At 61.4% G+C, this 115,343-nt stretch carries 105 protein-coding genes and 7 pseudogenes (2 of these 112 cut by a window edge); 30 read left to right on the top strand and 82 right to left on the bottom strand.

All coding sequences use genetic code 11. The annotated features are described in order from the left end of the window. The 36 genes and pseudogenes from NL532_RS20405 to NL532_RS20585 form a co-directional block, all read right to left on the bottom strand. Nucleotides 1-7: the start of a DUF2274 domain-containing protein gene (locus NL532_RS20405; RefSeq protein WP_023716200.1), read on the bottom strand. It extends 221 nt beyond the left edge of the window; the window shows 7 of its 228 coding nt (coding positions 1-7); the start codon lies at nt 5-7; its stop codon lies beyond the left edge, outside the window. Between the two features lies 1 nt (nt 8). Next, nucleotides 9-1,253, bottom strand: coding sequence for a TraB/TrbI/VirB10 family type IV secretion system protein (locus NL532_RS20410; protein WP_023694970.1), 1,245 nt, complete (start codon nt 1,251-1,253; stop codon nt 9-11). Continuing rightward, nucleotides 1,250-2,329 (bottom strand): P-type conjugative transfer protein TrbG, encoded by a 1,080-nt coding sequence (gene trbG, locus NL532_RS20415; RefSeq protein ID WP_050589310.1) that lies wholly within the window; start codon nt 2,327-2,329, stop codon nt 1,250-1,252. Before trbG ends, NL532_RS20410 begins: the two co-directional genes overlap by 4 nt. Before the next feature lie 55 nt (nt 2,330-2,384). Then, entirely contained in the window at nt 2,385-3,068 is a 684-nt protein-coding gene (gene trbF, locus NL532_RS20420; RefSeq protein ID WP_023731494.1) for a conjugal transfer protein TrbF, read from the bottom strand. A 2-nt stretch (nt 3,069-3,070) separates the two neighbouring features. Beyond that, nucleotides 3,071-4,432 carry a P-type conjugative transfer protein TrbL gene (trbL, locus tag NL532_RS20425; protein ID WP_286487420.1) on the bottom strand — a complete coding sequence of 454 codons (1,362 nt, stop codon included), beginning with the start codon at nt 4,430-4,432 and terminating at the stop codon, nt 3,071-3,073. Nucleotide 4,433: 1 nt separating this feature from the next. Next, nucleotides 4,434-4,829 carry a putative entry exclusion protein TrbK-alt gene (gene trbK-alt, locus NL532_RS20430; RefSeq protein WP_023731538.1) on the bottom strand — a complete coding sequence of 132 codons (396 nt, stop codon included), beginning with the start codon at nt 4,827-4,829 and terminating at the stop codon, nt 4,434-4,436. 10 nt (nt 4,830-4,839) lie between these two features. Continuing rightward, nucleotides 4,840-5,598 carry a P-type conjugative transfer protein TrbJ gene (gene trbJ / locus NL532_RS20435; protein WP_023731539.1) on the bottom strand — a complete coding sequence of 253 codons (759 nt, stop codon included), beginning with the start codon at nt 5,596-5,598 and terminating at the stop codon, nt 4,840-4,842. Then, entirely contained in the window at nt 5,595-8,063 is a 2,469-nt protein-coding gene (gene trbE, locus NL532_RS20440) for a conjugal transfer protein TrbE (RefSeq protein ID WP_286487421.1), read from the bottom strand. The genes trbJ and trbE overlap by 4 nt, the downstream gene beginning before the upstream one ends. A 13-nt stretch (nt 8,064-8,076) precedes the next feature. Further along, nucleotides 8,077-8,343, bottom strand: coding sequence for a VirB3 family type IV secretion system protein (locus tag NL532_RS20445; RefSeq protein WP_245264589.1), 267 nt, complete (start codon nt 8,341-8,343; stop codon nt 8,077-8,079). 29 nt (nt 8,344-8,372) lie between these two features. Further along, nucleotides 8,373-8,666: a TrbC/VirB2 family type IV secretion system protein gene (locus NL532_RS20450; protein WP_081731038.1), complete on the bottom strand. Its 294-nt coding sequence runs from the start codon at nt 8,664-8,666 to the stop codon at nt 8,373-8,375. A gap of 35 nt (nt 8,667-8,701) precedes the next feature. Further along, nucleotides 8,702-9,718, bottom strand: a complete 1,017-nt coding sequence (gene trbB / locus NL532_RS20455) for a P-type conjugative transfer ATPase TrbB (RefSeq protein ID WP_023731544.1) — start codon at nt 9,716-9,718, stop codon at nt 8,702-8,704. 217 nt (nt 9,719-9,935) lie between these two features. Next, the gene (locus NL532_RS20460; RefSeq protein ID WP_023707464.1) at nt 9,936-10,253 is read right to left on the bottom strand and encodes a helix-turn-helix domain-containing protein; all 318 of its coding nucleotides are present in this window, start codon (nt 10,251-10,253) and stop codon (nt 9,936-9,938) included. Next, nucleotides 10,250-10,597 carry a type II toxin-antitoxin system RelE/ParE family toxin gene (locus NL532_RS20465; protein ID WP_031199999.1) on the bottom strand — a complete coding sequence of 116 codons (348 nt, stop codon included), beginning with the start codon at nt 10,595-10,597 and terminating at the stop codon, nt 10,250-10,252. Before NL532_RS20465 ends, NL532_RS20460 begins: the two co-directional genes overlap by 4 nt. 110 nt (nt 10,598-10,707) lie before the next feature. Continuing rightward, nucleotides 10,708-11,163, bottom strand: a complete 456-nt coding sequence (locus NL532_RS20470) for a ribbon-helix-helix domain-containing protein (protein WP_023731546.1) — start codon at nt 11,161-11,163, stop codon at nt 10,708-10,710. A gap of 7 nt (nt 11,164-11,170) precedes the next feature. After that, the gene (locus NL532_RS20475) at nt 11,171-13,156 is read right to left on the bottom strand and encodes a conjugal transfer protein TraG (RefSeq protein WP_023829551.1); all 1,986 of its coding nucleotides are present in this window, start codon (nt 13,154-13,156) and stop codon (nt 11,171-11,173) included. Between the two features lie 27 nt (nt 13,157-13,183). Beyond that, complete coding sequence (locus NL532_RS20480) at nt 13,184-14,923, bottom strand: relaxase/mobilization nuclease domain-containing protein (RefSeq protein ID WP_031203376.1); 1,740 nt, start codon at nt 14,921-14,923, stop codon at nt 13,184-13,186. 243 nt (nt 14,924-15,166) lie between these two features. Then, nucleotides 15,167-15,961 (bottom strand): lytic transglycosylase domain-containing protein, encoded by a 795-nt coding sequence (locus tag NL532_RS20485; RefSeq protein WP_031203377.1) that lies wholly within the window; start codon nt 15,959-15,961, stop codon nt 15,167-15,169. Nucleotides 15,962-15,964: 3 nt separating this feature from the next. Next, entirely contained in the window at nt 15,965-16,300 is a 336-nt protein-coding gene (locus tag NL532_RS20490; protein WP_023829554.1) for a DUF736 domain-containing protein, read from the bottom strand. A 67-nt stretch (nt 16,301-16,367) separates the two neighbouring features. After that, nucleotides 16,368-16,912 (bottom strand): annotated as a pseudogene (locus NL532_RS20495) (S26 family signal peptidase). Further along, nucleotides 16,909-17,430 (bottom strand): DUF2840 domain-containing protein, encoded by a 522-nt coding sequence (locus tag NL532_RS20500; protein ID WP_023731552.1) that lies wholly within the window; start codon nt 17,428-17,430, stop codon nt 16,909-16,911. Before NL532_RS20500 ends, NL532_RS20495 begins: the two are co-directional and overlap by 4 nt. Continuing rightward, the gene (locus tag NL532_RS20505) at nt 17,427-17,669 is read right to left on the bottom strand and encodes a hypothetical protein (protein ID WP_023829556.1); all 243 of its coding nucleotides are present in this window, start codon (nt 17,667-17,669) and stop codon (nt 17,427-17,429) included. Before NL532_RS20505 ends, NL532_RS20500 begins: the two co-directional genes overlap by 4 nt. After that, nucleotides 17,666-18,826: a replication initiator protein A gene (locus tag NL532_RS20510; protein WP_023829557.1), complete on the bottom strand. Its 1,161-nt coding sequence runs from the start codon at nt 18,824-18,826 to the stop codon at nt 17,666-17,668. The genes NL532_RS20505 and NL532_RS20510 overlap by 4 nt, the downstream gene beginning before the upstream one ends. Nucleotides 18,827-18,843: 17 nt before the next feature. Next, a complete protein-coding gene (locus NL532_RS20515; protein ID WP_023731555.1) occupies nt 18,844-19,125 on the bottom strand; it encodes a helix-turn-helix transcriptional regulator in 282 nt (93 codons plus the stop codon). Nucleotides 19,126-19,265: 140 nt separating this feature from the next. After that, a complete protein-coding gene (locus NL532_RS20520) occupies nt 19,266-20,030 on the bottom strand; it encodes a DNA -binding domain-containing protein (RefSeq protein ID WP_353654642.1) in 765 nt (254 codons plus the stop codon). A 134-nt stretch (nt 20,031-20,164) separates the two neighbouring features. Then, on the bottom strand, nt 20,165-20,458 hold the full coding sequence (locus NL532_RS20530; RefSeq protein ID WP_081726974.1) for a DNA -binding domain-containing protein: 294 nt from the start codon (nt 20,456-20,458) through the stop codon (nt 20,165-20,167). A gap of 142 nt (nt 20,459-20,600) precedes the next feature. Next, nucleotides 20,601-20,927, bottom strand: a complete 327-nt coding sequence (locus NL532_RS20535; RefSeq protein ID WP_023731557.1) for a DUF736 domain-containing protein — start codon at nt 20,925-20,927, stop codon at nt 20,601-20,603. Nucleotides 20,928-21,545: 618 nt separating this feature from the next. Continuing rightward, entirely contained in the window at nt 21,546-21,986 is a 441-nt protein-coding gene (locus tag NL532_RS20540; protein ID WP_023731558.1) for a hypothetical protein, read from the bottom strand. Nucleotides 21,987-22,121: 135 nt separating this feature from the next. Continuing rightward, nucleotides 22,122-22,289, bottom strand: a complete 168-nt coding sequence (locus tag NL532_RS20545) for a hypothetical protein (RefSeq protein ID WP_023731559.1) — start codon at nt 22,287-22,289, stop codon at nt 22,122-22,124. A 553-nt stretch (nt 22,290-22,842) separates the two neighbouring features. After that, on the bottom strand, nt 22,843-23,769 hold the full coding sequence (locus NL532_RS20550) for a DUF2493 domain-containing protein (RefSeq protein ID WP_023731561.1): 927 nt from the start codon (nt 23,767-23,769) through the stop codon (nt 22,843-22,845). A 339-nt stretch (nt 23,770-24,108) separates the two neighbouring features. Beyond that, nucleotides 24,109-25,146 (bottom strand): DUF7146 domain-containing protein, encoded by a 1,038-nt coding sequence (locus NL532_RS20555; protein WP_023731562.1) that lies wholly within the window; start codon nt 25,144-25,146, stop codon nt 24,109-24,111. After that, a complete protein-coding gene (locus tag NL532_RS20560) occupies nt 25,143-29,471 on the bottom strand; it encodes a strawberry notch family protein (protein WP_023731563.1) in 4,329 nt (1,442 codons plus the stop codon). Before NL532_RS20560 ends, NL532_RS20555 begins: the two co-directional genes overlap by 4 nt. A gap of 173 nt (nt 29,472-29,644) precedes the next feature. After that, nucleotides 29,645-29,911 carry a DUF6117 family protein gene (locus NL532_RS20565; RefSeq protein ID WP_023731564.1) on the bottom strand — a complete coding sequence of 89 codons (267 nt, stop codon included), beginning with the start codon at nt 29,909-29,911 and terminating at the stop codon, nt 29,645-29,647. Between the two features lie 24 nt (nt 29,912-29,935). Next, nucleotides 29,936-30,334 (bottom strand): hypothetical protein, encoded by a 399-nt coding sequence (locus tag NL532_RS20570; RefSeq protein ID WP_023731565.1) that lies wholly within the window; start codon nt 30,332-30,334, stop codon nt 29,936-29,938. Nucleotides 30,335-30,418: 84 nt separating this feature from the next. Beyond that, nucleotides 30,419-30,894, bottom strand: a pseudogene (locus tag NL532_RS20575) (UCP036055 family protein). 96 nt (nt 30,895-30,990) lie between these two features. After that, complete coding sequence (locus NL532_RS20580) at nt 30,991-33,123, bottom strand: ParB/RepB/Spo0J family partition protein (protein ID WP_286487427.1); 2,133 nt, start codon at nt 33,121-33,123, stop codon at nt 30,991-30,993. A gap of 75 nt (nt 33,124-33,198) precedes the next feature. Beyond that, the gene (locus NL532_RS20585; protein WP_196813904.1) at nt 33,199-34,464 is read right to left on the bottom strand and encodes a DUF2958 domain-containing protein; all 1,266 of its coding nucleotides are present in this window, start codon (nt 34,462-34,464) and stop codon (nt 33,199-33,201) included. A gap of 42 nt (nt 34,465-34,506) precedes the next feature. Between NL532_RS20585 and NL532_RS20590 the strand changes: the two genes are divergently transcribed. Further along, the gene (locus tag NL532_RS20590) at nt 34,507-34,695 is read left to right on the top strand and encodes a DUF3606 domain-containing protein (RefSeq protein WP_023823908.1); all 189 of its coding nucleotides are present in this window, start codon (nt 34,507-34,509) and stop codon (nt 34,693-34,695) included. 5 nt (nt 34,696-34,700) lie between these two features. On the opposite strand, the gene NL532_RS20595 is transcribed toward NL532_RS20590, so the two are convergent. Next, the gene (locus NL532_RS20595) at nt 34,701-35,072 is read right to left on the bottom strand and encodes a hypothetical protein (RefSeq protein WP_023731570.1); all 372 of its coding nucleotides are present in this window, start codon (nt 35,070-35,072) and stop codon (nt 34,701-34,703) included. On the opposite strand from NL532_RS20595, the gene NL532_RS20600 reads away from it, so the two are divergent. From NL532_RS20600 to NL532_RS20615, 5 genes and pseudogenes are all read left to right on the top strand, one after another. Beyond that, a complete protein-coding gene (locus NL532_RS20600; RefSeq protein WP_023713612.1) occupies nt 35,071-35,340 on the top strand; it encodes a DUF982 domain-containing protein in 270 nt (89 codons plus the stop codon). The genes NL532_RS20595 and NL532_RS20600 overlap by 2 nt on opposite strands. 2,027 nt (nt 35,341-37,367) lie before the next feature. Continuing rightward, on the top strand, nt 37,368-38,201 hold the full coding sequence (locus NL532_RS20605) for a thermonuclease family protein (protein ID WP_280800015.1): 834 nt from the start codon (nt 37,368-37,370) through the stop codon (nt 38,199-38,201). 239 nt (nt 38,202-38,440) lie between these two features. Continuing rightward, nucleotides 38,441-38,536 (top strand): annotated as a pseudogene (locus NL532_RS32235) (SOS response-associated peptidase); the annotation flags it as partial. Nucleotides 38,537-38,646: 110 nt separating this feature from the next. Further along, a complete protein-coding gene (locus tag NL532_RS32240; protein ID WP_348524298.1) occupies nt 38,647-38,739 on the top strand; it encodes a hypothetical protein in 93 nt (30 codons plus the stop codon). Nucleotides 38,740-38,768: 29 nt separating this feature from the next. Then, the gene (locus tag NL532_RS20615) at nt 38,769-39,134 is read left to right on the top strand and encodes an SOS response-associated peptidase family protein (RefSeq protein ID WP_280800017.1); all 366 of its coding nucleotides are present in this window, start codon (nt 38,769-38,771) and stop codon (nt 39,132-39,134) included. Between the two features lie 202 nt (nt 39,135-39,336). Here the strand turns inward: NL532_RS20615 and NL532_RS20620 are convergent, their stop codons facing one another. Beyond that, nucleotides 39,337-40,179 (bottom strand): plasmid partitioning protein RepB C-terminal domain-containing protein, encoded by an 843-nt coding sequence (locus tag NL532_RS20620; protein ID WP_023731574.1) that lies wholly within the window; start codon nt 40,177-40,179, stop codon nt 39,337-39,339. Then, nucleotides 40,173-41,777, bottom strand: a complete 1,605-nt coding sequence (locus NL532_RS20625) for a recombinase family protein (protein ID WP_081731111.1) — start codon at nt 41,775-41,777, stop codon at nt 40,173-40,175. The genes NL532_RS20620 and NL532_RS20625 overlap by 7 nt, the downstream gene beginning before the upstream one ends. Nucleotides 41,778-41,891: 114 nt before the next feature. On the opposite strand from NL532_RS20625, the gene NL532_RS20630 reads away from it, so the two are divergent. After that, on the top strand, nt 41,892-42,293 hold the full coding sequence (locus NL532_RS20630) for a type II toxin-antitoxin system HicB family antitoxin (protein WP_023830229.1): 402 nt from the start codon (nt 41,892-41,894) through the stop codon (nt 42,291-42,293). Nucleotides 42,294-42,491: 198 nt separating this feature from the next. After that, the gene (locus NL532_RS20635) at nt 42,492-42,809 is read left to right on the top strand and encodes a YMGG-like glycine zipper-containing protein (RefSeq protein WP_023690487.1); all 318 of its coding nucleotides are present in this window, start codon (nt 42,492-42,494) and stop codon (nt 42,807-42,809) included. A 917-nt stretch (nt 42,810-43,726) separates the two neighbouring features. Here the strand turns inward: NL532_RS20635 and NL532_RS20640 are convergent. The 4 genes from NL532_RS20640 to NL532_RS20655 form a co-directional block, all read right to left on the bottom strand. Next, a complete protein-coding gene (locus NL532_RS20640) occupies nt 43,727-44,605 on the bottom strand; it encodes a YihY/virulence factor BrkB family protein (protein WP_023830230.1) in 879 nt (292 codons plus the stop codon). A gap of 125 nt (nt 44,606-44,730) precedes the next feature. Further along, nucleotides 44,731-45,915: an acyltransferase family protein gene (locus tag NL532_RS20645; protein ID WP_031203631.1), complete on the bottom strand. Its 1,185-nt coding sequence runs from the start codon at nt 45,913-45,915 to the stop codon at nt 44,731-44,733. A gap of 312 nt (nt 45,916-46,227) precedes the next feature. After that, nucleotides 46,228-48,081, bottom strand: a complete 1,854-nt coding sequence (locus NL532_RS20650; RefSeq protein WP_023830232.1) for an adenylate/guanylate cyclase domain-containing protein — start codon at nt 48,079-48,081, stop codon at nt 46,228-46,230. 357 nt (nt 48,082-48,438) lie between these two features. Next, the gene (locus NL532_RS20655; RefSeq protein WP_023830233.1) at nt 48,439-48,834 is read right to left on the bottom strand and encodes a hypothetical protein; all 396 of its coding nucleotides are present in this window, start codon (nt 48,832-48,834) and stop codon (nt 48,439-48,441) included. Nucleotides 48,835-49,104: 270 nt separating this feature from the next. Between NL532_RS20655 and NL532_RS32420 the strand changes: the two genes are divergently transcribed. After that, entirely contained in the window at nt 49,105-49,236 is a 132-nt protein-coding gene (locus NL532_RS32420) for a hypothetical protein (RefSeq protein ID WP_502881985.1), read from the top strand. Nucleotides 49,237-49,446: 210 nt separating this feature from the next. Then, nucleotides 49,447-52,776, top strand: coding sequence for an AAA family ATPase (locus NL532_RS20665; protein WP_196813905.1), 3,330 nt, complete (start codon nt 49,447-49,449; stop codon nt 52,774-52,776). A 460-nt stretch (nt 52,777-53,236) separates the two neighbouring features. On the opposite strand, the gene NL532_RS20670 is transcribed toward NL532_RS20665, so the two are convergent. Further along, on the bottom strand, nt 53,237-53,479 hold the full coding sequence (locus NL532_RS20670; RefSeq protein ID WP_348524300.1) for a universal stress protein: 243 nt from the start codon (nt 53,477-53,479) through the stop codon (nt 53,237-53,239). Beyond that, nucleotides 53,404-53,613: a hypothetical protein gene (locus tag NL532_RS20675; RefSeq protein WP_023730765.1), complete on the bottom strand. Its 210-nt coding sequence runs from the start codon at nt 53,611-53,613 to the stop codon at nt 53,404-53,406. The genes NL532_RS20670 and NL532_RS20675 overlap by 76 nt, the downstream gene beginning before the upstream one ends. 32 nt (nt 53,614-53,645) lie before the next feature. On the opposite strand from NL532_RS20675, the gene NL532_RS20680 reads away from it, so the two are divergent. Further along, nucleotides 53,646-53,942 (top strand): hypothetical protein, encoded by a 297-nt coding sequence (locus NL532_RS20680; protein ID WP_023830237.1) that lies wholly within the window; start codon nt 53,646-53,648, stop codon nt 53,940-53,942. A gap of 660 nt (nt 53,943-54,602) precedes the next feature. Here NL532_RS20680 and NL532_RS20685 read toward each other — a convergent pair. From NL532_RS20685 to NL532_RS20700, 4 genes are all read right to left on the bottom strand, one after another. Then, nucleotides 54,603-54,977, bottom strand: coding sequence for a VanZ family protein (locus tag NL532_RS20685; RefSeq protein ID WP_286487428.1), 375 nt, complete (start codon nt 54,975-54,977; stop codon nt 54,603-54,605). Nucleotides 54,978-57,017: 2,040 nt separating this feature from the next. Then, nucleotides 57,018-57,428 carry a TadE/TadG family type IV pilus assembly protein gene (locus NL532_RS20690; RefSeq protein WP_023708223.1) on the bottom strand — a complete coding sequence of 137 codons (411 nt, stop codon included), beginning with the start codon at nt 57,426-57,428 and terminating at the stop codon, nt 57,018-57,020. Next, complete coding sequence (locus NL532_RS20695) at nt 57,418-57,843, bottom strand: TadE/TadG family type IV pilus assembly protein (RefSeq protein WP_245260130.1); 426 nt, start codon at nt 57,841-57,843, stop codon at nt 57,418-57,420. Before NL532_RS20695 ends, NL532_RS20690 begins: the two co-directional genes overlap by 11 nt. Before the next feature lie 19 nt (nt 57,844-57,862). Next, on the bottom strand, nt 57,863-58,240 hold the full coding sequence (locus tag NL532_RS20700; protein ID WP_031203615.1) for a hypothetical protein: 378 nt from the start codon (nt 58,238-58,240) through the stop codon (nt 57,863-57,865). A 204-nt stretch (nt 58,241-58,444) separates the two neighbouring features. On the opposite strand from NL532_RS20700, the gene NL532_RS32245 reads away from it, so the two are divergent. Next, nucleotides 58,445-58,822: a class I SAM-dependent methyltransferase gene (locus tag NL532_RS32245; RefSeq protein WP_023734843.1), complete on the top strand. Its 378-nt coding sequence runs from the start codon at nt 58,445-58,447 to the stop codon at nt 58,820-58,822. A 740-nt stretch (nt 58,823-59,562) separates the two neighbouring features. Here the strand turns inward: NL532_RS32245 and NL532_RS20705 are convergent. The 4 genes and pseudogenes from NL532_RS20705 to NL532_RS20715 all read right to left on the bottom strand — a co-directional run bounded on the left by NL532_RS20705 (nt 59,563) and on the right by NL532_RS20715 (nt 61,260). Then, the gene (locus tag NL532_RS20705) at nt 59,563-60,198 is read right to left on the bottom strand and encodes a hypothetical protein (protein WP_023830212.1); all 636 of its coding nucleotides are present in this window, start codon (nt 60,196-60,198) and stop codon (nt 59,563-59,565) included. Between the two features lie 2 nt (nt 60,199-60,200). Continuing rightward, nucleotides 60,201-60,515: a transposase gene (locus tag NL532_RS32250; RefSeq protein ID WP_196813902.1), complete on the bottom strand. Its 315-nt coding sequence runs from the start codon at nt 60,513-60,515 to the stop codon at nt 60,201-60,203. A gap of 111 nt (nt 60,516-60,626) precedes the next feature. Then, nucleotides 60,627-60,863, bottom strand: a pseudogene (locus NL532_RS20710) (LysR substrate-binding domain-containing protein); the annotation flags it as partial. Nucleotides 60,864-61,050: 187 nt separating this feature from the next. Then, nucleotides 61,051-61,260 carry a LysR substrate-binding domain-containing protein gene (locus NL532_RS20715; RefSeq protein WP_081731109.1) on the bottom strand — a complete coding sequence of 70 codons (210 nt, stop codon included), beginning with the start codon at nt 61,258-61,260 and terminating at the stop codon, nt 61,051-61,053. Nucleotides 61,261-61,361: 101 nt separating this feature from the next. On the opposite strand from NL532_RS20715, the pseudogene NL532_RS20720 reads away from it, so the two are divergent. The 3 genes and pseudogenes from NL532_RS20720 to NL532_RS20735 all read left to right on the top strand — a co-directional run bounded on the left by NL532_RS20720 (nt 61,362) and on the right by NL532_RS20735 (nt 63,232). Next, nucleotides 61,362-61,899: pseudogene (locus tag NL532_RS20720) on the top strand (VOC family protein). A 394-nt stretch (nt 61,900-62,293) separates the two neighbouring features. Further along, the gene (locus tag NL532_RS20730; RefSeq protein WP_245260903.1) at nt 62,294-62,734 is read left to right on the top strand and encodes an exopolysaccharide production repressor protein; all 441 of its coding nucleotides are present in this window, start codon (nt 62,294-62,296) and stop codon (nt 62,732-62,734) included. A 195-nt stretch (nt 62,735-62,929) separates the two neighbouring features. Next, the gene (locus tag NL532_RS20735) at nt 62,930-63,232 is read left to right on the top strand and encodes a DUF1330 domain-containing protein (protein ID WP_023670645.1); all 303 of its coding nucleotides are present in this window, start codon (nt 62,930-62,932) and stop codon (nt 63,230-63,232) included. A 524-nt stretch (nt 63,233-63,756) separates the two neighbouring features. On the opposite strand, the gene NL532_RS20740 is transcribed toward NL532_RS20735, so the two are convergent. The 4 genes from NL532_RS20740 to NL532_RS20755 form a co-directional block, all read right to left on the bottom strand. Continuing rightward, complete coding sequence (locus NL532_RS20740; protein ID WP_155923890.1) at nt 63,757-64,014, bottom strand: hypothetical protein; 258 nt, start codon at nt 64,012-64,014, stop codon at nt 63,757-63,759. A gap of 804 nt (nt 64,015-64,818) precedes the next feature. Further along, nucleotides 64,819-65,550, bottom strand: coding sequence for a hypothetical protein (locus NL532_RS20745; RefSeq protein WP_023830216.1), 732 nt, complete (start codon nt 65,548-65,550; stop codon nt 64,819-64,821). Nucleotides 65,551-66,671: 1,121 nt separating this feature from the next. Beyond that, nucleotides 66,672-67,628: an FAD-binding oxidoreductase gene (locus NL532_RS20750; protein WP_196813903.1), complete on the bottom strand. Its 957-nt coding sequence runs from the start codon at nt 67,626-67,628 to the stop codon at nt 66,672-66,674. 210 nt (nt 67,629-67,838) lie between these two features. After that, nucleotides 67,839-68,696 (bottom strand): LysR family transcriptional regulator, encoded by an 858-nt coding sequence (locus NL532_RS20755; protein WP_023673822.1) that lies wholly within the window; start codon nt 68,694-68,696, stop codon nt 67,839-67,841. 129 nt (nt 68,697-68,825) lie between these two features. Between NL532_RS20755 and NL532_RS20760 the strand changes: the two genes are divergently transcribed. From NL532_RS20760 to NL532_RS20785, 6 genes are all read left to right on the top strand, one after another. Continuing rightward, the gene (locus NL532_RS20760) at nt 68,826-69,908 is read left to right on the top strand and encodes an amidohydrolase family protein (protein ID WP_031203622.1); all 1,083 of its coding nucleotides are present in this window, start codon (nt 68,826-68,828) and stop codon (nt 69,906-69,908) included. A gap of 11 nt (nt 69,909-69,919) precedes the next feature. Beyond that, nucleotides 69,920-70,273, top strand: a complete 354-nt coding sequence (locus NL532_RS20765; RefSeq protein WP_023673824.1) for a Rieske (2Fe-2S) protein — start codon at nt 69,920-69,922, stop codon at nt 70,271-70,273. A 124-nt stretch (nt 70,274-70,397) separates the two neighbouring features. After that, nucleotides 70,398-72,005, top strand: coding sequence for an ABC transporter substrate-binding protein (locus tag NL532_RS20770; protein ID WP_023830218.1), 1,608 nt, complete (start codon nt 70,398-70,400; stop codon nt 72,003-72,005). Between the two features lie 87 nt (nt 72,006-72,092). Then, entirely contained in the window at nt 72,093-73,139 is a 1,047-nt protein-coding gene (locus NL532_RS20775) for an ABC transporter permease (RefSeq protein ID WP_023830219.1), read from the top strand. Then, the gene (locus NL532_RS20780) at nt 73,136-74,020 is read left to right on the top strand and encodes an ABC transporter permease (RefSeq protein WP_023673827.1); all 885 of its coding nucleotides are present in this window, start codon (nt 73,136-73,138) and stop codon (nt 74,018-74,020) included. Before NL532_RS20775 ends, NL532_RS20780 begins: the two co-directional genes overlap by 4 nt. Then, nucleotides 74,010-75,641, top strand: a complete 1,632-nt coding sequence (locus NL532_RS20785) for an ABC transporter ATP-binding protein (protein ID WP_031203625.1) — start codon at nt 74,010-74,012, stop codon at nt 75,639-75,641. Before NL532_RS20780 ends, NL532_RS20785 begins: the two co-directional genes overlap by 11 nt. Before the next feature lie 147 nt (nt 75,642-75,788). Here the strand turns inward: NL532_RS20785 and NL532_RS20790 are convergent, their stop codons facing one another. Genes NL532_RS20790 through NL532_RS20800 form a run of 3 tightly spaced genes read right to left on the bottom strand, consistent with a single transcriptional unit; the run spans nt 75,789 to nt 77,625 of the window. Then, nucleotides 75,789-76,571, bottom strand: coding sequence for a hypothetical protein (locus NL532_RS20790; protein WP_245270441.1), 783 nt, complete (start codon nt 76,569-76,571; stop codon nt 75,789-75,791). Nucleotides 76,572-76,627: 56 nt separating this feature from the next. Beyond that, on the bottom strand, nt 76,628-77,020 hold the full coding sequence (locus NL532_RS20795; RefSeq protein WP_023693628.1) for a phage holin family protein: 393 nt from the start codon (nt 77,018-77,020) through the stop codon (nt 76,628-76,630). Beyond that, nucleotides 77,017-77,625, bottom strand: coding sequence for a hypothetical protein (locus NL532_RS20800; protein ID WP_023696785.1), 609 nt, complete (start codon nt 77,623-77,625; stop codon nt 77,017-77,019). Before NL532_RS20800 ends, NL532_RS20795 begins: the two co-directional genes overlap by 4 nt. A gap of 347 nt (nt 77,626-77,972) precedes the next feature. On the opposite strand from NL532_RS20800, the gene NL532_RS20805 reads away from it, so the two are divergent. Continuing rightward, the gene (locus NL532_RS20805) at nt 77,973-78,296 is read left to right on the top strand and encodes a nucleotidyl cyclase domain-containing protein (RefSeq protein ID WP_023690440.1); all 324 of its coding nucleotides are present in this window, start codon (nt 77,973-77,975) and stop codon (nt 78,294-78,296) included. A 262-nt stretch (nt 78,297-78,558) separates the two neighbouring features. Here the strand turns inward: NL532_RS20805 and NL532_RS20810 are convergent, their stop codons facing one another. The 9 genes and pseudogenes from NL532_RS20810 to NL532_RS20850 all read right to left on the bottom strand — a co-directional run bounded on the left by NL532_RS20810 (nt 78,559) and on the right by NL532_RS20850 (nt 90,673). After that, on the bottom strand, nt 78,559-79,479 hold the full coding sequence (locus tag NL532_RS20810) for a DUF2493 domain-containing protein (protein ID WP_023690439.1): 921 nt from the start codon (nt 79,477-79,479) through the stop codon (nt 78,559-78,561). Nucleotides 79,480-79,819: 340 nt separating this feature from the next. After that, complete coding sequence (locus NL532_RS20815; RefSeq protein ID WP_031203382.1) at nt 79,820-80,854, bottom strand: DUF7146 domain-containing protein; 1,035 nt, start codon at nt 80,852-80,854, stop codon at nt 79,820-79,822. Continuing rightward, a complete protein-coding gene (locus NL532_RS20820) occupies nt 80,854-85,182 on the bottom strand; it encodes a strawberry notch family protein (RefSeq protein ID WP_286487431.1) in 4,329 nt (1,442 codons plus the stop codon). Before NL532_RS20820 ends, NL532_RS20815 begins: the two co-directional genes overlap by 1 nt. 173 nt (nt 85,183-85,355) lie before the next feature. Then, nucleotides 85,356-85,475: pseudogene (locus NL532_RS32425) on the bottom strand (DUF6117 family protein); the annotation flags it as partial. A 46-nt stretch (nt 85,476-85,521) separates the two neighbouring features. Further along, nucleotides 85,522-87,642, bottom strand: coding sequence for a ParB/RepB/Spo0J family partition protein (locus tag NL532_RS20830; protein ID WP_286487432.1), 2,121 nt, complete (start codon nt 87,640-87,642; stop codon nt 85,522-85,524). 75 nt (nt 87,643-87,717) lie between these two features. Further along, entirely contained in the window at nt 87,718-88,038 is a 321-nt protein-coding gene (locus NL532_RS32430) for a DUF2958 domain-containing protein (RefSeq protein ID WP_460221719.1), read from the bottom strand. 69 nt (nt 88,039-88,107) lie between these two features. Then, the gene (locus tag NL532_RS20840; protein ID WP_023829564.1) at nt 88,108-89,076 is read right to left on the bottom strand and encodes an ArdC family protein; all 969 of its coding nucleotides are present in this window, start codon (nt 89,074-89,076) and stop codon (nt 88,108-88,110) included. A gap of 145 nt (nt 89,077-89,221) precedes the next feature. Then, nucleotides 89,222-89,764, bottom strand: coding sequence for a non-homologous end-joining DNA ligase LigD (ligD, locus tag NL532_RS20845; protein ID WP_023829565.1), 543 nt, complete (start codon nt 89,762-89,764; stop codon nt 89,222-89,224). Nucleotides 89,765-90,211: 447 nt separating this feature from the next. Further along, entirely contained in the window at nt 90,212-90,673 is a 462-nt protein-coding gene (locus tag NL532_RS20850) for a hypothetical protein (protein WP_023829566.1), read from the bottom strand. A gap of 643 nt (nt 90,674-91,316) precedes the next feature. Between NL532_RS20850 and NL532_RS20855 the strand changes: the two genes are divergently transcribed. Then, complete coding sequence (locus tag NL532_RS20855; protein ID WP_023829567.1) at nt 91,317-91,721, top strand: transposase; 405 nt, start codon at nt 91,317-91,319, stop codon at nt 91,719-91,721. 275 nt (nt 91,722-91,996) lie between these two features. Here NL532_RS20855 and NL532_RS20860 read toward each other — a convergent pair whose 3' ends face one another. The 3 genes from NL532_RS20860 to NL532_RS20870 are packed head-to-tail and all read right to left on the bottom strand — an operon-like array spanning nt 91,997 to nt 96,608. Continuing rightward, on the bottom strand, nt 91,997-93,319 hold the full coding sequence (locus tag NL532_RS20860; RefSeq protein WP_023723907.1) for an HlyD family type I secretion periplasmic adaptor subunit: 1,323 nt from the start codon (nt 93,317-93,319) through the stop codon (nt 91,997-91,999). After that, nucleotides 93,316-95,004: an ATP-binding cassette domain-containing protein gene (locus tag NL532_RS20865; RefSeq protein ID WP_031203388.1), complete on the bottom strand. Its 1,689-nt coding sequence runs from the start codon at nt 95,002-95,004 to the stop codon at nt 93,316-93,318. Before NL532_RS20865 ends, NL532_RS20860 begins: the two co-directional genes overlap by 4 nt. 14 nt (nt 95,005-95,018) lie before the next feature. Further along, the gene (locus NL532_RS20870) at nt 95,019-96,608 is read right to left on the bottom strand and encodes a hypothetical protein (RefSeq protein WP_023723909.1); all 1,590 of its coding nucleotides are present in this window, start codon (nt 96,606-96,608) and stop codon (nt 95,019-95,021) included. A gap of 344 nt (nt 96,609-96,952) precedes the next feature. Here NL532_RS20870 and NL532_RS20875 point away from each other — a divergent pair, with 344 nt between their 5' ends. From NL532_RS20875 to NL532_RS20905, 7 genes are all read left to right on the top strand, one after another. Beyond that, entirely contained in the window at nt 96,953-99,028 is a 2,076-nt protein-coding gene (locus NL532_RS20875) for an ATP-grasp domain-containing protein (protein WP_196813877.1), read from the top strand. 16 nt (nt 99,029-99,044) lie between these two features. After that, entirely contained in the window at nt 99,045-99,497 is a 453-nt protein-coding gene (locus NL532_RS20880; RefSeq protein ID WP_023829570.1) for a hypothetical protein, read from the top strand. Between the two features lie 225 nt (nt 99,498-99,722). Further along, the gene (locus NL532_RS20885) at nt 99,723-101,900 is read left to right on the top strand and encodes a CapA family protein (RefSeq protein WP_196813878.1); all 2,178 of its coding nucleotides are present in this window, start codon (nt 99,723-99,725) and stop codon (nt 101,898-101,900) included. A 128-nt stretch (nt 101,901-102,028) separates the two neighbouring features. Then, nucleotides 102,029-102,910 carry an alpha/beta hydrolase gene (locus NL532_RS20890; RefSeq protein WP_155923845.1) on the top strand — a complete coding sequence of 294 codons (882 nt, stop codon included), beginning with the start codon at nt 102,029-102,031 and terminating at the stop codon, nt 102,908-102,910. A gap of 182 nt (nt 102,911-103,092) precedes the next feature. Continuing rightward, complete coding sequence (locus NL532_RS20895; RefSeq protein WP_286487434.1) at nt 103,093-103,542, top strand: TadE/TadG family type IV pilus assembly protein; 450 nt, start codon at nt 103,093-103,095, stop codon at nt 103,540-103,542. 2 nt (nt 103,543-103,544) lie between these two features. Continuing rightward, nucleotides 103,545-104,297 carry a hypothetical protein gene (locus NL532_RS20900; RefSeq protein ID WP_286487436.1) on the top strand — a complete coding sequence of 251 codons (753 nt, stop codon included), beginning with the start codon at nt 103,545-103,547 and terminating at the stop codon, nt 104,295-104,297. Between the two features lie 691 nt (nt 104,298-104,988). Next, nucleotides 104,989-105,261 carry a hypothetical protein gene (locus NL532_RS20905; protein ID WP_023708226.1) on the top strand — a complete coding sequence of 91 codons (273 nt, stop codon included), beginning with the start codon at nt 104,989-104,991 and terminating at the stop codon, nt 105,259-105,261. A gap of 659 nt (nt 105,262-105,920) precedes the next feature. Here the strand turns inward: NL532_RS20905 and NL532_RS20910 are convergent. The 10 genes and pseudogenes from NL532_RS20910 to NL532_RS20950 form a co-directional block, all read right to left on the bottom strand. Continuing rightward, complete coding sequence (locus NL532_RS20910) at nt 105,921-106,295, bottom strand: VanZ family protein (protein ID WP_286487438.1); 375 nt, start codon at nt 106,293-106,295, stop codon at nt 105,921-105,923. 708 nt (nt 106,296-107,003) lie between these two features. After that, on the bottom strand, nt 107,004-107,246 hold the full coding sequence (locus tag NL532_RS20915) for a hypothetical protein (protein WP_023829779.1): 243 nt from the start codon (nt 107,244-107,246) through the stop codon (nt 107,004-107,006). A 1,509-nt stretch (nt 107,247-108,755) separates the two neighbouring features. Then, nucleotides 108,756-109,388 (bottom strand): DUF1194 domain-containing protein, encoded by a 633-nt coding sequence (locus NL532_RS32255; protein ID WP_081731021.1) that lies wholly within the window; start codon nt 109,386-109,388, stop codon nt 108,756-108,758. Nucleotides 109,389-109,493: 105 nt separating this feature from the next. After that, nucleotides 109,494-109,886, bottom strand: a complete 393-nt coding sequence (locus NL532_RS20920; RefSeq protein WP_502882007.1) for a 3-methyl-2-oxobutanoate hydroxymethyltransferase — start codon at nt 109,884-109,886, stop codon at nt 109,494-109,496. An 85-nt stretch (nt 109,887-109,971) separates the two neighbouring features. Next, a pseudogene (locus NL532_RS20925) lies at nt 109,972-110,149 on the bottom strand (Rieske 2Fe-2S domain-containing protein); the annotation flags it as partial. Nucleotides 110,150-110,176: 27 nt separating this feature from the next. Then, the gene (locus tag NL532_RS20930) at nt 110,177-111,271 is read right to left on the bottom strand and encodes a fatty acid desaturase family protein (protein WP_286487439.1); all 1,095 of its coding nucleotides are present in this window, start codon (nt 111,269-111,271) and stop codon (nt 110,177-110,179) included. Between the two features lie 118 nt (nt 111,272-111,389). After that, nucleotides 111,390-112,565 carry an aldose 1-epimerase family protein gene (locus tag NL532_RS20935; RefSeq protein WP_023829481.1) on the bottom strand — a complete coding sequence of 392 codons (1,176 nt, stop codon included), beginning with the start codon at nt 112,563-112,565 and terminating at the stop codon, nt 111,390-111,392. Nucleotides 112,566-112,575: 10 nt separating this feature from the next. After that, entirely contained in the window at nt 112,576-113,358 is a 783-nt protein-coding gene (locus NL532_RS20940; RefSeq protein WP_023693351.1) for an ATP-binding cassette domain-containing protein, read from the bottom strand. Beyond that, a complete protein-coding gene (locus NL532_RS20945) occupies nt 113,355-114,359 on the bottom strand; it encodes an ABC transporter permease (RefSeq protein WP_050586906.1) in 1,005 nt (334 codons plus the stop codon). Before NL532_RS20945 ends, NL532_RS20940 begins: the two co-directional genes overlap by 4 nt. 61 nt (nt 114,360-114,420) lie before the next feature. Continuing rightward, nucleotides 114,421-115,343 carry the 3' portion of a sugar ABC transporter substrate-binding protein gene (locus tag NL532_RS20950; protein ID WP_023673173.1) on the bottom strand. The gene runs 19 nt beyond the window's last position, so the window shows 923 of its 942 coding nt (coding positions 20-942); its start codon lies beyond the right edge, outside the window; its stop codon occupies nt 114,421-114,423.

A 115,343-nucleotide genomic window follows, 5' to 3' on the forward strand; every position in this document is an offset into this window, starting at 1 on the left:
TGGCCATTTCAGCCTCCATAAGGTTCAAGCACGAGATCGCGCGTGACGATGACGCGCACCGGGTATCCCGGTCGGATGGTGAGTGTCGGCGCTATATTGAGCTGCCGCTGCACGATCTGCTGGCCTGTCTGGCTGATGCTGTCGGAAGCACCCTGACGAAGAGCGCGCATGATGTCGCTCTCCTGGCCCGATGAGCCTGCCTGCGCGCCGATGCTCAGAACCGTGGAGAGCGCTGCAGCCTTGAAGAGCTCGCCCCAGTGATAGTCAACGCCGTCCTCGAGCCCAGCATAGCCTTCCGCGTCCGCGCCAGGCTGACGTTCCAGAATGATGGAGCGGCCGTTCGGAAAAATCAGTCTGGTCCAGACCAGCAACACGCGACGCTGGCCGAAGCCGACACCATTGTCATACTGGCCGATGAGGCGCGTCCCCTGCGGAATGAGACGGACTTGTCCGGTGGGGCTGTCATAGACATTCTCCGTCACCTGCGCGGTAATCTGACCCGGCAGGTCGGAGCGAATGCCGGTGATGAGGGCGGCCGCGATGACAGCGCCCGCCTGCAGGACGTTTTTCGACGCCGGCGCCGCGACGCGATCAGGCGAGACGGTTCGCTTGTCCGCCGGCTGATCAAGGAACGCGCGCTGCCGGTCCTGCGCCGAGGGCGTGGCCGGCTGCGGCGCGAACCCAAGGCTGGAGAGATCAGGCCGTGGCACGGTTTCTGTCGTGACTTGAGCGACGGTCGTGTCACTTGCAGGCCGCGTTTGCGTGGACGCGAACAAGCGCGCCGTCCTCGCCGCTTCCAGTTCCTGCTCCCGGCGCTGCTCCTCCTGGTCCAGTCCAACGGGACCTGTTGATAGCGCGGGGCCGCCATTCTGCGCGGCGAGGATCGGGCGGCCGAGATCGCCGGGAAGCGGTGGGCCAAGCTTTGGGACGCCTGCATAGTCCTTTGGCAGGCCGGCGAGCCCATCGGGCGTCGAGCGATTGTCGGTTGAGTACAGCTCCTGACCCTGGCCTTGTTGACGGTTCTGCAGCGCGTAGATCAGCGCACCGCCGACAGCGAGGCTTGCGGTGAGCCCCAACGCGGCCAGCGCCTTGCGGGACAGACGCGTCACCCGCGGTTGCTCGGCGCGCAGCCGCATGGCTGCGGCCGGCTCGCCTGTCAGGGGCCGGGCGTCATCCTCGACCGACGCCTCCGGCCGGGCGTCATCCGCCGGCCCCCGGCCCTCTTCCTTCCCTGGATCCAATCTGTCGCTCATGATGACGACCCTCCCCTGTTTGTTCGGAGGGACGTCGCTTGCGGGGTCTCACCAGGGCCACGCATCCATGAAAATCGACTGCTCTTCACCCCATCGGTGCGGGAGATGCGGATGCGCTGCTGGTTCTTGCCGGCGCCGAAGCGCAACTCGGCGGCGGCAAACAGCCGGTCGACGATCATGTAGTTGCCGCGCACGCGATAGTTGACCAGCTCGGACGTGTCACCGTCCGGCCCGACGACGAAGAGTGGCGGCATCTCGCCCTGGCCGATGCCCCGCGGGAATTCGATGAACACCTGCTTACCATCGTCGAAGGCGCGCAACGGCCGCCAGGGTGCGCGATCGCCAGTCACGTCGTAGCGGAAATTGACGCGAGAAAGATCGATGCCCGTCGAGACCGGCTGCACAGCTTCAGCCTCTTGGTTCTGACGCCGCAAAGCGATGAGTTGGTCCTGCGGATATTGCCAGGAAACCGATGCCATATAGGTCGACGGCGTCGAGCGCAGTTCCATGTGATAGGTCCGCCGATCGGTGTTGATGACGAGATTGGTGAGAAGGTCGGCGCGCGTCGGCTTGACGAGGATGTGGACCTGCTTGGCGCCGCCCGTACCGCTCTCGGTATCGCCGATGATCCAGCGCACGGTGTCGCCGGCGGCGACGGGACCGGAGCCGACGAGCTGCTCGCCGGGCTGCAGCGCGATGTCGGTGATCTGCCCCGGCGAGGCATAAACCTGATAGAGCGCGCCATCGACGAACGGATAGACCTGCATCGAGTTGATGAAGCCGTTGCGGACAGGCTGGACGCGCGCGGCCGCATTGGCCAGGTTCACGCGCGCGGCCGGATCGGTCGGTTCCGGGTCGGGCTTTGCGGCCTTGCCGACCGGCTTCAACTGGCCTGGAAGCGGCAGCGGCTTGGACAGCTCCACCACCTTGACGGGCGGGGGCGGATCGACCGCCTGCACGGCCGGGACCGGATCGTCATAGGAAATCTCCGGCGGCTTCTGCCTGGTGGCACAGCCCGCAAGCGCCGAGGTCAAAAGCAGAAGTGCTGGAAAGGCCATTTTGCGTAAGGCCGGCATTGCGCGAACGAGGAAAGCCGGACACCCCCGGGGGCGGTGTTGCAGAGTGCGGGCATCATTGTCCAAGCTCCTTCGACCAGTTGATGGCGTTGATGTAGATGCCGAGCGGATTCTTCCTCAGCGTGTCGGCGTCGCGCGGGGGCTGCATGACAATGGTGAGAATGGCCGACCAGCGCTCCGTGGAAGCGAGTGATCCATCCTGATAGCGGCGTTCGATCCAGGCGATGCGGAAGCTCGCCGGCGATGCGCGGATGACCGACGACACGTCGACGGCGACCTGCTGTTTGCCGACCTTGGTGAACGGGTCATTGGCGCGCGCATAGTCGTTGAGGGCCAGCGCCCCGCTCTTCGTCGCGAAGTCATAGGCGCGCAGCCAGTTCTGCCGCACGATGACCGGATCGGCGGGGATCGACCTCACCTGTTCGATGAAGTGTGCCAGGTAGAAGGCAATCTGCGGATCGCTCGGCTGATAGTCGCCGATCGCGGGTCCCACGGCCTGCGCCTGGCCGAGACGATCGACCTGCACCACCCAAGGCACGATCGAGCCTTTCGCGGATTGCCAGATGAGCGCTGCGGAGAAGCCCGCGGCGAGCGCCAGGCAACCGAAAGCCATATACCGCCAGTTGCGCGCCTGCACGCGAGCGGAACCGATGCGCTCGTCCCAGACCTGCGCAGCACGCTGGTAGGGCGTCTCGGGTTGTGGGGATCTGCCGTAGTGCGTGGACGGTCGTTTGAACATGCTTAGTCTCTTTCAGAGAGGTTGATCGAGGAGCCGCCGCCATGGCTGTCGCCACTGCGGACAGCGTGGGCGGCGGCCTGGACGCCATGGGACATCTGTTGCGAGCGCTTCATGCGCTTCGCCCAGGCAGGCTGACTTTCAGTGGCGGAGGACGCAACGGGAGCGGAGCTGGCTTCGGGCGCGTTCGCGCCGATTGTGCCAGCCGTGGAGGATCCGCCTGTCGTCTGGAAGGCAGCGCGAGCGCCGGACTGGAAGCTCTGCTTCATGCTGCCTGCCGCATTATTTGCCGCTCGCTTCAGCGGTGAGATGGCGCCCTGCGCGCCGGCGCTGATGACACCGCCGAGCCCGGATGCGACGCCGGAAAAGCCTGACTGTCCCGCCGCGCCGAGGCCGTAGGCTGTGGATGCCCTGCCCGCGGTGGCGGCACCGCCACGGGCCGCCGTTGCAGCACCGCTGCTGACAGCCACGCCTCCGGACACGATGGCGCCGCCGGCCGCTGTGCCCACTGCTGCCATGCCGCCGGCGGCGAGCCCGGTGCCGACCGCCGCACCCGCGCCGAGCTGCGGGCCGCCGGAGACGAGACCGTTGGCGATACCAGGTCCAAATATGCCAAGGCCGAGCAGCGACAGCGCGGCCAGCACGATCGCCATGGCGTCGTCGATCGACGGCGTGGTCCCGCCGAATCCGGAAGTGAACTCGGAGAAAAGGGTTGAGCCGATGCCGATGATGACGGCGAGCACGAGCACCTTGATGCCGGACGAGATGACGTTGCCAAGCACCCGCTCGGCCATGAACGCGGATTTGCCGAACAGACCGAAGGGTATCAGCACGAAACCGGCGAGCGTCGTCAGCTTGAACTCGATCAGGGTGACGAAGAGCTGGATCGCCAGGATGAAGAAGGCCAGCAGCACCAGCGCCCAGGCGAAGAACATGCAGGCGATCTGGATGAAGTTCTCGAAGAAGGACCAATAGCCCATCATGTTCGAGATCGAGTCCAGCAACGGCCGGCCGGCATCGAGCCCGGTCTGCGCCACCTTGCCCGGGCGCATGAGATCGTTGACGGTAAAACCCGTACCCGAGGCCTTCAGGCCAAGCCCGGCGAAGCTTTCGAAGACGATGCGGGCGAGATTGTTCCAGTTGGAAATGAGGTAGGCGAAGACGCCGACGAAGAGCGTCTTCTTGACGAGGCGCGCCATGATGTCCTCGTCGGCACCCCAGGACCAGAAGAGCGCCGCCAGCGTCACGTCGATGACGATCAGAGTTGTGGCGATGAAGCCCACCTCGCCGCCGAGCAGGCCGAAGCCGCTGTCGATGTAGCGTGTGAAGACTTCGAGGAAATGGTCGATGACGCCCATGCCACCCATGTCAGCGCGGCTCCGGCCGAGGCGGCTCGACCTGCATCGCGGGAGCGGTCACATCCGTCCCCTCCCCTTCTTGCCGGTCGCCTGACGCGGGCACATTCGGAAACAGCGTTGTCGGCGCTACCGGCGCAGGCGCGGTTGCCGAGTCACGTTGACGGAGAAACCGGCGCCGGCTCTCTGCCCAGGCTTTCAGACAACCGGGATCGCGAGGACCGGCCTCGCCGATCCCGGAACAGCGGCGCAATTCGAACGCGAGCAGGTCTTGTGACGCGGTGGAACGGTCCCGTGTCCCAAGGGCGTCAGGCTCATCGTCCTTGCTGCTCATCTCGATCGCGGTCACTGTCAAAGCGACCGCGATGAAGACGACCGCACTGACACGAGCGAGGATCTTGCCATCCATCGCTCCGGCCTCAGTTCTTGCCATAGAACATCTGCGCACTGCCGGGTTGGTAGCCCGAGCCCTGCGTCAGGAAGCGGCGGCGCTGCTCCCGGCCCTGGTCGGCGGCGGTGGCCTGCTCGGCCGATTGCAACGCTTGCGCCCGACCATTCGCGGCGACGACAGCGGTGAGATCGGCAAGCTGCTGCGCCTGAAGCCCGAGGAGCTGGTTGCCGGCCTGTGTTGCCTGAAGCGCGCCCGTCGCACCCTGGCTTTGGCCGACCAGTGCCGACATCTCACTGCGATTGGTGTCAATGTTGCCGACGACGCCCGCCTGCACACGCATGGCATCCTGAAGGCCACCAACCGTGTTGCCCCAGCGCGAGCGCGCGTCGGCGACGAGTTGCTGATCCGAAGCCGATAGCGAGACGTTGCCGTATTTCTGCTGGAAGGCCTGATCGATCTGCCGCACGTCATAGGCAACGTTCTGCGCCTGACTGAGCAGTTGCTGCGTACGCTGCACGGACTGCTGAAGCTGTTCCAGCGAGGAGAACGGCAGGCTTGCGAGATTGCGCGCCTGGTTGATGAGCATCTGCGCCTGGTTCTGGAGCGAGGTGATCTGGTTGGTGATCTGTTCGAGCGAGCGCGCTGCCGTCAGGACGTTTTGCGAATAGTTCGAGGGATCGAAAACGATCAAGGCCTGTGCCGGTGTCGTCAGGAAAGGCGAGAGCGCGGCAGGAGCGACAAGCAGTGCGGCGGCGAACCGCATGCCAAGGGAACGGCGTTGTTTCATGGGGACTTCTCCTTGTTGGTGAGGGCGGGGCTGGTTAGGGCGGGGCTGGTTATGGCGGGAACGAGTTCAGCGGCCCAGCCGACGCCACGGTGGCTAAGCCAGGCTGCGAGGAATCCGTCGCGGCCGTGCTCGGCGAAGATGCGGGCGATCGCGGCCTGGTCGGTCTTCGAGGACACAGCGCAGAGCGCGAGCGCCACATCGGACAGACCGAGCTCGAACAGCCGGTTGCCGCGTCGGGACTGGCAGTAATAGTCGCGCTTTGGCATCGCCCGCGCGATGATCTCGATCTGCCGATCGTTGAGGCCGAATCGACGATAGATCGCCGTGATCTGCGGCTCGATTGCGCGCTCGTTTGGCAGCAGAAGCCGGGTCTGGCAGCTCTCGATGATCGCGGGCGCGATTGCCGAGCCGTCAATGTCGCTGAGCGACTGCGTGGCGAAGATGACGCTGGCGTTCTTCTTGCGCAGCGTCTTTAGCCATTCGCGGAGCTGGCCGGCAAAGCCCTCGTCGTCCAGCACAAGCCAGCCTTCGTCGATGATGAGAAGGGTTGGCGAGCCATCGAGCCGGTCCTCGATGCGATGGAAGAGATAGGACAGGACGGCGGGCGCGGCACCTGTTCCGATCAGCCCCTCGGTTTCGAATGCCTGGACCGACGCCGATCCGATATGCTCGTGCTCGGCATCGAGCAGGCGGCCATAGGGACCTCCGACGCAATAGGGGCGCAATGCCTGCTTGAGATCGTTTGATTGCAGCAGCACGACCAGGCCGGTGATGGTGCGCTCCTCGACAGGCGCGGACGCCAGAGAACTCAACGCCGTCCAGATATGCTCCTTGATCTCAGGCGTGATCGTTACATTCTCACGCGTCAGGATCGCCACGATCCAGTCGGCGGCCCAGGCGCGCTCGGGGACATCGTGAATGCGCGCGAACGGCTGAAGACTGACGCTATCGGACGCTCCATCGCTGAGATCGCCGCCGAGATCATGCCAGTCGCCGCCCATGGCGAGTGCCGCCGCGCGGATCGAACCGCCGAAATCGAAGGCGAAAACCTGCGAGCCTTCATACCGGCGGAATTGCAGCGCCATCAGTGCCAAGAGCACGGACTTGCCCGCGCCGGTCGGGCCGACGATCAGCGTATGGCCGACGTCACCGACGTGAAGCGAAAGCCGGAACGGGGTCGAGCCTTCGGTCTTGCCGAAGAGCAGAGGGGGCGCCGCAAAATGCTCGTCCCGCACAGCGCCCGCCCACACCGCTGAAAGCGGTATGATGTGGGCGAGATTGAGCGTGGAGATGGGAGGCTGGCGGACGTTGGCGTAGACATGACCCGGCAGGCTGCCGAGCAAGGCGTCGACGGCATTGATGGTTTCGATGATCGCCGTGAAATCGCGGCCCTGGATGACCTTTTCGACCAGGCGCAGTTTTTCGTCGGCGATGCCAGGATCATCGTCCCAAACAGTCACCGTCGCGGTGACATAAGCCATGCCCGCATAGTCGGCGCCGAGCTCCTGCAGCGCCATGTCGGCATCAGCGGCCTTGTTTGCGGCGTCGGTGTCCACGAGGACGGACGCTTCGTTGGTCATCACTTCCTTGAGGATCGCGGCGACCGACTTGCGCTTGGCGAACCATTGACGCCGGATCTTTGTCAGCAGCCTGGTGGCATCGGTCTTGTCGAGCAGGATCGCGCGTGTCGACCAGCGATACGGGAAGGCCAGCCGGTTCAGTTCGTCGAGCAGACCCGGCGTGGTCGCGGTCGGGAAACCCGTGAGCGTGAGAATGCGAAGATTCGACGCGCCAAGCCGCGGCTCAAGCCCGCCTGTCAGCGGCTGGTCGGCCAGCATGGCATCGAGATACATCGGCGTTTCGGGAACGCGGACACGGTGGCGATTGGTCGAGACGCAGCCATGCAGATAGGTCAGCGTCTCGGCGTCATCGAGCCACTGGCACTCCGGCATGAAGGCTTCGACAAGGCGCAGGACGCGGTCGCTGCGGTCAGCGAAGCCGGTCAGCACCGCATTAGGGTCCAGGCCCTTCCGCTCGCGCCCTTCGTAAAGCCAGCTTTCCGCGCGGGCGGTGTCTTCGGCGGGCGCAAGATAGGTGAGAGTCAGGAAGTAGCTGGACTCGAAATGCGCGCCGGCCTCCTCGAAGCCCGCCTTTCGCTCCGCATCGACCAGCGTGGAGGCCGCATCTGGAAAGCGGCTGTCGGGATAGCCGGTCGAGGCATGGCGCTGCGCCTCCACGAAGATCGCCCAGCCGGAGCCGAGGCGGCGAAGGGCATTGTTGAGCCGGCCGGCGACAGCGACAAGTTCGGCGGGGACGGCGCTGTCGAGATCGGGACCGCGAAAGCGCGCGGTCCGCTGGAAGCTGCCGTCCTTGTTGAGGATGATTCCGGCGCCGACCAATGCCACCCAGGGCAGGAAGTCAGCGAGCCGGCTGCTACGATTGCGATATTCGGCAAGATTCATCATCCGATGGCCCCCCTCAGACCGTGAGATGCGCCGGGATGCGCAGATGCCGGCGAACTACGTCGACGAAAAGCGGATCGCGCTTGGCGGCCCAGAGGGCGGCAACATGGCCGATCGCCCAGATGGCGATACCGACGAGCCACAGACGCAGCCCCAGCCCCACGGCGCCCGCGAGCGTCCCGTTCATGATGGCGATGGCGCGCGGGGCGCCGCCGAGCAGGATCGGCTCGGTCAGCGCGCGGTGCACGAGGACCGTATAACCCGGTACTGTATAATCCGGCATTGGGCCGCCCTGTTCGACAGCGCCCACCATCAGACCAGCGCTCCGCCGCCGAACGAGAAGAACGACAGGAAGAAGCTCGACGCCGCGAAAGCGATGGACAGGCCGAACACGATCTGGATGAGCCGGCGGAAGCCGCCCGACGTGTCGCCGAAGGCGAGCGTCAGGCCGGTGACGATGATGATGATCACCGCCATGATCTTGGCGACCGGGCCTTCGATCGACTGGAGGATCTGTTGCAGCGGCTGTTCCCACGGCATCGACGAGCCGGAGGCATAAGCGGGCGCGGCCATCACCAGGAAGAGCGTGCCAACGGAAACAGTCATGGCAAGACGATGGCGCCCGAGGCGCAGGCGTTGGATCACGGATTTTCTCCTTCAGGGCTTTGGATGACCAAGGTTGTGCTGTCGTCGCCCTCAAGGACAGCTGGCGCGACCCGGTAATCACCGTCCGGGCGCAGCCCATCGACACAAGCGAGTTCGGACAGCCGGCGCGCGGAGCCGCGGCCGGAAAGGACGGCCACCAGATCGATTGTTTCGGCGATCAGCGCCCGCGGGACCGTGACGACGGCTTCCTGGATGAGCTGTTCCATGCGGTGGAGCGCGCCAATGGCGCTGCCGGCGTGGATCGTCCCGAGGCCGCCGGGGTGGCCGGTCCCCCAGGCTTTGAGCAGCTCGAGAGCCTCGGCCCCGCGCACCTCGCCGACCGGAATGCGGTCGGGCCGCAGGCGCAGCGATGAGCGAACAAGATCAGATAGAGACGCGGCACCGTCTTTCGTGCGCATCGCCACGAGATTTGGCGCGGCGCATTGCAGTTCCCGCGTATCCTCAATGATGATGACGCGATCGGCGGTCTTTGCCACTTCAGCGAGCAGCGCGTTGATCAGCGTGGTCTTGCCCGTGGATGTGCCGCCTGCAACGAGGATGTTCGCGCGGTTGGCAACGCCCAACCGAAGTGTGTCCGCCTGGCACGGCGACATGATCCCGGCCGCGACATAGTCTTCGAGGGTGAAGATGGCGACGGCGGGCTTGCGGATCGCGAAGGCGGGCGCCGCGACGACGGGAGGAAGAAGCCCCTCGAACCTCTCCCCCGTCTCCGGCAGCTCGGCCGAGACACGTGGGGAGCCGGCATGGACTTCGGCACCGACATGATGAGCAACGAGGCGAACGATGCGTTCGCCGTCCGCCGCCGACAAACGCTCTCCGGTGTCGGATAAGCCCTCGGACAGGCGATCGATCCACAAACGCCCATCGGGGTTGAGCATCACTTCAACGACGCCCGCGTCGTCGAGATAGCTCGCGATCGCGGGTCCGAGCGCTGTGCGCAACATACGTGCGCCGCGCGCCAGACCTTCTGAATTGTGATGCGAAGCCGCCATCCTGTCCCCGTTTCGATCCGGGGGACATGGGCGCCCCCTGGACGGGGATGATTAAGAGAGCCACATCTCGAGTGGTTTCAACACCTATGTCGAGGCGTAGTGGCGTAGCGTGCAAATACAGGAGATTGGCGGTGCCGACCGGCAATCAAAGGCTGACGATCTTCAGGCAAGGGCGGCGCTCGCCGTCAATTGTGCGCTCGTCGGCAAAGCCGTCTGGTCAAGCGGCCTCAGCACGAGTTGACCGTCGAGGCTTATGGCGCACCACAACATCCACCTTGTAATCGAGCCGATCGAGGCAACGCACGAGGCGATCTATCGAGAACTTGCCCGTTCGCCCGGTGACGATGGCGGAGACATCCGGCTGTTTCATCCCGAGCAGTTCAGCCGACTTCGCCTGGGTCAGGCGCCGGCGCTTGATAATGGCGCGGATCTCGCGGGCCAGCTTGGCCTTGAGCAATTCCTCTTCGGGATTGTCAAAGCCAAGGTCCGCAAACACGTTGCCGCTGCTCACTTCGGCGGTGATGTCTTCTGTCATGACTTTGTTCCTTTCCCATAGTTTTCGCGGTAGTGCGCCTCGGCCGCCTTCAATCGCACTGTCACGAGATCGATTTCGTGCTTGGGTGTCTCCCTGCCCTTCTTCGACTTCTTCTGGAAGCAATGAAGCACGTAGATCACCCCGGCAAAGCGCACCGCATAGACGGCCCGGTAGGTATCTCCGTCGAAGTCGTCGATCACCTCGAGGATGCTGCGGCCCCCAAACCCTTTCAGGGCTTTGACAGCCGGGTGCTCCTCACCATTCTGGGCGTCGTTGATTGCGACACCCATCAACCGGCGAACATCGACCGGAAACTCGCGCAGGTCGCCCTTCGAGGATCCCATCCACACCGTGGGCTTTTGGTTTTTCATTCTCCTGCCTTATAGCATACAGACTATAATTTTCAACCAAGAATCCTGATCGAGGCTTGCAAAATCTCAGTCCTCCCGTCCATTTAGCCCACGGGCCTGCCGGGCTGGTGGGTGTCCAGGCCGCCATCGATGTCCTCGGAGATCTCCTGGCGAAGCTTTGGACCTTTTGCCAGGCGCCGGCCGAGCGCGGTGACAAAGGCATCATAGCGCTCGCCCGCCTTGGCATGGGCAGCCTGCCCCGCGGGCTCGGGCAACGCTGGTGTTGTCGCCAGCCAGAAGCGGACGAAAACGGCGAGCGTCTCCACCGCAATTCCAACATCGCGCTCCTGGCGTGCCATGCGGCGATCGAGCTGGTCGAGCCGCTTGGTGATCGCCGCCTCCTGTCGCTCGGCGGCATCGGGTGAGAGGAACGACTCGATGGCCGCCTCGGCGACGAGCGACCGTGAAAAATCTCGACGCGCCGCATGTTCGGCCAGCCTGCTCATGACCTTCGGATCGAGATAGACGGACAGGCGTTGTTTGCGGGGTGGCTTTACCATGGGAGCCTCACATATCCACGCCGTCGCCGGGGTCGAGCGACACCTGTCGCGCAATGCCTTGCATCAGACGCGTCAGCCGACGGTTGCGGGCAACCTCGTCCTCCACGTCGTCTATGCGATCGATCTCGAATTCGTTCTCGGTCGAAGGCTTCACGACCTGCTCGACACGACTGAGCTCGGGTTGCCGACGACGCTCGGAATCAGTTGTGTCGTCATCCGTGGCCGACGGCGCCGACGTGGCTTCAGCAATCTGCGGACGGGAAGGCAGAGGCAGTTTCGTCCAGTCGTCGGGCCTCCCCTCCTCCGCCGCCGCCGTCAGCACCGGCGGCGGCAGGATACGTTCCTGGAAGCGAGCATCCTCATGATAGCGCGCCTTTTTGGCGCGGATAGGCGGCGCACCCGAAACCATGACGATCTCGTCGGTGGACGGCAGTTGCATCACTTCTCCAGGCGTGAGCAGCGGCCGAGCCGTCTCGGAGCGGGAGACCATGAGATGACCGAGCCACGGCGACAGCCGGTGGCCGGCATAGTTCCTCATGGCCCTCATCTCGGTCGCTGTTCCCAGCGCGTCGGACACCCGCTTGGCGGTGCGCTCATCGTTAGTGGCAAAGCTCACCCGGACATGGCAGTTGTCGAGGATTGAATTGTTGGCGCCGTACGCCCTCTCGATCTGATTGAGGGATTGAGCGATGAGGAAGCTTTTCAGCCCGTAGCCGGCCATGAAGGCGAGCGCCGACTCGAAGAAGTCGAGGCGGCCAAGCGCCGGGAACTCGTCGAGCATCAGGAGCAGCCGGTGCCCTTTCGCCCTCACCTGCAGATCTTCAGTCAAGCGGCGGCCGATCTGGTTGAGGATCAGGCGAATGAGCGGCTTGGTCCGGCTGATGTCGGACGGCGGCACGACGAGGTAGAGCGTCGTCGGATGCTCGTCGTCGATAAGGTCGCTGATGCGCCAGTCGCAGCGGCGCGTGACCTCTGCCACGACAGGATCGCGATAGAGGCCAAGAAACGACATGGCGGTGGACAGCACGCCGGAGCGTTCGTTGTCTGATTTGTTCAAGAGTTCCCGCGCGGCGTTGGCGATGACCGGGTGCGGACCGCCCTCACCCAGATGGGCTGTTTTCATCATCGCGGACAGCGTCGATTCGATCGGACGCTTCGGATCGGAGAGGAAACCGGCAACGCCGGCAAGCGTCTTGTCCTTCTCGGCGTAGAGGACGTGCAAGATTGCGCCGACCAGAAGGGCGTGGCTGGTTTTCTCCCAATGGTTTCGCCGCTCGAGCGAGCCTTCGGGATCGACCAGGATGTCAGCGATGTTTTGAACGTCGCGGACTTCCCATTCGCCGCGGCGCACCTCGAGCAGCGGGTTGTAGGATGAGGATTTCGGATTGGTCGGATCAAACAGCAGGACCCGGCCATGCCTGGCGCGAAAACCCGCGGTGAGTTGCCAGTTTTCGCCCTTGATGTCGTGAACGACGGCGGAGCTCGGCCAGGTCAGCAGCGACGGGACGACGAGGCCGACACCCTTGCCCGAACGTGTGGGCGCGAAGCACAGCACATGCTCCGGCCCATCGTGGCGCAGATAGGCGCTGTCATATCGTCCAAGCACCACACCATCGGGGCCGAGAAGGCCCGTTGCCTTGACCTCCTGCTTGTCGGCCCAGCGGGCGGAGCCGTAGGTCTCGACCTTCTTGGCCTCTCGAGCCCGCCAGACCGACATGCCGATGGCGACGGCGACGCAGGCGAAACCGCCGAAAGCCGCGATAAAGGCTCCCTCTACGAAGATCGACGGCGCGTAGGCATCGAAGCCATACCACCACCAGAAGAATGACGGCGGAAGGTAAAACGGAAAGCCCAGGACACGGAACCATGGCCTGCCGAGCTCGGGCTGGAATGCCAGGCGCCAGGCTACCCATTGCGTCGCGCTCCAGGTAGTGATCAGAACGATCATCAAGACCGCGAGGATCTGGCCCCAGAGTATCTTGGTGGCGGACATAGAAGCGGTCCTTTCTTCACAACGAGGTTAGAGACCGAGGCTCCGCTTGCGGGCGAAGCTCCAGTCGATGCCGCCGTCATCGCGAGCGACGCCCGAGACGTGGCGGCCAAGATGCTTTTCGAGAGACGGCGTCCAGGGCACCAGTTGGAAACCGAGGCCGTCATCCATCATGGCGAAGCGGCCGGAGGCGAGCGTGAAACGGTGCCGGTAGGAACCGGCCACAAACTCACCACTGCGAACGCGGTTGAACGGCTGGCCGGTTTCGGCCGAGAGCTTTTCGCCGAGCGCCTCCAACTCGCGGCGACGCAGCGTGTCTATTAGGTTGCGGGTGAAGGTTGTGCGTTGGCCATGCCGCTCGCCGAGGCCCTGTTGGACGAGGTGGTCGGCACGGAGCTGCATCGCCTGCCGCACCTCGGCGCCGAAGCCGCCTTCCGACAACGCAATCGGTTCGCAGGCGATGTTCTGGCGATCGAGCCAGGTGGCGCCGGCGGCGGTAACCTGCCGCTCAATATCGAGATCGGAACGGACAGCGAGCGCCACGCGACCATGTCCCTGCGCGTCACTGAACTTGCGCAGCTCGACGATCGAACCCGGAGCGCTGTCGCCGGCGGCATCGAGATCGGACAGCTTGATGTGATGTGTGCGGCCGTCGGTGCCATCGACCACGGCGTAGGCGCTGCCCTTCAGCTCATCATCAAGGCCGCGGTCGACCAGCCGACCGACGATAGGCGAGTCAAGGCGCTCCGCCGCCAGCACATAGTTCGCCGCGCCGCGCTCGATGCCCTGTTCTGTCAAGGCGCGATGCATACGCTTGATGATGTCGCCGCGCTCACCAAGCTCGCGCAGCGTCTCCTCGGCCTTTTCGCCGATCATCCATTGGCCTGGGCCGACCTGTTCGGCAAGGCCAAGGGTTTCGAGCTTGCGCACCCGCCCGACCTTCAGCACGTGATACTCATCGGGCTGAGCGTTCGCCGGGGACGCAAGATTGACAACGCCTGTGTCGCGGCCATCGCGAACAAGCTGCCGATCAAGTTGGGTCCAGCGTTCGGCTTCGACCTGGCGCTCCAGATTGCGATGGATGTCGACATCGGTGCGCGGGCCGAGCTCCTGCGTAACAAGGTCGGCGGCGCGGGCGCGCATCCCCTCCTTGATGTAATCGCGGGAGATCACAAGATCCTGCCCATCATCAGTCTGGCCGCGCAAAATGATATGAAGGTGCGGATTGTCGGTGTTCCAGTGATCGACGCCGGCCCAATCGAGCTTCGTGCCGAGGTCCTTTTCCATTTGGCCCATCAGATCGCGGGCGAAGGATTTGAGATCCGCCATTTCGACGGCATCTTCCGGCGAGACGATGAAGCGGAAGTGGTGCCGACCATCGCTGCACCGCTCGGCAAAAGCACCGTCATCCACCTCCCCGACTTTCGGCCCGAACAGCCTTGCCTTCTCCCCGTCACGGGTGACGCCCTCGCGGCGCAGATAGCTGAGATGGGCGGCAAGCGGCGCGGCGCGCGCGTGATGTCGCACCAGCCGTGTCTTGATGATCACGGTGCGCGAGCGGCCGGTGAGGAGACGATTGGCGCGCACGCTCGCCGAGCGGCCACGCCCGAAGGTCGAGCGATTACCCGGACGGATCCGGCCGGAGCGAGAGATACGGGCGCCCGCCTTCTGGGCGGCGGCAAGCGCCTGCGCGATGAAGGGCCTGGCGCGCTGGGTGCCCGATGAGCGGATGCGGCCGGGCCGGATTCGGAATCCATCCTCACCGTTCATGACGAAGATCCGCACATCGTGTCAAAACACGGAAATCACAGGTAAATGGGTGTTCCGCCGAGGTGCGCGAAACCTTCGCACCTCGCGGAAATGCTGCATAACCTATTGAAACAACACAACCGACCGACGCCGCACCTCGCGGCCTTTTATCTCGCCATCTTCCGGTTGTTCTGCCCACCTTCCGCCTCCATCCACGCCACGGTGCGCGGGAGCATGCGGTTGCGCGAAAACGCCCATGCGCGCTCATGGCTGGATCCTGTCGCCGGCTCGCGCCACGAAGAGGTCTTCGGACAGCGGCACGATGGCGGAGATATCGCGCACGATGGCGGAGATATCGCGCACGGTGGGTGCAGAGCTCGCGTCATTTGGTGGTCGCTCGGCCGGCACGAGAGCGACAGCCTGTATGCGATCCGGCTGACCGACGAAGAGCGAGCCGTGCTTCCACGGAATGGCCTCGACAGACGTGACTGCGAAAGGGCGCATACCCTCGCTTTCACCCATCAGGGGGGCAAGTGCTGCGTCATAGGCGCGGGTCTCGGCCGGTAACGGCCGTCCGGTAAGGTAGGCTTCGTAGCGTGCAGGTCCCGCATTGTAGGCGGCCAGAAACCCCGGTGAGCCGAAGCGATCGTGCAGTTCGCGCAGGTACGCCGTTCCTGCCATGATATTGTCGCGAGGATCGAACGGATCGCGGCCGAGCGACCAGCGGGCGCGCAGGTAATCCCATGTACCCGGCATGATCTGCATCAAGCCGCGGGCACCCGCGCTGGAGACGGCGCGCACATCGCCCGCACTCTCCTTGCGCATGATGGCGCGTATCAACGCGGTCGGAACGCCGAAGCGGTGCGAGGCTTCGCTGATTTGCGTGCCGAAAGGATCGCGCTGCGACGATCGTGTGAGAGGTGTTTCCTGCGCCAAGGTCGCCGCCGGCATGACGGTCGCAACGGACAGGCCGCAAAGGAGGAGCAGAGCCATGCGCCGGGCAGCGCGAAGCGGCCCGGGCGCACCGCGATGGCTCGTCGACGGACGGCGAGCGCGCATCGTTCAATCCTTCCCGCTGCGGTCGCGCGGGCGCGCCCAGTGCAGCGACCAGGACGTTTTGTCGTCGCCATTGCGAAAGAGGTTCGCGCGTATCGGCTGCGCGAAGGTCGGGTCGTCGAGCTGGATCGAGACATAGTCTCCGGCCTTTTCGCTGGAGCGTTTCCAGCCGGCACCAATCTCGGGGCCGTCCTCGTTTCCGGCGTGAATGCGGTAGTCAGGCGCATTCTCCGTTTCGCTCGCCTCTGCCGCCAGAATGGCGATATCCAGGTTGAGGCTGAGCGTGTGGATGCGCCCGTTATAGCCAGTCTTCTGGCGCGTGAATTCTCCGATCTGCTGCATGTCAGGCTCCTGTTTTCAGTTGTGCGGTGGTGGGCTGGCGGCCCGACACGCGCCGCCGGTCGCGCGCTCACCGCATTGGCGCGCGCCTTCGAAGCGGCCGTTGCCGCCCTCGTCCGTCCACAGTGGGACGGCGCGGCCGATGATCTGGCTGGTGGCGAGGAGGCCGAAGTAGCGTCCATCGAGACTGTCGCGGACCTGCCAGTTCATCAGGAAGACTTCGCCGCTCGCGATGCGGCGGCAGCCCTGCCAGACCGGCAGGTCACGGCCGGCCCGATCACGCTCGAGCGCCGCGCCCGCCTCGATACCGTCGACGGTGATGGTGAGGTTCGAGCGACAGACTCGTTGCCCGGAAACGCCAAGGATGCGCTTCAAGAGTGGCACGCCCCTCGGCAGATAGCCGCGATCGGCGAGGAACGCCGCGAGTGGCTCGGGGGCGTCGACGGCGACAAGATCGGTGACCTCGAACGGTCCGTGAAAGCCGATCGTATAGAAGCCGATCGGTGCGCTGGCTGACGCATTCCAGATGAGCTTCGTGGGCGTCGAAGTGAGGCCGGGATAGCCGACGCCCATGGTTGCGACAACGCTGGCGAGGATGATCCCGGCGCGCGTCACGGCTCGGTCCTCTTGCGCAGCAGGAAGGCGCGATGTTGGTCGAGTGTGTAGCTGCGCGGCTCGTGGCCTGCGGTTATCCGGTTGTGGATGTGCCGCCAATGATCGGGCGACACCAACTCAGGCTCGATGTCGAGGCGCTGGATGGCGTCGATCGCCTGCAGCACGCGTTCGACCTTGGGCCAGCTCTCGACCTTCAGAAGGATGTCGCCGCCAGGCCGCACGAAGGGCAGTGTCTGATAGGCTTCGCCACGTGATACCGCACGCACGATATCGATGCGTGAGATGATCGTTCCGAAGTCGTTCGCGGCCCACCGCACGAAGGCGAAGACCGCGCCGGGACGATAGGACAGGATGCGCCGGCGACGATCAACAATCTGTTCGTGGGCGGGCGTGCCGAACCGTATCCAGTTCTCGATCCTCTTCTCGACCCAGGTCAGTTCGACATGGACGAGATTATCGGCAGCGTGGTCCGTGGCCGGGAATGCGCCGCGCATGCGGGGAGCCGCGGTGCCAGTCATTTCGGTTCTCCTGATGCAGTGGGAAATGCGCGCGCGAGCCTCGCGGGCAGCGTGTTGGCGACGAGGAGGTCGTGCTCGAAAGCGGCGATGCATGCGCGCTCCTGAGTCGTCATGTCGGTGGTCGGGCGCACGACGAAGGTCGCGAACTGATTTCCCTTGCAGGTCAATTCACCGGCGAGAAGCAGCGTCAAAGTTGCCTTGCCGACACGGCTCTTTTGATTGCGGAGTGCGGCGATCATCGGGTGGCTTTCGAGCGCGGATCAAGAGGCGGATTCGGGGCGTCAGAGACGCTGGTTGCCGTGTTGCGACCGCCAGAAACCGTCGACGTTTGGGGGGTGTTGTTGGTGGTTACGCTGAGTGCGTGGCTGGCTCGCCGGACGAGCCTCTGCACATCGCGCGCGCGCTCTTCAGAGTTAGAGTCGGGGTTAGAGTCTAAGTTAAGGGCGCGATTTCGGCTTTGCTTTCTAAGGGTTAGGCCCCGTTTGGGTTCCTGATAGCACGAGCCTGCGGTTCCCGATGGCACGATAGTTCCGGTTCCGGATAGCACGATGCCGCCCACAGGCTTTCCACAGAAGCCGATCCGCTCGAAAGCGAGCAGCGTCCGGCCGCCCATCTCCACTTCGAGGAAGAGCGTGTAGCCGGGCAGCGGCTGGCGGCGGATGATGTCGCGTAGCTCGAAGGCAAAGCGCTTGTGGGGTGACAGGCTGCCGGATTTCTGGTGCAGGTGACGGAAGTCGAAGCGCCAGCCGTCGGGCTGGCGTCCGCCATGCTTGCGCACCAGCCGATAGAGCCAGCGCTCCAGCCCGCCAGTGAGGTCGAAATAGGCGCGATCGATCGTCAGCACGAGCGCGTCATCGAGGACTGCCTGGTAGAACCAGTCGGGGACGATCAACTCGATCCCCGCGGGTTTGCCATGGCGATCGATGCGCTCCTGCCACTCATTGATCCATGAGAAGCGGTGACGCCGGCCTTCGGCGGGCTGACGAATCGTCGTCGAGACGGTGGTCGACTGCAGCCGGTCAAGCCCCGCCTTCAGGCGCTGATAGTCGCGCAGGCTCTTGCCGCGGCCAACGAAGGTCAGAATCTCATAGGGCGTGGCGGCCATCAGACGCGAGGTGCGAAGGCCCGCGTCGCGCGCCTCGACGATCTGGCTTGCGGCCCAGATCAGGATGTCGGCGTCCCAGATGGTCGCCATGCCATGATCGGGTACGGCTTCGACCCGGATCGTGACGTTGCCGGCCGTGAAGTCGATTGGCGCGACGCGATGGGTCTTGGAGAGGGAGAAGAACGGATAGGCCATGAGATCCTGCGCATCTCGTGGGGCGAAGTCGCCAGGCAGCGCCCTGAACAGGTCAAGCTGCCCGCGCTCCGAAAGGGATTGGTTTCGCGTCGCCATTTGGAATCCGCGCGCGATCAGCGTGTGTATCGTCCGCCGTGCGTCTGCGGCGTCGGCATGTGACGCTTGGCCGGCAGGACCGACCCACGAGGGTCGGATGTTGAGGTGACAGCGCCGCGTTCGGCCCAAGCCTGAAGATCGTCGACGGCATAGACGACACGGCCGCCGAGCTTGCGGTAGGAAGGGCCAGTGCCATAGGTACGGTGCTTTTCGAGCGTGCGGGCGGACAGGCTGAGGAAATCCGCGGCTTCCTTGGTGCGCAGGAAGCGCGGCGGCAAAACGGCGATATCGGGTCGCATGGGTCGAACCTCCGTGGGGTTTTGGGCAACCGCTGGCGTTCAGCGGTGGGCGGAGACCACGGTGGCGGAGAATGGGCTTCGCAAGGGATGGGGAAGTTGAGGGGGGCTAAAACTCCACCCCCTTTGCGCGGCCAGACCCGCTAGGATCGACGGCGATGACGCAGGATTTGCAAATAGCCGCCGCCGATCATGGCGGTGGCGCCTTCGACCAGGCCGATCACCGCATCGCGCAGCGCGGAGGTCTTCCAGGGATCGGCGGCGACGCGCTTAGACCCGTAAAGCGCGATCGCAATGTCGCGGTAGCTCGCGCCATTCGAGTGGCCGTCAGCGGCCTGCATCATCAGTCGAAAGCGGCGGCGCTGCTGCGGGGTCATCCGCGTGTCCGAAGGTGGGGGGCGCCCCTGCAAGGAACGCCAGAAACGGGCGAGTGCTTCGATCCGTCCCAACGTCTCTGCATCCAGGGGGATCAGCGCCGCCAAAGGACCGTGCGGCTCACTACCGGGCAGAAGCAAAAGTTGAGTGGCGACACCTGCACTATGGACAGTGTGACGTCCTTCCGGGCTGTCGTGGAGCACGCCCGGGCCGGTCAACGGCGTCGATCGCAAGGAAGACAGAAATTCCGGCGCCGGCACGAGAGAAACCACAGCTGGATCGACGTCAGGCGACCAGAAAACGTCTTGCGCCAAGGCGGACAAATCCGGCCTGGCCGGGAAATCGTAACCCCCACTGCCGCTGTGCCTCAGGGGGAACGGTGCTTTTTCGGCTCTTGTGGTCAGGAGCGCTTGGTAGTGCCGTTGATAGGGTTCGTGACGCCGCAGACACTCCCAGGCGAGCCCCTCGATGGGTAATGTATCGAAATAGTCGTAACTGTCATTGTCTCGCCAATGCGACGTATCCGGCCTCATCCAAGAGCTCCTCGCAAACAACGCGTAAACCCCGCCTCCGAACGATTCCGTGTTGTAGCGATTGGCGGAAGACTCTTGCTGGGCATCGGGTGATGCCGCTTCGGCATCACCCGCGAACCACAGGTGCTGTGGTGCTAGCTGCCGGGTCGACGCAAGAGATGACGGTAGCCTGCACGCGCCATCCAGCGCGCTCGCGCCAGATGGCTGTCGTGGATGCGCCGGGCGCGTTGTGGCTCCTTCGTCAGATCAATGCCGAAGAGGATTTCGACCACCTCGCGCCAGTCCGCACCGTCGTCGGCGGCGTCAAGCAGGCGCATATAGAGCTTGACGTGGTCCCGATCGTATTCGGTGAGTTCGTCACTGGTCGGCGCGGTTTCGTCAAACGGCTCGATCATCGCTTGCCTCCTCTTCACAGAGTGAGCCTGCATTTTATAGAAGCAATTTTGCCAGCGGAGGATGGTTGATCAGCATCGGGCGATGCGGTTTCGGCATCGCTCTCAGCTTGGGAGAACCGAACCGGACGTCCGCGGAAGAAGGCCCCGGCCTTCCGGCCGGGGCCTGCGCGGGTCCTTAGTCACCCCGCCGTGCGTTCGGGCGGGACCAGATGAGCGAGAAACCCTCACCTTCCTCGTCGTCGAAGAGGTTGGCGTAGATCGGGGCGTTGAAGCTCGGATCGTCGAGCTTGAGACCCAGGTAGTCGCGGCCCTCGTTGGAGGTCTTCGACCATGCGGCACCGATCTCGGCGCGGCCGACCAGCACCCGGTGGCTGGGAGCGTTCTCGCCAGTGGCGCGTGTGTCTGGGACGATGCGCACGTTCTTGGCCTGGACGCTGAGGGTGACGATTTCACCGGTGAACTCGTTCGAGGCGGACTTCTTGAAGGTGCCGATGGTAGCCATTGTAAGTCTCCATTTTCTGATCCCGAGCCCGCACCATGCGGCCTCGATGGCGATCACTTGGCCGGAGGCGAGCGACGACGCATCGCTTGCGACCGGAGCAACGCGGAGGACGGCGCAGGAACGACTTTCTTGTCTCGCGAGGAATGGCGGTGCTCGGGGTCCTCATGCCCTTGCGGCATGGGGTGGGAGCCGGCAGGGGAAGAAAGTAGAGACGCGCCGTTGCGGCCTAGGCGGTCGAGGCTTCAGCCGTCCTTCGGCCAGATCAGCCCATTGAAGAGGCGGTTTGGAGCGCTCTTGGGACAGATTGGCAACGGCGACGTTGGCGAACAACGAGCCTCCAGCAGATCGTTGCGAGTTCACTGGCGTCGTCCACGCATTCCAAACGCCGGGAACCCCACGCACCTCCAGCGCGGCAGTCACCGGCCGCGCTGCCGTCCTGCCACCGATTGGTCGGCCTGCCATGCGGCATCGACCGAAAAATGTCCAAGTCCACAGACGGGGCCGCGCCGGCACGTGGCCGTTGCTCGATCCATGGCATGCATCCCGAGTGCTCCAACCACCGAGGACAAGGAGGCCAAGCCTTCATCGCTCTGGTCCACCCGCCTCGCTCGCGCGGGTTTAAGCTCGAACCATGTCCCTACCGGATTGGTCGGCGGCGGCCATGCCCGCGACCCGCAGATATGCCGTGACGCCGACGGCGATCGCGCCAATGACGGAAAAGACGACCTGCCAGACTTCCGAAGGCATCATGTGATTCGCGATGCCATGAGTGGTATGGTATCCGGCAACGATCGCGGGAGCGACGAAGACCATCGCGATCGCCAGCTTTGCCCACATTGGCCTGATAACGCAGAGGAGGATTTGGCCGACGCCGAGTGTCAACCCGGCTGCGAGGATGCCGACAAGGATCGCGCCAAGCCAGCCGGTACCGGTGTTGAATGCCCATGTACTTGCGTTGACGCCGACGACCAAAGGGAGGGCGACGATAGCAAGCGTGAAGAGCAACCAGCACAAGATGCCGATGGCCGCGATGCAAAGGAGAATGCCGAGGATGATCATGGTGGTGTCTCCGAGAGAATGACTCTGGTGATTGCGCCTTCCACCACCACCTGGCGCAGTGCACAGCATAGCAAGGGAAAAGCGCGGGCGAAACCCGCCGGTGTTCTTGCATCGCCAAGCGCGATGTCCGCCCCGTCATGGGGTGAATGGGTCAATTTCGCCGATGATGGCTGTGTCGTCGCCGTCATACTCGTTAGCCGGGACGACCGAGAGAGTGCCGTCGCCAGCACGAAAGATGACGATGGTGACCATGAGAGTGGCGGCGAGGCTGAAGGCGAAGGCATGTGCGTCGGCGAAGGACATCGATCCGGCTCCTGTTTGAAGCGGAGGACCCTCCCCCGCTGACAGGCGCCCGATGTGTTCGGCCGATGGCCGCAATCACCGCGAAGGTGAAGCCGGAGCGGCGGCACGCTTCGCGTAGTCCGACCCCTTGCGGGTTGATGGCGTCAGGCCGTCGGCCGGACCAAGGATCAGCGCAATGGATCGCGGGTGTGGTCATCTTCAAGTCAGGAGCAGCGGGCGTTGTTGGCGCGACGCCCGTGCTACAGGAGAGCCTGAGCAAGCTGTCGCGCGATGTGGCGGGCGTCGAGCGAGAAACCGGGCGGCCATGATCGCGATGGGTCCCGTTGGAAGCCGCCACGCTGAAAATGAGGATGAAGCTGGGCGATGACGCTGTGCACTCGCGGTGGCAGGCCCAATCCAGCTCGTTCGGCGTAAAGAGCCGCTTTGCCGAGATCGTGCCCGAAATGGCGGCGGTTCCAAGGATCGCCGGTCGCAACTCTGAGAAGATGTAGACTTCAGGAGCAATTCAATGGCGATGGCGATGGCGTGAAGGACCGCATTGATGCGGCGGCGCTTATGCGCCGCCGTTGCCTAGCCGATAGACCGGGATACCGAGCTTGCGAGCCTTGTCCGCCAGGTTCTCCTGAATGCCGGTGCCCGGAAAGACGATGACGCCGATCGGCATGACCGCCAACATCTGGTCGTTGCGCTTGAAGGGAGCGGCCTTGGCATGTTTGCTCCAGTCGGGCTTGAAGGCGACCTGCTGCACCTTGCGATGATCGGCCCAGCGGGCGGCGATCTTTTCGGCGCCTTTCGGTGATCCGCCGTGCATCAGCACCATGTCGGGGTGCTTGGCGCGGATTTGGTCGAGCTTTGCCCAGATCAGCTCGTGATCGGCCGTATCGCCGCCGGAGAAGGCGATCTTGGGGCCGGCGGGTAACATGATTTCGGTTTCCGCGCGCCGCTTGGCCGTGAGGAAGTCGCGGCTATCGATCAATGCGGCGGTGAGATGGTGGTGGTTGACCATCGACCCCGTGCGCGGTCGCCAGGCCGAGCCGGTGTGCTGATCGTAGTGATCGGCGGCCTGGTCACGCATGAGCTCGAAGGCGTCGCGCCGTTCGATCATGGTCTGGCCCTGGGCGGTGAGTGTCTCGAGTTCAACCGCCTTGATCTCGCTGCCGTCCTGTTCGCGCTGCAGGCGGCGCTGGGCCTGCTCGTTGTCGTCCAGTTGCCGCTCGATCCGTTGTACAGCTCGGTGGAAGACATTGGTGACGGACCAGAGGAGGTCATCGAGGTCGGGTTCGAGGCGCGTGTCGCTCAGGGTGGCGATGAGGGCGTCAAAGATGTCGGCGACGGCTCCGGCCGCGTGGTCGCCACCAGGGAGCGGTCGCGGATCGGGCTCGTCGGCAAATGGGCGCCAGCCATAGAGCTGGAGTTCGGTGAGGATGTGATCGGTCGGAGAAGCGGCGTGGTGCGGTTCGGTGTCGTCGTGCTCGCTCATGGGGATGCTCCCGTCGGTTTGACCGCGACCCTCGCGGCCTTCATGGCGACGAGAGCCCACGGGCGGGACGGTCCGACACCCGCAGCGTAGCGGAGGGCCGGAGCGTAGCGGAGGATGGCGGCGGCCGGCTATTTTGCCTCGCGATGGAAAGGCGTCGCGACCAATCGCTGCCATTCGCGAGCAGTCGCGCGCCGCGGAAAATAGTCGGCCGCCGCCATTGCCTGGCCGGCCCGATTGTGGGCCGATCGCCCTCTCGAAGGCCGGGTCGCGGTTCCCTACCGGCGGGCTCCCATCCATGCGATGCGGCCACACCGTGCGCCGCGCGCTTCCCTTCCCGCCTCACGCCGCCCGTGTCAGATAGCGGATGCGATCCCTGCGCATGAGCTGGTCCGCAATCGAGGCGCGGAAGGTGGCAAGTCCGAAATGGCGGAGATCTTCGTTAAAATCCTCCATGAACGGCGAAAGAACGATCGCCTCGATCCCGGCGTCGATCGCGCGCTCGAGCAGGCTGTCGCGGGCACCGTCACCGGCCGGATCTTTGTCGCGGATGACATAGAGCCGCTGCAGGTTCGGCGGGAACAGGATGGCGGCGAGATGAGCCGCCGAGAGAGCCGCCGCCATCGCCATGTCGGGCAAGGCGCATCTGAGCGACAGCGTCGTCTCGATGCCTTCGCCTGCCGCCATGACGCTGCCAGGTACGCCGAAGCGGACGGCGTGACCGAGGAGGTTACCCATTGCCCGACGCGGCGTGTCGACGAGTGCCTTGCCGGCGCCGTCCGGTGCGAGCCAGGTGCGGTGCGCGCCGGTCAGATGTCCATCGAGATCGGTGACAGCAGCGATCATCGCCGGCAAGGTCCTGGTCGGTCCATGATCGTCTGGCCGGTAGTAGCAGTGTGGATGGAACTGCAAGGCTGTGGTTCCGTGCAAAGTCGTAATGCTACGTCCACGCAAATACGTTTCCACGAGGGTGCCGATAATGGGCTTCGACATGGCGACCAGTCGGCGAGCCGCTTCCGGAGAGCCAATGGGGACCTGCGTGATCGGCTCGGCCGGTCGGGGTGGCATGGCATCTGGCATAGCGAGAAACACGCGCGCCTCGTCGGCGACGTCCCGGAAATTGACCAGTCCGAGGGATTCGCGGATGACATCAAGCAGGTCGCCATGCTCGCCGGTAGCGGCGTCGGTCCATTTGCCTGGAGGTCCCTTCGGGGATGGCTGCAGACGCACGAACATCGAGCGGCCCGGCGCATTGCGGACGTCGCCGACAGTCCAATAGTTGCCCTGGCGACGGCCATTGGAGAGGTAGTGGCGGCACACCGCCTCGGCATATGCGCCGAGGCGGTGTGCCAGGTCGCATGCAGCGTGACGCGGACTCATGCAGCCTCCCGCTCACTGACCCGATCGATTGGGAAGTGGTCGAGCACGCGCTCCAGCACGGCGAGCCCGTTGGCGTCGATCGGCACGAACATCCTGAGCTTCCACGAAATGATCTCGTGGAAGAGACCGTACGCGGTGAGGCGCTCGCGCATCGCGTCGGTGAAGCCGGACAATTCGATGCGCCATGCGCCCATGACGCGGCTGCGGCGAAGCTGGAGATCCTCGGCAAGATCGAGGATGGTCCGGCCGTCCATCAGAACCGCAAACGCCTGCTCCGGCGACAGCAGCACCACGTTCGTCGCAGAGGCCTTGGCGGCCCATGCCGGCGAGACGCGGCGGCCGATGAGGCGCTCGCCCTCGTCGGTCTGAAGTCGACAAACGCGGGTCGACTCGTTGGGCAGGCGCTTCCAGATCGGTAGCAGCAGGCCGGTGACCATGTGCAAGACCGAGTCCGAAAACTCCGGCACCCCGGCGATTTCGGCCGTCCAGGCAGATATGAACGCCTCGCGGTCGGCCTCGATCCAGCGTGTTTCGCCCATAGCCTTGAGCGGCATGTTCTGGCCTTCCATCGGCCGGATCAGGCGGACACGTCGCTCGACCTCGCCATCGTCGAGCATGACGCTGGGGGTCGGGATCTGCACGGCGGCGCGGCCCGATTGCTCGTTGATGAGCAGTAAGGCACGCGGATCGCGGAGATGAACGAGCGCCGCATTGAGCGTGACGGGCCGATTGCGCTTGCGTTCGGTGATCGTGAGCAGGCGGCTTTCGGCGCCAGTGCGCGGATGGGTGTAGATCACCTGCCGATCGGTGACGACGAAGTTTTCGGCCTGCAGCGTCTCCAGCCCGGCGTCGTAGGTGCCTGACGCGATCGCGCCCTCGATGCGCGCCGCCAGCAGTTGCTCGAAGGCACCGAACAGCACGCCCTGCAGCGCAATGGTCAGTGCGAGCAGGCGATTGAGGAAGGTGGTGATCGGCGGCAACTCGTCCTTGATGCCATTGGCATCCATCAGCTTGAGACCCGTCGCCGCCTCGAAACGGTCGAGCGAGCAGCCCTCGACCTTGCCGCGTACGATCAGCAGATAGAGTTGCCGTAGCGCATCGCGGGCATGGTGGCTTTCCAGATTGTCCTCTGGCCGGAACAGGCCCTGGCCGCCGGTCTGGCGCTGGCCGCGCGTGATTGCGCCTAGCGTATCGAGCCTTCGCGCGATCGTCGAGAGGAAGCGCTTTTCCGCCTTCACATTGGTCGAGATCGGCCGGAAGAGCGGCGGCTGCGCCTGATTGGTGCGATGCGTGCGGCCCAGGCCCTGAATGGCGGTGTCGGCTTTCCAGCCGGCTTCGAGCAGATAATGCACACGCAGCCGCGTGTTCCGGGCCGACAGTTCGGCGTGGTAGCTCCTCCCCGTTCCGCCCGCGTCCGAAAAAACCAGAACGCGCTTCTGGTCATCCATGAAGGCCTGCGTCTCGGCGAGGTTGGCTGACCCGGCACGGTTTTCAACGACAAGGCGCTCGCCCTTCCGGACAATGCGGCGCGAGCGACCGGTGACCTCGGCCACGATGTCCACCCCGAAATGCTGGACGATCTGGTCGAGCGCGCCGGGGACAGGCGTCAAGCTGGCGAGTTTGGCGATCAACTCGTCGCGCCGGGCGACCGCCTCGCGGCTCTCGACGGGCTGGCCATCGCGGTAGACCGGGCGCGACGACAGATTGCCCTCGCTGTCGGTGTACGGCTCGTAGAGCTGCACGGGGAAGGAATGGGCTAGGTAGTCAAGGACATATTCGCGGGGCGTGATGTCGACGCGAACGTCGTTCCATTCCTCGGTCGGGAGTTCGGCCAGCCGCCGTTCCATGAGCGCCTCGCCCGTCGAGACGATCTGGACAACGGCCGCATGGCCCTCCTCCAGATCGTGGGTGATGGAGCGGACCAGGGTCGGTGTCTTCATGCTGGTCAACAAATGACCGAAGAAGCGCTGCTTGGCGCTTTCAAAGGCGCTGCGCGCGGCCGACTTGGCCTGGGCATTGAGCGTACCGGTGCTGCCGGTGATGTTGGCCGCCTGCATCGCCGCATCGAGATTGTTATGGATGACGCCGAAGGCCCCAGCGTACGCGTCATAGATGCGGACCTGTTCGGGCGTCAGCTCATGCTCGAGCAGTTCGTATTCGACGCCGTTGAAAGAGAGGGAGCGGGCGGTGTAGAGGCCGAGTGCCCTGAGGTCGCGTGCCAGCACTTCCATCGCCGCCACGCCGCCGGCCTCGATCGCCTCGACGAACTCGGCGCGGGTCGAGAATGGAAAATGCTCGCCGCCCCAGAGGCCGAGCCGCTGGGCATAAGCGAGATTGTGGACGGTGGTCGCGCCAGTCGCCGATACATAGACGATGCGGGCGTTCGGCAGGGCGTGCTGTAGCCTCAGGCCGGCACGGCCTTGATGGGAGGGAGCGGCGTCGCCGCGTTCGCCCTTGCCGCCACCGGCGTTTTGCATGGCGTGCGCCTCGTCGAAAATGATGACCCCATCGAAATCCGGACCCAACCATTCGACGATTTGTTTGACCCGCGAAACCTTCTCGCCGCGATCGTCGGAGCGTAGCGTGGCATAGGTGGTGAACAGGATGCCTTCCGCCAGCGTGACCGGCCTGCCCTGCGGGAAGCGGGAGAGCGGGGTGACCAGCAAGCGCTCCATGCCGAGCGCGGACCAGTCGCGCCGCGCATCCTCGATCAGCTTGTCGGACTTGGAGATCCAGACCGCCTTACGACGGCCCTGCATCCAATTGTCTAGGATTACGGCGGCGGATTCCCGGCCTTTGCCCACCCCAGTGCCGTCGCCGATCATGAAGCCTTGCCGGAAGCGCACGGCCCCCGCCGCGTCATCGGCCGCGGCGCTAACCATGTCAAAGGCCTCGTCGAGCGTCCAGGCGCCGGCGAGATACTCGGCGTGAGCCTCGCCCGCATAGATGACGGTCTCGAGCTGCGCGTCCGAGAGCAGGTCAAGGACGTTCTTCGGTAGGCGCGGCCGGTAGCCCGGCTTGGGTGGCGCTACCGAGGCCATGGCCGCCGATTGAACGAGCTTGGTGGGGTGAGCCCGCGAGCCGGGAATGCGGATCGCCTGAAGCCCGTAGGCCTCATAGATGGCGTCGCTGATCTTGCCGTTCTCGGCGGCCTGCCAGTCGACAGCCTCATAGGCGAGGTCGATAGCTTCCGGTTCGGCGATCGACATGCGTGGCGTGGTACTCGCCGAGCGTGTGAGATAGCCGTGCACTTTGCGGGCCGCGGCGACCGCCGATGTCGCGCTGGGAAGGGCGGCCATCACGACCGGCGGCCGCGCGGGAAGGCGCTCCTCAATCCACGTGAGGAGCGTTGCCGCATCCGGAGCGATGCCGGGAGCATCCGGGAAGAGCGAGGGATCGTCCGCCGGCACCCTGTCGATGACGGTGAGGCGCGTCGGGAAGGTCGTGCCGTGCTTGGCATAGACCGAGCCATCGATGGCGGCGGAGAAGACCATGCGACCACGCTCCTGCAGGCGAGTGAAGGCGGCGGTCCAGGTCGGATGGTCGGGCGCGAAGTTCGCACCGGTGATCGTCACCAGCCGCCCGCCGGGCGCAAGGCGCGACAGCGCCGAGGCGATGTGCCGCCAGGCCGCGTCGGCCATGCGGCCCTCGACATTGGCCATGACCGAAAAGGGCGGGTTCATCAGCACCACGCTCGGCACGGCGCCGGGATCGAGATGGTCGTCGATTTGGGCGGCGTCGAAGCGGCTGGCGGAGACGCCCGGAAAGAGACACGAGAGAAGTGCCGCGCGCGTCTCGGCAAGCTCGTTGAGGATGAGCGAGGCGCCGGCTATCTCGGCCAGGATGGCGAGCAGCCCGGTGCCGGCGGAAGGCTCCAGCACACGGTCGCCGGGCGTGATGGCGGCGGCCGTTGCGGCGACCAGGCCGAGCGGAATCGGCGTCGAGAACTGCTGGAAGGTCTGTGCTTCTTCGGACCGGCGCGTATGCGTCGGCATCAGCCCTGCGATCTTCGACAAAGCGGACAGCCGTGCAGCCGGAGATTCGGCTTTGCGGGAGAGCGCCTTTCCGTACTTGCGGAGGAAAAGGACCGTTGCGGCCTCGCAGGCATCGTAGGCCTGCTTCCAGTCCCAGGCGCCGGCGGCGTCGGAGGCGCCGAATGCGGCTTCCATCGCCGAGCGGAGCTTTGTCGCGTCGATGCACTCGCCGCGTTCGAGACGGGGAAGCAGCAGGCCGGCGGCGGCGAAGATAGCGCCGGCAGCACGGGTTTGGGCGAGCGGGAGCGGCGCGGCGGTTGGAACCGCCGCGGCGGGCGAGATCATGTACATGGTGTGAACCTCGGGAGAGCGGGGACAGGACCGAGCCGCGCGGCGCTCTCTCTGGACCGCACGGTTTCCAAACCCATCCCGGCCCGCCTCTCCCTCTCAGGTCCCGCCGAAGCTAAAATGAAACAAGCGCCCCGCCATGAGGTTGAGCGCTTGCCGGTATCAACCGATCTCGATCATATTCCGCCGTCAGGCTCCGACTTCTGTAGCAAACCTTTGGCGTCGTCGGGATCGGGCGGCAGGTAGGCATCATAGGGATTGCCGTCGGCAAGATGACCGAACGGGGTGAACACGTAGTCCGCGCCCTCCCGCCCGACCGCGCAAATTACATAACGCCGCTGCCCGGTCGCCGCGTCGGCGCATTCCATCAACGCGAGGTTGCCGTCGCTGGCGGCACGAAGCAGCGTCTGGAAGTTGCTGCGGGCATGGTCGGGAATGCTCATGGCAAGTCCTTCGCATCTCCGGGTTCAACTGGATCGCGGGCGGCCCGCGAGGATCGCTTCGCCGCGCGCGATCGCCCATTCGGCCTTGCCGAGCCACCCCGGCGGCGTCGGTCGGCGGGCCCTTAGCATCGCCGACAATGATCTTGAGCAAGCCAGCATGAGTTCGAATTGTGCGGCCTTGCGCTGCACCGCTTCCCCAAAATGTGCATGAACCGGAATGGCCTGTCCACGATACGCGGCACCGGCGCCCTCCCATATGCCGGTGACATGGGCTTCGCCCGAGGACTCGCAATCCTCCCGCTGACCCGAACAGTCAGTGTCCTCGATGGCAAATCGGCACGCGACGTCGGGTGTCTCAGCCAAATAGGTTGAATGCCGGAACACTGGTAGGTGGTACGTCGTCTCGATGGTGAATTGCGGCATTTGCTGCTCCTGAAAAAGGGCGGCCCGGCGTTCGTCTCCGAGCCCCGGCCGGCGGGTCGAGGTTGATGTCCATGCGTGCAGGTGTTACGCCGCCGCCCGCCCCTCGACGACGTCGGCGCCGACTTCGTCAGCGGTGACGTCTTCAAGACGCGCATTGCGGTACCCGGTCTTGGCCAACCAGAGTGCGGCCGCCTCCCGGCTCTCGGCGAGGTACAGCAACTCTTCGTCGTCGCCGATCTGCTGCAGGACCCGGACCATGCCGATACCGGGCTGCTCGACGATCTTGAAGCTGAGGTCGCTGTCGACCGAGTAGGTTCGCATGACCGTCACGAGGATGACGCCGCCGGAGGAGAAGTTACCTTCATTGAGCGTGATCGAGGCCGGTGCGCTGTAGGTCGGACGGTCGCGCGGCGATGCCTTGCGGACCAGACGGCCGAGGCGTTGCGACGGCCCCAGTCGGCGAGCTTGCGGGTAAAGCGCGCCGGCGGTTTGGGGGTGCCGTCCGAGTACTGGATCAGCGAGCCTAGCGGGGCGTTGTCATAGACGATGTGGGCGGACATGGATGTCTCCTGAAACGAAAAGGCCCGACAGGGCGTCGGGCCATGAGGGTGAGGTGAAGGGGAACGGGGCGACCGGAGTCGCCCCGTCGATGGGTGCTATTCGGCAGCGACAGCGTGTGCGATGACCTCATCGGCTGCCGCCGAGTCGTCTTCGTCATCGCCGGCGAGGAATTCGGGCAGGTCAGGTTCCTCGCCCTCGCCCGGCTGCGCGGGCCGTGCGTCATGATCGATCAGACGGAGCGGTTCGGGTAGCCAGCCACTATCGGCAAGGAGGCGTTCGGCCTCCTTGGCCATGTCGCCCTTCTTGAGGTGGTCGATGAGTTGAGCCGCCTGCTCGCTGGCACCTTCGCGCACGGCTTCGAGGATGCGGGACTTGGTGACCCGGCCGAGATAATTATCGACCGTCGGCCGCCAGCCCGCATCCACCATGTCGAGCCCGGTGGCGTGGGAGAGCCGGTCGGCTTCGCGCAAGCGCTGCTCCAGCCCGTGCTGGGAAACGCCGCTGCCATAGGGGTTAGGTCGCTCGAACAGCGCGTTGATCCCATAGCTGACGCAATGCGCCAGCAGTGCGTGCTGACTGGCTTCATCGAGACTGTCGAGCCAAGCCCACAGAGTCTGATCGTCACCGAGCGGAATGTCGCCCTTCCACGCCTCATGGCGTTCGTCGATCGCCTTGGCCGCGGGGCTGTCTTTCAGCTCGGCGTCTTGCGTCGGCAAGTGGACATGTCGGACGAACGCCTCGAGGCAGCCAGTCGCGGAGCGATGACCGAAGGTGTCGAGGACGAGCCGATGCAACAGCGCCGTGATGGCCACATGCTGGTTCTCGGCCACGGCATTGCGCAGCGCCAACGTGCGATACGCGGTGAGCTCGATCACCAGGCGTTCGGGCAGCGGCTTGATGGCGTCGCCGTCATCCTCATCGGGCTCGGACGTTTGCGCGCCGATGGTGATGGTGGCGCGGCGAACCGAAGGATCGTCGCTTCCCTCCTCGCTCCCGGTCACACCGCCGGGCTCGGCGGCGTCGCCGTCGACCGCTTCCAGCGCTTCGTCCTCGGGGCGCACATATCCGCGATCGACGACCAGGTCACCGTCACGGTCGATGCTGATGAAGGCACCGGCGCGGCCGATATCGGCGGGATCGTAGTTCATCGGGCGGCTCTCGAACGCCTCCAGCACAGACTCGATCTCGCCGAGACGTTGATCGACCGCGTCGGGGAGTTCGTCGGATTCACCATACTCGGCTTCCAGCCGTTCGTACTCCGCGCGCAGGGCTTCGCGTTCCGCCCGCTCCGCGTCGGTCAGATCGACGGGGGTGCCGGCCAGTGCCCGCAGACCGTGATTATGGCCATAAGGCAGATCGACATCGACCACGATCCACTTCCAGCCCTCCGTCGCGATTTCGTCGGCGATCGACTTCAGCTTGTCGCGGACCAAGCGGTCGAGCAGAGCGGGGTCCTGAAGCCAGCCGCCATTGTCGGCCTCGAACAGGTCGCGCAGCACCATGCCGCCGGCAGCGACATACGCGTCGACACCGACGAACAGCGCCCGGCGATCGCTTGCCCGCACAGTGGTTTCCGTCAAAAGGCGCCGGATCTGCTGCGGCTCCTTCGACCAGGAGTTCTCGAGCGCCTCCCAGACCTGCTCCTGACGGGCGTGATCGTCGGTCACGGTAAAGGCCATGAGATGCTCGAGTTGCATTCCCTCCTGCTCGTAGACCTCGTGCAGCTTGGGCGAAACTTTTGCGAGCCGCAGGCGCTGCTGGACAAAGGTAGCGGACACGAAGAAGCGTGCCGCAATCTCCTCATGGCTGGCGCCCTGATCGTGCAGGGTCTGGAAGGCCCGGAACATATCCAGGGGATGTAAATCTTCGCGCTGAAAATTCTCGGCCAGCGAGTCCTCCTCGATCGGGATCGCGCTGTGGGCGTCGCTGACGACGCAGGGAACCGGCTCGGTCTTGATCATGCGCTTCTGCTTGACCAGCAGTTCCAGCGCGCGATAGCGGCGCCCACCAGCCGGCACCTCAAACATGCCGGTCTCATTGCCCTCGCCATCCAGCACTGGCCGGACGTTGAGACTCTGCAAGAGGCCGCGTCGTGCGATCGAGGCGGCGAGGTCCTCTATCGTTTCCCCGCGCTTGATGCGCCGGACATTGGCCTGGCTCAGCACCAGCTTGTTGAAGGGGATGTCACGTGAAGCGTTGAGGGTGATCTTCTGCTTGGGCGTAGCCATGTGGACTGTCTCCGCGACGGGCGGCCGAGACTCTCTCGACCTCCAAACCCGTCAAAAGAAACGGGCGCAGCCCTCTCACTCTGAGGACTGCGCGGCACACCGAAAATCCGGAGGGCGACAGGGCCGCAGACACGACTTTGCGCATCTGGCATTGGGGATTTCAAGCTGAGATCTCACGCGCCGTCTCGGCCAGACTGGGCGGCGTGGTAGAGGATGCGTTCCGCGTCGCGAAGGCTTTCCGGCCCGGCGGGCGGCCTCTGCCCAGACCGAAATCGGTAGGTCGGTGGTAAAGAGGATATCGCGCTCGATACCCACGCGGATAGGCAGCCCGACCGACGTCATCTCGAAGAGCGAGAAACTGCCCTGCTCGGGATATCCGAGACCGGCGAGACCGAACATGATGTCACCATCGGCACTCAGCTCGGTTGCGAGCCAGGTTCCTTCGTCGAGCGGATTGAAGAGCTTCACGACCGGTACGTGATCGGCGTTAACCCACTGTGTCGCCGGCCGCCTCATCCCCTTCGGTGCCGGCCCAGCGTGCTCCTGGACGCGCTTCCATAGCCGTTCGCGAATAGGGCGGCTGGAGTTGATGAACGCTGAGCCTACATACTGGCCGGTCTTCCGGTCGGCCATCAGCGCAAAGGCCGGCTTGCCGGGTTCACGCTCGACGCCAAGCAAATCGTATTCTTCCACCATGTAGCTTTTCACCTTCAGCCAGGCGGACGACCGGCCGCTGCGGTATTTGCTGTCACGTCGCTTCGATACCATACCCTCAAGGCCGGCTTCATCGATCAGGTGGAATATGGCTTTAGCGTCTCCGGGCAGCGCTTGGCTGAACTGGATGCGGTCATCAGGCAAGATGAGGCCTTCCAGGATTTCGCGTCTGTCTTCGATATCCATGTCCCGCAGATCGTGACCGTTCAAGTGGAGGAGATCGAAGGCGACGAAGTAGAGGTCATGCTGGCGGCTGGTGATGGCTTTGCGCAGCGCCTGATAGTCCGAAAGGCCGGCTTCGTTGAGTACGACTATTTCGCCGTCTATGATGGCATTCTCAACGCCAAGGCGTTTTGCGGCACCGGCCAGATCCCTGTATTTTGCCGTCCAATTGTGGCCGTTGCGCGTGAAGATGCGCACGTCATGATCGATGATGATTTGGCTGCGGTAGCCGTCGAACTTGACTTCGTGAATCCATTCGTCGCCTTCGGGAGGCTTCTCGACCAAGGTCGGCAGCAAAGGCTCGACGAACTTTAGACGCATGAACTCACCCACACCCGGCGATTCAATTAGCTTGTGCTGAAATGGTTCCGAAACCGGAAAACCGGCTTTTGGTGCAACAAACACGCTAAATGAACGTTGCTCGATATTCGCAGGAGGAATCGAGATATGGCCGATGACAAGAGCAAGCGGGATTTCCGCGATCGGGACCGTGTCTCAGCCGACGAGGATTATGAAGTTGAATATTTCGCAACAAAGACCGGCATCACACCCCAGCAGGTCAAAGAGTTGATTGCGAAGCACGGCAACCAACGCGAGACGTTGGAGCGGGAAGCCAAGGCGCTGCGGAAACAATGACCAGGCTATCTGATCTCGGCAGACCACTGATCGGGCACCGACATGAAGGCCCGCCCGCGAGCGAACTCGCGCATTTCCTCCCTTGCCCTGTTTGCGGGCAACAGATCGATATGCGCGATTTTCGCCAGGTCACCTATCATGCCGATCCGCAGCACGAGCCGCTCGAACTGGACGCGTAGGACGCAAAAAGCTCGACTGCTGAATTGAGTTTTAATCCATGTTTTGGCGAAACGTGGCGGGGCTGCACCGGCCATTGCTATGGGTCCAACCGCCGATTCAATTGGCTCGTGCTGAAATGGGTCCAAGATCAAATAGGCATGGAAACCAAAAAGCTCTTGTTGCGTTCGGCGCACTAAAAGGTCGGGAGGTTGTGCCATGGGCACCTTTTTACCGCTGTTCGTTAAGCTGGTAGACCGTAAATCAATGACGGTTTCCTCTATCTGTGAGGCCGAGGAAGCGCTCCAGGGGCAGTGGCCAAATAAGGGTGCGGCGGCCTATAGGGATGCGTGCCGATTGATCGCGGAGGCCAAGGATGGAAGCTGCAGTCCGGCCGTAGCATTTGCGGCGTTCAAGGCCGCCGCTATCGACCAGCACCTGCTGCAGCCCGAGCCCGGCGCTCGGCATGTTCGACACAACGTGCCATAAACCATCGTGATGATTAACCGCCGTCCCCTAGTATCAAATAGGGACCGACACAGGGGAGTCTCGCTTGGTCGCGCGACGGTGGGCTCGCACCGACCGGGGCAGGTGATGCGAGCCCGGCCGAGTCTTGCGGGACCTCGACCAGCAGCGAACACCCACTCGCTGCCGTTCTATCAACAAGCCCCCAAATTTCAGGTTCCGCTAACGTACAAAAAAGCCCACCAGCCGTTGAGGTAGTGGGCAGTTTTGGGAGACGCTGATATGGGAACAGTGCGACCGCCCGAAGTGTTTCGAGGCGACGATATTCCAAGGGGGATTCACAGATCCGCGCTTTCGATGTTCAGCGAAGGGCGGTCAAGTTGCTCGCCTTGGGGGAGCTTCCAATCCTAGACGAGAAGACTGATCGCTCGCGAAAGCGACGGCATCTGCCTCATTTTCGAATGCTCGGGAATACGTTTCACCGTTCCTCCCTATGATGCGAACAACCCACTCGCCTAACGAATGGCGGACCTCTAGGAAGAGGGAAGACGAAAACGGCGGCCGGTAAGTGACGCTGTCCAATGCCCTCGGGAGGCTTGTCCCGCCAAAATCGGCTCCATGATCGGAGGAATGAACTTCACGCATGCACTGACTCCCGAGACCGCCAGTCAATTAGCGCGTGCTTAATTAGTTCCGGAGCGTTTTAACGAATCGTTGACAGCGCTGTCCCAGAATAGGACGGCGCGGTCAACCCCAACCTTGGCTGCGCAGGCGGCTCTGGCATCGAGTTCCACCCCGAACTGTCGGAGCCGCCACCCACATTCCGCAATTTACCAGCAATGGTTGAATCAACCGTTACTGCACGTGCTTTCCATGGCGCTTCCCCGATCCTTAGACTTTGACGAACAAACCGGGGATACACAGAGGCGTTCCGATCTAGACTCGACCGATGGAAACCATCTTCGATGACATCGCCAACGCCCTCAGAGAGCCCCGCCAGGATGCTTGGCGCCCTGTCCGCGCCTTCGGCCCTTGATCTTGCCGACAAGCTGTTCCTTGGCCTGCCATAGGCCTGGGTGTTGGCTTCGGAATGGCGATCTCGGGTTAGCCGGCCCCGATCAGGTAAAACAATGCGCTAAGAACCGCAGCGACTGATGCCCCGGCTATGAGCATGGCGGCGGTGCTGTTTGCGCCGATTGGCAGGCTTCTTCCCGTCCGCACCCGCGTATGCGCTGTAAATTCGCCGCCCGTCGTCACCGAACCTATCGCTGTTCGGGTAAGCCTTCTTAGGCTTGGATCTCGGTCGAAGTATTTTCATGGCCTAGCCCGGATCGTGAACAACACCCGAAGTTTAGCGGCTCCTGATGTATGGACTCGAGCGTGGAATGGACGCGTTCTTTGCACGGGGGGAGAGAGGGCGTGGGCAAAGTCCAGCGTCATGGAGGGGCTAACCAGGCCGACCGCTGGCGCAAGAACGCCAAGCGGCGGCGGTTGTGGCGATGGCAATACTGCCGGCGCTGGTGATGGTTCCCTTGACCGCTTTTTTCACCGTTAACCGACAAGCTCTCGACACCTCCAATATGGTTCTGGGAGGTGAAGGGCAGCTCCCTCTTTCTGCTAAGAAGGTACTCGGAGGCCGTCGGTTCGTATCAGAAGGCCGGCGACCAATTCTTCATTCATGCCTTTCTCGCAGCGGCGTACGCTCATTTGGGCGAGACGCAGAAGGCGCGTGCTGAAGTTCAGGAAGCACTGATAAGGAAACACGACCTGACTATCCGGCTGATTTCACGTCTCCCGTTCGCCCACCAAGTCGACCTCGAGCTTTTCACGTCAGGCTTCAGAAAGGCCGGTTTTCCCGCGTGAACGCACCTTCGGGAGCGCGCCGGTCAGGCCCGACAGCCGAATGCACCCCAACAGGTCATCGAACCCCCTTAACCGAGATCGAAGTCGAGGGGCGTCGGCACGCATCGGCTTCGGGGCTAGCATTCCGCGCGTCTCGTCTTCTGGACTCTTCGTTGAAACAGTCGCATCCTCTCTGCGGGGATGAGGGCGTGGACAAATACCGATACGACAATCGATCTGATCGCTGGCGAAAGCGAACCGGTGCCAAGCATAGCCGTGCGCACCGATGGGCGAATGTGCCGCGGCGCCTGATTTTGGTGACTGCGGTAGCGGCTGGCGCTCTGGTCGCGCAAACCGCCATCCAGCACAGCGAAAGTTTGCCAGAGATCAATGCATCGAATTGGTTCGGCTCGAAGCCGGCGCCGATCGCCGGTGTCGCGTCTGTGATCGACGGCGACACGATCGAGATCCACGGACAGCGCATCCGCTTCAACGGCATCGATGCGCCCGAGAGTAAGCAATATTGCGAAGACGCTAAGGGCTTCGAATACGCCTGCGGGCGCCATGCTGCCCAAGCCTTGGACGAGTTCCTGGCTGCATCGCGTCCGTTGCATTGCAGCTTTGTTAACCGAGACCGGTACGGCCGGCTTGTTGGGGATTGCGATCGCGCCGACGGTCGCAACGTCCAGAGCTGGCTTGTCGAGCGGGGCTTGGCACTAGATTGGCCGCGCTACAGCCACGGAGCCTACGCAAGACAGCAGGCGAAGGCCCAGGCGGCGAAGGTCGGTCTGTGGGCTGGAGCGTTTCAGGCGCCATGGGATTGGCGCGCAGAGCATGCGAACGGCACCACCAGGCCGTCAGCAAAACAACCACTCGGTATCATGCGTAATGGGCAGGTGGCGCAGAGCTATTCTTGTCAGCCACGGCGAACCTGTCCCCAGATCAGCTCATGCAACGAGGCGAACTGGTATTTGGCCAACTGCTCTTGGGGCGGCAAGCTTGACCGCGACAAGGACGGCATTCCTTGCGAGAGCCTTTGCTAAGTCCGCAGTGAGAGGGACATGGCATGATCGTCGTCGACTTTGCCCTTTTTGCCTCCACGGCGCAGACCAAGGGGAACTCTGTGGTCGCCCAGAGCCTTCCGCAAGGCTACTGGCGAAGGCAATCAATCGGTCACCGCCGCCAAGATACGCGGCGTCTGGCGCCGCAGCGACGAGTATAGGAGAATTCCGACCTTGGCCCGCTCAGCGTGCCTGAACTCCTGCGCAACTGAGGCAGAGCGATGTGCGGACGTTACACCAAATATCTGTCGTGGTCGGAAATCCACCGGCTCTACCGCCTGACTGCGCCGGCGGAGACGGGCCGCAACGACGAGCCCCGGTACAACATTGCGCCGACTCAGGATGTCCCATTCGTCACTGCCGGTGAGGATGGCACCACAGGCTCCGTGAAGGGCGCTGGTGGCTGGTCCCTTTCTGGGCAAAGGAAATGCCCAAGGCGGCTATGTTCAATGCGAGGATTGAGGGCATCGATGCAGCGCCCGCCTTCCGCGACGCGCCTACAAGTCCAAGCGCTGCCTGATCCCTGCCGATGGCTTCTACGAGTGGACGATATCGCCAGCCGACGGCAAGAAAGACCCTTGGCACATCTACCAGCCAGGCCACGCGCCTTTCTCGTTCGCCGGGCTTTGGGCTTACAATTCCAATCTCGACATAACCAGCTGCACCATCATCACCGAGCCTGCCGCAGAACCGATGAAGCAGTTGCATGATCGGCAGCCTCTCATTCTCGACCCGGCCTACTATGACGCCTGGCTGGACCCGGCGACGCCCAAGGACAGCCTCAAGGACATTCTCAGCCACGACATCGACGGTCAGCTGCAGTTCAATCGCGTTGGGCGTGAGGTGAACACCAGCGCCGTCAACAAGTTGCCCAACGACCATCCCGGCCTCGTTGGGCCGATCAACCCGCTATGAGCAACGAACCGGGCCGGCTTGCCGAAGACATGACAGCGATTCCGCGCGGCCGAGAGCCGATCGAAAATCGCTTTGCGAGCATTCTGGCTGCGGCAAGCTCGGCGGGTTTGGCTTTTCGAGGCATAGACAGAAGTCACATTGGTTCTGTTGTTTGCGTCCCGGCGATGGCTATCGGTTTCTATAGGAGTTGACGTCCGACCATCTAGCGCCCCTGTTCGAGGCATGGCATCGAGAAGCTGTGAAACTCTTCAAAATGCCCCGGAAATGTCCGGGCGAGATACCGCACCACTCTGGAATTATCCATCAACCGGTCGAAAAAGCGGTTGGCTGCGACAAGCTCCAGGCCCACCTGGCCATGACGTTCCGCGGCGCTGAGAACCGCAAGGCTTACCGCGCCGACATCGAGCACCATCGCGCCGCGCTGGTCTTCCGCCTGTGTGGTGATCGTTGAGAGATTAAAACCCTCGACCAGCAGGGCTTGCGGTGTCAGAGCGACGAGTAGTCTCGCGTAGGTGATCCTGACCCGGTCCATCGCCACCATCAGCCGGGCAATCTCCAATTGCCTGGCTGGCAGCACCTTCTGGAGCAACCCGAAGATTTTTGTTTTTACCGGCGCGTCCCGAAGCAGGTCGAGGACATCAGGGCAAATTCCGTTAACGGCTTTCCGGTTCTCGCCTGTCTCGGAAGCGGGTTTTCCGGGAGAGCAGAACATTTGCGGCTCGCGGGTCGCGCCACGCAACCTATGTGCCAGTAGGCTTGGCATTGTCCTGAAGCCCTCGGACACCAGCGTGGCGCAGAATTGCTTGTCGCGCATCATCAGGTGGAGCGCCGCTACTATCCGGTCCAGGCTCTGTTCAGACTTTGCCGCTTGCGTTACGAAATCGCGCATGCGTTTGCATTCCGTATCGTAGGTCGCCAAAAATTCGTGTGAACGAAGCCTCTTCTTGGACCCTAATGCGCCAGCAACAATATTGCTCGCATGTCTGTCGCCACCGTTTTCCAACGCACGGTAGGCGGCGTCCTTGGCTAAGCGCTTGACTACCAAGCCACGCCTCCGACAGGCTCTCGCTCTGCCAACCTGATAATGGGGTCGAGCGTGGGAAAAATATAGCTGTCCAGCGGTATCCCATTGATGGCATGCAGTTCCGATTTACCCGCGATCTCGTGGGCAGGCGCAATCAAATAGTCCCGAATGGTCAGGTCGCCGGGATTCATACGGATCAGGACGAAAATGTCGGGTAGTGGCCGTTTATCGGCCTTGGAAAACCAGCGAGGATAGCCGAAGCCGGAAACCCTGCATCGGCCCATTGTAATCGCCACCGTGATCTCCTCGTTTATCCGCAGGAGGTCCATCGCCATGTCATGGGCAGCAACCCCGCCCTGCTTATCAATCGCGCCCACAAGATCCCGGATAATCTGCAGCCTCATTGATTCCAGGTGCCGGTTCACGCCGATGAAGCGGTAGTTCTTGGATGGCTCGTATCCGATCAGTTCATATGCTTTGACAATGGTTCCAAAACGCCACTGGTAGCGTTGGGCCGGCGGGCACCCGGGATCCGCGTCGATCATGGCCAACGACAAGGCGCCACGGCGAGCCAGAAGCGCCCTAAGGGCGGCCAGCATCTCGTCGTTGGTCATGTGGCGATAGATGGTCTTGAGCACGATCTGCGCCCGATCGAACAGTTTGCTGTCGACGATCGGCTCCAGGACGTTTTCCACCCGCACCCACTGTTCCGGGGGATTGCGGACTTGATGGCTTCTCAGCCGGGCCGAATGCTTGTTCCAGACGCTGTTGCCAATGTAATTTTCGTTGGTCAGCACCGAGTGCACGGATTCCCGCGTCCATGGTCGCCCCAAATCGCTGAGCACGCCGCGCTTGTTGAGCAGTCTTGCCATCTCCAGCTCTGTCTTGCGTGTTCTGACAAAGTGACTGAAGATCCACTTCACTGTCGCAATCTCGTCAGGCGGGCCGAGCACCAGAACTATTCGATCCGTCTGCTGGCTCTTGTATTCGCGGGATGAAAGGATGCCTTTTGAGCGGCCGTGTTGATCGACAAGCAGGCGCCGCAGGCCAAAGCCGGCCTTCCCACCCTGCCGGAAGCCCAGCCGGATCAACCTCGCCTGGCCGATGAAGACTTTTTGCGAGAGCATTCTGCTCTGCTCGGCAGCCATGCTCCGTTTGATTGCTTTGAGGACGTCTGACCCGATGCTGCCGTCATTTGCGAATTGCTCGGCGCAAAATTCGATACGCACGCCGGCCATCTGGCATCGGTATTCGTAGGCTGCGCTTTCATCAATGTTCTGAAAACGCCCCCAACGGCTTACGTCATAGACCACAACCGTCTCAAAATCGGCTCGCCCACTTTCGACATCGGCCAACAGCTTCTGAAGACCGGGACGCCCTCCAAGGTTTAAACCGCTGCGACCGAGGTCCTCGTAAGTGGCGACAATGTCGTAAGCCATGATATCGGCATAGTTGCGAATGGCATCCGCTTGGTTGTCGATCGAGTAGGTCTGGTGTTCCGTCGACATGCGCACGTACTGCGCGGCGCGAACTCTAGGCACAGTCTGGTTCCCGCCATCTAACTTTGGCACTTTCCCCACACTCTCGACCGTTGCCCAGGCAATGTCTGCCTGGGGCATGCCAAACCTACTAGGCAGCTTCCTACGGTCCCATTAGGAATACCTCGACAGTTTGTGTCGAATGGCTCGATAGTCTGATCGAGCCTCGAAGCCGCTCCTTGGGGGAACCGACCCGTGCGCCACTATATCGGACTGATCCACAAGCAAGCGGACAGCGACTTCGGCGTATCCTTTCCCGACTTTCCGGGCGTGGTCACCGCCGGCACCAGCCTGGACGACGCCAGCGCCCTGGCCGAAGAGGCCCTGGCCTTCCATCTCGAAGGCCTTGTCGAGGATGGCGAAGCCGTTCCCGAGCCATCATCCCTGGAAGATGTCATGTCGAACAATGACAATCTCAGCCGGGTCGCCGTCCTGGTAGCGCTCAAAGCCGAGACCACAAAGGTGGTGCGCGTCAACGTCACCATTCCCGAAGATGTCCTCGACCAGATAGATCGATATGCGGAACGCCATGGCTATAGCCGGTCCGGATTCCTGACCGCCGCCGCGAAAAAGGCGATACGCGACGAGCCAGCCTAGCTGCTCCTCAACGGATTCAAACCGAGGCGCTACCGACCTGTTCGCGAAAGCCGTTTCCGCTTTGGCAACCATTGTCTTCAAGGCCCGAGAAACCACGTCTCATTTCGTGAGCGGGCGTGCCGCCGTTTGGCCGCAATGCGCCAGCAACTGGCAACCATTCGCCCCGATCCGCGTTTGGGGCTCCAAAGGAGTTCCAAGATGATCATCAGACAAACCATTGCCGCCGTGCTCATGACTGCAGCACTTGCAGGCTGCGCGACCCAGACCGAACAGCAGCAGAGGGCAACCACAGGCGCACTCATTGGCGGCGGTGTCGGCGCCCTCGCCGGCCAGGCACTGGGCGGCAACACCGAAAGCACGGTCGTGGGTGCCGCCGGCGGCGCCTTGCTCGGCGCCGTCATCGGCCAGTCGACCACGCCGCAGCGCCGCGGCGAACAGCTTTGCCGTTACCAGGACCGCCGCGGCCGGATCTACACGGCGCCTTGCGATGATCGCTATTACAACAACGACTATTGATCCAGCCTCCCTGGAAGTGCGGCTCTCTTACCTTTGCTGCCGCTCTTCCAGGGACCCGGGATCCGTTCGGCGTTTCACAATATGAGAACGCCCGCTCAGTCCATTACACCCTCTGGCTGATGAGCTTGCGCTTGGTGCTTGCAAGGATCCCATTTCGCGGAAGCGACGTGAAGCGCTGGTTTCATGGCGCCAACAATGACATCGCATTGCCGCAGCTGAAAGTGCCGACAGCGACCATCGGCTGCGGCTGAAGAGCGGGGGTGACGGTCACGGTGCCAAGCATCAAGGCGCCAAGCGCGCCTTGGCCAAGCCGAATGGCTTGCGCTGCATGCATAAAATGTGGGATAATTTGTTTGGTGGAGATTCTCGCTCACACCATCCAAAGGCCTCCTTCGGAGGCCTTTTTCATGTCATGGTGGCTGGCAACTGAGTGCCACAACGATTAGGTGGCGCTCCCTGCCTAGGCGAAGAGTTGCACTGCCGCCAAGGTCCTTCGACCGCTTTCACGTCGTAAGCTTGGAGAACAATCCCGATGCTCAACAGCATTGCGGGCTGGCTCGATGCTGCAACTGCAATTGCCATTGTTCGGCTCCTGATTGACCTCATGAACCTATACCGCTCCGCTGCCGCCAAGAAGGCGCCGGACGGCAGGCGCGCGAGATCAAAGCCGATACGCAAGCGCCGTCCGCGTCGCCGCTGAACCGCGTCTTCCCAACCAACTCAAACTGTGACCGCGATGGTTTGACCCACCAGCGACCCGTGCACTCATCATATGGCATCGACCGTATCCAGCTCGCGTGCCCTGCTCGGTGATGCGGTCGGCGCCGACGGGTGATGATGCGGGTGGCGTCGCGAAGGCAGCCAGCCGGCGCGCCGCGCGCCTAGTCGATTTCATCGTTAGTGGCGTATGTTGCAAGTCAAGCACTGTGAAGCACAGCGTCCAGATCGGACCTGCTGCCGTGTCGAATGGAATAGGCGCGAGTGATTTCCGCACCAAAAAGAAAAATTTCCGCCGAGTAGTAAGCCCACAGCAGGATGACAAGCAGCCCACCGGCGGCCCCATATGAGGCCGCGACCGCGCTGGAGCCTATATACCAACCGATAAGCGATTTCCCGAGCGTGAACAGGGCAGCGGTTACAACAGCGCCAATCCAGACATCCCGCCATTCCAGGGTTCGATCAGGCAAGATCTTGAAGATAGCGGCGAAAATAGCTGCGAGGAGGACAAAAGAAACGACCGCGTTGATAACGGCCAGGACAAGTGTCCCGAACGGCAGCTGTGCGTTGATGAGGTTGCCTAGGGCCGAAATCGCCGCGCTCGCGACTAGAGAGACGAGCAACATGAAGCCAAGTGCGGTGACCAGTCCCAGACTTACCGCACGTGCGCGCACCAGGCGCGACAACGAACTGCCCTGCGCTTCGACCTTCCATATCATGTTCAAGGACTGCTGTATTTCGCCGAAGACCCCGGAAGCGCTCACAAGCAAGGTGATGATGCCAATCACCGCCGCCCAGGTGCCGCCGGATGGCTTTTCGGATGCGCTCTTCAGTGCGGTTTGCAGGATATTTGCGCTTTCTGTACCCATCATCCCTGTGATTTGGGCGGACAATGCCGCTTGGGCTGCCTCGTGACCGAATGCGAGACCCGCAATTGCAACCACGATGAGCAGAATTGGCGCCAACGATGTTGTGGCATAAAAAGCGATTGCTGCGCCATGGCTGAGAGCGTTGTCGTTGACGAACCCAACGACGGCTTCTCGCACCATTGCCCATGCATTTGTGATCGCGCGATGCATTTTGCGCCCCAGTCGAATTGGCGTTCACTAGCAATGCACCAGCACATGTGATGTTCCGGTTGCGGGCTACTAACGCCCTCAGGGGGAGCAGGCAACGTCAGTGGTTATGCGCCGCGCTTGGCGCCCTACTCCGCCGGGGTCTTCTCGAGCACCGGCGCAATTTTCCGGCCAAAGCGCTGGACAACGAAGCGGCCCGCCTTCTGGCCGGGGACCTCGATCAAAGTATAGGTGATCCAGGACAGCAACGTCACCGTCGGCAGCACAACGGCAACGACGATGGCGAAGCGCAGCGGCGCCGACAATTGGTGGCCGAACTCACTGATGACGAACGCCGCGACGGGCTGCAGCACCAGCAGATGGATCAGGTAGATGCTGAAGGAAAGCTCGCCCATCAGGTGGAAGAACCGGTTGCTGAGCGTCACGGCGATCGCTCGCGCCAACATTCCCGCCCTTCCAGGCAGCATGCGGTAGAGAACCAGCGCAAAGAAGCCCGCCACAAGCGCTTCACGCACCAGAAGCTTGCCCAGCCCCTGGTCGCCGCCAAAGGGCAGCGCCGCCAAAAGCATGGCCAATGCCAGATAGAGGAACGGCCTCGGTCGGCTCTGATGCACGACTCCGGCCAGCAGCATCCCGCACAGGAATATCTGTATCTTCAGCGGCAGAAAGGACGGCATCGGAAAATGGATCGACAACAGCCGCATCGCAAACACGATGACGCAGCCGGCCGCCGCGACCACAAGGGCGCTCCTGATCCAGTCCAGCCTGCGCACCAGCAGCATGACGGCCGGGAACACGGCATAGAACTGCATCTCCAGCCCCAGGCTCCAGTCAGGCAGCGGCGTGCGATAGGCGAGGTTCGGCACCAGCCCAAACAGGAACGTGAGATGAGCGACGATGTTCTTCAGGCTGCCGTCGAGGTAGCGTTCCGGCGCCTGGTGCGATCTGGAGAGGAAATCGTCGATGATGATCCTGCAATCGTAGAGATAGGGGCCAAGCGCCAGCGCCAGGAAAAGCATGACATAGAACAGCGGCGCGATCCTGAAATAGCGGCGCGTCCAGAATTTGAGCCAGGTTTCCGATCTTTGCCAAGGCTCCTTTTCCTGGCGCAGCTGATAGTGGAACACCATCAGGAAGCCGGACAGCATGATGAACAGGTCGACGCCGAGATCCGGCTCGCCGACGATCGGAATTTGCCAGCCGGTCAAAAGCAGGCAGTGCCCGACCAGCACCCAGATCGCCGCAAGCGCGCGAAGCCCGTCCAGGCATTCGATGCGCGAAGACTTGATGATGCTGGTTTCGTAGCTAGCCATGTTGCACTGCAGCATGGCGCCTGAGGAGCGATTGTCAACCCGGTGAGAGATGACGAATTACGGCTACCATGGCGGATGCCGAATTGTGCCGATCTCCTCGCCAGACAATAGGCTGAACGGACAGGCACCTTTTCAGGAAACCGTCAGCGCGCCCCGAACGACCGAAATCAGGCGCATTGCTGACCGGCAGCCTTGGGGCCGCAAGCGGACTGGCAGCTTTTCAGCAGCGGAGGTCCCAATCGGTGCAACCTGAAGGTAACTAACGAGGCAGGGAAGGATGCCGTACGCCTGTACTCCTGTCCCCAACCAAACCTACTTCATTGGGAGTCCCGCTACTACCAGGTCGGCCACCTGTCGATCAATCACTGCAGGATTGATATGGAACGTCATATCGCGCCACCGCGTGGCCTTAAGCCACGGCTGCATGGCAAGCGCCTTGAGGACTTCACTGCGTGCGTCGTCGATTTTTCCAAGATGGACATCGTCGATGGCACGTAGCAGCGGAACAGTGATCAGGAAATCTGACACCCTCGTAATCAGGGCCGCAGATTCGGCGTACTTTTCGATGTCCGTCAAGGCATTCGCCTTCATCATCATATAATAATCGGCGAAGTTTGGATCGTTCCTGAGCCCGTATTCTGCTCGCTCAATGGCCTTGTCTGTCAAGCCGCTGAAGCGGGCTGCTGATGAAAGGTCGCCGATGAGAAACGCGTCTCCCGGCGAAAGCGCAATCACCTCGTCGGCCCTGCGCAGAGAAAGATCGAAGTTGCCCTCATGAGCGCTGACGTAGACGTTTGACCACAAGCAGCTTTTTCTTGCGTCGGGTCCGAGGTTGGCCCGCGGAAGAACCTTTGCCTCCAGTTCGGACGCCATGCGCCAATGTTCGTCAGGCTTCTCGTCAAAGGCCAGGTTGGCCGCCAAGAGGTGATCCCAAGCCAGTCCGCACGACAACAGCGACGAGTCGGGAAACTTGGCCAGGCCCTCAAGAATTATGTCCGTCGCCTTCACCAGGCTCTCGGGCGTGAACTGCCCGAAGAAGAAATTGGATCGAAGGAAGAAGTCGTACTCTTCGAGATCCGGTGTGTCCTTTTCCCAGACCTTCTTGTATTCGCTGTCGTACATTTTTCCGCGCTGGCCACCGAGCGTGCCAATGATGTGTTCGATCACCTCGTCCTGAATCACAAGGGGATTGCTTCCAGAGCGATCGAACTTTTCCGCCCAGAGATTTTCGCCTGTGCGCGCGTTGATCAGCTGCGCGGTGATGCGCACCCGGTCCGTCTCCTTCCAGATGCCACCCTCGATCACGTAGGCCGCGTTCAACTCTTGACCGATCTGGCGGACATCGGTTGGCTTATCCTTGTAGACAAAGGTAGAGCTACGCGAGAGCACCTTAAGTTCGGTGACGCCTGCCAGCATCGAGATCAAATTGTCTGTCATGCCGTCGCTGAAATACTCCAGCTTCGGGTCGCCGCTCATGTTTTTGAACGGCAAAACCGCCACGGTCGGGATGCCACCTTGGCCCGTCTCGCGCTTTGTTCCATAGAACTGCCACCACGCCAGGACCGCCGTGACTGCTAAGGCCAGCACCAGGAAGCTCGCCACGAATAGCAGCCGCGACCGGCTGCGGCTTGCGCACCTGGGCTTGGCCTTGCCGCCGACCGTAACACGGTATGCCTCCACCGGCTCCGCGATGTTCTTGACCTTCTGCAGGCCCATCGACTGAAAGCCGAAAGCCAGCTTCTTCTCAACCTCGCGCGCGACCTTTGCAGAGACCCAGATGCCGCCAGGTTCGGCAAGTTGTTCTAGTCGTGCCGCGATATTTACGCCCTCGCCAAACCGATCGTCGCCCTCGACAATCACCTCGCCAAGATTGACGCCGATGCGCACTTCCACGCGCTGCTCTTTGGGCAACGAGGCGTTTCGCTCGGCCAGCCCATGTTGCAACGAAACCGCGCATTCCATCGCCTCGACGACCGACGAAAACTCCGCCAGCAGCCCATCGCCCATCAGCTTGAAGATCGTGCCATGATGACGCGCTACTGTCGGCTCGAAAAGTTCCTTATGACCGGCGCGCACCCGTTGATACGTACCCGCCTCGTCGCGCTCCATCATGGCAGAATAGCCGACAACGTCAGCAGCAAGGATGGCGGCGAGCTTGCGGTGCATTTCGGAGCACTCTGTCGGCAGCCAACCTCGGAGGCGAGGTGGCAAACCCTCCCAGTTACGATCAGTTTCGCCTATTAGTACCTTACCCGCAAGCGGCTGTCGGTTGTGGACTTGATTGGGCCGTAGGGCGGAAGCGGTGGCTAAAACGTGACGGCGATGTTCGAAGCTCTCGCGGCTGGCTGTCCCCCGATAGGTTGAAGAACGGGCTCACGATTGACGCCGGGCCGAGGCATCGAACAGTATATCGGTTTCGACGTATCTGCGGAAATAGACGACAATTTCGATCCGTCGCCAAAAGGATGTGGGCAAGTGCGCGTGCCACCCGCAACTGCTCGCGGCGCTGATCGCAAGCTTGCTTCAAATAGTAAACAACATCCAGAGTTGCACCAACCCAATCAAGACGAGAAGGCCTACCGTCAGCCCAGCGAACAAATCTATTGGGATCTCGGCGACGTACCTCGCGTGGTGGGTTCCCAGTTTCGCCTCGGCATAGTCTTGGTTGATTGCCTTGATTTCCTGGAGAATTGACCTTCCTGCGAGAGAGCCAAAACAGGATATGTTGAAAACTGACAAGGCTAGCGCCAGCTTTGCTGAAGCTGGCGCTGTGTTAGCGAAGCTGAATATCAAAAATACGTTCACAGCCGTGACCGCGAACGCTATGCCCATTACCGTCAGATAGTGGCCAAGCCGAGCATTCGACAACGCGACTTGCTGGTCTCTATTGAGGTTTTCGTGGTCGGCATTTGCAATCATACCAAATGTCCTCCAATCAACCGCCACCATCTGGGTCCATGGTACTCCTATTGTCACGACCTGCAACGCACAGCAGATAAATAAAAGGCGCACGGCGTGAGTTGCTAAGCTGGCGTGACACGCGATGCTAGTGAGACTTACCTCTTCCGCAGCGCCGCCTGGGCTTTGATGGGCTATCATTGTCGTCCGACTCAGCCCGACATGGAGCGGCTCGTTGCCAGGCGCGAGCGCATCTGAGCGCGGGGCCTAGATCATGGCGCGGAGGCTCTCGTGGGTCTTCTCGTATCGAACTGCGACACGCCTGAATCGCTGGTCGCAGAGGAAGTTCTGGGCGAGATGGCGCCACTTGTACATGTTGAAGTCGCAGGGGACGGGCTGTTTTCGGTCGGCTTCGAAGAATGAATGCAACGCGGCGTGGGCTGACAATTGGCGCATGAATATGCCATCTGAATGCAGGCTACCCATCTGTAAAAAATTCGGGACTGGTGGCATCATTCACTGATAGGATAGCGCACGGCCAAAGGGGCATTGCTCATCGCGAGAGACGCGACCAGACTTAGTGTTGGCGATATAGTGGTCGGGCAAAGCCTCCACCGCCTCGGAGGTAGGCACTTGGATGTTCGGGCATGGCTGGTAAGCCTCGGCCTCGGCGAGTATACCGACGCCTTCGGTAGCCACGACATCGATGAAGAGGTGCTTCCAAGCCTGACCGCCGACGATCTGACGGCGCTCGGGATCACGTCGATTGGGCATCGGCGTAAGTTGCTCAGGGGCATTGCGGCCCTGGCCGAAGATCAGATCCGGCCCACCACAGCTCGTCGGCCGCCTTCACCCCCGGAATCTCGCGCAGAACGGCGGCAACTCACTGTCATGTTCATCGACCTCGTCGGCTCGACTGCTCTGGCAACGCGTCTGGATCCCGAGGACCTGCGTGAGATCATCGGAGCGTATCACCGGTGTGTTGCCGATACCGTCGCTCACTTTGGCGGCTTTGTCGCCAAATATATGGGAGACGGAGTTTTGGTGTATTTCGGCTACCCGCAGGCGCACGAGAACGCCGCCGAGCAGGCGGTGCGCGCTGGCCTTGCTCTCGTTGATGCCGTTAGTCGACTGCCGGAGCCCGAGCTATTGCGGGCTCGTATCGGTATCGGCACCGGACAGGTAGTCGTTGGCGACCTGATCACCTCCGGCGAAGGGCACGAGCGCGGCGTCGTGGGCGAGACGCCGAACCTTGCCGCCCGCCTGCAAGCTCTTGCCGAACCCGGAGCGGTCGTGATCGGGCCGCAAACGCGGCAGCTGGTCGGCGATCTTTTCGAATATCGCGATCTTGGCGCCCTTGAGGTGAAAGGCTTTCCGGAGCCGATTCATCCATATCAAGTGGTTGGTGAGAGCGCTGTCGAAAGCCGGTTCGAGGCAATGCATGGGACGACGCCGACGCCGCTGGTCGGGCGTGAGGAGGAGGTCGAGCTGCTGCAGCGCCACTGGCATCGCGCCAAAAGTGGTGAAGGACGTGTGGTGCTGCTCTCAGGCGAGCCCGGCATTGGAAAGTCGCGCCTCACCCTCACCTTGCAGGAGCGCATCCAGAATGAGCCACACACCCGCCTGCGCTATTTCTGTTCGCCGCACCGTCAAGACAGCGCGCTCCACCCGACCATTGCGCAGCTAGAACGCGCCGCCGGGTTGGAGCGCGACGACCCGCCTGAGAGAAAGCTGGATAAGCTTGGCGCCCTGCTTGCCCCGGCCTCGTCGGAGGACTCGGCGCTGCTGGCGGAGCTGCTGTCGTTACCGACCGACGGCCGTTTCCCGCCTCTCCAACTGACGCCCGAGCGTAAGAAACAGAAAACGTTCGATGCGCTGCTCAGGCAGCTCGAACATCTGGCGCGACAAGGTCCGGTGCTGATGCTCTTCGAGGATGTGCACTGGATCGACCCCAGCTCGCGCGAGCTGCTCGACCTGGTCATCGAGCGGGTGCCGCGCCTGCCAGTTCTGCTTCTCCTCACGTTCCGCCCCGAGTTTCAACCGCCGTGGATCGGGCAGTCCCACGTCACGGTTCTGGTCCTCAATCGGCTCGACCGTCGTGAAGGCGCCGCGCTGGTCCAGAGGGTCGTCGGCACCGGAGAGCTGCCGAGCGACGTTGTCGCGGAGATCATTGAGCGCACGGACGGGGTGCCACTGTTCGTCGAGGAGCTGACCAAGGCGGTGTTGGAGAGCGGCAACGCCAAAACAGTGCTCTCAAGAACTGCCGCGACGGCGTTGAACGTTCCCGCCACGCTGCATGCCTCGTTGATGGCGCGGCTCGATCGCCTCGGCTCAGCCGTTAAGGAGGTCGCGCAGGTCGGCGCGATTCTGGGTCGGGAGTTCTCCTACGAGTTGCTGGTAGCGGTCGCGCAGCGAAATGCCGCTGAGCTGAACGGTGGACTGGATCAACTCGTCGGCGCCGGTCTGGTATTCTGCCGCGGGACGCGGCCACAGGCCACTTACCTCTTCAAACATGCGCTCGTTCAAGACGCTGCCTATGGCACGCTGCTGCGCGCCAAGCGCCAGGAGCTACATAAGCGTGTCGCAGATATGTTGGAGGAAAAGTGGCCCGAAATCACTGAGGCGCAACCCGAGCTCCTCGCGCACCACTTTCAGGAAGCTGGGGATTGGGCGGGCGCGCTCGATCATTGGCAAAAGGCGGGAGGGGCAGCCATAGCCAGAGCTGCCATCAGGGAAGCCGTATCGCACTTTGCCAGTGCTATCGACTGCAGCAGGAGAGTTGGCGATGTGTCCGGCGGCGCCGAACGGATGACACGTCTCCACCTTGCGATGGCCAATGCCTTGATGCAGGCTGAAGGGTATCGTTCTGAGCGCCTTGGGAAGACGCTTGAAGATGCACGTCTTGCTGCCGCGAACACTGCATCGGCCGAATTGCAATGTGACGTTGCGCTTTCACACGCTCCATTTTCTTATGCCACTGGGCGCAATCACGATTACCTGACCCTGGCCGAAAAGCAGCTTGCAGACTGTGCCGATCTCCTTCCAACGGCTTATCTGAGCGGTCTTTGGGCAACCAAGGGGATGGCTCATTATAGCCGGGGAGAACAACCGCAGGCAGCGGAAGCTTTGCGGAATGCCTTAGATTTGATTGATAGTGTTGACCCAAGCCGGGGTATCTTGTTCGCCGGTGCGGATCAAATCCGTGTCTCTGCCCAGGAATATTTTAGCGAATCGCTGATGATATTGGGTTTCTTTGATGATGCAGTCGAAGAGAAAGAGCGCCTAATTCGAAATTTTGACCAGGTCGATAAGCCTTTCCACCTCGCGTGGTGTCTTCTCGTGCAGTGCGAATTGTACGCGCTACTTGGTCAATACAAGGAACTCCTTGAGACCGCTACGAAGATCGTCGAGATTTGCGAACTGCATGGCTATACGGCGCGTCGAAGCAGCGGCATTAGGTGGCGTGGCCATGCCCGCTCGCATTTAGGTGAACTGAATGCCGGCATCGATGACGTCCGGGAGAGTTTGGTTCTTTGGCGTGGGCAGGGCGTCATATTTCATACCCCTGAGAAAGCATGCGAGCTTTGTGATCTTCTCCTGCGCGCCGGTCGCATCGAAGACGCATCGCAAATGCTTGATGATGTCGATACGCTCGTTTTCGATACAGATGAGGAGAGCTACCTAGCAGAATGCATTCGCCTTCGTGGCCAAATCGCCGCGGGCAGAGGTGAACTGACGGGAGCCACACACCTATTCGAAAAGGCAATTACTACTGCCCGTCGGCAGCAAGCGAGACTCTTCGAGCTTCGCGCCGCAACGCAACTGGCACCAGTTCTGGCACGTCAAGGCAGTGTTCATGAGGCCGCGACGCGTCTGCAAGCGGTGGTCCGCACATTGAACACAAGGTATCCAATCGTCGACCTCATCGCGGCACAAAGGGCGCTGGACGCCCTGACCCGTTGAGGTCGCACCATCTGCGAGGGTTCCGACAACGTTGTTTGCGAGCTTGGCTCATTGCGCGCCGAGACGCGCGTTCGTTTGGACTGGAATGTAACGGAATTGAGACGTTCACGCTGTCCCCGCGTAGCACGCAACTGTGACCTCTACTATGGTCCCCAGCGATGTCTGCTTTCAGGCAGTGACGAAGTTGACCTCTATGACCACCCTGGGGCGCAAAGCAGACCTTCCGGTTGGCTTCCCAAGGCGGACAGAAGGCTTCGTCTCTTTCCTCCCTAGTGGGACTTTGTCGCATCACGAGATCGGTCACATATCGAGAGTTTATTGCCGAGAAGAGGCCAGCGCTTGACACGCGGCGACTCCCTCTGGCCTGCCGGCTTTCGTCATTCAGAAAGCCGAGCAATTGGCTTTCTGTCCGCTACGCGGACCACTCCTCAACCCCCTCAAGGGCCCCTCAAGGGGGAGATCAAGCTCCACCCGTTCCCGACCGCAGCTCTTCCCTGCCCTCGTCATCACGGCGCAGCCTGGAATCGGAGATCAGCACCACCGGGCACGGGCAGCGCTGCAGCAGGCCGGTGGCCGTCTCGCCGAAGAAGAGCTCCTCGCCGGTGCGCCGCGCCACGCCCATGACGATCAGTGCCGCTCCCCGGCCCGCCTGGCGGGGAATGGCATCGGCGGCGGCGACGCGGCTGCGGATGGCGGTCTCGATTTCGACGCCAAGCGGTCGGCAAGTGCTACGATATCCTTCAGCACCGCCTCCCTGCGGCGATGCGATATGAAGTCGCGGGCCGCCTCGTCCGCGAGCACCTTGGCAGGCGCTTTCTTTTCGCGCGATATTGCCATCGTTTTCCTTTCCACTCGAGGGGGCTCAGCGTGTGAGGCGCAAGCGGGAGGGTCGGGATGCAATTTTCGATCACATCGAGGCGCTGCTGGATGCGGGTGAAGTCTCGACGGCACTTAAGGAAGTGCGGGCGCTGGTGCATCAATTTGGGCCCGGGTCCAATGTCTTGGCGGGCGCGGTCGGTGACCTCATTATTGACCTGTCGACGCTATCATTCGTCGCCGATGCTTACGGAGGCCGCATCGCAGAGGCGGCGCGCATCTTGGCCCGAAAAAGACTATTGAAAATCAAGTTGCTCGCACCTCGTCAAAGCGTTGAAGTGGTCAGCTAGAGATTGGTGGTCGCTACGAAAAACGTGTAGACCTGCTCGGTGCTCCGACGCATCGAAACCTCTCGCCATCATCGGTTCCGTACGGACGAAAGAGCCGCCTGACCCTGCGACCAGATGAAAGCTTGGACTTGCGGCAGACCGCAAGCAGTTGGAGCTTGAATTGCCGACACACTCTCAGGAACCGTTGCCGGGATCGCACTCCATTGGTCGTCGGCCCAGATCCGGCGCGCCTCGCTTAAGGTGCCGGTCGAATATGGCCAGCTTCTCTTCGTAGCCGAGCCGCACTCTGGACCTGCAGCTATCGCATTTGAAACCGGCAATCGTTTTCAGCCAGGATCCCCTTCTCACCATAGGGCGTGAACAGGAGGGGCATTGGAATTCTAAAGGTACGTCGCGCAGTTCATTTGATAGAGGCACTGTGCATGTTCTCCTCAGCGGCACGGCCACTGCAACAAAGTAGAAGGAGAAATGTTTCCGGCTTCGGCCATTTGCGCGAAAGAATCGGACCTAAGTCTAAATGGTGAGCGGCCTGAAACCCATTCGCCTTGCTATCGGCCTTTGCGTCGGAAATTGGAATAGCGAGGGTGATCGAAGGCGGCCCCGGGCGTGAGGCTGGCAAGTGGGGCCAAGACGGCGGCGGTAAAGCGGAGCCTGTGGCGATCAAATAACCGGTTCGCCCAGAATCTCGTTCACCCAGCTCATAGTTCTCAGCCCGTATGCCATCCCGGCGCAGTCGGCAAACCAGTCGAACACACTCATGTCACGCCCTGTGACGCATTGAAGGATTTCGATCGCTGCGCCCGTTAAAGCAAGTAGAACCGCCAGCCGGACCACCTGTTGGGGCCAGCCGAGGCTACCCAAAGCCGACAAGGTGGCGAACGCGGCGGCGTGGTTGAGCTTGTCGTGATCAGACGTAAAGGCCAATCCGAGGGCGTGCAGCAAGTGGTCTGGCAATAGCGCGAGCAACAGGACGACCGCCAACGTGGAGAGAAAGGCAGCCCTTGCCATGCTCTGATAAAAGCTCGACTGCGGCAATCTATCCGCAGCACTCCCGGTTCCTAGTTCTCGCTTCCGATACTGGTGCACTAGGCAGAGCTCCAACCTGCATCTGAGCTACGAGCGCGAACAACTGGCATGCTTAACAGACCTCCTGATGTCATCAGGAAGTTCCATGAAACAGCCTATGTCACTCTGGATGGTTCCATAGGGCGCTGCGAATGTCGCCCTCCATTGTGATGAGGCCGAGGGTTTCCTGCCGAAAAGGCGCGGCGGAATAGGCGAGCCATTGGTACCGCTTGCGCCCAGGTGCGATGCGTATCGTGCTGGGCGGGAGCGGAACTCTTCCAGCCTTGGCCCGGCTGTGCAGCCGGGCCGACGCCCTTCTGAATTCAATTTATCGCCGGCGTCGCGGCTAACAGACGAAACCGTTATTTAGTCTGGTCCTCCCTGCCTTGGTGATCTCGCCTTTACAGATTCCAATCCTGGACGCTAAGCCAGCAGCGGCCACTCGCTGCTGTCCAATCAACAAGCCCCAAACATCAGGTCGCGGTTATATACAAAAAAGCCGGCCACCTTTCGGCAGCCGGCCAGTGCAAACAAGGAAGGGAACGTTGCACTGATGGGGCAGTGCACCGTCCGAAGCGGCAACTCTCATCATACTTCCCCACCGTTGCGCCTCCGCAAAAGGCTGAGCATGACGTAACGGCACTTTTAAATTAGCGCAAGCGAATATTAGCTGCCTAGTCCCTTCACATCGGCTCTGGTCGCCTCCCCTTGCTGCCGGCGCCTTGCGATACCGGCAGCGCGATATGCTAGGATGGGCGCATGCCTGCTCATGACCGGGCGGCCGCTGTTAATGACTTGAGCTTGACATGGCAGAAGGCTGCAACCGTCAAGTTTCCCAAGTCGTGGTGGCGATGAACGATCGCGTCGAGGATCGCTTACCAAGCGGCGTTTACTAAGTTCCGCTGGTGCAGCCCTGCGCGATCACACCATAACCACGTGATGACAAATCAGCCATGTGTGTGGCGCGGCGGGCTTGTTCCGCTTGTGGCCGGCGCCTACCCACCCGGGTTCCCCAACCATGGCGTCGGCCATTTTCGTTCTCTCAGCTATTATAGGCCTTTGCTATCGGCCTATGTGTCGGCTTTGGATGGCGAGATCGCGGTTAGATCACCTCGTTCGTTTGGATGTTTCGCTGGCGTTGGGAGGAGGCGCATATGTTCGCCAGCCGGCGGATACCACACCGCCCCACCGGTCAGGCCCAGCGCGCCCGCTGCAAAGTCCCGCAGGCGGCTGCTGGGCCGCTGGCGGGCAGCGGCTACTTGCTGATGATCCAATCCACCAAGCCAGTTTCGATCAGCTCGCACCCAGTGAAATCGCGCACCAGGGTCTTGGCTAAATCACGTTATTGACACTCAGGCGTACCCGTTTCCCCTACTAGGGCTCGGAATGCAGAGCGGAAAACGTCGGCTTGAAACGCGGAGACGGCAACAGTAGACGGGTCGGCATCTTCCCAGCCTCGCGCCATGTCGTGACGACGTTGACGAAGGCGCTTCAGAAGCTCGCGTGAGGCTCGGATGGCCCTGCGCGATTGATCCATGTCCCAGCGAAATGTGGCGGGTTCCGCCATGGACTTCTGGCGCATGAGCAGGTGGCCGTAGTGGCCGATCGAGCGATATCTATGGGCGTTGCAACCATCGCAGCCTCCCAGAAAAGGCAATGGCAAACGACACATTAATAAGCTCGCCGAAACTCTCTCTGCAATGAAAAGAGTTGTGAATTTGACCAACCCGCACCTTCAGTGATGCCGGGCCGCTACTATCCTCGCTCATGTTCTGTCATCGCAATGAAGGACGACATCTCCGAGCACCCGTAGCACACCTGTTGCATGGAAAAAGCTGTAGGCGTTTATAGGTGCCCGGGCACTCCGCCATTTGTCTGCGTTGTGGAGCGGGACAAAGCAGGTTTCCTCACTCAGGCCGCCTACCGTGAAGCGGGGCACAAGCCCGACTTCGACGCATTGCCTTGGGAAGCTGAATACAGGGCCGCCAACTCAACCAAGCCGGCCGCATCCTAGCTGGCAACCAGGGGCACCGTGACGGTCGTGGCGTAATTTATCGGATACTGGTCGAAATACGGGAAAGCGATGACGAAGGCATAGCTGGCGGTCAGATGCGCCATCTTGAAACCGCCGCTGGCAGGGTCGGTCGCGATCGTCACAATGACGTTCTTCAGACCCAGGTTCACCAATTTCTGCGTGGCGATGGCCTGGATGTCGCTCTGCGAAAGCGTGTTGTTCAGCTGCAGCGCCCGGGAAGAGGTTTCCAGTGTATAGCGGACGGTCGACACGGCATTCATGGCCCAGCCGAAGGCGAAGATTCCGAACAAAAGCATCACCAGGAAAGGCGCGATCAAGGCGAATTCCAGCCCGGCTGCGCCGGAGCAGTCACGGCGCCACCTGGATCCGATCCTTTCAGCGGACACGGATCACCTGCTGATGACTGATCGCGCGCGGGTCCGGGAAGACACCGAAGTTAAACGGGGGCACCCAGGTGCCCGTCGCCGTTATCTGGACGAAGACGGTCGGCAGCTTCGTTCCGCCGCAAATGGTGGTCGCATCCACGACCGTGGCGCCGCACAAATAGGAGCGGACCAGTACGACCGCGGCGTCCTCGGGCTTGTCGTTCCAGCTCGAAAGCGCGACCGCCTGCGTTCCGGTGTCATTGGACGCGCCGGCCATTACGAGATTGGCCGCGGTTTTGACGCCCGCGCGCATCTGCAGGTAACTCGTTACGTAGGACCAGCCGTCGGCGATGCCGAGGCAGACGAGGCACAGGATGGGCAGCAACATGGAAAACTCGACGGCAGCTATCCCGGATTTGTCCAGGACAATGCGCAAGGTCCGCCCACCCATCCCGCTACTCGACGAGCTGAACGGATTGCGTCGCCGGAATGTTCTTCATCCCGAGGCTGGTGCAGTCCTGCTTGATGGTCGTACTGCCGGACCACTGGATGGTGTCGGCGACGACCTGAGTGCAGCCGCCGTTCCCGGAGAAGTTGCCAATGTAGTTGACCTGCTGCCTGGGGAAATAGATGGCGCCGGTCAAAAGCGAGGCCGCGGTGCCGTTGAAGGTGCTCTGCGCCGCGGTCCCGGTCCTGTCGCCGTAGAACAGCACGCCGGAATAGGTTCCGGATGTCGGCGCGCTCAGCGTCACCTTGGCGTTGCCGTTCATGCTGACGGTGTTGCTGCCGGCCATGAAGATGATCGGATGACGCCACGATTTATGCGAAACCACTGTCCTGGCCGACCGAACCGGCGGCTGGCTGGTCCGGGCCGGAATGAACCGGGGCAATGCCCGGCTCAACGGCTACGCTCTCGATCAAGTGCAACTGGTCCCGGAAGATCGCGCCGTGGAGGTCGGTTTCGGCGGCGCAGTTTTACTGCCGCAATTTCTCCGTGAGGCAGCATTCGTTTGCGGGGTTGACCGCTCGCAGATGTCGTGAACGCTGCCTGCCGCCGGTTCGCCGATGCAGTGCGCGCCGGACGAGCCGAGTTCCGAGTCGGGCTAGTCGAGGACTTGCCCTTGCCGGATAGCACATTCGACAAGGCTCTCAGCGTCCACACAGTGTACTTCTGGCAAAGCCTTAGAGCTGGATCCGCAGAGCTCGCTCGCGTCCTCAAACCAGGCGGTCGCGTCGTGCTTGGCTTCCTTCCGAAGGCGCATATGGACAGGATGAACATGCCGGCCGACATTTTTACACCTCGCGAGCCGGATGAGGTCATTGCTGCCTTGCGAGATGCAGGGCTCAGCGACCCTGAAGTGCGGAGACCGAGCACGGAAACCGCATGGCTCGTTGTGACAGGCACGCGAAGATAAGTTTCGGCGCCTGGAAGCGGAAAAGCCCGCCGCCGAAGCCAACTGGCTTTGTTGCAGGGGTTTGCCTAGGCTCCTCTGGGTTCAACACTGGGTGCCAATTGCGCCGTCACTGCGCTGAGACGCCCACGTTTGGTCAGTACTGGCTTGCTGTATTCTTTCTTCACTGCAGTCCCTCTCTAGCGAATTTCGGCAAAGCGCCTTGGGCCTAAAGGTTCTCACTCATCGGTGCAGGTTGATGGCGTGCACACAGCCGTTACGGCCGAGAGCTTCTCGCGCTTCTTAGTTCCGGCTTCTGATAAGGCTTCTTCATGCAGGGTTCCCCACGTTTGTCCCTCAATGCGAAAATGCGGTGCGCCGACCACGATTGTCAACCGGAAACACTGAAGTAGCGGCCGAGCGACGCCAGGGGCCGGCACGCGCGGTCAGGGCGGCGTGCGCAGCGTGGATGCTGCAATTGCCTGGCCGGTTGCCATGGCCTGCTAACGAGCGCACACTGCTGCGGTCGCCTCGAAAAATCAAAAACAAACAGGCACGAGGCGCTTGGGAGCGATCATCAGGCTTTCGCCCGACCAGGGAGAAGGCCCATGCCCACACCGGCACAGAGCCGGCTCATGTATTTTATGGGCCAACTCGTTCACAACGAGAGCATCGTTTCCAAGCAGGATATTATCGTCGGCTTACTGGATCACGAAGGCAGTCCGACGGCCGACGCCGACGAATTGCTGGCGAACTTGCATCGATCACTGCAACAGGCCCGACAGAGCTTGCACGAGGCGCAAGAGATCTATGGAGTCAGAAATGCGGAGTAGCGAAAAAACAAAACTCGCATACACAGCCGCAGAGTTCGCCGAAAAACACGGTTTGACCGTGAAGGCAGCCGAAATCATCCTGTCCGTGAACGGCTCCTCACGTGTCGCTTGCGATGCAGCAGCACGCGCATTCAAAGAAGCGGTTGCGCACCGAGAACACAGCAATGACGGCGAATGAGGCCCGCGCCTGCTTCCGAGGCTGCGCGGGCCGACCATGACGAGTGGAGAGGACATCTTGGTCACCGGCAGGAATCGCTGAAGAACGAGCCGGGTGTGACCGAACAGCCTCAGAGCGAGGTTGTTCCCGACTGACGCAAAAAAGCCCGCCAGCATGAGCCGGTGGGCCAAGTAATGGGTCGCTGTCCAAATGAACGCGTTAGGTGTCTTCAGATGGATTTTGGTCGAGAAGCCGCCGCGCGTCAGGCGCAACAAATCGGGCGCCGATTGAACGCCCTGCGGACGCAGGAACGCCTTCGTCTCGCGGGCGCTCCGCGTAAGCAAATCTTCGCCGCCGAGAAGCTCAATCGTCTCGGTCCAACCGTCGTCTGCAAGCAATTCGTGTGTCATCCTTATCGCCTATGCCCTTTTGCCCCTACCGCCGAGACATGAGCGCGCACCACGGAGCTGTCGAACATCTGCACCAGGTGCGCCGACGACGAGAGCGCAGCGAGATGATCAAAGAACGTTTCGAACACGCCCGCCTTGCTCAGCCGGTCGAAGCGTTTCCAAACGCTGTTCCATTTGCCGAAACGCTCCGGCAGCGCTCGCCATGTAATGTTGTGGACTGAGAATAGTGCAGAGCCTCCACGAATAGCAGGTCGTCCCGACCCTTGGCTCCGCGCCGTGGCAGCGATCCGCGGAACACCTCCAGCGCCGCCGACCAATCCATCTCCGTCATCTTCGTAGACATTGCCGACCTCCAGAATCAGTCGGCAATCTATGAATCACACCGGATTCCTCTCAAACCAATCCCCGTGTCGTTGCGCCCACCGCGGCTAGGGATGAAGTCCCAGACGCTTAACGGAAGAAGCGGCGAAATCGATGAACTCCCTGACCCGTGCGGGCACGAACTTCTGTGCCGGATAAGCAAAGAATAGGCCGGTAAACGGTGAACGCAGTTCGGGGAGTACCCGCACCAGATCGAGCTGATGGGCGAGATAGCCTGGAAGAAAGCTGATGCCCAATCCCATCGCCACGAGCGCCCTCACCGTTAGCAGATCATCGCAGGCGAGCCCCCTGTCAGGTCAACACCGATCTTCCGGTCGCCCGCCAGCATCGGCAGCGGTCGCGCCCATGCCTTGCTGAGGGCGATGAGATCGTGATGTTCGAGTTGCTCCAGTGAGACAGGTGTGCCCCGGCGGTCGAGGTAGGCCTGGGAAGCAAACAGTCCTGAAGGACCCGTCACGAAAGCGCGTGAGATCAGGCTGGAATGCGCAACGGGCCGACGCGCACGGCGAGGTCGATGCCGTCGGCGACGAGATCGGCAACGCGGTCGGTGACGACGAGATCAACGGCAACCGCCGGATAAGCCTTACGGAAGGCTGCAATAACAGGCGGTGGAAGCGTCTGCGCGATATCCACTGACGCCGTCAGCCGAACATATCTCGTCGATGCGCATTCCCGGATTATGCAGAAAACGGGATGCTCATCCCAGTCATCTTATATTTTCCGGGCAATGCATTTGCGCGATGATTTCGCTTGTGGAAATCGCCAGCAGGGGAGCGGAGGCCATGAACGATCAATCAATCAATCCCAATGACGCCGCCAGCGTCGTCGAAAAATATGCCATCAACCCGCGCGTTCGGGTCGGTCACGTCCATCTCAACGTCGCCGACATCGAGCGATCGCTAGCCTTTTATTGCGGTGCCCTCGGGTTCGGCGTCACCATGTCGCTAAGCGAGGAGGCTGCCTTTCTCGCGGCGGGCGGATATCACCATCATCTGGCGCTCACTAACTGGAAAAGCCGCGGCGGTGCCGCGCCCCCGATTGGCACGACGGGCCTACACCATGTCGCCTTTCTCTATCCGACACGGGCGGCGTTGGCGGCTGCGCTGCGCCGCCTGCGAGCAGCAGGGGTGACGCTCACCGGCGCGAATGACCATGGCGGCTCGGAGGCGATCTATGTGCGCGATCCCCGGCAACGGGGTAGAACTCTATTGGGATCGCCCGGAAGCGGAATGGCCGCGCAACCCGGACGGCGCGCTGAAACTGGTCAGCAATCCGCTCGACGTGGACAATCTCGCCCGCGAGGGGGCATCAGACTGCTAAGCCGGCCACCGCCATGGCGGGCTGCGTTCGGAGGACTGCTGCGACAGTGCTAGCCATTCACCGAGCCACGGAGCCGGTTGGCTGCGAGCGGAGGGCAACCGTTCGGCTGGCGGGCTTCGCCACCCCAGGTATTAAAGTGTACGCTTCGAGAAGACCGTCGGCAAACTCAAGCGCTTAAAATGCATCGCAATACCCTGCGGGAAGAGAAGCGAAGCTTCGCATCCGAGCTTATAGGACTTGACCGGCGGCTAGCCAGACGACGGCCCTGTCCCGTTCCTTTGGATGAACTGCGCCTTGTGGCCGGTGATGTTCTCGATCGCCTTCAAAAGGGGTCGATGGACCTCACAGAGCTTGGCATGCTCGCCGTGGTACGCACAGCGACCCGAATATGCTCTTGTGCAGCGCTTCGGCTGCCGCCAGGAAGCGCTCGATTTCAGCCCGGGAAAGCTGTTCGGAAGGTTTGGTTCTGGCCATTGGTGCTTGCGCAATTACTAATTTAGTGAAACCTTACGTTCTTCTGGGGAGTAGACGTGAGACCGGTCGGTCCAGCTATGGGGCGGCATTGAACATGATGTTTTTTCCGCGATTACTGATTGGGATGTTTGCCACGTCGACCGTGGTAGCGACCTGGATTTACCTAGCAACCGATTCGTTCTGGAAGTCCCTTGCATGGACCTTGCTGATTTTTATCATCTTTCAGGTTGCATATTTCCTATTTTCATTCGCGCTTTTCGACAAGCTTTGGTTGAAAAGAACCGAAGAAATACCGAACCCTGCCGAGCCTACCTGTCGAGACGGCGGTGTCTCATCTGAAGGGCGCTCGATGACGCTTTGAGGGAGACCGCCAGACACGAGAGCATGCGATCATGCTAATCTTTGCGAACCATGCGAAAGAAGGAAAGCCGTGGCAGCGCCAACAATCATCGAAAAGCGCGCTGGCGCTGGATGTCGCCACGGAGATCGTCGTTAGGGTGCGGACCGACGACGCCGAAGCCGAGGAGGGCGAGCGGGGTCTAAGGAGGAAACACAGATGGCTGCCTATCTGATAGCGGATGTAGACGTAAAAGACGCTGCCTTGTTCGAGGAATATCGGCGGGACGTTCCCGCTACCGAAGAGCGGTACGGTGGGCGGTACCTGGGCCGCGGTGGCGCCACCAAGGTTTTGGAAGGTGATTGGGATCCACACCGACTGGTCATTGTCGAATTCCCCGACATGGCGTCATTGATGGGCTGGTATAATTCGCCGGAATACGCCCGGCTGATCGAGATCCGCAAACGTTCCGCTAACACCAGGATCATCGCTTTAGAAGGGATTGCAACGCCTGCGGCGTGACCCATAAGCGCGGCCAGCGGACCCGACGACAGTTGGGCATCCTCAGCGTCATTTCTTCCTCACGGCGAGATGCCGGAGCAGCAAGACCACTTAGTACCGTCTATGATCAATTTGCCGCTGCGCCGGCGAGCGAGCAAAAAACGCGGGAACAGGTGTCTCGTGACCGCCGTGTTATCCCGATCATCCGAAGACGTTCGCTCTGGTGCGGGACGACTTCAAGTTCTTTTTCAAGGGTGTTCGGAGGTTGGCCCACGGCTGAAGGGCTGCACAACCAAGGGCGACGATCAGGCTCTCCACCTTCAGACACATCGTGATAACCTGTCGGCCATGAAATCGGTGGCTTGAGAGAAACGTGGGCGGGCCCCAGGAGACTAATTTCTGCCCATGGGGAAGGCGATGTCCGCGCTAGCCGGAATGTCAGCTACCGAAGATCCGCCGCGTGAAGGCTGCCAGTCCGCTAACGGCCGCCCCAAAGCTGCCGGTCAAGACAAGGTCGCGTTGGAACCGATCCTTCGCATCCCCCGTTATCGAATGGAAGGGACATTACTTGCCATTAGGAGATGAAGAATGAAACGGCTTCTTTTTGCCACTGCCATGATGGCTCTTTCCAGCGGGCTTGCGTTGGCGGGGACGACAGGGACAACAGGGACGACGTCGAGTGGCTCCTCCACTACCACAACAATGCCGACGACAGATAACACCACGGATTCGACCACAACGAAGTCGATCAATTCGAACTCAGCGAAGGACTGTGCGCCGGGCCAGCAGAGTGGCAGTGCCAAGCAGGCCGCTCCTGGTCAACAGGATGACACCAGTGCCCAGTCCGCAGCCCCTGGACAGATGAAAACGACTGCCGAAGGTTGCTAATTGTGCCGGGAGAGGCCGGTTTGCACCGGCCGGAATGGATGCCTCCCGCTGCCGACCGGCGGCAACGGACCGGCCCGCGCCCTTCGATCAGCGCGGGCCCTTTTTCTGAAAGAACCTCCCTTAATCGTCCAACGAGCCTGCAGCCTTCTCTTGGGCGAGCCGGAATGCATAGTTGGTTGCGATGTGATTGTTGAAAGCGGCCCTTGGCGAAGGCAGATTTGAACGCGACAAACGCATCAAGCGGCACGTCCAGGATTATTGCTTCTCCCCTGGCTCAAAACCAGAGCGAGAGAACCCTGGTCCTGGTCAATAGTCGAACTTGCGCATCGAGGTCGACGGCATGGTGCGTTAAGAAACCAGCGTGAGCCGCGGCCAACCGGGTATGGACCGCCCTACAGGCTGAACTGTATTCGAAGATGTGGCCGGGCGTAGAATGACGTCGCGTTCCGCCGCTTCGCGCGCCGCCCTGGTGGGAGTTTTCGCGTGGACGGTGTGGGTGGCCGTCACGGCATCGCCTGCCATCTCCTCAACACGGTATTTCGGCACTTTTGTTCATACGCGTCGGTGGCGACTGTTCATACGCGTCGTAGCGACTCCGCTTGTTGTGGGGTCGCCCCTCAAAGAGGAGAATAAGGTTGCCAGCTCGGGTCGCCCTGCCGCCGGGGGTGTGACCCGGCGGCTTGCACGTTCGACTAGCATCGCTTCAGCTGTGACGGGTCTTACGGTGTTGGCGCAGGAGCCTGCTTGGCAGCCATCTCGTCGATCTTCTCGGCAAGCACGCCGTTGGCCCATTCGGTGACCTCGGCGTCGACCGGCTTGTTGGCCATATCGGCGAGCGCGTCATCCAGTGATGGGACGGCGGCAGCAGCATCGGCCGCCGCTATATTGGCGGCATCGAGCGCCGCCTGCGCTGCGTCAATCTGCTCCTGGGTCGGGACTTGGTCGGCCGGAGTATTCGGGTCGTTCAATTTGGCGTTCAACGCGTCGACTTCGGCTTGGGCTGCATCTACCGCGGCTTGGGCACCCTTGGCGGCCGCCGACGCTGTCACATAAGCCTGAATGCCAGCGAATTTCTTGCTCTTGGAGTTCATATAAGCGTTGATGTTGCGCTGCAGCGAGTTCAGCCGGCCAAGCTTGGCGTGAATGTTCTTGTCCTTGGGCGTCGCGGCGACCTCAATGTCGTCGACGGCGACCTGGTCGTCGGCCGAGGCCTTCTTTCCGGCGTGAGCCGATGCCGACTTGCCGTGCGAAGCGCTGTTGCCGGACTTCCCGCCGCTGTTGCCGGACTTGCCGCTATTGCCGTGACCACCGCCATTGCCGTGACCACCACCATTGCCGTGACCACCACCGTTGCCGTGACCACCACCGTTTCCACCCGCGCCAGCGAAAGCAGGAGCGGTCACTAGCGCAAGCGCGGCAAGCGCTGCCAACAGCGTTTTTCGGGATGTCATGGTACCTCCTCAGGCGAATAGCCACCTCGACGATTCGTTATAGAGCGGCTTATAAGAGTTTCCTAATCCGACTGAATGAACTTTAGATAAATGCTTGTTGCAATGAGCGACTGACGACTGCGAAGCTCTTTGTAACCGTCTGAATTTTAACAAAAAATTCGGAGTCGCAGACCCTATCGGCCTTTTGCGCGACTGAAGTCCCATACCGATCGGACCTTGGTCGGGCGATGCACAACTGCGGAATGCTTGCGGCATTTCGGAGTATGGCGTCACCGTGTGGCTGTGACTGCGCATTGGTAGACAACTCGCCGGGCGAAGACCCCAACTACCTCGAGCCCGGCGAGCCTTACACCTGATCAGAGTACGCGATCACGACCGGGGATCAGCCGGCGAAAGATGTGGGTGCAATATGGGTGCCAAACTATTCGTCCCAAATTGGGACCATGCTGCGGCCTGCAAGCTGCGCTTAGGTCTCATAAAAGGCTTAGGCGTTCGCATCGGAAATGGCGATAGCTGGTTAGATCGCTTCCTTCCTCCGTTTGTACGATTTGTTGGCATTGGCAGTCCTGCGCATATTGTTTGCCGGACGGCGCTGAGTCTCACCGGTCGAGCCCAGCGGCCCGCCAGCGGCAAAGTGTCCCCCCGCGACAAGGTCTGCTGGGCCGTCCTAGCGCCGATCTGCTCCGGCAATGGCCGCGTGAATGCCCGCTCGGCTCCAGCAACAGCTTCATCCTTGGTTGCGACGGTTCCGCGCGCGCCGCCGTCATCGAGCGTATCTTACTCGCCTAACCCGGATCGTGCCGCGTCCGCTTTCCGGGACGCACGGATCTATGCTCAATACCTAATGTCAGGCGCGTACCTGAATTGGTCCTCGAGCCGAGATAGCGCGTTAGTCCATACCCGACATTGCGATGTCCAGAAATCGACCGTTTCGCGAACAGCGATGACTACTCGGAGCTGCTATCTCGTTTGCGCCACGAACTGTCCCCTGCCCTCAATGCTTCCAACGTCTCATTTGGGGGCCGATAACGGACTGACAGCTTCGAGCGTCGAGCCGTTGGGTTAGACCCTGACGCCGATGCGTGCGCCGACGGAATGTTCCAACAGTCAACAACGCCGAGCTAAGCGTCGAGCAAAACCGTCCCTCGCGGGCGGCTGCAACATGCCAGGACATAGCCGGCAGATTTCTCTTTAGCATTCAGTCCGCCTAAATCGTCCATGGTAACCTCGCCGGATAGTTTGGCTATTCGGCACGTTCCGCAAACGCCCTGCTGGCAGGCGGTTGGGATGTAGATGCCACAGTTCCGCGCCGCGTCCAGCAGGGTCTCTCCGGGCGCGCAGCGATGCTCCACACCCGAGCGGACAAAACGGACCGAAGACGAAATCGCCAAGCCCAATTCCGACCGAGAACCATTGCTGCCTCCGAAACTCTCCTCGTGATACTGCGCCGGCGGGAAGCCTATTGCATCAAGGCAGGCGCGTGCCGTCTTCATGTACCCTTCGGGCCCACAGGCAAAAACAGTGCGCTTGTGAAGATCGGGAACCAGGCTCAGCAGCATCCGACCATCAATTCGGCCGGTTGAACCCGTCCAAGCGGGACCTCCCTGGCCGCAAACCAAAGTCACTTGAACATTGGGAAAGCGAGCGGCAAGTGCTTCCAGTTCCGCTCGGAAGATGATGTCGCCTGGGGTTTTCGCGCTGTGAATGAAGCGGATCTCCCTGTCGTCTGCGCGGTCTGTAAGCGCACGCAGCATTGACATGGTCGGAGTCACGCCGCTCCCGCCCGAAAGGAAAACAGGTTTCTCCGACCGCAATTTATCCAGATTGAACGAACCGAGCGGCCCTTCGATCTCGATCTCGCTGCCCGGCGTCAAATGGTCATGGATCCAGTTGGACGTGAGCCCGCCCTGCGTTCGCTTCACGGTGATCTGAAGATCAAGCGGTCGCGTCGGCGGTGACGATACCGAGTAGGCGCGCGTTATTGTGGCGCCGTTGATCCTGAGGTGCACGAGAACATACTGGCCCGCGCTGAAGCAGAACATCCGACCAGCGGCAGATGTGAGAACAAATGTTTTCACATCGTGCGTCTCGTCTATCACGCGACGGCAGAGCACTATATCTCGCGTCTTTTGTGCCCATCGCCGCTGACGCATGGTGGGCACGACATCTGAGGCTTGGATGGAGGCGTATGCATTCATCGTGCGGCTCGGCGTTAGGTCGAGCGAACATGCCAGTTCTTACCCCGCTGAACAGCAATATTATTCCAGCGTTATGATCGGGAATATCGATTAAACCTCCAGCGACATAACGGCGAGATGGAGAGCACGGATGCCTTTGCGAATGATCGGTTCGTGTTTGCGGCGTGCCAGTATCGCCGTATGGACTGGCTGGTGCAAGGTCGGCGCTCCTTCGACCAGGAACGATGGAAGCTCACCGGTAAACCTGCGCGCATCATCGCTGCGCATGTAGCAAGTGCCGCCCGTTCGCCGGAGCATGATCTCCGCCAGAGCTTCCGATCCAGTCGAAAGTCGGCAGATCGCCAATTGAGCCAGCATCTCTGCGTGCGTTTTCTCCAGCACGACGGTGTAGCCTGGGCGGATGTAGGTGTCGGGATCGACGTCCGACAGGTTTCTGGCGGCAGTCGAAACCATTACATATTCCTCGACCATCAGGTGCTCGTATGCGATCTCAGGCAAGTAGCGGGGGGCATAAAGCACCGCGATATCCAGGTTTCCCATGCTGAGGTCGCTGACCATCTGGTTCGAATAATCCGACTCGACATGGATTGAGGACTTCGGAAGTGCTTGGCACAGGGTTTCGACCCACCCGGGCAGGACTGAGCGGGTCATGCCCACTTGGGCGGCAACGCGCAAGGTGCCTTCGAAACGGTTGAAGGCCCGGACATCGTGGCGAGCCTGCGACCAAGTGGATACCAGAGATCTTGCGTAGGCTTCGAACCGGCGCCCTGCGGCAGTCGGCTCTGCCCCGGCGCGTCCGCGTTGGAACAGTTCAGATCCGATTGCGCTCTCCAGGTTCTTGATGCGGGTGCTGATTGTCGATTGGGTTAAGCCCAACCGATCTGCGGTGCGATTGAAATTTCTCGATTCGATGATGTCGAGAAAGGTTTCGATGTGATCAAGCTGCATGGAAATCCCAATCGAAAAATTCGATCATGTTCCTGCCTACCATAAGCTTGATCAAACAATACTCAAGGGGGAAGCTGCACCAGATCATCGGCCGGCGCACCGCCGGGACGGGCCACGGAGCGGAACAAAGTGTTCATAGTTGATTGCGACTGTCACAATTACTGGTCAAGCGCCACCGTGTTGACGCCATACCTTTCCGGCTTGTGGAAAGACATGTTCACCGAGGGCGAGAAAACAGGTCCAGTCGGCGCATTTCCGCATGGCCATCGCCCCTGGTTTCATCCCCAAGACTTCTCCCGCAAGGACGTCCGTCCGAAGACGGAAGCCGACAATTATCTCATCATGAAAGAGAAGCACCTCGACAAGTACAAAGTCGACGTGGCGATCCTCACCGGCGATGAGCCGATCGAGGCGTCGACCCTCGCCAATCCTTACTATGCCAGCGCCCTGGTCAGCGCCTACAATGACTATCAGATCAACCAATGGCTGCCGAAAGACGATCGTTTCATGGGTTCGATCATCATCGCACCACAGGATCCGAAGCTCGCTGCCGCCGAGATACGCCGTCTGGGCAGTCATCCGCGTATGGTCCAGGTTCTCGCTTCCCAAGGGTCCGTCAAGCCGTATGGAGACCCGTTCTACCATCCGATCTACGAAGCTTGCGCTGAAGTAGGGTTGCCGTTCGCCATACATCTGGGCGGGCATGGCGGCGTGAATTCAACTGCCATTGCGCCTGCGCCCACGACATTCTTCTGGGAAACGCATGCCATTTTGCACATGTCCGCGATGTCGCACGTGGCAAGCATGATCGCCCATGGCGTCTTCGAGAAGTGGCCGGACCTCTACTTCGTGATCATCGAGTGCGGTGTCGCCTGGGTTCCGTCGGTCCTGTGGCGCCTGGATGCCGACTACAAAGCGCTGCGTAAAGAGACGCCATGGCTGAAGATGCTGCCATCGGAATATTGCCGGCGCAACATCCGCTTTTCCACGCAGCCGCTGGAGCAACCTGCAAACATCCAACATCTCTGGTCCACGCTCGAAGCGATGGACGGGGAAAACACGCTGATGTTTGCGTCGGACTATCCGCACTGGGATTACGACGATGCCAACACGCTGCAAATCCCTCCTGCGTGGAAAAGCAAGATCATGGGACTGAATGCGCTGGACGTCTACAAACGCATCCCCCGTGCGCAAGCCGCGAATGCTGCCTGAGGAAGCATACGATGCCCGAGAAGACATATATCTGCCGCGTCGACGAGATCGAAACAGGATCTCCGTTTATCGCCAAGATCCGCAGCCTTTCGGTCGGGATTTTCCGCATCGGAGATTCATTCCACGCGCTGCTGAATGTCTGTCCGCACCGCGGCGCTCCACTTTGCGAGGGACCGCAATGCGGGACAACCGCGCCCGTTGAACAAGCGCAATTCATCTATCATCGCGAAAACGAGATCGTTCGATGCGCCTGGCATGGCTGGGAATTCGACATCAAGTCAGGTGAAGCCTTGGTCGATCCGTCCATTCGCGCTCGCACATTTCCAGTCACCGTCGAAGCCGGCAGCATCTATGTGACGGCCTGATTGGCCCAAAAGGCGATTGGGATGGAAAAATTCGAAGAAAGATGGCCGCCGCAGCCAAACTAGCAGATTTGTTCGCAGGTGCTTGAAGAAAATAACGCGGAGAACTCCGCAATGGGAGAGTCAAATGTCAGAATCTGAATACAAGCTTGGTATCGCGCAAAGCCTGATCGGTGGCGGCAAAGTCTCCCGCCGCGACTTCATTCATCTTGGGATAGCCGCAGGCCTGACGGTCGCCGCCGCCGACACGCTCTTCGTCGCCACGGCGCGTGCCGAACCGATGCACGGCGGCTTCGCCAAGCTCGGCATGGCTCACGGCGCGACGACGGATTCAATCGATCCGGCCGGCTACCCCGATACGTTCACACAAACCGCGTTTTCGGGCTCGCTATCCAACAGCCTCACTGAGGTCGACGCCAAAGGCAATGTCCAACCGGACCTCGCCGAGAGCTTCGAATCTTCGGATGGGGCCAAGACCTGGGCCTTCAAGCTGCGCAAAGGCGCAACCTTCCACAACGGCAAGACTGTGACGGCGGATGACGTCGTGACCTCATTGCAATATCACATGGGCAAGGACACAAAATCGGCGGCGAAGTCGCTGTTGGAGTCCGTCGCCGGGATCAAGGTGGACGGCCCGGAAACGGTGGTCTTCACGCTCAAGAGCGGCAACGCCGATTTCCCTTACATCATGAGTGACTACCATCTGGTCATCATGCCGGCCAAGGACGGCAAGGCGGACTGGGCTTCAGGGGTTCGCACCGGCGCTTTCGTCCTTGAGAATTTCCAGCCCGGCGTTTCGGCGAAACTCAAGCGCAATCCAAACTACTTCAAGAACGGCAAGCCCTATCTCGACGAGGTGGAATTCATCGCCATCACAGATCTTGCCGCTCGCATGGCGGCCTTGTCGACGGGCGAGGTGGACTATATCGGCCGCGCCGACCTCAAGACCCTCGGCATGTTGAAACGCAATCCGAAGGTGGAAATCGTCGAGGTCACTGGCTACGGACATTATACCTTGCCGATGAATGTCGCGATGGCGCCGTTTGATAATCCAGACGTGCGAATGGCATTGAAATGGGCGATCAATCGCCAAGAAATCGTCGACAAGATCTTTCTCGGCCACGCCACCGTGGCTAACGACAACCCGATCGCGCCAGCGATCAAATTCGCCAAGGATCCGCAACCGCAACACAACTTCGATCCGGAAAAAGCCAAGCACTACCTGAAAAAGGCCGGAATGGAGAACCTGAAGGTGGATCTCTCGGTCGCCGATGCCGCTTTTGCAGGCGCGGTGGATGCGGCTTCGCTCATTCGCGAGACGGCAGCCCAATGCGGCATCGACGTCAATGTCGTGCGCGAGGCCGAGGACGCTTATTGGGACAATATCTGGCTCAAGAAACCCTGGTGCGCATCCTATTGGAGCGGTCGAGCGACGGCCGACTGGATGTTCACGCAAGCCTTCGCCGCGGGCTCCAGCTGGAATGAGTCGTTCTGGAAAAATCCCCATTTCAACGAATTGCTTGTTAAGGCGCGGGCCGAGACGGACGAGGCCAAGCGAGCGGGGATGTATGCCGAGATGCAGCAACTAACCCACGACGATGGCGGCAGCATCGTGCTGGTCTTCAACAATTTCGTCAGCGCCCAATCCAAAAAGCTCGCACATGGCGAAGTGGCGCCCAACTGGGAGAACGATGGACTGAAAATGGCCGAACGCTGGTGGATCGCCACGGCATGAAAAGGCGGCCGGGGCCACGATGGTTGTGAGGCTCCGGTCGGCTTGCTCCGAGTGCAGGACTGCCGCCCAAAGGGAGACGGCACTCACATGAACCCCGTCGCAAGAACGGTTCTGCAGCGCCTTGGCCTCGGCCTGGTCACTTTGTTCATCGTGTCCATCATCATCTTCTCTGCCATCGCGATGCTTCCGGGCGACTTCGCCAAGGCCACGCTCGGGCAGTCGGCGACGCCCGAAACGGTCGCCGCCTTTCAGCGGGAAATCGGCATCGATCGTCCGCCTGTCGAGCGCTATTTCGTCTGGGTCGCGCAAATGCTTCACGGCGACTTCGGCTCTTCGTTCGCGAGCCGCACCGGATATCGGCGTACCGTGGCCGAGATCATCGCGCCACGCCTCTACAACACGATGTTTCTTGCAGCGGTGACCGCGCTGATAGCGGTTCCGCTGGCGCTCGGGCTTGGCATTCTCGCCGCGCTGTACCGCAACGGCTGGTTCGACCGGCTGGTGAATGCCGTGACACTGACAACTATTTCGTTCCCGGAGTTTTTCGTCGCCTATATGCTCGCCTACCTGGTGATCTCGCGCGACACGTTCATTGGATCCGATTTCGCTCAATCCCTGCCCCATTGGCTCAGTATCTCACTGAACTGGGCACTCAATGCGGTTCCCAAATTTCCGACATTGTCGAATGTGAACGATCAGACCCCATTTTGGGAGCACCTCTGGAAGGTGGCGCTGCCGGCAATCACCCTTACACTTGTGATCGTGGCCCACATGATGCGCATGACCCGAGCGGCCATCATCAACATGCTCGCAAGCCCCTACATCGATATGGCGCGCCTCAAGGGAATGTCCCCGATGGTGATCGTGCTGAGGCATGCCCTGCCCAATGCCTGGGCTCCAATCGTCACTGTCGTGGCGTTCAATATGGCATATCTCATAGTCGGAGTGGTCGTGGTCGAGGTCGTTTTCGTCTATCCCGGGATCGGCCAACTGATGGTTGATGCGGTAAAATCCAGGGATGTTCCGGTTGTCCAGGCCTGTGCCCTGATTTTCGCCGCGACCTACATCCTTCTCAACCTGCTGGCCGACATTATTTCCATCGCCACCAACCCCAGGCTCTTGCACCCACGATGACCAGATCCCAATCTATCGCGGCGGTTCAGAGGCTGAGGCGCTCGCGTGCCAGCCGGGCGACAACAGCGCTGAAGAAGGCACCGCTTAGTGCATGGTTCGGCATCGTGGTGATCGTTGGCTACGTCCTTGTTGCGGTCTTCGCGCACTGGATAGCCCCATATGGCGAGACGCAGGTCTTCAGCGAAGCCTTCGCGCCGTGGAATCAGGAATTCAAATTGGGAACCGACCAGCTCGGCCGCGACATGCTCACCCGCTTGATCTACGGTGCGCGCAACACCATCGCTATCGCGGTCGCGACTACATTGCTCTCCTTCGCGGTAGGCGTGTCGCTCGGCCTCCTTGCCGCATTGTATAGGGGGTGGCTCGACCAGATCTTGTCGCGTGCGGTGGACGTGCTGATGTCGATCCCGAGTCTGATCTTCGCGCTGGTGCTTCTGTCGATCTTCGGCTCGTCGATCACCAGCCTGATTGTTATCATTGCGCTTCTCGATTCCACCCGTGTCTTTCGGCTTTCTCGCGCCGTTGGGCTTAACGTGGCCGTGATGGAATATGTCGAGGTGGCGCGATTGCGCGGCGAGGGACCGAGATGGATCATCGCCAATGAAATCCTTCCCAATGTCATGCCTCCACTGGTCGCCGAGTTCGGCTTGCGATTCTGCTTCGTGTTCCTGACAGTCGCGGCGCTGTCGTTCCTCGGAGTCGGTATTCAGCCGCCGACGGCCGATTGGGGATCAATGGTGCGCGAGAACGCAACCCTGATCACTTACGGCGATGTCACGCCGCTGCTTCCGGCCGGCGCGATAGCTCTTCTTACCGTATCCGTAAATTTCGTTGTGGACTGGTACCTGCACGCAACAAGCGGGTTGCGGGATGAAAAATAGCGATCCAGGCTCACGCGAAAAAGGAAAGGATCTACTGCAAATCCGCAATCTGCATGTGGAGGGATCCTCGGACGAACAGTGGCATCCCATCGTCCGCGGGATCGATCTTACGCTGAAGCGGGGGGAGGTTCTTGGCCTAATCGGCGAGTCAGGCGCCGGCAAGTCCACCATTGGCCTTGCCGCAATGGGCTATGCCAAACCGGGCTGCCGGATCACACAGGGCTCGGTCCTGTTCGACGGGATTGATCTCCTGGCAGTCAATGAAAAGGGGCGCCGTCGTCTCCGGGGCTCCCGCATTGCCTATGTCGCGCAAAGCGCGGCGGCCTCCTTCAATCCGGCACATCGACTTTTGGAACAAACCATCGAAACCGCGGTGGCGCATGGAATCGTCAGCCGGGAAGAGGCGAACCGGAGCGCCGTGGATCTTTATCGGCGTCTTCAGCTCCCAGAACCCGAGAGCATAGGCTTTCGCTATCCTCATCAGGTCTCAGGCGGGCAGTTGCAACGGGCCATGACAGCGATGGCAATGGCTTGTCGACCGGACCTCATAATATTCGACGAGCCAACAACGGCGCTCGATGTGACCACGCAGGTTGAAGTCCTTGCCTCCATTCGCAACATCGTTGAGGAATTCAGTACTGCTGCAATCTACGTAACGCATGACCTGGCGGTGGTGGCGCAAATGGCGGATCGCATTATGGTTCTGCGACACGGAGTTACCGTGGAGGTGGCTGACACACGCCAGATGCTGGCCTCGCCCAGCCAGGAATATACGAGGACGCTCTGGGCAGTCCGCAAGCTCGCCAAGCCCGAAGTTCCAGCCGATGACTATCTCTTGACGATAGACAACGTCACCGCGGCTTATGCCGGAGGGGTCAAGGTGCTCCAGGATGTCTCCATCAAGGTTCCGCGCGGAAGAACAGTCGCTGTGGTCGGCGAATCCGGTTCTGGGAAATCGACGCTCGCTCGAGTCGTTACCGGACTCTTGCCGCCAAGTTCGGGTTCGATTTCTTTCGCAGGCCAGCTCCTTTCCAAGAGCCTGAAGGCGCGGCCCAAGGAGGTCCTGCGTCGCGTCCAGATGATTTATCAAATGCCCGACAACGCCCTTAATCCGCGCCAAACGGTCGAAGAAGTCCTAGATCGGCCACTCGAATTCTACCTCGGCCTCAAAGGCGCGCAGAGAGATCGCCGGATAAGCGAACTTATGCACATGGTCGAGATGAGCGAGGATTTTCTGGAACGTCTACCTGGCGAGCTATCAGGTGGCCAAAAACAACGCGTCTGCATTGCGCGGGCATTGGCTGCCGAACCGGAGCTTATCATCTGCGACGAGATCACATCCGCGCTCGACCAAATTGTGCAGGAGGAGATCCTCAAGCTTCTGATGCGCCTACAGCGTGAACTCGGGATGAGCTACATCTTCATTACCCATGACATTGCCACGGTGCGCGCGATAGCAGACGAGATTGTCGTCATGCACGGCGGCAAAGTCGTCGAGCAGGGATTGAAGAGCGTGGTTCTCACACCTCCGTATGCCGCTTACACCGAACGGCTTTTGTCCTCTGTTCCCGAAATGGATCCTGACTGGCTGACAAGATTGCTGGCCAGTCGGAAAATCTGACAGGTTGCAAGGTGGTCAGGAATTAAGTCCCCGTCCGCCCATCTTCCACGTGCTTTGAAGGGCATGATCGAGCTCCACGCGCAGCGATCAGCGCGACTATTATGCACGCCTTCTGGAACCGTCTATCGCTGATCCAGGACCATCAGGCTAGGTTTGACGCTGAGGCGTATCGGAAATACGTTCGCGCACGGCATGCTCGGTCTTGTCTGCTGTGGACTTCACGATCTCGCCGAGCTGATCGGCTATCGTGTCTGCTTCCATATCTTGCCGGCCAGCTTCCTGCTTGATGGTCTCATAGGCGTCGGCGGCGACCTGCTTGGCCTCATCGAGGCCCCTGTCGAGCAAAGTTTCGGCGGAATCGCGAAGCTTGTCGCCATAGGCGCCCAGTTGCTCGTCCTCCGTTGCGGTATGGGGCAGAATTGCACCTATAGCGGCGCCGATGGCGAGACCGACGGCCGCTACGGCCAAGGGTTGATCCTCCAACAGATCTTGCGCGGAGCGGCTGGCTTTCGCCGCCATGTCCCCAGTCGTCGAGCTTGCATTGGCAGCGCTTCCCGTCAGACCCGCCGCAGCGGCTCTTGCGGTGCTCGATATGGTGTCGCCGACGCTGGCAGCGCTCGAGGAGAGCGATTCCGCGGCGTCGGAGAGCGTGCCGCCCAAGCCGCCGCGCTCCCCTGCTACATCATGTCGTCCCGGCGCTGAAGGCAATGGATAGCCAGCCGAACGGTGGGCGGTGTTTGAGGTACCGCTGCCGAACATCAGCCAGGCCAGACCTGCGCCCACCATGGTGACCGGCAAAGGATTGTCTCGGACCTGCGTTCTGAGATTGCTGAGCATGGCCGCGCTCTCCCCTCCCGAGAACAGCCCGGTGAACTCATCCAGCAATTGTCCAGGCGTCATCTTGCCTCGAATGGATTCGGCGGTCTCCATCACCCGAGCGCGAGCAGCCTCGGCCTCGCGTTCAAGTTCGGCTGCGGATTTCTCGTTCATCTCACCTGTTCCTTAATCGCGCTCGCGTCGCGCTTGAGCTGTCCCTGGGTCCGGTCGGGGGTAAGTTCCGAAGGCGCCATGCTGGCCGTCCCGGTCCGCAGCAGGATGACGCCGAGGACCGCCACGACCACACCGACCAGCAGGGAAGACCACCCCGCGCCAAGCCCTGCCCGCGTCAGCGCGATAATGAGCGCCTGCAGCAACACCAAGAGCGCGGCGAGCAGGCAAATCGCGCCGCCCAGCACTTCCGCGGCACCTGCTCCGGCTTTGGTAAGCTTTTCAGAGAGCTCGGCCCGAAACAGCCTCGCCTCGGTTTGCACCAGAGTGGTTACATTCTGGGCCAAATCGGTGACTAGCCCGGCAAGGCTGGGATTGTCCTGGTTGTTCATCTGTCCTGCTCCGCGATCTGCGTGGCGCCATCATCGCCGACCACGCCAAAATCTTGTGGACGATCAGCGGACCAACCCTGTGGCTGATCGGTGTGTGATCTGAGGCCTCCCGGAGCGGCCTCAGAATCGGGCGTTGCCGGCGGAGAAGCCTTGATGAACCGCCCGAGAGCCAATCCGGCCAACACCGATCCCGCAAGCAGGACACCGGGATTTTGCCGGCCGAAGGACTGCACGTCATCAAGGACTTGGCTAAAGGGCTTCTGTTTCAAGGACGATGAAAGCCGCTCAAGGCCACTGGCAGCATCCAAAGCGAATTTCGATGCGTTCCTTTCATCGTTGCTGGCAAGGTGATCGCTGGCCGCTCGCAGTGCACCACCCAACGCCGCCAAGCTCGATCCGATGTCGCGCTGCGCCTCCTCCGCCTTGTCGGAGATGACCTGCGTGGCTTCAGATGCATAGTCGCCAGCCTTACGGGTCACCTCGTCCCGCGCGTCGTGAAGCAACTCGCTGGCACGCTCATTTTCCTGGCGAAGTCTGTCGGAGACGTCGCTTTTCGCCTTGTCGAAATCGGTGGGCTGTCCGCCCTGATCGTTCTCATGCTGCATGAGGCCACCTAGTGAAAACCGAGGAAGGAGAGGACCGCGAGCACGACGACGATAAGGCCGATAAGATAGATGACACTGTTCATGTGCACGTCCTCCGTAGCTTTCCAACTTCGACGAACCTGCGATGTTCCGTAAGTGAGAGCATTTATCTCAGCCGAAACGAAGAGCTTCGTCAGGCACGCACCCAGTCACCAGTGAGTTGCCCTGTCCCTCGTGCGGAGCGCCAGTTGCTCCGTACGAACGGGTGCGCCCGACATGGTTGACGCGATCCCAAAGAAAACCGGAAGAGCGGACTTGGATCGCTTGACCTGGGCAAATATGATCCTGACGCCTTGCAGAGGGACTGGATGGAAATCGGTCGGGTCGAGCGCAAGCTCTCGGCGATCCTTGCGGCTGACCTCGCCGGGTACAGTCAACTGATGGGCGCTGACGAAGAAGGTGCCCTCGAGCGCTTGAACAGCCATCAACGTGACCACCTCGATCCCTGTATTGCCACGCATCGCGGCAAGATCGTCGGCGACATCATCGAACAGGACGGTCACGTCTTGGGCGCGGGGGTCAACATCGCCGCGCGTCTGGAGAGGATCGCCGAGCCTGGCAGGATCTGCGTTTCCGAACGCGTGCAGGAACATGCAGCGGGAAAGATCGGCCTGCGCTTCGAGGACTCGTGACAGTCCGGCGGAGTGCCCAGAATTTTGCCTGGTATCGTCGCGCCTCATCCATTCGGCCCAGCTGAGCATTTGCCGCGAACATAACAGCCTGAGGGCTGGGCGTTTGGCGACGCCCGCTTTTGGTGAATGGACTGAACCGGGGAACCGACTGTCATGAGGCGCGAAGCCGCCGTTCGCGTCGTGAAAGACATACCTCCACATCGGTGAGATTGTGGAATAGCGGTGACCAACCTGGACTAAGATCTAGGGTCAAAGGGGGCGCTCACGAGCCGCCTAATCGATAGACCGGGATGCCGAGCTTGCGGGCCTTGTCGGCGAGGTTCTCCTGAATGCCGGTGCCGGGAAAGATGATGACGCCGATCGGCATGACCGCCAACATCTGGTCGTTGCGCTTAAAGGGAGCGGCCTTGGCGTGTCTGCTCCAGTCGGGCTTGAAGGCGACCTGCGGCACCTTGCGATGATCGGCCCAGCGGGCGGCGATCTTTTCAGCGCCTTTGCGTGATCCGCCGTGCATCAGCACCATGTCGGGGTGCTTGGCGCGGATTTGGTCGAGCTTTGCCCAGATCATCTCGTGATCGGCGGTATCGCCGCCGGAGAAGGCGATCTTGGGGCCGGCCGGCAACATGACCTCGGTTTCCGCGCGCCGCCTGGCCGCGAGGAAGTCGCGGCTATCGATCATTGCGGCGGTGAGATGGTGGTGGTTTACCATCGACCCCGTGCGCGGTCGCCAGGCAGAACCGGTGTACTGATCGTAGTGTTCGGCGGCCTGGTCACGCATGAGCTCGAAGGCGCCCCGCCGTTCGATCATGGTCTGGCCCTGGGCGGTGAGTGTCTCGAGTTCAACCGCCTTGATCTCGCTGCCATCCTGTTCGCGCTGCAGACAGCGCTGGGCCTGCTCGTTGTCTTCCAGTTGCCGCTCGATCCGTTGTACAGCTCGGTGGAAGACATTGGTGAGGGACCAGAGCAAGTCATCGAGGTCGGGTTCGAGGCGCGTGTCAGCCAGGGTGACGATGAGGGCGTCAAAGATGTCGGCCACGGCTCCGGCCACTTGGTCGCCACCGGGGAGCGGTCGCGGATCGGGCTCGTCCGCAAATGGTCGCCAGCCATAGAGCTGGAGTTCGGTGAGGATGTGATCGGTCGCAGAAGCGGCGTGGTGCGGTTCAGTGTCGTCGTGCTCTCTCATGGGGATGCTCCCGTCGGTTTGACCGCGACCCTCGCGGCCTTCATGGCGACGAGAGCCCACGGGCGGGACGGTCCGACACCCGCAGCGATGCGGAGGGCCGGAGCGCAGCGGAGGATGCCGGCGGTCGGCTATTTTGCCTCGCGATGGAAAGGCGTCGCGCCCGATCGCTGCCATTCGCGACCAGTCGCGCGCGCCGGAAAATAGTCGGCCGCCGCCATTGCCTGGCCGGCCAGTTCGTGGGCCGATCGCCCTCTCGAAGGCCGGGTCTCGGCTCTCTGCCGGCGGGTCACTCATCCATGCGCCGCACCGGCACCGTGCGCCGCGCGCTTCCCCTCCCGGCTCATGCCGCCTGTGTCAGATATCGGATGCGATCTTTGCGCATGAGCTGGTCTGCAATCGAGGCCCGGAAGGCCGCAAGTCCGAAGCGGCTGAGGTCTTCGTTGAAGTCTTGCATCGCTGGCGACAGCACGATTGCATCGATTCCGGCGTCCGTCGCGCGCTCGAGCAGGCTGTCGCGGGCACCGTCACCGGCCGGATCGTTGTCGCGGATGACATAGAGCCGGCGCAGGGTTGGCGGGAACAGGATGGCGGCTAGATGGGCTGCCGAGAGTGCCGCAGCCATCGCCATATCGGGCAAGGCGCATCTGAGCGACAGCGTCGTCTCAATGCCCTCGCCTGCCGCCATGACGCTGCCGGGTGCACCGAAGCGGACGGCGTGACCCAGAAGGTCACCCATTGCGCGACGCGGCGTGTCGACGAGCGCCTTGCCGGTGCCGTCCGGTGCGAGCCAGGTGCGGTGCGCGCCGGTCAAATGTCCATCAAGGTCGGTGACAGCAGCGATCATTGCCGGCAAGGTCTCGGTCGGTCCATGATCGCCGGGCCGGTAGTAGCAGCGCGGATGGAACTGCAGCGATCCGGTGCCGGACAAAGTCGCAATGCCACGTCCACGCAAATAGGTTTCCACGAGGGTGCCGATAATGGGCTTCGACATGGCGACCAGTCGGCGAGCCGCTTCCGGAGATCCAATGGGGACCTGCGTGATCGGCGCGGCCGGTCGGGGTGGCATGGCATCTGGCATAGCGAGAAACAGGCGCGCCTCATCGGCGACGTCCCGGAAGTTGACCAGTCCGAGGGATTCGCGGATGACGTCGAGCAGGTCGCCATGCTCGCCGGTAGCGGCGTCGGTCCATTTGCCTGGCGGTCCCTTCGGGGATGGCTGCAGACGCACGAACGTCGAGCGGCCCGGCGCATTGCGGACGTCGCCGACGCTCCAATAGTTGCCCTGGCGACGGCCATTGGAGAGGTAGTGGCGGCACACCGCCTCGGCATGTTCGGCGAGGCGGTGTGCGAGGTCGGATGCAGCGTGACGCGTCATCATGCAGCCTCCCGCTCACTGACCCGCTCGATTGGGAAGCGCTCGAGCACGCGCTCCAGCACGGCGAGCCCGTTGGCGTCGATCGGCACGAACATCCTGAGCTTCCACGAAATGATCTCGTGGAAGAGACCGTAGGCGGTGAGGCGCTCCCGCATCATGTCGGTGAAGCCCGACAGTTCGATGCGCCACGCGCCGATGACGCGGCTGCGGCGAAGCTGGAGACCCTCGGCGAGATCAAGGATCGTCCGCCCGTCGATCAGCGCCGCGAGCGCCTGCTCGGGCGATAGCGATGCGACGCCTGTCGCCGTGTCGTTGGCGGCCCAGGCCGGCGTGACAAGGCGACCAATTATGCGCTCGCCCTCGTCGGTCTGAAGTCGAAAAACGCGGGTCGACTCGTTTGGCAGACGCTTCCAGATCGGCAACAACAGGCCCGTCACCATGTGCAGCACGGCATCGGCAAACTCGGGAGTCTCGGCGACCTCCGCATTCCATGCTGCAGCGAAAGCTTCACGGTGGGCCTCGACCCAGCGGGTTTCGCCCATAGCCTTGAGCGGCATGTTCTGGCCTTCCATTGGCCGGATCAGGCGGACCCGCGGCTCGATCTCGCCGTCGTCGAGCATGATGCTGGTGGTTGGGATCTGCACGGCGGCGCGGCCAGATTGCTCGTTGATCAGTAGGATGGCGCGCAAATCGCGAAGGTGATGGAGCGCCGCATCGAGCATGACGGGCCGATTGCGCTTGCGCTGGGTGATCGTCAGCAGCCGCGTTTCGGCGCCGGTGCGCGGATGGGCGTAGATGACCTGCCGGTCGGTGATGACGAAGCTCTCGGCCCGCAGGGTCTCCAGCCCGGTGTCATAGGTGCCCGAGGCGATGGCGCCACCGATCCGAGCGGCCAGAAGCTGCTCGAAGGCGCCGAACAGCACGCCCTGCACTTCGATGGTCAGCGCCAACAGGCGATTGAGGAAGGTGGTGATCGGCGGCAACTCGTCCTTGATGCCGTTGTTGTCCATCAGCTTGAGACCGGTCGCCGCCTCGAAACGCTGGAGTGTGCAACCCTCGACCTTGCCGCGTACGATCAGGAGATAGAGCTGCCGCAAGGCATCGCCGGCATAGTGGCTTTCAAGATTGTCCTCTGGCCGGAACAGCCCTTGGCCACCGGTCTGGCGCTGGCCGCGCGTGATTGCGCCCAACGTGTCGAGGCGGCGGGCAATCGTCGAGAGGAAGCGCTTTTCCGCCTTCACATTGGTCGAGATCGGTCGGAAGAGCGGCGGCTGCGCCTGGTTGGTGCGATGCGTGCGGCCCAGGCCCTGGATCGCGGTATCCGCCTTCCAGCCGGCCTCGAGCAGGTAGTGGACACGCAGGCGCCTGTTCCGGGCCGAGAGTTCGGCATGGTAGGAACGACCCGTCCCGCCGGCGTCGGAAAACACCAGAACGCGCTTCTGATCGTCCATGAAGGACTGCGCCTCGGCCAGATTTGCTGACCCTGCTCGGTGCTCGACGACCAGGCGGTCGCGCTTGCGCACGATGCGGCGCGAGCGGCCAGTGACTTCGGCCACGAGGTCCGCGCCGAAATGTTGCACGATCTGGTCGAGCGCGCCGGGGACAGGCGTCAAGCTGGCCAGTTTCGCGATCAGCTCGTCGCGCCGGGCGACCGCCTCGCGGCTCTCGACCGGCTGGCCATCGAGGTAGACCGGGCGCGACGACAGATTGCCCTCCGAATCCGTGAAGGGCTCGTAGAGCTGCACCGGGAAGGAATGGGCGAGGTAGTCGAGGACGTATTCGCGCGGCGTGATGTCGACGCGAACATCGTTCCATTCCTCGGTCGGCAACTCGGCCAGCCGCCGCTCCATGAGCGCCTCACCCGTCGAGACGATCTGGACAACGGCCGCATGGCCCTCCTCCAGATCGCCGGTGATGGATTTGATCAGGGTCGGTGTCTTCATGCTGGTCAACAAATGGCCGAAGAAGCGCTGCTTGGCGCTTTCAAAGGCGCTACGCGCGGCCGACTTGGCCTGGGCATTGAGCGTGCCGGTGCTGCCGGTGATGTTGGCCGCCTGCATCGCAGCATCGAGATTGTTGTGGATGACGCCGAAGGCCCCAGCGTACGCGTCATAGATGCGGACCTGTTCGGGCGTCAGCTCATGCTCGAGCAGTTCGTATTCGACGCCGTTGAAAGAGAGCGAGCGGGCGGTATAGAGGCCAAGTGCCCTGAGGTCGCGTGCCAGTACTTCCATCGCCGCCACGCCGCCAGCCTCGATCGCCTCGACGAACTCGGCGCGGGTCGAGAATGGAAAATGCTCGCCGCCCCAGAGGCCGAGCCGCTGGGCATAGGCGAGATTGTGCACGGTGGTGGCGCCAGTCGCCGACACATAGACGATGCGGGCATTCGGCAGGGCGTGCTGTAGCCTCAGGCCGGCACGGCCTTGCTGGGAGGGAGCGGCGTCGCCGCGTTCGCTCTTGCCGCCACCGGCATTTTGCATGGCGTGCGCCTCGTCGAAGATGATGACCCCATCGAAATCCGGACCCAACCATTCGACGATCTGCTTGACCCGCGAAACCCTCTCGCCGCGATCGTCGGACCGCAGCGTGGCATAGGTGGTGAACAGGATGCCGTCCGCCAGCGTGATCGGCCTGCCCGGCGCGAAGCGGGAGAGCGGGGTGACCAGCAAGCGCTCCATGCCGAGCGCGGACCAGTCGCGCTGCGCATCCTCGATGAGCTTGTCGGACTTGCTGATCCACACAGCCTTGCGACGGCCCTGCATCCAGTTGTCAAGGATGACGGCGGCGGACTCGCGGCCCTTGCCTACACCGGTACCGTCGCCGATCATGAAGCCTTGCCGGAAGCGCACGGCCCGCGCCGCGTCATCTGCCGCCGCGCTAATTACGTCAAAGGTATCGTCGAGCGTCCAGGCGCCGGCGAGATACTCGGCGTGAGCATCGCCCGCATAGATGACGGTCTCGAGCTGCGCGTCCGAGAGCAGGTCAAGGACGTTCTTCGGCAGGCGCGGCCGATAACTCGGCTTGGGCGGCGCGACCGAGGCCATGGCCGCCGATTGCACGAGTTGGGTGGGGTGCGGCTGCGCGCCGGGAATGCGGATCGCCTGAAGCGCGTAGTCCTCGTAGATGGCGTCGCTGATGTGGCCGCCCTCGGCGGCCTTCCAGTCGAGCACCTGATAGGCGAGCTCAACGGCATCGGGATCAGTGAGCGGTGGCCGCGGTGTTATTCTTGCCGTGGGACCAAGATAGCCGCGCACTGTGCGGGGTGCGGCCGACGACGATGTGGGAGTTGCACCTGCGGGTATGGTGACCGGCAGCCGTGCCGGCACATGCTCGCCGACCCATGCGATCAGCGTCGCGGCATCCGGGGCAACGCCCTGATCTGCCGGGAACACGTCCGGATCGTCCGCCGGCACCCGGTCGATGACGGTGAGGCGTGTCGGAAAGGTCGTGCCATGCTTGGCGTAGGCCGAGCCGTCGATGGCGGCGGAGAAGACGATGCGGCCACGTTCCTGCAGGCGAGTAAAGGCGGCGGTCCAGGCCGGGTGGTCGGGCGCGAAGTTCGCACCGGTAATCGTCACCAGCCGCCCGCCGGGCGCAAGGCGCGCCAGGGCCGAGGCGATGTGCCGCCAGGCCGCGTCGGCCATGCGGCCCTCGACGTTGGCCATGACCGAAAAGGGCGGGTTCATCAGCACCACGCTCGGCACGGCGCCGGGATAGAGATGGTCGTCGATCTGGGCGGCGTCGAAGCGGCTGGCGCAGACGGCCGGAAAGAGGCCGGAGAGAAGTGCCGCGCGGGTTTCGGCAAGCTCGTTGAGAATGAGCGAGGCGCCGGCTATCTCGGCCAGGATGGCGAGCAGCCCGGTGCCGGCGGAAGGCTCCAGCACACGGTCGGCCGGCGTGATGGCAGCGGCCGTTGCGGCGACCATGCCGAGCGGAATCGGCGTCGAGAACTGCTGGAAGGTCTGTGCTTCTTCGGATCGGCGGGTATGCGTCGGCATGAGCCGGGCGATCTTCGACAATGCTGACAGCCGGAGAGCCGGAGACGCGGCCTTGCGGAACAACGCCTTTCCGTACTTGCGCAGGAAAAGGACCGTCGCAGCCTCGCGGGCATCGTAGGCCTGCTTCCAGTCCCAGGCGCCGGCGGCGTCGGAGGCGCCGAATGCGGCTTCCATCGCCGCGCGCAACTTTGGCGCGTCGATGCTGTCGCCGCGCTCGAGATGGGGAAGCAGAAGGCCGGCGGCGGCGAAGATAGCGCCGGCTGCACCGGTTTGGGGGAGCGGGAGCGGCGCGGCTGCGGGAACTGCCACAGCGGGCGAGATCATGTACATGGTGTGAACCTCGGGAGAGCGGGGACAGGATCGAGCCGCGCGGCGCTCTCTCTGGACCGTGCGGATTCAAAACCATCCCGGCTCGCCTCTCCCTCTCTGGCCTCCACCGAAGCCAAAATGAAACAAGCGCCCCGCCATGAGGTGGAGCGCTTGCCGGTATCAACCGATCTCGATCATATTCCGCCGTCAGGCCCCGACTTCTGTAGGAAACCATTGGCGCTGTCGGGATCGGGCGGCAGGTAGGCATCATAGGGATTGCCGTCGGCAAGATGAGCGAACGGCGTGAACTCGTAGTGAAGAAGAAAGGGCCGAGCGACCCGCGCCACTCCGCCGACGGTGCTATCCGGCGGCGACCGCGTGTGCGGCAGTCTCATGGGTGGCCGAGCCGTCCTCGTCATCACCGGCCAGGAATTCGGGGAGGTCAGCTTCCTCGCCCACATTCGGCCGGGCGGCGTCATTGCCGCGAAGGCGGAGCGGTTCGGGTAGCCAGCCACTATCGGCCAGGAGGCGCTCGGCCTCTTTGGCCATGTCGGCCTTCTTGAGATGGTCGATAAGCTGGGCGGCCTGGTCGCCGGCGCCTTCGCGCACGGCTTCGAGAATGCGGGACTTGGTGACGCGACCGAGATAGTTATCCACCGTCGGCCGCCAGCCGGCATCTACCATGTCAAGCCCGGTGGCACGGGACAACCGATCGGCTTCACGCCGGCGCTGATCGAGTCCATGCTGGGAAACGCCGCTGCCGTAGGGATTGGGTCGTTCGAACAAGGCGTTGATCCCATAGCTGACGCAATGCGCCAGCAGCGTCTGCCGGCTTGCTTCATCGAGTCCGTCGAGCCACGCCCATAGGGCCTCGTCGTCATCCAGTGGAATGTCGCTCTTCCATGCCTCATGGCGCTCATGGACGGCCTTGGCCGCAGGGCTGTCCTTGAGACCGACGTCCTGCCACGGCAAGTGGACATGTCGGACGAAGGCCTCGACGCAGCCGATGGCGGAACGCTGACCGAAGGTGTCGAGGACGAGCCGGTGCAAGAGCGCCGTGATGGCCACATGCTGGTTCTCGGCCAGTGCGTTGCGCAGCGCCAACGTGCGATGGGCAGTAAGTTCGATGACCAGGCGCTCGGGTAGCGGCTTGATGGTGTCGCCGTCATCCTCCTCAGGCTCGGACGCCTGCGCGCCGATGGTGATAATCGCGCGGGCCGAAGGATTGTGTCTGCTGTCTTCGTTCTCGGTGGCGCAACCTGGCTCGGCCGAGTGGCCGTCGACCGCCTGCATCGCTTCGTCCTCGGGGCGCACATGGGCCCGATCGACGACGAGATCGCCATCACGATCGATGCTGATGAACACACCGGCGCGGGCGATCTCGGCCCCATCGTAGTGCATCGGCCGGCTCTCGAAGGCCTCAAGCGCGGTCTCGATTTGACCGAGGCGCTGATCGACATCGTCGGGGAGTTCGTCGGATTCGCCATACTCGGCTTCCAGCCGGTCGTACTCCGCCCGCAGGGCTTCGCGTTCCGCCCGCTCCGCGTCGGTCAGACCGACGGGGGTGCCAGCGATTGCCCGCAGACCGTGATCGTGCCCGTAGGGCAGATCGGCATCGACCACGATCCACTTCCAGCCCTCCGCCGCGATCTCGTCGGCGATCGACTTCAGCCTATCGCCGACCAAGCGGTCGAGCAGAGCGGGGTCCTGCAGCCAGCCGCCATTGTCGGCCTCGAACAGGTCGCGCAGCACCACGCCGCCGGCAGCGACATACGCGTCGACACCGACGAACAGCGCCCGGCGATCGCTTGCCCGCACAGTGGTCTCCGTCAGCAGGCGCCGGATCTGCTGCGGCTCCTTCGACCAGGAGTTTTCGAGCGCCTCCCAGACCTGCTCCTGACGGGCGTGATCGTCGGTCACGGTGAACGCCATGAGCTGCTCGAGCTTCATGCCATCCTGCTCGTAAATCTCCTGCAGCTTGGCCGAAACCCTGGCCAGCCTGAGGCGCTGCTGCACGAATGTTGCGGAGACGAAGAAGCGTGCGGCAATCTCCTCATGGCTCGCGCCCTGGTCATGAAGTGTCTGGAAGGCGCGAAACATGTCGAGCGGATGTAAATCTTCGCGCTGAAAATTCTCGGCCAGCGAGTCCTCCTCGATCGGGACCGCGCTGTGGGCGTCGCTTATGACGCAGGGAACTGGCTCGGTCTTGCTCATGCGCTTCTGCTTGACCAGCAGTTCCAGCGCGCGATAGCGGCGCCCGCCAGCCGGCACCTCAAACATGCCGGTCTCGTTGCCCTCGCCGTCCAACACTGGCCGGACGTTGAGGCTCTGGAGCAGGCCGCGCCGAGCGATCGACGCGGCGAGGTCCTCTATGGTTTCCCCGCGCTTGATGCGCCGGACATTGGACTGGCTCAGCATCAGCTTGTTGAAGGGGATGTCACGTGAAGCGTTGAGGGTGATCTTCTGCTTGGGCGTAGCCATGTGGACTATCTCCGCGACGGGCGGCCGAAACTCTCTCGTCCTCCAAACCCGTCAAAAAAGACGGGCGCAGCCCTCTCACTCTGAGGACTGAGCCGCACCGAAGATCCAGAGGTGGGGACAGGGCCGCAGACACGACTGCGCATCTGCGGCTTGCGGATTACAAGCTGAGATCTCACTCGCCGTCTCGGCCAGATTGGCCGGCATGGTCGAGTTGCGTTCGGCGTCGCGAAGGTTTCCGCCCCGGCGGACCGCCTCTGCCCAGACGGAAATCGGCAGGTCGGTGCCAAAGAGCATGTCCCGCTCGATGCCGATGCCGAAAGGCAGCCGGATCGACGTCATCTCGAGCGCGGTTGCGAGCCAATTCCTTCGCCGAGTTGATTTGAAGAGCTTCACCACCCGTACGTGTTCGGCGTCGCGATCGCGGCTATTGGCGAGCAGGCACGCGCAGTTCCTCGGTGAGAACGATCATGCCGCCCTCTTCTCGATTTCGACCTCATCGACGCTGGCGGGCCCTGCCCTGGTTCCGTTGTCGGGTTGCGGAAGGAAGGCGAGCAGCCAGTCGGCTGCCTTGCTGGCTTGGGAGGCGGCACGCACGATGGCTCGGTTGTCTTCGCGCAGAACGTCGAGCCAGGAGGCCAGGTAATCGGCGTGGCGCACGGTCGGCGCAATACCTCGCGAGGCGCAGCAGAAGGCTGCGTTCATTTCGGCGACCAGTTCCTCGAAAGCATATCGCTTTGTGCCGAAGGCGCCGCCGAGGTCACGGCCGACGCGGGAGGGATGGCCGGTCGCATGGCCAAGCTCGTGCAGGGCGGTGCGGTGCCAGTCGATGGTCTCGAAATACGCCTGCGGAGGCGGCACCTGCACGTAGTCGTGCGCCGGCACATAATAGGCGCTATTGCCGCCGATGCGGAAATCGATCCCTGTCGCCTTGATCAGTGCCTCGACGGCCGGTTCGATCAGTCCGGGCTCTGGTGCGGGCGGAAACACCGCCAGATCGTCGGGCAGATTTTCGCATTGCGCGACGTTGAAGACGGTGAAGCGCTTCAGAAACTGTATGGCCCGTGCTGCCTCGCCGGTCTCCCGCGCGCGTTTCTTCTCGTCGTCAGGGATGAAGCGGTCAGAATAGACGACGGTGGTCCCGTGTTCGCCCTTGCGGACATGGCCGCCCAGCGATAGCGCCTGGCGGAAAGTCAGCCAGCCCTGGACGGGAAAGCCATGCTCGACGACCGCACCCCACAGGATCAGCACGTTGATCCCCGAATAGGCGCGGCCAGAGGCGGCATTGGCCGGCATGGCGAGGGGTGCTTGCGCCGCCGCCGTGCCCCAGGGCACCCAGGGAAAGCGCCCAGCCTCCAGCTCGGCGATGATCTTGTTGGTGATGTCATCATAGAGGCTTGCCCGGTCGGCGCCGGCGCGAGCGTAATGTCTGGACATCGGGTTTCTCCGCGACGGGCGCCGGAGGCCTCTCCTCCAGCTCTCAACCCGTCACGGCAAACCGGTCCGTACTCTCGCTCTAGAGGCTAGCCCAGGCCTCGAAGGGGGACGCTCCCGGACTTGGGGCAAAGGCGGTCCGCGCCAATCAGTAGTGTCGCTGACCTATGGTTATTGCTGCCGGACTGCGTGCCGAATGCGGTCGGTAAGCGTTTGTGCGACGTCGAAATAACCTTCCCAGGCTTCGCGCAACTGAGCCCGCGCGGCGGCGGCGAAGACATCGAAGCCGTTGGCGTTTTTCGCAGGTGGGCAACTCATCCCAGCTGACAGGCACCGCGCACGACGCCCCCGCGCGTGCCCGAGTCGACCAGGGGCAGATTGCAGTGGAGCCCTGGCCGTTGCGCAGGTAATCGAGAAACATTCGGCCCTTGCGCTTCGCCTTGCTCATATTGGCGACGAAGCGCGACGGATCTGTACGGGCCAGCAGTTCGGCGAAGTCCTGGCAGAAGCTCTTGACCTCGTCCCAGTCTGCCAGAGGGACGAGCGGCACGACCACATGAACGCCCTTGCCGCCGGACAGCAACGGCCACGACTGCAATCCAAGCGCTTCCAGAATGCTCCGAATGTCGAGGGCTGCCTGCTTGACGGCAGCAAAGCCCAAGCCCTCGTCGGGGTCGATGTCGAAGATCATGCGGCGCGGCAGATCCGGCTGCTGGCGACGGCTTCCCCACAATACCCTGCCTGGGATTCGGTTCCATGCCAAGCATCCCGCGCCGGCGACCGGCGGCGCTCAAAGGGAGAACGGCGTATAAGCCGCAGTCCTGCGCGCGTCCGTAACAGTGACGGTTGTCGCGCGCAGGACGGAGGAAATTCGCCCCCGCCTCGGGCGGTGAACGGGACAGCCGTAGGAGCGTCAGCATAGCGCCGGCCGCATGACGGGACGCGGGACCGACTGTCCCCGTCCGCGGTGGTCCGCATGTGTTTGCTCAGGATGGGTAGCCGACCCGGCAGTGATCGCGCGCAGTTCCGGTTCTCGACAGTCCGACCGCTGATCGGCGACGATGCGATAGGGTTGAACAACGCCAGGGCCGAGTTGGCCTGGAAGAAATCGATCTGGTCTTGCACCCTTTCGGCTCCCTCAATTGCGTGGCAGCTTGTGAATTTCAAGCCTCACAGGCCCTCCCCTGTCACAACTCGTGCAGAAAAGCGCTCGCTCGACCGAACTGAACAAAGCGCCTTTTCCATAGCGTTCGATGAGCCCGGCAGGTTTTACCGTTGCATGGTGCGAACAAGATCTGCACCAGGCCCGCAACACATGCCATTCGCGAAGATCGCCGAGCGCGACGTCGAGGCCCGCGTGAACACTGCCATCAATGATGGCCTGCGGCGGGATATTCACCTCGCCCGGTGTCAGGATTTTCTCCATCACATGTCGGCTGTTGTAGTGGATCAGCAACATACCTGGCCGGCGTCGGATGGCAGCTTGCCAAGCTGCCTGACTCACCGGTGAATCGGGGGAACGCGAGATGGTTTCCGACAGAGCCTGCTCGTCGCGATGCCATACCTCGATCCGAAAATTGTCTTCCGCGGTTTTTGCCATAGCTTCGCCGGCCAGCGCGATTGACGCCGAGCCACGCTCCTTTGCTGCTCCAGATCACGCTGAAATAAGGAACATATTCCTCTCTTCAAAGGGCGCGCTTGACTCTGTGTTCTCTTTTTGTTCACTATCGGCGGAGTTAGCCATAGGAGGCGAACCATGGAACTTCGCTTGAACATCAAGGATGCCACACCCCAAGAGCTCGCATGCCACTGCTTTATCCCTAGTTGCTGAGGACAGCTGACCGCTGCGCAGTTCATTCGTGGGACAATATCATGCTACAGTATTGCCGAAGCAGGGTGGGAACCTATGACGTCTCAGGGGCTTACGCGCCGGGCGCTTATTGGCGCGGCATTGGCGATACCGGCAATTCACGCCGCCAAAGCCGATTGCAAGACACCGGCGCTGCGTATCCGAGTACGCAAAAACTTTCGATCCTTCAATCCTGCTGACGCTGCAAGAGAAGACGCTATCGTCACACGTAACCTTCTCGCACCTCTCGTTCGCTACAAACGGCATGGAACCGGCAATGCATGGGATTGGGAACGACATATTGTAGATAGCATCACGAATGACGATCCGCGTACCTACCGCCTTACGTTGCGCGAAGAACGTTGGCAGGGCACTTCATCGGTGTCGACGGAAGATGTTGCCCATTCCTTTGAGCGGATTATCGGCCGATCAGGCCATTTGCGGGAAGGCGGCAAAACGGGGCAATCAGCGCCGCTGCTCCAACAGGCTGCAGCCGATGACCCACATTGCCGCGGGCTTCGTCATGCTGCTGACCTCCGGCCATGAATTGACGGCCGACGAGGTTCTGCAGACCTATCGGTTGCGCTGGCAGGTCGAACTCGCCTTCAAGCGGCTCAAGAGCGGAATGGGCATCCATAAGCTTCCCGCGCGAGATGAGCGGCTCGCTCGAAGCTGGCTGACGGCCCACCTGATGCTGGCGCTGATGATCGACGAGGCCGTCACGGACGTTCTAGACTCTCCCCCTTGTGAAGACCAAACCAGGCACGGCGCAATCGCTGTCCCTTTGGAGGCTGCATAGTCTCCTGCGTTCTGAAATCCTCAACGCCATACTGATGGTGATGCGGCCGGGAAAAATCCTCACCCGCGTCACTGAAATCATTCGTGACGTCTGCGATCCACCAAGACGGCGCAAAAGCCAATCCGCCGCTGCAAGAAGCGCCGTCTTGGTGTAAAGTTAGCGGTTATGTCTTCTCTCACCCCAGCAGGTGCACGCTATCTTTTGAGATGTGGAGGCGCTGAGCTTGCGCACCGCTCACAATCCCACCCCAAAGGCGGCTGCTCCGACAGCCAATCCTATTGTTCGCGCAGAGCCCGACCCATTGCAGCGTAGACCGGAGCGCTAAGATATTCCCATGCTGACCTCGCTCCAGTCTCGATCATCACTTGTGTGTTCATTCCGGCTTGCAATGCCACGGGCGTTGCCTTCAGGGACTGAGGTGTCAGAACGATGCGAGCTGCATAAAATGCCTTGCCAGTGCGCGGATCGACCAGCCGGTCTGCTGAAAGGGTGCGGACATCACCGTTCATGGGCTGCTGATACCGCCTGCCCACCGCGCTGAGCCAGATGGTCGCGTGCAGCCCCACTTTCACCTGGTCGACGTCGAGCGGGTCCACGTTGGCAATCACGACGAAGTTGTCGTCGACGGGCACGATATCCATCAGAGGATCGCCTGCTGCTATCACCCCGCCAATGGTGTGAATCTTGAGCCCCACTATGGTGCCTCCGATGGGAGCGCGGATCTCGGTTCTTGTCATCACGTCATCGGCGGCGGCTATTCGTTGAGCGGATTCATATATCTTGGCACGCACCACCCCAAGCTCAGCGACAATGTCGGCCGCCGTGGATGCGTTAAGTTCAGCAACCTTGAACTTCGTCTCCTCCATTTTTTGCCTGGCAACGCCAATTGACGCGATATAGCCGCTCAGGTCGCCTCCCACATCCGCCTTTTCAGTCTCCAAATCTGTCAGGCGCGTCCTTACCACCAGCTTCTTTTGATAAAGGGCACGAACATCGCCTAGTTGCTCCTCGATCAACTCCAGTTTCCGTGTGGCCGCAGCCACCTGCCCTTCATAGCCCTCTATCTCCTTATGCAGGCTTCCGGTCGTTTGCTGCAGCAAGGAAAGTCTCTCACGAAGCAAGGTCTGACGTGTTCGAAAGATACTCTCCTGGCCGGAAACAGCCTCGGCCGCCATTTTACCGGGCTCCTTTAACTCTGGCGGAATCTCGATTGAGTCCTTGCCGTCTCTCTCGGCGATCAACCGTGCCTCGGTAGCTTTCGCCTCGTACCATTGCGCCTTGATCTCGTTTGCAGCGGCCGTAGAAGCAGTGCTCTGCAGTCGTACCAGGACCTGACTTGCCGATACGCGATCGCCCTCCTGAACCAATATCTCGGATACAATCCCACCTTCGAGATGCTGCACTGTCTTTACGTTTGAGGCTACCTCCACCAACCCGTTGGCAACAATGGCGCCCTGGATTGGAGCCGCAACAAGCCACATGCCGGTCAGGGTCGAAAAAATTGCGATTATCGCGAAACCGAGAACAATGAAGTTCTTACCAAAGGGCGCCGGATCGTCTCCGGGTTGTTTGGCGCCAACGGCGAGCGGGACTGTCACTTTACACTCCGCAACTCAGTTTTCACGGAACGAACCGCGCGCTCCGTGGGATCGGAGAGCTCAGGCGTTCGGCCGCCCAGGATCAGCGTCCGGTCGATCAATCCGACAAGACGGTTGGTTTGTCCCGACATGGTAATGACTACCGAGCATCCCGATCCCTTCATGACTTTCACCGCTGCTTCAAGCGCCCTTCTCGACGAACTGTCAAAATTGGCGAATGGCTCGTCCAGAACGATAAGTCTCGGAGCGCGAAACAGCGCCCTTGCAAGCGCAATCCGTTTCCGTTCGCTGCCAGACAGCCCGATCGTGTCGTCAAGCACTGTGTCATAGCCTTGGTCCAGGCGAATAATAACATGGTGGATTCCTGCTATTTTTGCAGCAGAAACCACATCATCGATGGAGCTTTGTTGAAACCGGGCAATATTCTGGGCGACGGTTCCCTCGAACAGTTCGACTTGCTGTGGCAAATAGCCAATGGCCTCGGCTCTAATATAATCCGGAAGCCGAGTGACGTTCATGTCTCCCAGGCGAACCTGTCCGGTTCGTGGCTTGAGCAAGCCTATCAGGAGGCGGGAGAGCGTTGTCTTGCCGGTCGCTGCGCGCCCGATGACCAATAGCAACTCGCCTGGCCCCAGCGACAGCGACAGTTTCCTGAATACGTCTTCTCGCGATCCCGCGTGCCTGAACGCTACTTCATCAAGAATTAGTGTGCCGCGCGAAGTTCCAGGCAGCAAGGACGGGTCCCCGTCCGACGGCCTGGCCAGGTCCGCCTTGATTTTGGCGTATCCTTCGCGCGCCTCGCGGAGGCCTCTGAGTTCCCCAACCGCTTTGCCAACCATCCTGTAAGCGAAGTTGGCTATGAGTCGGGCTGCAAATATCCCCCCTAGCGACGCCTGGTCGTTCAGGAACAGCCATATGCCGGAGGCCAGCAGAATAATGTAGAGGCTACGATTTAGCACCCGGATCGCGGCATCCAGGCTGGATCCCCAAGCATTAAGCCGGTCTCTTTGCAGGAAGCCGTCCGCCCGGCTCCTACCCCAGCGCCCGGCGATTGCGTCCGCCATTGCAAAGGCACTAACAACGTCTTTGTGCCGCTCCGCCGAAACCAACACCTCTTTTGCCTGCTTGGCGGCATCGCGTTCCGCTTGACGGGGTTCGCGTGTGAACTTTTCCTTCAACAGGCTCATACCAACCAGCAAAACGGTAGCTGCCAGCGCGATCAGCCAGAGAACCGGATGGATGAAGTACACACACAACAGGAAAATCGGTGCCCAAACGACATCCAGCCAGGCAGATAGCCCGCGTTCAACAAAGCTGGAGACCTTTTCGATGCTGGCCAGAAGCGGCGGATTGGCTACGCCTGACGTCAATCCGGCTTTCACGAAATGGCTGGTCAACTGATGCTCGATCCAGACACTCCAGCGCGAGAGCATGCGACGGCGAATGGTTTCCAGTGCGACGCCGGCTACCAGGGCGAGCAGGGCAGCCAGGGTCAGGATGACAAGGGTTTCAACGCTGCGGCTCGAGATGACCCGGTCGAATATCTGTATGAGATAGAGCGGGCCGGCAAAGCGCAAAACATTGATAAACACGCTGAATACCACCAGAGCCGCAAGGCCGGGTATCGACTTTCTCCACATTTCGCTGAGGGGGCCGCTATACCGACGCCTGCCTCGTGTGTTCATCGGGACACCGTCTTTCACGCGCGTCCAAGGGGAGCGTGCTGATCAGAATGCTCATTGAAGAGGCCAGAGAAATTCATGATCACCGCATCAATGTCATCATGAGCATCCAACGGCGGCGCCTCAAGTGCGTTTTGCAGAGGTCTATCGTGATGATCGGCCGCCTCAAACATTGACCAGGTTTCGTTCAGCAGGTAGGACATCCGGGCAGCCGGGAGCGGAGCGCAGCCGAGGGCCTGCACGATGCCGCCGAGCGACGACTTGAGGGCACCGCGGCTTTTTGCCAGCACTGCTGCCTCTACTAGTTCCGCGGGCGCCTGCACCGACATGAATGTGGGGATAGAACCCTGGGAACCCTGGGAAGGCCGCTCAGGCAGAGTGACCAAGATGCTTCCGAATGGACTGGGCCACGTCGCCAGGCTGCCATTGGCATTTACTTCTCCCAGTTCGGCTACAATCAACTCGCGCGCGACCTTTGCCAAGAAATCAATCCGGAGTTGGTGAGAATGGGCTCGATCCACGCCGAGCGGCATGGCTGCCTCCGACGATGCCGCAATGCGCCGCAGGTACGGGTTGTTGCTCTGTCCATTGGACAGTTTTTCCGCAGCGCGGGCCCTAAACACAGGACCGAGCGCGCCATCCTGGAGATCCCACGGGGAATAGCAATGCAGCCCGGTAGCTTCCTCAGCCTCTCTCACGCCAAGCGGTGATCGGCCAAGTCTGCCGCTGATGGCCAGCACCTTGTGGCCGGCAGCGCGCAACGTATCCACTCCATACTTTGCACCCATCGCGTCGTAGGACGCGAATATTGTGCCAAGAGCCATGCTGCGAAATGATTCCGCCAGAATTAACTCGGACGTTTCCTTCTGCTGCAGCCCGTCGGCAATCTCGATGACAGCAACGTCGCATCCATTTTCGGCTGCATGGTTCAGCAGGCGGAAAGCGCCCTTTTCGATCATTTCCACCGAGGCAAGATAAGTGGTTGCAAACCCGGCGTCGGTGAAATCAAGAACGATGTCAGCGCCCGCATCGCGCACAATCCAGGTGTCGCCACCGGACCCGGTTCCGGTAATCTTCAGCGCGGCAACCTTAAGCCCTGCTCTTTTGAAACCTCTTACTAACGACGTCGCCGTCAATGTCTTTCCCGCGTTCATGGATGTTCCCAGCGACAGGACAATCGGCAGAGAGGGGCGAAGGTCGTCGGAGCTGACCTTGTAATCCCAAACATTCAATCGGCGACCGAACTTGTCCCCGATCAGTCCGAGAGGGGTGATCTTCGTTGGCGCGATCATGCGATCATGTCTGGAAAGCTCACACGCTGCGATGCCTCCCCCCGCCACTAGGTCACATGGTCCGAGATCAGGGCCAATAACAGCTTCGAACTGGTCCGGTGCGTATCTGTTTCCATAGCAAATGATTATCTCATCGCCGGGAAACATGATCGCCTTTCTCCCGTTGATCAGCTCCAATCTGCTGTGATTGCCGAGTTTGTCCACACGAGCCAGGACAAGATCGCCTGCGACCGGCTGCAAGGAACCTGTGATCAACGTACGCATATGCGAGGCCGCGACCCGGCGAGTCGCGAACGAACGCTTGGCTTTCTTCATGCGCCCGCGCTGAATTCTACAAACAGACATGATACCCACCCCAACGCTACTTCAATTACGCAGTCCTAGTCTTTTTGCCTAAAACTTTATTTAAGTTTTATTTTCCTCTGGCTCCAACCTTCTTTTATTTTTTGTTGCCTTAACCATTAGCTAACCATAATATAACTGAGGGTTGCGCGCAAGCGATGGAGGCAGGAACCTTTCGTAAAGCAGACGGAAGGTTAATTCGGGGGGCAAAATGTATGGCTATAGTATGCCCAGTTGGGGAATTAAAGCCGTTTGAGATCACCGGGTTCAAGACGCTATCCGGCCTCAACGTGTATAACGCGAATACAGTCGTTAAATTGACGCTGAATTTGGGGCAACTGGCTACTGCCCGCGTGTCCGGTTTTACTGATGAGGTCCGATTGGTGCTTTCCGGTCTCTTTCCGGAATGCGAGCAGGATGCTTTGGTAGCTTCGTATCTTGCTGATGCGATCCTGGCCGCGGACCTCGAGCTTCGCCGCGCGATGAATTTTTATTCGTTTCCAACTGTGGCCACGTTGGTGAGCGATCCGTCCGAGAGCAATTCAGTGATCGTCTGGGAGTCGGACGACTCGCAAATGTCGCGCGCGGCCGCGGCGGCTGTCGTTGATGCGGTCAGCGAGGCAACGCGAGATGGTGATGCCACATCGAAGTATTCCCTCGCACGGGAATCGAACCTGGAAAGAGCAAAGAAACGGCGACTTTCAAATTCGACCGCAGTGCTGGTTGCGGCCGCCAAGAGGAACCGCATCCCGTTCGAGTTTGTCGCGCGCAACCATCTTCGTCTCGGCCAAGGCAAAAACCAAAAGCAGCTCTTCTCAACGATATCCGGTTCGACATCGTTTGCGTCGGCGAAAGTGGCCCTCGACAAGAGGCTGGGCAACAGGCTTTTAGCGCAGGCCGGCTTGCCCGTACCGCGCCAGCTTACGGTTCGCAGCAAATCCGAGGCGGTCGCTGCCGCCAAGCAGCTGGGCAAATCTGTGGTGGTGAAACCCGCCCAAGGCAATCAGGGGCGCGGAGTTTCAGTCAAGCTGCGGGGACGCCGCGCTGTTGAAGCCGCGTTCGACATAGCGTGCCAGGTGGCTCAGTCTGAACGGTATGGCGTGCTGGTAGAAGAGTTCATCGCCGGCCCGGAGTATCGAGCGACGATTGTTGATTTTCGTGTCGTGGCGGCAGTCCTATGTTGCCCGCCGCAGGTTATTGGCGACGGCGAAAAAACGCTGCGTCATTTGATCGATGGTTTGAATCGGGAACCCGACAGGGACGGCAGGCGTCTGTCGCGTCTGGAAATCGACGACGACCTGCTTAGACACCTGTCATTGCACCATCTTACGATGGAGACTATCCCCATTGCCGGGCAGCAGGTGGCTCTGCGACCAAACGGTCACCTCGCACGCGGAGGCGTACCGGTCGACGTTACAAATTCCGTCCATCCGGACAATCATAAGCTATGTGAACGTATCGCCAGGGTCATTGGGCTCAGTATTGCCGGGTTGGATCTGATCATGCCCGACATTGCGCAATCTCACAAAGATGTCGGGTGCACTGTCATCGAGGTGAACGCTAGACCAGGGATCGAGTTTCATCTTTGGCCGCGGGCCGGCACGGCAAGGGATGTGAGCGAGATAATCCTGGCCAATATGTACGACGATCCGGCTTCATCGGAAGTTGCCACGGTGCTCGTCCTTGGCGACCGGCATACCAGCATGGTGGCAAAAGCAATCGAGCACCGGTTCATGGCAGAGGGGCGGAGCATCGGCCTCTTGTCGAAGAAAGGCGCCTACATCAACACCGCACCACAAGGATTCAGCCAGCGGGCAACCCCGCAAATGCTGGCCAGGGATCCTTTATTGGAAGCACTGGTTTATGCCGCTTCTCCAGCAAGAATCTCGGAGAACGGTCTTGGTCTGGGCGCTTGCCACGCCGTGTCGGTGACGGCGACGGACGTCGAGAATTGCGAGATTCTCAAAAACCTGGCCAAAGCAGTTTTGAACGCCGGTAACCGTGGCTGTTTTATCGTCGACAATGAGGATTTCGGATCCCGCCAGGCGTTGTCGGCGCTGCCTGTTGAAAGATTGATTCTGACAAGTGCCGAGACTGAGCTTGGCCCTGATTTGCGGCGACATCTACAACGCGGTGGATTGGCTCTATCGATGCGGTGGAGCACCGATGGGTCCGGACCCAAGATGACGCTTGCATCGGGATCTGGCGAGCTGGTTTCGGAACCTGCCACGTTTGCGTCGCGACCGCCGCAGCTCAAGGCTGCAATGCATGCAATGGCAATTTCGTATCTGGCAAAACGGGATGCATGGTTTGATGAGGTGGAGTCGCCACCTTCGAATCGACCTTACGCAAATGGAGTTCACCAGCAGGCAGGAGTTTCTCTGCTGAGGTAAAAAGGGAGTAGCGTTCATGGATACTGTTTCAGCGACTGCGACACCAAATGTTTCGCAAGGCGACGCGGCAGCACTCGTCGCCTTGGCCCTGCAACGCACCAAGAACAAGGCGGGGGAGCCTAGAACCCGTGTAAGGATGTCTTACAAGACATTCAGGCGCTTGACCGGGCGTCGTATAGGGGGGGCAAAATTTGTGCGGGAGTTCACTGCGGAGATGGTGAACCTGGGCTGGCTGATGGTCCGCATGCCGTCGGCGTATGGCTTCGTGCGCGCAGCGTCGCTAGACAAATGGCCGCTCACAAAATCGAATGTGGTCGCGAAAGAACTCAAGCTGATCGGTGAGGGATTGCTCTCGGAAGTGCTGGACAATGCACGGCGGGAGCTTGGCGAGGCTACTGACGCATCAGGTGCCCGCAATGGGTCGACCGGGAACAAGAAAAAAGACAGTAGTCGGATAGACACGCATTGACGGGAAAGCGAGGGTGAAGGCACCTCGGGGCAGCAGTTACTGCTTTGCGCACGGCATGACGGCGAAAGCAGCAAGCTCGACAAGGGAGTAAATATGGCGACTGGCTCTGTTTACGTCTGGGAGCCATGTGACTCGGACTTCACCGGCGGCCGCGTGTATCTGGCGGACGTCGAATTGCCCTATCTTTCCCAGCTCGCTGGAAGGCGGGGCCTGCGGGGGCGGTACGTGGACGTCATCAGCCATCCAGGCATGGAAGAGGATTGGCCGACTGGCCAGATGGGCGAGGTGTCGCCCGACGAGTATGGCAATTTTTCTTTCAAGCCGTCCGGCGATGGCGATTGCGGTGGATGGGAAAGCCGCGAGGCCGCCGCGGGCTTTGGCCAGGTCAACGTCTACTACCACGTCTCCTTGATGAGCCAGCGCATCAACGATGCACTTCGTTCATCTGGAATAGGCTCCCTGCCGAAAGTCAGGGCGATCGTCAATGCACGTCGGCCGAGCCCACGACCGGGCAGTCCTGAGGACACCAGCAGCTGGGTGCCGGTCAAAGGGGCCAGATATCGTTACCCAGCAAGAACGGAAAATCTCGACGACTTTTCAATTCCGCTTTGCGGAGAGTTACTTTTCGGTCCGGGGCACGGGGTCACCGCGGAAGGGTGGCTGCCACGAATTTCAGGCGGCACCTATCGCTGCGACCCATCCCACGACGCCGGCAAAATATACCAGGCGTTCGGGCTTCACGTCGTGCGTCATACCGCTGATGTGCAGGCCGACAGGTTGCGTGCACCGCGTGCCGCGTTCAGCAGACCGGGTGCCCTTGAATATGCCGTGAGCACTTATCTGGCCGCCTCCATGCTATCGAGCCCCCACGTCGGGTGCTGGCACGCTCGTCACGATGCTGAGTTTGTGCCTGCGGGCAGCCTTGCCAATGAGACCCGCATTGACGATGACGAAATGCAGCCGCAGGAGGCGCTGGTCGCACAAGCCCTCGCGGGGGCGATGTGGGATCTGCACAAAGTATTTCTCGGGCACGAATTTGCCTGCATGGAGTTGGTTGTTGGTGCCCTTTTGGAGCTTGGGCGACTTTCTGACAGCCCCTTCGCTCCCTCCCGGGTCAAAACCAGGTCGATCAGATCATCACCACGCAGCTTTGTCTCGTGCCTTCTTCATACGGACAGCGTGGCGTCCGGCGGGCTTTACAAAACGCCGATCCGGGAGATCTTCGAGAAGCGCGGGATCGGTTTTAGTTCGCTTGTGACCGACATGCTGCTCGCGCCGTCAGTTCCGCCTCTCCCTCACCGCCTCAGCGGCTCTCTAGACGTGCAGCGCCATGTTGCCAAAATTCGCGAAAAGTTTCCGGAAGTCATAATTCCGGACGATGGCGATCTCCTCGACCCGGACCAACTTGAACTGTTCCTCTCGTCGTCTATCACCGCCCCATACCATCTCGCCGCAGTGGGAGACGTCATGACAGGCATGCGGATGCGCCATCGTATTCGCAGGTTCGGCCCAGACTACCCCCTCGCTTGGGTCAAGCCGATCTTCAGGCGCAGCGCGCTAATAACGGGAAACCTTGAAGGACCGTTCGCCTCCACATCCGAGCGGTTGGACACCACTCGGAAATACTCATATAAGGTCGACCCCAAATCGGCCCCGGTCTTACGCCGCGCCGGCTTCGCGGCCATGACCATTGCGAACAATCACATTCGGGACTGCGGCCCAAGCGGCGTAGTTGAGACGCTGGAGACGCTGGAGCGACATTCTATCAAACCGTACGGTGGCGGTAGGGACCAGAACTCGGCCCACGATCCGGCGATTTTTGACGGCGTGGATATCCGCATCGGACTGCTCGGATATTACTGGAACGACCGAACGGCGGCTCGTGACGACCTCCCGGGCTCCGCCCAGGATCTTCCCGAACTCGTCGAGAGAGATCTCGCACGGCTGCGGCCGTTGGTCGATCGGATCGCCGTGATGGTGCACTGGGGCGATATTACATACCAGCGCCATCCTGCCGAGCAAGACCGCGTGAAAGCACGGCAGTTTATCGACTTCGGCGCCGACGCCGTCATCGGCCATCATCCACATATCCTCCAGCCGATCGAGATCTATAAAGATCGGCCGATACTATACAGTGTCGGCAATTTCGCCTTTGGGTCAGGAAGCAGCCGGGGTGAGTCTATCTTGCCGTGCTTCCACTTTGGTGCGCGGCAGATAGGTCTGGATATATACCCCGTTTACGCTCAAAACAGAGATCCGCGCCTCGACTACCAACCAAAAATAATGGGAGGGGCGGCCGGGCGGGCGACGATCGATCGGCTGCTCGATTTGTCGCCTGGACTGGGCAGTGCAGTAGCCGATGTCCAGGACAGATGCCTCAAATTGTCTATCCCCTCGTGCTGACGGCCAGCCTTCGGCAAGCGCCAAGTCCCCATGACTGAAACGAAGTCTTTACCGCCCAGGCGGTTTTGATTTGTTTAGAAGTCTCTAATGAACTATGGCATCATGCCAATCGTCATAAGGAGGGGCAGGTGCGATTTCCAATCCGTCTGTTGACTGCGGCGGTGATGGCCTGCAGCCTGGTTTACTCAGGCCCGGTGCTTGCCTGGAAGGTGGGCAAGGGTACGACCACAGCAACCATCAACGGGACGAAGCTGACGGTCTATACCTACCACCCAAAGAGCTGCAGCAATCCCGCGATTCTGTTCGTCTTCCATGGGTTGAGCCGAACGGCGTCTTCCTACAGGGATTATGCGCAGTCTCTCGCTGATCGAAACTGCCTGATCGTCATGGCGCCACTCTTTGACTTGGAAAGGTTCCCAAGCTGGAGCTATCAACGTGGGGGGATCGTCAACAGCGGCGCTATTCAGCCGCGAGAACGATGGACCGTCTGGTATGTGAAGGGCCTGGTGAACTGGGCGAGGTCACGAGAGGGATTGCCGAACGCGCAGTATTACCTTTTCGGACATTCCGCCGGCGGCCAATTTACGTCTCGTGTTGCCGCGTTCGCCTTGGCCGACGCGAAGAGATTGGTGGTTGCCAACCCATCATCATATGTTCTGCCCTCGCTGGCGGAATCCGTGGCCTACGGGCTCGGCTGCGTCTCCTCGGGATGCGTCTATACGCCGGATCAAGCCATCGAGGAGATGGAAGCGTATCTGGCCTTGCCGCTGACGATCTATCTTGGAGAAGAGGATACAGGCGATGCCGAGCTGAACGAAGGCGCGGCCGCTATGCGCCAGGGAGCGACACGCCTGGAACGGGGCCAGTACACATACGAGTTAGCGCAAGCTGTCGCGAGCGCCAACGGGTGGCCCTTTAACTGGCGTCTTGTGATCTTGCCGGGCGTCGGGCATTCGGCAATGGATATGTTGGGTTCGGATCAGGCAGCTAGCGCATTCGGACTCAAATAGCGGGATCTGCGGTCCTGTAGCTCGGCAAGATGTAGATACCTCGATGAGCGAGATAGCCTAGCGCGAGTCGCTTGGCCAAAGTTTGCGCAGCCTGCGGCGGCACGCAATTTAATTAGGATATTCTAATTTAGCAAAGTTTAAACGCGATTCGATCTAGCCTGCTTCCCTGCGAGGGCATCTCAATGCGAAAGCTGAAGGACCTGCTGCTCGATAGGAGCGGAAACTTTGCCGTGGCAGCGGCGTTGGTGGCGCTACCGCTATGCTTGGTCTTGGGCGTGGCCATTGACCTTACCAGTGCCGTCACCTGGAAGTCCAGACTGCAAGAATTGGCCGATTCAGCGGCTCTGGCAGCTATAGAGAGCGACGGTGGAGACGAGGAAGCCGTCGCGGCCGCCAAGAACATTGCGCTTGGTAACGGCTCTTTTGCGGTGGGAGCGGTGGTTGAAGTCGACATCACAACGCCGACTCCCGTGTCGCGGGAGGCAGCAGTTGAAATCGCCGCAACAATGCCGACGGACTTTATGAATCTTGCCGGCATTCAGGCGATCAGCCTTCACGTCACGGCAAAGGCACGAAAGGCCCCCCGGAGTATTGCATCTATGCTCTCGATCCAGAGTCAACCGGAGCGCTGAGTGTGACCGGTTTAGGAAAGGTGTCGGTGCCAAATTGTGGCATTCAGGTAAATTCTTCCAGCCCCGAAGCACTGAGACACGTTGGGGCCGGCAAAATCGCCGCGACAAAAATCTCGGTAGTCGGCAATTACGAAGGCGGCGGATACAGCGTTTCCCCGAAGACGAACCAGCCCTTCCTCGCCGACCCACTTGTCAGCACACCAGAACCGGTTCCCCCGACCGGTTGCGACTACAGCAACCAGGCGCTCTCGGATGTCACCATTCCGGCCGGGCGGGTGTTCTGCGGAAGCATCGACTTCGGTGGAAAAATAGTGCTTTCCCCAGGCGTTCACTACTTTCACAATGCGATAGTCGGCATCAGCAACAATGCGAAAATCACAGGCAAGGAAGTCACCATATTTGTCGATTCCAAGTCCAGCATCATACAGGCAGGTGGTAACGGCGCCATGGAACTTTCCGCTCCTACAAGCGGCGTTTATACCGGAATTGCCATCTTCGGATCGCGTACCGCCTTACCATTGTTGCCGGCTATATCGCTTACAATAAATAAGAATTACTCGATAACTGGCACAATATACTTGCCAATGCACCACCTTAAAATGAAAGGGAGCAATGACAAGAAGTTGGCTACCGGCCTGGGATGGATTGTTGCTTGGCAATTCTCTTACAATGGAGATTCGAGCGTCAACCTGGATGGCTACAGCGGCACCCCACCAAAGGGTCTCGGAGACGCAGCAATCGCGTTGCTGCAATAGATGGAGACGGTACCCGGTTCGTAGCTTCGAAGGTGCCCTTCCGGCTGAGTTAGCGAACTCTCAAACGCAGTCCTTAACGGAATGCGACCCGCTTCTAAAGTCACCGTCGCGGGGTGACCGTCGTTTTCACCGATCTACGCGCCTTTGCAGCATTCGCCGAGACTGCGAACCCGAGCGAGTTGCAGCAAGCTGACGATGGTATTTGCAAAGACCTCTAGCCCTCGCTGCTCTAGACGGCCATCGGTCTCTTCTTTCTGGTCATCGTAGTAGTTGCTTCTTAACCAAGTCGAGCGCATTTCCCGGCTTGAGGAGCGATTTCCGCGTGGGCTTTTTGAGAATGCTTCTGATTTGCGATGACGACACGGAGGCTCATCATTTGTGTTGCAGAAAAGATTGCTGGACCGACCCTCGTATCGCCGCGTTCCATAAGTGGGTTTCGGACGAGGCCACGTGGCCGTGTTTGGGCGGCTCTCCGTTAGCGAGGGTCCTATTTGAGCGCTCTGCAGTTCCGGCGCCCTGAAGGCCGGGACGGTCAGGCCCGCCAAACGGCGACGATTGAGCGCACTGCTGCTCGACAGCTTGTGAGCCGGGTTTGTCTTGTTGTCTGAATAGCCGCCTTCGAGCGTGAGCACCTTGGCAGGCGCTTTCTTTTCGCGCGAAATTGCCACCGTTTTAAAGCGGGAGGGTCGGGATGCAGGTTTTCGATGACATCGAGGCGCTGCTGGATGCGGGTGAAGCCTCGACGGCACTTAAGGAAGTGCGGGCGCTGGTGCATCAATTTGGGCGCGGGTCCAGTGTCTTGGCGGGCGCGATCGACGACCTCATTATTGACCTGTCGACGCTATCATTCGTCGCCGATGCTTACGGAGACCGTATCGCAGAGGCGGCGAGCATGCTGGCCCGAAAAAGACTATTGAAGATCAAGTTGCTCGCGCCTCGTCAGAGCGTCGAAGCGGTCAGCTAGAGATTGGTGGTCGCTACGAAAAACGTGTCGACCTGCTCGGTGCTCCGACCGCATCGAAACCTCTCGCCATCATCGGTTCCGTACGGACGAAAGAGCCGCCTGACCCTGCGACCAGATGAAAGCTTGGACTTGCGGCAGACCGCAAGCAGTTGGAGCTTGAATTGCCGACACACTCTCAGGAACCGTTGCCGGGATCGCACTCCATTGGTCGTCGGCCCAGATCCGGCGCGCCTCGCTTAAGGTGCCGGTCGAATATGGCCAGCTTCTCTTCGTAGCCGAGCCGCACTCTGGACCTGCAGCTATCGCATTTGAAACCGGCAATCGTTTTCAGCCAGGATCCCCTTCTCACCATAGGGCGTGAACAGGAGGGGCATTGGAATTCTAAAGGTACGTCGCGCAGTTCATTTGATAGAGGCACTGTGCATGTTCTCCTCAGCGGCACGGCCACTGCAACAAAGTACAAGGAGAAATGTTTCCGGGTTCGGCCATTTGCTTGAAAGAATCGGACCTAAGTCTAAATGGTGAGCGGCCCGAAACCCATTCGCCTTGCTGTCGGCCTTTGCGTCGGAAATTGAAAATAGCGAGGGTTCGAAGGCGGCCCCGGGCGTGAGGCTGGCAAGTGGGCCAAGACGGCGGCGGTAAGGCGGAGCCTGTGGCGATCAAATAACCGGTTCCCCTAGAATCTCCTTTAGCCAGCTCATGGTTCTCAGCCCGTATGCCATTCCGGCGCAGTCGGCAAACCAGTCGAAGACACTCATGTCACGCCCTGTGACGCATTGAAGGATTTCGATCGCTGCGCCCGTTAAAGCAAGTAGAACCGCCAGCCGGACCACCTGTTGGGGCCAGCCGAGGCTACCCAAAGCCGACAAGGTGGCGAACGCGGCGGCGTGGTTGAGCTTGTCGTGATGAGACGTAAAGGCCAATCCGAGGGCGTGCAGCAAGTGGTCTGGCAATAGCGCGAGCAGCAGGACGACTGCCAACGTGGAGAGAAAGGCAGCCCTTGCCATGCTCAGATAAAAGCTCGACTGCGGCAATCTATTCGTAGCACTCCCGGTTCCTAGTTCTCGCTTGCCATACTGGTGCAGGAGGCAGAGCTCCAACCTGCATCTGAGCTTCGAGCGCGAACAACTGGCATGCTTAACAGACCTCCTGATGTCATCAGGAAGTTCCATGAAACAGCCTATGTCACTCTGGATGGTTCCATAGGGCGCTGCGAATGTCGCCCTCCATTGTGATGAGGCCGAGGGTTTCCTGCCGAAAAGGCGCGGCGGAATAGGCGAGCCATTGGTACCGCTTGCGCGCAGGTGCGATGCGTATCGTGCTGGCCACGGCTGGGCGGGAGCGGAACTCTTTCCAGCCTTGGCCCCGCTGTGCAGCCCGGCCGACGCCCTTCTGAATTCAATTTCGTCGGCGTCGCGGCTACCAGACGAAACGTTATTTAGGTCATCCCTGCCTCGGTGATCTCGCCTTTACAGATTCCAATCCTGGACGCTAAGCCAGCAGGGGCCACTCGCTGCTGTCCAATAACAAGCCTCAAACATCAGGTCGCGGTTATATGCAAAAAAGCCGGCCACCTTTCAGCAGCCGGCCAGTGCAAACAAGGAAGGGAACGTTGCACTGATGGGGCAGTGCACCGTCCGAAGCGTTTCCAAGCGACAATGTTCCACCGACGAGAGAACAAAGAAGGCTTCACCGCCAGCGCACATTCCCGTTAGCCGCACTGTGTTGCCGTCGCCTAGTGTCTAAAGGCCTTTAACCAGCCACGGATCGGTGTCGTATCCGAGGCGCGGCTTTTCCGGCGTTCCACCGGCCGGCAATTTGGCGGTTCCGGTCGGCCTGCAGTCCAGTTCGAGCACCTGCTTCTTGGCAGAGTGCTTCGTAGAGCAAAGGTCCGTGGCGTCACTCACCACCACCTTCTTCTCCTTGGCTATAGCGACACCAGTCCCAGCGATCACGATCGCCGCGCAAAACACAGCTACTCTCATGATACTCCCCACCGTTGCTCCTCCCCAAAAATGCTGAGCATGACGTTACGGCACATTTAAATTAGCGCAAGCGAATATTAGCTTGGCTAGTCCCCTTCACATCGGCTCTGGTCGCCTCCCCCTTGCTGCTGCGCCTTGCGAAACCGGGAGCGCGATATGGTAGGATGGGCGCATGCCTGCTCATGATCGGAGGGCCGTGTTTATGACTTGAGCTCGACATGGCAGAGGGCTGCAACCGTCAAGTTTCCCAAGTCGTCGTGGCGATGAACGATCGCGTCGAGGATCGCTTACTAAGCGGCGTTTACTAGGTTCCGCTGGTCTAGCCCTACGCGATCACACCATAACCACGTGATGACAAATCAGCCATGTGTGTGCTGCGGCGGGCCTGTTCCGCTTGTGGCCGGCGCCTACCCACCCGGGTTCCCCAACCATGGCGTCGGCCATTTTCGTTCTCTCAGCGATTATAAGCCTTTGCTATCGGCCTATGTGTTAGCCTTGGATCGCGGTTAGATCGCCTCGTTCGTTTGGATGTTTCGCTGGCGTTGGGAGGAGGCGCATACGTTCGCCAGCCGGCGGATTCCACACCGCCCCACCGGTCAGGCCCAGCGCGCCCGCTGCAAAGTCCCCGCAGACGGCTGCTGGGCCGCTGGCGGGCAGCGGCTACTTGCTGACGATCCAATCCACCAAGCCAGTTTCGATCAGCTCGCACCCAGTGAAATTGCGCACCAGGGCCTTAGCGAAATCGCGCCATTGACGCTCAGGCGCACCCCTTTCCCCTACTAGGCCTCGTAATGCAGAGCGGAGAACGTCGGCTTGGAACGCGGAGACGGCAACAGTAGACGGGTCGGCATCTTCCCAGCCTCGCGCCATGTCGTGACGACGTTGACGAAGGCGCTTCAGCAGTTCGCGTGAGGCTCGGATGGCCCTGCGCGATTGATATGTCCCGGCGAAATGTGGCGGGTTCCGCCATGGACTTCTGGCGCATCAGCAAGGTGGCCGTAGTGGCCGCTCGAGCGATATCTATGGGCGTTGCAACCATCGCAGCCTCCCAGAAAAGGCAATGGCGAACGACACATTAATAAGCTCGCCGAAACTCTCTCCGCAATGAAAGAGTTGTACGAATTTACCAACCCGCACCCTTCAGTGATGCCGGACCGCTAGATCTTCTCTATTGTTCTGTCATCGCAATGAAGGAGGACATCTTCGAGCACCCGTAGCACACCTGTTGCATGGAAAAAGCTGTAGGCGTCTATAGGTGCCCGGGGAATCCGCCGTTTGTCTGCGTTGTGGAGCGGGACAAAGCAGGTTTCCTCACTCAGGCCGCCTACCGTGAAGCGGGGCACAAGCCCGAATTCGACGCATTGCCTTGGGAAGCTGAATACAGGGCCGCCAACTCAACCAAGCCGGCCGTATCCTAGCTGGCAACCAGGGGCACCGTGACGGTCGTGGCGTAATTTATCGGATACTGGTCGAAATACGGGAAAGCGATGACGAAGGCATAGCTGGCGGTCAGATGCGCTGAGATGTCGATGACGGAGCGGTCGGGAGTAGCGGGGCAGTGGGCGAGGCTATCGCTGGCGAAGGTGACCGCCCAACTAAGGCTAGTAGACCGATGGGATGTTGGCCAGGGTTGTAGCCCCCGGCTCTGATCACGTCGGCCGCATCGCGCGCGTCGCGCGCATTCCCTATGATGCGCCAAGGTAGGACAGTGTAGGCGGTGCCATAACTAGACCACTCGATATAGGTGACGGCGATCCGCCCTGTGCGGGTGCGGGCAATCGCCGACAAGACATCGGACTGCGTCAGGGCTTGCGCGTGTCCCTCTCGTTGCATGCGGGCGGTTTGGGAGGAGATGCTTGCGGACATATCGGCCGCTAGGACGAGGCATAGGTCCACCCGGGGAGCGGCTGTCTGCGCTTGTGGGGATGTTGTGTGAACGAGGAAAGCGATGAAAACGAGGGTGGTGCGGATGATGCGCATGGCAGTGGTAGCAGTTGGGTGACCGACCCCTTCGGTATTGACGCTAACAGCATCATTCACGTCGGCGGCAAATTTTCCGCTCGTTGCAACCGGAGGTGGCGAACATGCCTCATTCGCTGCGGTCTCGCACGATCCGTTGTAGTGCCCCGTCATCGCAGCCATTGCTTGCGCGCCATTTCATCCTGGCCCGGAAAGAGCCGCTTGCCAGGGCACCATATTCCAGTTGCCGTCGCGCCTCGAAACCCCCGTTTGGGTGATATCGTCGTGTCACTTTCCGCTGCGGAACTCCCGCCATGACGAAGGGCGCCCGCGCCCGCGAGAGATCAAAAAGACCCTCCGCCAGTATCCGCGGCGAGCTGCTATAGACTTTTCTAGTGGCGCAGCATGTGTCCCGATTCTGGCCGAGGATGTGCTCGGCGAACAATATTGCGCGTCGCAGCCGGTGCCCGCGCCCACCGACATCATGATCAGTGGCGTGCGCTCCGAAATCGCCTTCCCCACCTCCATTCGCACGATCTCGATTTCCGCGCCGATCGCGCCGGCCGCCTCCAACTGCTTGCCCGCTTCGAAGGCTTGCACGGCGGCCTCAGCTGTCCTGCCGACGGCCTTGAGCCCGCCGGTCCAGGTCGCGCGGGAAGGAATGAGGCGAACATGGCCAATTACCCGATGGCGAGATCAGCCATGCGCTTCGTCGTGGCATAGCCGGCGCTGCATTAGACGGCGTCGGCGGCCAATGTGCTTCAAGGCATTCGATGACGTCGTCGATCACCAGCCCTTCGGCTAGATGCGCCCTCTCATGCGTCCAATATCCGTCGGTGGCTAACAACTCGTCATCGGGCGAGCGGCAAACCGCGAGGATCGAAGCAGATGACATCCTCTTTCGAGATGTCGTCCACCGCGCACGCTTCAATCCAGTCAGCCATCTCCGGCTCCGGCAAAATTCGCTATCGCTATTCAGCGGCCGCCGACATATCCACCTGGTGAAATTCGCCGCGATAGGGTCTGGCTGTCGGCGGCAATTTCCGCTTGAGATAGAAATCCTCATATTTCAGCTGCTTCAGCAGCACCGGCCAGACCTCGCGATAGGCATGCCACATGGACGGGTTCGCCGCCGGCAGGTCGTGCTTGACCAGCTCGTGCAGCCTCGGCAGCGCATGGTAGGGCACCATCGGAAACATGTGATGCTCGACGTGGTAATTCATGTTCCAGTAGATGAAGCGGCTGACCGGGTTCATGTAGACGGTGCGCGTGTTCAGCCGGTGGTCGACGACATTGTCGGCCAGGCCGATATGCTGCAGCAGGCCGGTCAGCACCATGTGCCAGCTGCCATAGAGACGCGGCAGGCCGATCAGCACCAGCGGCAGCAGCGACCACGTGAACAACGCCAGCCCGACTGTCGCCGCATAGATGGCGACATGCCAGCGCGCAGCGATCACCGCCTTGTGCTGCTCCATCTCGGGGATATAGCTCTTCTCTTCATCGGACAGCTTGCCGAACGCCTGGCGCACCAGCGCCGGCAGCGAATAGCGGAAATCGAGAATACCGGTGAAGGCGAGCGCCGCCCGCAGCAGATCTGGGGGGCGCATGACGGCGATTTCGGCATCGCGGCCGACGATGATGGTATCGGTGTGATGGCGGGCATGGCTCCAGCGCCATTGCACTGGGTTGCGCATCAGCATGAAGCTTGAGATCTGGTAGACGACATCGTTCATCCAGCGCGTCCGGAACGCGGTGCCGTGGCCGCATTCGTGCCAGCGCGAGTCGCTCGACGAGCCGTAAAGCACGCCATAGACGAACAGGAACGGCACCACCCACCACGTGCCCCAGAACCATACGATGCCGGTGGCCGACAGCAGGATCGCCGCGACCCAGATGATCGTGTCGCGGATCGCCGGCCCGTCGGAGCGCTGCATCAGCTCCTTCATGGCCTTGCGAGGCACGTCGGTGTGATACCACTCGGCCGAGGCGAGCCCGGTCTCGATGGCGCGTTTGGTGCTTTCACCGACCAGGCTGTAGTCACGCTTCCTGCTTGCCGTCATCGTCATCTCCGCTTTCCCGCCTGCGCTCCGCAAGGGCTGCCTGGGGTCGGCCCGGTCGCGCCTGCTTCCGTATTCCGGCGCACTTCCCGCCCGCCGCGGCAACCGATCGTGTGTTTCAAGCCGGTCACCCCTGCAGTCTCGCAAAAGCGCCGGACGGCGCAGGGTAATCCTGTTGCGGCTGCCGGGCGATCGACGCTATCCTCGCTTCAGCTTCGGCGATCTGGCCGGCACCGTCGAGCACCCGGAACACGGCGTCATAGGAGCGGCTTTCGCCATGGTCCAGCCAGATCATCTCGCCCCGTTCGCGCGCGGCGAGATTGCCCAGAACATGATGCGTCGAGGGTTCGATTCCCAACGCATATAGGCCGGCCTGGAAGTTCTGCCACTGATAGGTGCAGGGCAGCTGATCCTTGCGGGTCACGACCTCGAAGCCGAGGCCCAGGTGGTCATTGACGACGGCTACCGGCACCTCGCCCGCCGCATCGGCGCCAAGCTCGTGCTCCCAGACCTGCTCGCTGAATCCCAGCTGCGGCGCCGGCACGGTTCGGTAGCCGACCTTCTGAGCCTCGTAACGATCGCCGGCGTGCGCCGCCCAGACGACATCCCGGATCGGCGCCAGGTAGCGCGAACCCTCGTCGAGCAAGGGATGGCTGACATTGACGTGATAGAAATACATGTGCGGCGTGCGGCTGAAACCATGATTGACGACGCGGTCCGACAGCCGGATCTCGCTGCCGCCGACATCGGCCTCGATGCGGCGCAGCAAATGGAGATCCTCGCCGAACACGGTTGCCTGCTGGACGATGCCTTCCGCCCACAGCACGCAGCGGTCGCCGTCCCAGGCCTCGCCGTAGCCGGTCAGCCGCGCCGGCACGGTGCCGATGCGGCCATGCAGCGAGTGCAATACCCGCTTGCGCCCCGGATAATTGTAGCTTTCGGCCGGCACGTCTTGCCGGCCCAGTATATGGTCGAGGCCGCAGGTGACGAGCAGCCCCGAGAACGACCGGCCAAAGGCGAAACCGTCCTCCCCTTCATGCTCGTGCAGTCCGGGGTGGCGAAAGCCACTCGGCGAATGCCAGCCGATCGCCTGGCCCCGGAAGTCGCAATCGGCGATATCGAGCGCCCGGTCGACCAGCGCCGTGAAGCGCAGGCCGGAGCCGGTGCGGAACTCGAGCATCCGGATGCCGCGCTCCACGCCGTCGCCGAGCGTCATCAGCCGCACGCCGGCGAACTGCGACAGCATGCCGGACCGCTCGGCCACCTGCCTTCGCGACAGCGTCTTGCCGTAAAGCTCTACCATGCGACGTCCTTCACTTTGCCCTCGCCTCCTTGAGCAAGGCCGACATGTCGGCGCCGGTGATGATGCTTTCCACCGTCAACAGGTCGGTGTCGGCGACCGTCTGTTCCGCGACGATTTCGCCGCGGCGCATGACGATGATGCGGTCGGCGACCTGGAACACGTGGTGGATGTTGTGGGTGATGAGCAGCACCGAGTGGCCGGCGTCGCGCACCTCCTTGACGAAGCGCAGCACGCCGTGGGTTTCCTCGACGCCAAGATTGTTGGTCGGCTCGTCGAGTATGATCACCTTGGCGGCGAACTGCATGGCGCGCGAGATCGCGATCGATTGCCGCTCACCGCCCGAGAGCGTGCTCACCAGTGCATCGGCATCGAGCTTTTTCGAAATGCCGACCCGCTTCAGCAGCGCCGAGGCGGCGTTGCGAAGCTTGGCGAGATCGAGCGGCGCGAACACGCCGAGCCAGCCGAAATTGACCGGCTCCCGGCCCAGGAAAAGATTGCGCGCGATGCTGAGGTCCGGCGCGAGCGATGTGTCCTGATGGATGGTCTCGATGCCGAGGTCCATCGCGTCGCGCGTCGAGCGGATCGATGCCTTCTCGCCGCGCACGAAGATGTCGCCGTGGTCGGCCGGGAAGACGCCGGAGATCGCTTTGATCAGCGTTGACTTGCCGGCGCCATTGTCGCCGAGCAGGGCAACCACCTCGCCTTCGTTGAGGGTGAACGAGGCGTTCTTCAGCGCACGCACGTTGCCGAAGGACTTTTGCAGGTCTTGCAGACGCAGCACTTCCATCGTCAGCTCCTTGCGGCGTTCTTCTGCAGCAAAGCGTGCAGGATGAGCATGGCGAGGATGATGACGCCGACGAAGATGTTGTATGCCAAGCCCGGCACGCCGATCAGCACGATGCCGTTGCGGATGGCGCGCAGCATCAGCGCGCCGACGATGGTGCCGAGGATGGTGCCGCGCCCGCCGGTGAGCGCCGTGCCGCCGACCACCACCATGGCGATCACTTCGAGTTCGTAGCCGGTGCCGGCCACCGGCGAGGCGGCCGAAATCCGGAACGCGCTGATCATGCCGGCCAGCCCGGCCACCACCGAGGTCAGGATGAACAGCCAGATCTTGACCGCGTCGGCCGGCACGCCGCGCGCCACCGCTGCGTTGCGGTTGCTGCCGATGGCGCTGATCCAGTTGCCGAGCTTGGCGTAGCGCAGGATGTAAATCGCCAGCAGCGACAGGCCGATGAACCACCAGAGCGAGGTGTAGAACCGGAACGAGCCTACATTGAAGCTGCCGGCAAGCAGCGTGACGAAGAAGCCGGGCTGGTCCCACGACTTCAGGGGGAATCCCTGCGTGATGTAGAGCGCCGCGCCGCGCACGACGAGCAGCATCGACAGCGTGACCAGGAACGAGGAAATGCCGATCTTGGTGACGATCAGCCCGTTGATGGCGCCGATCGCGATGCACAGCACAAGCCCGGCCAGGAGGGCGACGCCGATGTCGATACCGCCATTCTGCACCAGCAGCATCACCACGACGGGCGCAAGGCCGAACACGGCGCCGACCGACAGATCGAACTCGCCCGCCGTCAGCAGCAGCGTCATGCCGAGAGCGATGATGCCGAGCTCGGGCAGGAACGCCATCATGTTGGATATGTTGAGCGGCGACAGGAAGTTGCCGTCGGCGATGGCGAAAACCACGAGCAGCACGATGAGGATGATGAGCGAGGAGAATTGCGGCGAACGCAGCAGCGCAGACCTGCCCTTCGCTCGCTGCGTGTCGTCGTCTGCTGTGATTGCCATATCTGTCAGGACCATGCGTTTCGTCCGGCGCCCGCCATTTCGGGGCGGGCGCCGATTGTCGTCACTTGTTGTAGAGTTTCAGGATCGGCTCGACGCTCGAGGCGTCGTAGAGGCTGAATGTGTGAATGTCGTAGCCGACCGGCTCGCCAGAGGCCGCAAGCCCGAGCAGCGCCACCGGCATGAAGCCCTGCGCCGACGGGTACTGCCAGGCCGCAGCATTGACGAAGCCGGACTTGACCGCCTCGGCCGTCTCCTTTGAGTTGCCCCAGCCGACGACCGGGACCTTGCCGGCCGACACACCGGCCCCGTCGAAGACGCGTTTGATGCTTGCTGCCACGGAATCGCCCAGTGCAATGATTGCCGGCGGATTGTTGGCGACCATGTAGTCGGTCATCTTGGCGATGATGCCGGCCGGGTCGGTGCCGCAATCGACCACGTCGTACTTGATGCCGAGCGGATCGAAGACGCTGGCGATGCCCTCGGTCTCGAGCTGCTGGTAGCTGGCGCCCGGCACTTCGACCGGCAGGAACACCTTGTCGCCCTGCTTCACCATCTTGTGGTCGACGAGATACTTGGCCCAGATGACGCCCGCTTCCCTGAGGTCGGCCCCGACATAGGCCTGCCGCCCGGTCGCCGGATCATCGGTGTTGAAGAACACGATCGGTATGCCGGCGGCCTTGGCGGCCTTCACCTCCTCCGTCCACAGGCCGGGCTGAGCCGAGGTGGTAGCGATGCCGTCCGGCTTGGCGGCGAGCGCCGAGTTGAAAGCCTCCTTCTGCGCCGCCATGTCGCCGCCGCTGAACGAGATCTTGCAGGTCACCTTGAGCTGGTCGCAGGCCTTGGTCGCGCCGGCATTCCAGTCGATCCAGAACGCGTCCGAAGGGCCACCATGCGACAGCAGATAGAAGGTCTTCTGGCCGTCCTGCGCGAATGCCGGCAGGCTCAAGGAGACCCCGGCTACCAGCGTTGCCGCGGCAGCCACTT

It is taken from the genome of Mesorhizobium sp. C120A, from assembly GCF_030323105.1.
In the GTDB taxonomy this organism is placed as follows: domain Bacteria; phylum Pseudomonadota; class Alphaproteobacteria; order Rhizobiales; family Rhizobiaceae; genus Mesorhizobium.

Bases quoted from the DNA above. Each gene is read 5' to 3' on its own strand.
- NL532_RS20770 (WP_023830218.1), top strand. From the start codon at position 70,398: ATGTCAGAATCTGAATACAAGCTTGGTATCGCGCAAAGCCTGATCGGT.
- NL532_RS20765 (WP_023673824.1), top strand. From the start codon at position 69,920: ATGCCCGAGAAGACATATATCTGCCGCGTCGACGAGATCGAAACAGGA.
- NL532_RS20675 (WP_023730765.1), bottom strand. From the start codon at position 53,613: ATGGCAATATCGCGCGAAAAGAAAGCGCCTGCCAAGGTGCTCGCGGAC.
- trbL (WP_286487420.1), bottom strand. From the start codon at position 4,432: ATGGGTGGCATGGGCGTCATCGACCATTTCCTCGAAGTCTTCACACGC.
- NL532_RS20780 (WP_023673827.1), top strand. From the start codon at position 73,136: ATGACCAGATCCCAATCTATCGCGGCGGTTCAGAGGCTGAGGCGCTCG.
- NL532_RS20510 (WP_023829557.1), bottom strand. From the start codon at position 18,826: ATGGCGACGCGAAACCAATCCCTTTCGGAGCGCGGGCAGCTTGACCTG.
- NL532_RS20625 (WP_081731111.1), bottom strand. From the start codon at position 41,777: ATGCCCCAGGCAGACATTGCCTGGGCAACGGTCGAGAGTGTGGGGAAA.
- NL532_RS20705 (WP_023830212.1), bottom strand. From the start codon at position 60,198: ATGACACACGAATTGCTTGCAGACGACGGTTGGACCGAGACGATTGAG.
- NL532_RS20590 (WP_023823908.1), top strand. From the start codon at position 34,507: ATGGCCGATGACAAGAGCAAGCGGGATTTCCGCGATCGGGACCGTGTC.
- NL532_RS20800 (WP_023696785.1), bottom strand. From the start codon at position 77,625: ATGCAGCATGAGAACGATCAGGGCGGACAGCCCACCGATTTCGACAAG.
- NL532_RS20850 (WP_023829566.1), bottom strand. From the start codon at position 90,673: ATGGCAAAAACCGCGGAAGACAATTTTCGGATCGAGGTATGGCATCGC.
- NL532_RS20830 (WP_286487432.1), bottom strand. From the start codon at position 87,642: ATGGCTACGCCCAAGCAGAAGATCACCCTCAACGCTTCACGTGACATC.
- NL532_RS20500 (WP_023731552.1), bottom strand. From the start codon at position 17,430: ATGACTGGCACCGCGGCTCCCCGCATGCGCGGCGCATTCCCGGCCACG.
- NL532_RS20410 (WP_023694970.1), bottom strand. From the start codon at position 1,253: ATGAGCGACAGATTGGATCCAGGGAAGGAAGAGGGCCGGGGGCCGGCG.
- trbF (WP_023731494.1), bottom strand. From the start codon at position 3,068: ATGTTCAAACGACCGTCCACGCACTACGGCAGATCCCCACAACCCGAG.
- NL532_RS20650 (WP_023830232.1), bottom strand. From the start codon at position 48,081: ATGCACCGCAAGCTCGCCGCCATCCTTGCTGCTGACGTTGTCGGCTAT.
- NL532_RS32255 (WP_081731021.1), bottom strand. From the start codon at position 109,388: ATGGCTGCGATGACGGGGCACTACAACGGATCGTGCGAGACCGCAGCG.
- ligD (WP_023829565.1), bottom strand. From the start codon at position 89,764: ATGATCTTCGACATCGACCCCGACGAGGGCTTGGGCTTTGCTGCCGTC.
- NL532_RS20570 (WP_023731565.1), bottom strand. From the start codon at position 30,334: ATGCCGCAATTCACCATCGAGACGACGTACCACCTACCAGTGTTCCGG.
- NL532_RS20855 (WP_023829567.1), top strand. From the start codon at position 91,317: ATGTTGCCCATTCCTTTGAGCGGATTATCGGCCGATCAGGCCATTTGC.
- NL532_RS20535 (WP_023731557.1), bottom strand. From the start codon at position 20,927: ATGGCTACCATCGGCACCTTCAAGAAGTCCGCCTCGAACGAGTTCACC.
- NL532_RS20870 (WP_023723909.1), bottom strand. From the start codon at position 96,608: ATGAAGAAAGCCAAGCGTTCGTTCGCGACTCGCCGGGTCGCGGCCTCG.
- NL532_RS20745 (WP_023830216.1), bottom strand. From the start codon at position 65,550: ATGACATCCCGAAAAACGCTGTTGGCAGCGCTTGCCGCGCTTGCGCTA.
- trbK-alt (WP_023731538.1), bottom strand. From the start codon at position 4,829: ATGGATGGCAAGATCCTCGCTCGTGTCAGTGCGGTCGTCTTCATCGCG.
- NL532_RS20545 (WP_023731559.1), bottom strand. From the start codon at position 22,289: ATGTCCTTCGCCGACGCACATGCCTTCGCCTTCAGCCTCGCCGCCACT.
- NL532_RS20930 (WP_286487439.1), bottom strand. From the start codon at position 111,271: ATGACGATGACGGCAAGCAGGAAGCGTGACTACAGCCTGGTCGGTGAA.
- NL532_RS20565 (WP_023731564.1), bottom strand. From the start codon at position 29,911: ATGAGCATTCCCGACCATGCCCGCAGCAACTTCCAGACGCTGCTTCGT.
- NL532_RS20840 (WP_023829564.1), bottom strand. From the start codon at position 89,076: ATGTCCAGACATTACGCTCGCGCCGGCGCCGACCGGGCAAGCCTCTAT.
- NL532_RS20915 (WP_023829779.1), bottom strand. From the start codon at position 107,246: ATGAGAGTAGCTGTGTTTTGCGCGGCGATCGTGATCGCTGGGACTGGT.
- NL532_RS20655 (WP_023830233.1), bottom strand. From the start codon at position 48,834: ATGATTGCAAATGCCGACCACGAAAACCTCAATAGAGACCAGCAAGTC.
- trbJ (WP_023731539.1), bottom strand. From the start codon at position 5,598: ATGAAACAACGCCGTTCCCTTGGCATGCGGTTCGCCGCCGCACTGCTT.
- NL532_RS20945 (WP_050586906.1), bottom strand. From the start codon at position 114,359: ATGGCAATCACAGCAGACGACGACACGCAGCGAGCGAAGGGCAGGTCT.
- NL532_RS20560 (WP_023731563.1), bottom strand. From the start codon at position 29,471: ATGTACATGATCTCGCCCGCCGCGGCGGTTCCAACCGCCGCGCCGCTC.
- NL532_RS20595 (WP_023731570.1), bottom strand. From the start codon at position 35,072: ATGGCACAACCTCCCGACCTTTTAGTGCGCCGAACGCAACAAGAGCTT.
- NL532_RS20480 (WP_031203376.1), bottom strand. From the start codon at position 14,923: ATGAACGGTGAGGATGGATTCCGAATCCGGCCCGGCCGCATCCGCTCA.
- NL532_RS20515 (WP_023731555.1), bottom strand. From the start codon at position 19,125: ATGCGACCCGATATCGCCGTTTTGCCGCCGCGCTTCCTGCGCACCAAG.
- NL532_RS20805 (WP_023690440.1), top strand. From the start codon at position 77,973: ATGGAAATCGGTCGGGTCGAGCGCAAGCTCTCGGCGATCCTTGCGGCT.
- NL532_RS20555 (WP_023731562.1), bottom strand. From the start codon at position 25,146: ATGAGTCCGCGTCACGCTGCATGCGACCTGGCACACCGCCTCGGCGCA.
- NL532_RS20640 (WP_023830230.1), bottom strand. From the start codon at position 44,605: ATGCATCGCGCGATCACAAATGCATGGGCAATGGTGCGAGAAGCCGTC.
- NL532_RS20600 (WP_023713612.1), top strand. From the start codon at position 35,071: ATGGGCACCTTTTTACCGCTGTTCGTTAAGCTGGTAGACCGTAAATCA.
- NL532_RS20810 (WP_023690439.1), bottom strand. From the start codon at position 79,479: ATGAGAGAGCACGACGACACTGAACCGCACCACGCCGCTTCTGCGACC.
- NL532_RS20465 (WP_031199999.1), bottom strand. From the start codon at position 10,597: ATGGGATCCTCGAAGGGCGACCTGCGCGAGTTTCCGGTCGATGTTCGC.
- NL532_RS20820 (WP_286487431.1), bottom strand. From the start codon at position 85,182: ATGTACATGATCTCGCCCGCTGTGGCAGTTCCCGCAGCCGCGCCGCTC.
- NL532_RS32240 (WP_348524298.1), top strand. From the start codon at position 38,647: ATGCCCAAGGCGGCTATGTTCAATGCGAGGATTGAGGGCATCGATGCA.
- NL532_RS20485 (WP_031203377.1), bottom strand. From the start codon at position 15,961: ATGCGCGCTCGCCGTCCGTCGACGAGCCATCGCGGTGCGCCCGGGCCG.
- NL532_RS20645 (WP_031203631.1), bottom strand. From the start codon at position 45,915: ATGGCTAGCTACGAAACCAGCATCATCAAGTCTTCGCGCATCGAATGC.
- NL532_RS20815 (WP_031203382.1), bottom strand. From the start codon at position 80,854: ATGACGCGTCACGCTGCATCCGACCTCGCACACCGCCTCGCCGAACAT.
- NL532_RS20450 (WP_081731038.1), bottom strand. From the start codon at position 8,666: ATGACTGTTTCCGTTGGCACGCTCTTCCTGGTGATGGCCGCGCCCGCT.
- NL532_RS20935 (WP_023829481.1), bottom strand. From the start codon at position 112,565: ATGGTAGAGCTTTACGGCAAGACGCTGTCGCGAAGGCAGGTGGCCGAG.
- NL532_RS20895 (WP_286487434.1), top strand. From the start codon at position 103,093: ATGCGAAAGCTGAAGGACCTGCTGCTCGATAGGAGCGGAAACTTTGCC.
- NL532_RS20735 (WP_023670645.1), top strand. From the start codon at position 62,930: ATGGCTGCCTATCTGATAGCGGATGTAGACGTAAAAGACGCTGCCTTG.
- NL532_RS20445 (WP_245264589.1), bottom strand. From the start codon at position 8,343: ATGCCGGATTATACAGTACCGGGTTATACGGTCCTCGTGCACCGCGCG.
- NL532_RS20795 (WP_023693628.1), bottom strand. From the start codon at position 77,020: ATGAACAACCAGGACAATCCCAGCCTTGCCGGGCTAGTCACCGATTTG.
- NL532_RS20775 (WP_023830219.1), top strand. From the start codon at position 72,093: ATGAACCCCGTCGCAAGAACGGTTCTGCAGCGCCTTGGCCTCGGCCTG.
- NL532_RS20550 (WP_023731561.1), bottom strand. From the start codon at position 23,769: ATGAGCGAGCACGACGACACCGAACCGCACCACGCCGCTTCTCCGACC.
- NL532_RS20865 (WP_031203388.1), bottom strand. From the start codon at position 95,004: ATGAACACACGAGGCAGGCGTCGGTATAGCGGCCCCCTCAGCGAAATG.
- trbE (WP_286487421.1), bottom strand. From the start codon at position 8,063: ATGATGAATCTTGCCGAATATCGCAATCGTAGCAGCCGGCTCGCTGAC.
- NL532_RS20540 (WP_023731558.1), bottom strand. From the start codon at position 21,986: ATGATCATCCTCGGCATTCTCCTTTGCATCGCGGCCATCGGCATCTTG.
- NL532_RS20785 (WP_031203625.1), top strand. From the start codon at position 74,010: ATGAAAAATAGCGATCCAGGCTCACGCGAAAAAGGAAAGGATCTACTG.
- NL532_RS20520 (WP_353654642.1), bottom strand. From the start codon at position 20,030: ATGAGGCCGGATACGTCGCATTGGCGAGACAATGACAGTTACGACTAT.
- NL532_RS20905 (WP_023708226.1), top strand. From the start codon at position 104,989: ATGCAGGTTTTCGATGACATCGAGGCGCTGCTGGATGCGGGTGAAGCC.
- trbB (WP_023731544.1), bottom strand. From the start codon at position 9,718: ATGGCGGCTTCGCATCACAATTCAGAAGGTCTGGCGCGCGGCGCACGT.
- NL532_RS20880 (WP_023829570.1), top strand. From the start codon at position 99,045: ATGGATACTGTTTCAGCGACTGCGACACCAAATGTTTCGCAAGGCGAC.
- NL532_RS20475 (WP_023829551.1), bottom strand. From the start codon at position 13,156: ATGTCCGCCACCAAGATACTCTGGGGCCAGATCCTCGCGGTCTTGATG.
- NL532_RS20635 (WP_023690487.1), top strand. From the start codon at position 42,492: ATGATCATCAGACAAACCATTGCCGCCGTGCTCATGACTGCAGCACTT.
- NL532_RS20755 (WP_023673822.1), bottom strand. From the start codon at position 68,696: ATGCAGCTTGATCACATCGAAACCTTTCTCGACATCATCGAATCGAGA.
- NL532_RS20580 (WP_286487427.1), bottom strand. From the start codon at position 33,123: ATGGCTACGCCCAAGCAGAAGATCACCCTCAACGCTTCACGTGACATC.
- NL532_RS20505 (WP_023829556.1), bottom strand. From the start codon at position 17,669: ATGATCGCCGCACTCCGCAATCAAAAGAGCCGTGTCGGCAAGGCAACT.
- NL532_RS20790 (WP_245270441.1), bottom strand. From the start codon at position 76,571: ATGGAGACCGCCGAATCCATTCGAGGCAAGATGACGCCTGGACAATTG.
- NL532_RS20470 (WP_023731546.1), bottom strand. From the start codon at position 11,163: ATGGTAAAGCCACCCCGCAAACAACGCCTGTCCGTCTATCTCGATCCG.
- trbG (WP_050589310.1), bottom strand. From the start codon at position 2,329: ATGCCGGCCTTACGCAAAATGGCCTTTCCAGCACTTCTGCTTTTGACC.
- NL532_RS20460 (WP_023707464.1), bottom strand. From the start codon at position 10,253: ATGACAGAAGACATCACCGCCGAAGTGAGCAGCGGCAACGTGTTTGCG.
- NL532_RS20490 (WP_023829554.1), bottom strand. From the start codon at position 16,300: ATGCAGCAGATCGGAGAATTCACGCGCCAGAAGACTGGCTATAACGGG.
- NL532_RS20530 (WP_081726974.1), bottom strand. From the start codon at position 20,458: ATGCAGGCTCACTCTGTGAAGAGGAGGCAAGCGATGATCGAGCCGTTT.